Annotated in this window: 86 protein-coding genes (1 of these 86 only partly in view); 58 read left to right on the top strand and 28 right to left on the bottom strand. The window is 65.5% G+C overall.

Features of this window, described 5'->3' with window-relative positions; genetic code table 11:
- The 31 genes from uvrB to rfbC all read left to right on the top strand — a co-directional run.
- Positions 1 to 281, top strand: the final stretch of a protein-coding gene (gene uvrB / locus B9N72_RS10710) for an excinuclease ABC subunit UvrB (RefSeq protein ID WP_085276388.1). The gene continues 1,732 nt to the left of window position 1, outside the view; 281 of the gene's 2,013 nt are visible here — the last part of the coding sequence; its start codon lies off the left edge, out of view; its stop codon occupies positions 279 to 281.
- 19 nt (positions 282 to 300) lie between these two features.
- Positions 301 to 780 carry a low molecular weight protein-tyrosine-phosphatase gene (locus B9N72_RS10715; protein ID WP_085276389.1) on the top strand — a complete coding sequence of 160 codons (480 nt, stop codon included), beginning with the start codon at positions 301 to 303 and terminating at the stop codon, positions 778 to 780.
- A 139-nt stretch (positions 781 to 919) separates the two neighbouring features.
- Positions 920 to 1,618, top strand: a complete 699-nt coding sequence (locus B9N72_RS10720; protein ID WP_085276390.1) for a chemotaxis protein CheB — start codon at positions 920 to 922, stop codon at positions 1,616 to 1,618.
- Positions 1,619 to 1,629: 11 nt separating this feature from the next.
- Positions 1,630 to 3,009, top strand: coding sequence for a sigma-54-dependent transcriptional regulator (locus B9N72_RS10725; protein WP_085276391.1), 1,380 nt, complete (start codon positions 1,630 to 1,632; stop codon positions 3,007 to 3,009).
- Between the two features lie 2 nt (positions 3,010 to 3,011).
- The gene (gene fliE, locus B9N72_RS10730) at positions 3,012 to 3,329 is read left to right on the top strand and encodes a flagellar hook-basal body complex protein FliE (RefSeq protein WP_085276392.1); all 318 of its coding nucleotides are present in this window, start codon (positions 3,012 to 3,014) and stop codon (positions 3,327 to 3,329) included.
- A 53-nt stretch (positions 3,330 to 3,382) separates the two neighbouring features.
- On the top strand, positions 3,383 to 5,116 hold the full coding sequence (gene fliF / locus B9N72_RS10735) for a flagellar basal-body MS-ring/collar protein FliF (RefSeq protein WP_085276393.1): 1,734 nt from the start codon (positions 3,383 to 3,385) through the stop codon (positions 5,114 to 5,116).
- Positions 5,109 to 6,107 carry a flagellar motor switch protein FliG gene (gene fliG / locus B9N72_RS10740; RefSeq protein WP_008955255.1) on the top strand — a complete coding sequence of 333 codons (999 nt, stop codon included), beginning with the start codon at positions 5,109 to 5,111 and terminating at the stop codon, positions 6,105 to 6,107. The genes fliF and fliG overlap by 8 nt, the downstream gene beginning before the upstream one ends.
- Positions 6,088 to 6,876, top strand: coding sequence for a FliH/SctL family protein (locus B9N72_RS10745; RefSeq protein WP_085276394.1), 789 nt, complete (start codon positions 6,088 to 6,090; stop codon positions 6,874 to 6,876). The genes fliG and B9N72_RS10745 overlap by 20 nt, the downstream gene beginning before the upstream one ends.
- Positions 6,857 to 8,251, top strand: coding sequence for a flagellar protein export ATPase FliI (fliI, locus tag B9N72_RS10750; protein WP_085276395.1), 1,395 nt, complete (start codon positions 6,857 to 6,859; stop codon positions 8,249 to 8,251). The genes B9N72_RS10745 and fliI overlap by 20 nt, the downstream gene beginning before the upstream one ends.
- 12 nt (positions 8,252 to 8,263) lie before the next feature.
- On the top strand, positions 8,264 to 8,710 hold the full coding sequence (gene fliJ / locus B9N72_RS10755; RefSeq protein ID WP_085276396.1) for a flagellar export protein FliJ: 447 nt from the start codon (positions 8,264 to 8,266) through the stop codon (positions 8,708 to 8,710).
- A 109-nt stretch (positions 8,711 to 8,819) separates the two neighbouring features.
- Positions 8,820 to 9,761, top strand: a complete 942-nt coding sequence (locus tag B9N72_RS10760) for a flagellar hook-length control protein FliK (RefSeq protein WP_234985950.1) — start codon at positions 8,820 to 8,822, stop codon at positions 9,759 to 9,761.
- A 172-nt stretch (positions 9,762 to 9,933) separates the two neighbouring features.
- Positions 9,934 to 10,446 (top strand): flagellar basal body-associated FliL family protein, encoded by a 513-nt coding sequence (locus B9N72_RS10765; protein ID WP_085276398.1) that lies wholly within the window; start codon positions 9,934 to 9,936, stop codon positions 10,444 to 10,446.
- A gap of 4 nt (positions 10,447 to 10,450) precedes the next feature.
- On the top strand, positions 10,451 to 11,458 hold the full coding sequence (gene fliM, locus B9N72_RS10770) for a flagellar motor switch protein FliM (RefSeq protein WP_085276399.1): 1,008 nt from the start codon (positions 10,451 to 10,453) through the stop codon (positions 11,456 to 11,458).
- Positions 11,455 to 11,886, top strand: a complete 432-nt coding sequence (gene fliN, locus B9N72_RS10775; protein ID WP_085276400.1) for a flagellar motor switch protein FliN — start codon at positions 11,455 to 11,457, stop codon at positions 11,884 to 11,886. Before fliM ends, fliN begins: the two co-directional genes overlap by 4 nt.
- 1 nt (position 11,887) lies before the next feature.
- Positions 11,888 to 12,310: a flagellar biosynthetic protein FliO gene (fliO, locus tag B9N72_RS10780; protein WP_085276401.1), complete on the top strand. Its 423-nt coding sequence runs from the start codon at positions 11,888 to 11,890 to the stop codon at positions 12,308 to 12,310.
- The gene (gene fliP / locus B9N72_RS10785; RefSeq protein WP_085276402.1) at positions 12,307 to 13,053 is read left to right on the top strand and encodes a flagellar type III secretion system pore protein FliP; all 747 of its coding nucleotides are present in this window, start codon (positions 12,307 to 12,309) and stop codon (positions 13,051 to 13,053) included. The genes fliO and fliP overlap by 4 nt, the downstream gene beginning before the upstream one ends.
- Positions 13,050 to 13,535 carry a GNAT family N-acetyltransferase gene (locus B9N72_RS10790; RefSeq protein WP_085276403.1) on the top strand — a complete coding sequence of 162 codons (486 nt, stop codon included), beginning with the start codon at positions 13,050 to 13,052 and terminating at the stop codon, positions 13,533 to 13,535. The genes fliP and B9N72_RS10790 overlap by 4 nt, the downstream gene beginning before the upstream one ends.
- The gene (gene fliQ / locus B9N72_RS10795) at positions 13,532 to 13,801 is read left to right on the top strand and encodes a flagellar biosynthesis protein FliQ (protein ID WP_085276404.1); all 270 of its coding nucleotides are present in this window, start codon (positions 13,532 to 13,534) and stop codon (positions 13,799 to 13,801) included. Before B9N72_RS10790 ends, fliQ begins: the two co-directional genes overlap by 4 nt.
- Positions 13,801 to 14,577: a flagellar biosynthetic protein FliR gene (fliR, locus tag B9N72_RS10800; protein ID WP_085276405.1), complete on the top strand. Its 777-nt coding sequence runs from the start codon at positions 13,801 to 13,803 to the stop codon at positions 14,575 to 14,577. The genes fliQ and fliR overlap by 1 nt, the downstream gene beginning before the upstream one ends.
- 77 nt (positions 14,578 to 14,654) lie before the next feature.
- Positions 14,655 to 15,380 carry a YebC/PmpR family DNA-binding transcriptional regulator gene (locus tag B9N72_RS10805; protein ID WP_085276406.1) on the top strand — a complete coding sequence of 242 codons (726 nt, stop codon included), beginning with the start codon at positions 14,655 to 14,657 and terminating at the stop codon, positions 15,378 to 15,380.
- A 301-nt stretch (positions 15,381 to 15,681) separates the two neighbouring features.
- Complete coding sequence (locus tag B9N72_RS10810; protein WP_085276407.1) at positions 15,682 to 16,041, top strand: VanZ family protein; 360 nt, start codon at positions 15,682 to 15,684, stop codon at positions 16,039 to 16,041.
- A 281-nt stretch (positions 16,042 to 16,322) separates the two neighbouring features.
- The gene (locus B9N72_RS10815) at positions 16,323 to 17,618 is read left to right on the top strand and encodes an aminopeptidase P N-terminal domain-containing protein (protein ID WP_085276408.1); all 1,296 of its coding nucleotides are present in this window, start codon (positions 16,323 to 16,325) and stop codon (positions 17,616 to 17,618) included.
- A gap of 42 nt (positions 17,619 to 17,660) precedes the next feature.
- Entirely contained in the window at positions 17,661 to 18,821 is a 1,161-nt protein-coding gene (locus B9N72_RS10820) for an FAD-dependent monooxygenase (RefSeq protein WP_085276409.1), read from the top strand.
- 173 nt (positions 18,822 to 18,994) lie between these two features.
- Positions 18,995 to 20,155, top strand: a complete 1,161-nt coding sequence (locus B9N72_RS10825) for a UbiH/UbiF family hydroxylase (protein WP_085276410.1) — start codon at positions 18,995 to 18,997, stop codon at positions 20,153 to 20,155.
- Positions 20,156 to 20,171: 16 nt separating this feature from the next.
- Positions 20,172 to 20,906 carry a DsbC family protein gene (locus B9N72_RS10830; RefSeq protein ID WP_085276411.1) on the top strand — a complete coding sequence of 245 codons (735 nt, stop codon included), beginning with the start codon at positions 20,172 to 20,174 and terminating at the stop codon, positions 20,904 to 20,906.
- Between the two features lie 7 nt (positions 20,907 to 20,913).
- Positions 20,914 to 21,597 carry an energy transducer TonB gene (locus B9N72_RS10835; RefSeq protein WP_085276412.1) on the top strand — a complete coding sequence of 228 codons (684 nt, stop codon included), beginning with the start codon at positions 20,914 to 20,916 and terminating at the stop codon, positions 21,595 to 21,597.
- A 101-nt stretch (positions 21,598 to 21,698) separates the two neighbouring features.
- Complete coding sequence (locus B9N72_RS10840) at positions 21,699 to 21,959, top strand: acyl-CoA-binding protein (protein ID WP_085276413.1); 261 nt, start codon at positions 21,699 to 21,701, stop codon at positions 21,957 to 21,959.
- Positions 21,960 to 22,128: 169 nt separating this feature from the next.
- Positions 22,129 to 23,190 (top strand): dTDP-glucose 4,6-dehydratase, encoded by a 1,062-nt coding sequence (gene rfbB / locus B9N72_RS10845; RefSeq protein ID WP_085276414.1) that lies wholly within the window; start codon positions 22,129 to 22,131, stop codon positions 23,188 to 23,190.
- Complete coding sequence (rfbD, locus tag B9N72_RS10850; RefSeq protein ID WP_085276415.1) at positions 23,190 to 24,083, top strand: dTDP-4-dehydrorhamnose reductase; 894 nt, start codon at positions 23,190 to 23,192, stop codon at positions 24,081 to 24,083. The genes rfbB and rfbD overlap by 1 nt, the downstream gene beginning before the upstream one ends.
- Before the next feature lie 5 nt (positions 24,084 to 24,088).
- A complete protein-coding gene (gene rfbA, locus B9N72_RS10855) occupies positions 24,089 to 24,973 on the top strand; it encodes a glucose-1-phosphate thymidylyltransferase RfbA (protein WP_085276416.1) in 885 nt (294 codons plus the stop codon).
- Between the two features lie 213 nt (positions 24,974 to 25,186).
- On the top strand, positions 25,187 to 25,729 hold the full coding sequence (gene rfbC / locus B9N72_RS10860) for a dTDP-4-dehydrorhamnose 3,5-epimerase (RefSeq protein ID WP_085276417.1): 543 nt from the start codon (positions 25,187 to 25,189) through the stop codon (positions 25,727 to 25,729).
- A 279-nt stretch (positions 25,730 to 26,008) separates the two neighbouring features.
- Here rfbC and B9N72_RS10865 read toward each other — a convergent pair whose 3' ends face one another.
- A complete protein-coding gene (locus B9N72_RS10865; RefSeq protein WP_200810949.1) occupies positions 26,009 to 27,232 on the bottom strand; it encodes a diphosphate--fructose-6-phosphate 1-phosphotransferase in 1,224 nt (407 codons plus the stop codon).
- 260 nt (positions 27,233 to 27,492) lie between these two features.
- Here B9N72_RS10865 and B9N72_RS10870 point away from each other — a divergent pair, with 260 nt between their 5' ends.
- Genes B9N72_RS10870 through B9N72_RS10885 form a run of 4 tightly spaced genes read left to right on the top strand, consistent with a single transcriptional unit; the run spans position 27,493 to position 33,808 of the window.
- Entirely contained in the window at positions 27,493 to 28,929 is a 1,437-nt protein-coding gene (locus B9N72_RS10870; RefSeq protein WP_143477808.1) for a complex I 51 kDa subunit family protein, read from the top strand.
- Complete coding sequence (fdhF, locus tag B9N72_RS10875) at positions 28,917 to 31,574, top strand: formate dehydrogenase subunit alpha (RefSeq protein WP_085276418.1); 2,658 nt, start codon at positions 28,917 to 28,919, stop codon at positions 31,572 to 31,574. Before B9N72_RS10870 ends, fdhF begins: the two co-directional genes overlap by 13 nt.
- An 18-nt stretch (positions 31,575 to 31,592) precedes the next feature.
- On the top strand, positions 31,593 to 32,447 hold the full coding sequence (locus tag B9N72_RS10880) for a formate/nitrite transporter family protein (protein ID WP_085276419.1): 855 nt from the start codon (positions 31,593 to 31,595) through the stop codon (positions 32,445 to 32,447).
- Positions 32,447 to 33,808, top strand: a complete 1,362-nt coding sequence (locus tag B9N72_RS10885; RefSeq protein ID WP_085276420.1) for an MBL fold metallo-hydrolase RNA specificity domain-containing protein — start codon at positions 32,447 to 32,449, stop codon at positions 33,806 to 33,808. The genes B9N72_RS10880 and B9N72_RS10885 overlap by 1 nt, the downstream gene beginning before the upstream one ends.
- Positions 33,809 to 33,944: 136 nt before the next feature.
- On the opposite strand, the gene B9N72_RS20780 is transcribed toward B9N72_RS10885, so the two are convergent.
- The 3 genes from B9N72_RS20780 to B9N72_RS10890 form a co-directional block, all read right to left on the bottom strand.
- Positions 33,945 to 34,703 carry a hypothetical protein gene (locus tag B9N72_RS20780; protein ID WP_143477809.1) on the bottom strand — a complete coding sequence of 253 codons (759 nt, stop codon included), beginning with the start codon at positions 34,701 to 34,703 and terminating at the stop codon, positions 33,945 to 33,947.
- A 28-nt stretch (positions 34,704 to 34,731) separates the two neighbouring features.
- Entirely contained in the window at positions 34,732 to 35,247 is a 516-nt protein-coding gene (locus B9N72_RS20785; RefSeq protein WP_143477810.1) for a hypothetical protein, read from the bottom strand.
- A 284-nt stretch (positions 35,248 to 35,531) separates the two neighbouring features.
- Positions 35,532 to 36,191, bottom strand: coding sequence for a Clp protease ClpP (locus tag B9N72_RS10890; RefSeq protein WP_085276421.1), 660 nt, complete (start codon positions 36,189 to 36,191; stop codon positions 35,532 to 35,534).
- Positions 36,192 to 36,672: 481 nt separating this feature from the next.
- Between B9N72_RS10890 and pyk the strand changes: the two genes are divergently transcribed.
- The 4 genes from pyk (at position 36,673) to B9N72_RS10910 (ending at position 41,738) form a co-directional block, all read left to right on the top strand.
- A complete protein-coding gene (gene pyk, locus B9N72_RS10895; RefSeq protein ID WP_085276422.1) occupies positions 36,673 to 38,103 on the top strand; it encodes a pyruvate kinase in 1,431 nt (476 codons plus the stop codon).
- A gap of 175 nt (positions 38,104 to 38,278) precedes the next feature.
- Positions 38,279 to 39,907, top strand: coding sequence for an NADP-dependent glyceraldehyde-3-phosphate dehydrogenase (locus B9N72_RS10900; RefSeq protein WP_085276423.1), 1,629 nt, complete (start codon positions 38,279 to 38,281; stop codon positions 39,905 to 39,907).
- Between the two features lie 272 nt (positions 39,908 to 40,179).
- Positions 40,180 to 41,241 carry an oxidoreductase gene (locus tag B9N72_RS10905; RefSeq protein ID WP_085276424.1) on the top strand — a complete coding sequence of 354 codons (1,062 nt, stop codon included), beginning with the start codon at positions 40,180 to 40,182 and terminating at the stop codon, positions 41,239 to 41,241.
- Positions 41,238 to 41,738 (top strand): heme-degrading domain-containing protein, encoded by a 501-nt coding sequence (locus B9N72_RS10910; protein WP_085276425.1) that lies wholly within the window; start codon positions 41,238 to 41,240, stop codon positions 41,736 to 41,738. Before B9N72_RS10905 ends, B9N72_RS10910 begins: the two co-directional genes overlap by 4 nt.
- Before the next feature lie 76 nt (positions 41,739 to 41,814).
- On the opposite strand, the gene pgi is transcribed toward B9N72_RS10910, so the two are convergent.
- From pgi to ptsP, 10 genes are all read right to left on the bottom strand, one after another.
- Positions 41,815 to 43,518, bottom strand: coding sequence for a glucose-6-phosphate isomerase (gene pgi / locus B9N72_RS10915; protein WP_085276426.1), 1,704 nt, complete (start codon positions 43,516 to 43,518; stop codon positions 41,815 to 41,817).
- 213 nt (positions 43,519 to 43,731) lie between these two features.
- The gene (locus B9N72_RS10920) at positions 43,732 to 44,784 is read right to left on the bottom strand and encodes a porin (protein WP_085276427.1); all 1,053 of its coding nucleotides are present in this window, start codon (positions 44,782 to 44,784) and stop codon (positions 43,732 to 43,734) included.
- 126 nt (positions 44,785 to 44,910) lie between these two features.
- A complete protein-coding gene (locus B9N72_RS10925) occupies positions 44,911 to 45,717 on the bottom strand; it encodes a Cof-type HAD-IIB family hydrolase (protein WP_085276428.1) in 807 nt (268 codons plus the stop codon).
- Between the two features lie 8 nt (positions 45,718 to 45,725).
- Positions 45,726 to 46,670 carry a carbohydrate kinase family protein gene (locus B9N72_RS10930; RefSeq protein WP_085276429.1) on the bottom strand — a complete coding sequence of 315 codons (945 nt, stop codon included), beginning with the start codon at positions 46,668 to 46,670 and terminating at the stop codon, positions 45,726 to 45,728.
- 19 nt (positions 46,671 to 46,689) lie between these two features.
- The gene (locus B9N72_RS10935; protein WP_085276430.1) at positions 46,690 to 47,718 is read right to left on the bottom strand and encodes an ABC transporter permease subunit; all 1,029 of its coding nucleotides are present in this window, start codon (positions 47,716 to 47,718) and stop codon (positions 46,690 to 46,692) included.
- A 28-nt stretch (positions 47,719 to 47,746) separates the two neighbouring features.
- On the bottom strand, positions 47,747 to 49,240 hold the full coding sequence (locus B9N72_RS10940; protein ID WP_085276431.1) for a sugar ABC transporter ATP-binding protein: 1,494 nt from the start codon (positions 49,238 to 49,240) through the stop codon (positions 47,747 to 47,749).
- 111 nt (positions 49,241 to 49,351) lie between these two features.
- Positions 49,352 to 50,293, bottom strand: a complete 942-nt coding sequence (locus tag B9N72_RS10945; protein WP_085276432.1) for an ABC transporter substrate-binding protein — start codon at positions 50,291 to 50,293, stop codon at positions 49,352 to 49,354.
- 269 nt (positions 50,294 to 50,562) lie between these two features.
- Positions 50,563 to 52,308 carry a PTS fructose-like transporter subunit IIB gene (locus B9N72_RS10950; RefSeq protein ID WP_085276433.1) on the bottom strand — a complete coding sequence of 582 codons (1,746 nt, stop codon included), beginning with the start codon at positions 52,306 to 52,308 and terminating at the stop codon, positions 50,563 to 50,565.
- A 252-nt stretch (positions 52,309 to 52,560) separates the two neighbouring features.
- Positions 52,561 to 53,517, bottom strand: coding sequence for a 1-phosphofructokinase (gene pfkB / locus B9N72_RS10955; RefSeq protein ID WP_085276434.1), 957 nt, complete (start codon positions 53,515 to 53,517; stop codon positions 52,561 to 52,563).
- On the bottom strand, positions 53,514 to 56,015 hold the full coding sequence (ptsP, locus tag B9N72_RS10960; RefSeq protein WP_085276435.1) for a phosphoenolpyruvate--protein phosphotransferase: 2,502 nt from the start codon (positions 56,013 to 56,015) through the stop codon (positions 53,514 to 53,516). The genes pfkB and ptsP overlap by 4 nt, the downstream gene beginning before the upstream one ends.
- A gap of 268 nt (positions 56,016 to 56,283) precedes the next feature.
- On the opposite strand from ptsP, the gene B9N72_RS10965 reads away from it, so the two are divergent.
- Positions 56,284 to 57,297, top strand: coding sequence for a LacI family DNA-binding transcriptional regulator (locus tag B9N72_RS10965; protein WP_085276436.1), 1,014 nt, complete (start codon positions 56,284 to 56,286; stop codon positions 57,295 to 57,297).
- A gap of 63 nt (positions 57,298 to 57,360) precedes the next feature.
- On the opposite strand, the gene B9N72_RS10970 is transcribed toward B9N72_RS10965, so the two are convergent.
- From B9N72_RS10970 to B9N72_RS10990, 5 genes are all read right to left on the bottom strand, one after another.
- Positions 57,361 to 57,711 (bottom strand): cytochrome C oxidase subunit IV family protein, encoded by a 351-nt coding sequence (locus B9N72_RS10970; RefSeq protein WP_085276437.1) that lies wholly within the window; start codon positions 57,709 to 57,711, stop codon positions 57,361 to 57,363.
- A gap of 9 nt (positions 57,712 to 57,720) precedes the next feature.
- Positions 57,721 to 58,416 (bottom strand): heme-copper oxidase subunit III family protein, encoded by a 696-nt coding sequence (locus tag B9N72_RS10975; RefSeq protein ID WP_085276438.1) that lies wholly within the window; start codon positions 58,414 to 58,416, stop codon positions 57,721 to 57,723.
- 112 nt (positions 58,417 to 58,528) lie between these two features.
- The gene (locus B9N72_RS10980) at positions 58,529 to 59,149 is read right to left on the bottom strand and encodes a cytochrome c oxidase subunit 3 (RefSeq protein WP_085276439.1); all 621 of its coding nucleotides are present in this window, start codon (positions 59,147 to 59,149) and stop codon (positions 58,529 to 58,531) included.
- Entirely contained in the window at positions 59,146 to 60,903 is a 1,758-nt protein-coding gene (ctaD, locus tag B9N72_RS10985; RefSeq protein ID WP_085276440.1) for a cytochrome c oxidase subunit I, read from the bottom strand. Before ctaD ends, B9N72_RS10980 begins: the two co-directional genes overlap by 4 nt.
- A 181-nt stretch (positions 60,904 to 61,084) precedes the next feature.
- Entirely contained in the window at positions 61,085 to 62,221 is a 1,137-nt protein-coding gene (locus tag B9N72_RS10990) for a cytochrome c oxidase subunit II (RefSeq protein ID WP_085276441.1), read from the bottom strand.
- Between the two features lie 417 nt (positions 62,222 to 62,638).
- Between B9N72_RS10990 and B9N72_RS10995 the strand changes: the two genes are divergently transcribed.
- A complete protein-coding gene (locus tag B9N72_RS10995) occupies positions 62,639 to 63,154 on the top strand; it encodes a DUF1269 domain-containing protein (RefSeq protein ID WP_085276442.1) in 516 nt (171 codons plus the stop codon).
- A gap of 285 nt (positions 63,155 to 63,439) precedes the next feature.
- Here B9N72_RS10995 and B9N72_RS11000 read toward each other — a convergent pair whose 3' ends face one another.
- The 3 genes from B9N72_RS11000 to B9N72_RS11010 form a co-directional block, all read right to left on the bottom strand.
- Positions 63,440 to 63,766, bottom strand: coding sequence for a thioredoxin family protein (locus B9N72_RS11000; RefSeq protein WP_085276443.1), 327 nt, complete (start codon positions 63,764 to 63,766; stop codon positions 63,440 to 63,442).
- A 238-nt stretch (positions 63,767 to 64,004) separates the two neighbouring features.
- Positions 64,005 to 65,030: a chorismate transformation FkbO/Hyg5 family protein gene (locus tag B9N72_RS11005; RefSeq protein ID WP_234985951.1), complete on the bottom strand. Its 1,026-nt coding sequence runs from the start codon at positions 65,028 to 65,030 to the stop codon at positions 64,005 to 64,007.
- Between the two features lie 58 nt (positions 65,031 to 65,088).
- Entirely contained in the window at positions 65,089 to 65,775 is a 687-nt protein-coding gene (locus B9N72_RS11010; protein ID WP_085276444.1) for a phosphatase PAP2 family protein, read from the bottom strand.
- A gap of 237 nt (positions 65,776 to 66,012) precedes the next feature.
- On the opposite strand from B9N72_RS11010, the gene B9N72_RS11015 reads away from it, so the two are divergent.
- The 13 genes from B9N72_RS11015 to fabG all read left to right on the top strand — a co-directional run bounded on the left by B9N72_RS11015 (position 66,013) and on the right by fabG (position 77,187).
- Positions 66,013 to 66,291 carry a phosphopantetheine-binding protein gene (locus tag B9N72_RS11015; protein ID WP_085276445.1) on the top strand — a complete coding sequence of 93 codons (279 nt, stop codon included), beginning with the start codon at positions 66,013 to 66,015 and terminating at the stop codon, positions 66,289 to 66,291.
- Positions 66,288 to 66,944 carry a COG4648 family protein gene (locus tag B9N72_RS11020; protein WP_085276446.1) on the top strand — a complete coding sequence of 219 codons (657 nt, stop codon included), beginning with the start codon at positions 66,288 to 66,290 and terminating at the stop codon, positions 66,942 to 66,944. The genes B9N72_RS11015 and B9N72_RS11020 overlap by 4 nt, the downstream gene beginning before the upstream one ends.
- Positions 66,945 to 66,977: 33 nt before the next feature.
- Positions 66,978 to 68,324 (top strand): AMP-binding protein, encoded by a 1,347-nt coding sequence (locus B9N72_RS11025; RefSeq protein WP_085276447.1) that lies wholly within the window; start codon positions 66,978 to 66,980, stop codon positions 68,322 to 68,324.
- 2 nt (positions 68,325 to 68,326) lie between these two features.
- Positions 68,327 to 68,626 (top strand): ApeI family dehydratase, encoded by a 300-nt coding sequence (locus tag B9N72_RS11030; protein ID WP_085276448.1) that lies wholly within the window; start codon positions 68,327 to 68,329, stop codon positions 68,624 to 68,626.
- Positions 68,623 to 69,549 carry an LpxL/LpxP family acyltransferase gene (locus B9N72_RS11035; RefSeq protein ID WP_085276449.1) on the top strand — a complete coding sequence of 309 codons (927 nt, stop codon included), beginning with the start codon at positions 68,623 to 68,625 and terminating at the stop codon, positions 69,547 to 69,549. Before B9N72_RS11030 ends, B9N72_RS11035 begins: the two co-directional genes overlap by 4 nt.
- A 22-nt stretch (positions 69,550 to 69,571) precedes the next feature.
- The gene (locus tag B9N72_RS11040; protein WP_234985952.1) at positions 69,572 to 70,144 is read left to right on the top strand and encodes a LolA-related protein; all 573 of its coding nucleotides are present in this window, start codon (positions 69,572 to 69,574) and stop codon (positions 70,142 to 70,144) included.
- Entirely contained in the window at positions 70,141 to 72,492 is a 2,352-nt protein-coding gene (locus B9N72_RS11045; protein ID WP_085276451.1) for an MMPL family transporter, read from the top strand. Before B9N72_RS11040 ends, B9N72_RS11045 begins: the two co-directional genes overlap by 4 nt.
- A complete protein-coding gene (locus B9N72_RS11050) occupies positions 72,476 to 73,162 on the top strand; it encodes an alpha/beta fold hydrolase (RefSeq protein ID WP_085276452.1) in 687 nt (228 codons plus the stop codon). Before B9N72_RS11045 ends, B9N72_RS11050 begins: the two co-directional genes overlap by 17 nt.
- Positions 73,159 to 73,962, top strand: coding sequence for a polysaccharide deacetylase family protein (locus tag B9N72_RS11055; protein ID WP_085276453.1), 804 nt, complete (start codon positions 73,159 to 73,161; stop codon positions 73,960 to 73,962). The genes B9N72_RS11050 and B9N72_RS11055 overlap by 4 nt, the downstream gene beginning before the upstream one ends.
- A gap of 64 nt (positions 73,963 to 74,026) precedes the next feature.
- Positions 74,027 to 75,220 (top strand): beta-ketoacyl-[acyl-carrier-protein] synthase family protein, encoded by a 1,194-nt coding sequence (locus B9N72_RS11060; RefSeq protein WP_085276454.1) that lies wholly within the window; start codon positions 74,027 to 74,029, stop codon positions 75,218 to 75,220.
- Positions 75,217 to 76,011: a beta-ketoacyl synthase chain length factor gene (locus B9N72_RS11065; protein ID WP_085276455.1), complete on the top strand. Its 795-nt coding sequence runs from the start codon at positions 75,217 to 75,219 to the stop codon at positions 76,009 to 76,011. Before B9N72_RS11060 ends, B9N72_RS11065 begins: the two co-directional genes overlap by 4 nt.
- Positions 76,008 to 76,460, top strand: coding sequence for a hotdog family protein (locus tag B9N72_RS11070; RefSeq protein WP_085276456.1), 453 nt, complete (start codon positions 76,008 to 76,010; stop codon positions 76,458 to 76,460). Before B9N72_RS11065 ends, B9N72_RS11070 begins: the two co-directional genes overlap by 4 nt.
- 7 nt (positions 76,461 to 76,467) lie before the next feature.
- Positions 76,468 to 77,187 carry a 3-oxoacyl-ACP reductase FabG gene (gene fabG / locus B9N72_RS11075; protein WP_085276457.1) on the top strand — a complete coding sequence of 240 codons (720 nt, stop codon included), beginning with the start codon at positions 76,468 to 76,470 and terminating at the stop codon, positions 77,185 to 77,187.
- Positions 77,188 to 77,541: 354 nt separating this feature from the next.
- Here fabG and B9N72_RS11080 read toward each other — a convergent pair whose 3' ends face one another.
- Genes B9N72_RS11080 through B9N72_RS11090 form a run of 3 tightly spaced genes read right to left on the bottom strand, consistent with a single transcriptional unit; the run spans position 77,542 to position 79,570 of the window.
- The gene (locus tag B9N72_RS11080; RefSeq protein WP_085276458.1) at positions 77,542 to 78,042 is read right to left on the bottom strand and encodes a 3-hydroxyacyl-ACP dehydratase FabZ family protein; all 501 of its coding nucleotides are present in this window, start codon (positions 78,040 to 78,042) and stop codon (positions 77,542 to 77,544) included.
- Positions 78,039 to 79,292: a beta-ketoacyl-[acyl-carrier-protein] synthase family protein gene (locus tag B9N72_RS11085; protein ID WP_085276459.1), complete on the bottom strand. Its 1,254-nt coding sequence runs from the start codon at positions 79,290 to 79,292 to the stop codon at positions 78,039 to 78,041. Before B9N72_RS11085 ends, B9N72_RS11080 begins: the two co-directional genes overlap by 4 nt.
- Positions 79,292 to 79,570, bottom strand: a complete 279-nt coding sequence (locus tag B9N72_RS11090; RefSeq protein WP_085276460.1) for an acyl carrier protein — start codon at positions 79,568 to 79,570, stop codon at positions 79,292 to 79,294. The genes B9N72_RS11085 and B9N72_RS11090 overlap by 1 nt, the downstream gene beginning before the upstream one ends.
- Positions 79,571 to 79,810: 240 nt before the next feature.
- Here B9N72_RS11090 and B9N72_RS11095 point away from each other — a divergent pair, with 240 nt between their 5' ends.
- From B9N72_RS11095 to B9N72_RS11105, 3 genes are all read left to right on the top strand, one after another.
- Positions 79,811 to 80,569: a lysophospholipid acyltransferase family protein gene (locus tag B9N72_RS11095; protein WP_085276461.1), complete on the top strand. Its 759-nt coding sequence runs from the start codon at positions 79,811 to 79,813 to the stop codon at positions 80,567 to 80,569.
- A 117-nt stretch (positions 80,570 to 80,686) separates the two neighbouring features.
- Positions 80,687 to 81,460 carry a glycosyltransferase family 2 protein gene (locus B9N72_RS11100; RefSeq protein WP_085276462.1) on the top strand — a complete coding sequence of 258 codons (774 nt, stop codon included), beginning with the start codon at positions 80,687 to 80,689 and terminating at the stop codon, positions 81,458 to 81,460.
- 45 nt (positions 81,461 to 81,505) lie between these two features.
- Positions 81,506 to 82,384: a class I SAM-dependent methyltransferase gene (locus tag B9N72_RS11105; protein WP_085276463.1), complete on the top strand. Its 879-nt coding sequence runs from the start codon at positions 81,506 to 81,508 to the stop codon at positions 82,382 to 82,384.
- A gap of 89 nt (positions 82,385 to 82,473) precedes the next feature.
- Here the strand turns inward: B9N72_RS11105 and B9N72_RS11110 are convergent, their stop codons facing one another.
- Complete coding sequence (locus tag B9N72_RS11110) at positions 82,474 to 82,929, bottom strand: single-stranded DNA-binding protein (protein ID WP_085276464.1); 456 nt, start codon at positions 82,927 to 82,929, stop codon at positions 82,474 to 82,476.
- 90 nt (positions 82,930 to 83,019) lie between these two features.
- Entirely contained in the window at positions 83,020 to 84,378 is a 1,359-nt protein-coding gene (locus tag B9N72_RS11115) for an MFS transporter (RefSeq protein ID WP_085276465.1), read from the bottom strand.
- A gap of 138 nt (positions 84,379 to 84,516) precedes the next feature.
- Here B9N72_RS11115 and uvrA point away from each other — a divergent pair, with 138 nt between their 5' ends.
- Entirely contained in the window at positions 84,517 to 87,360 is a 2,844-nt protein-coding gene (uvrA, locus tag B9N72_RS11120) for an excinuclease ABC subunit UvrA (protein ID WP_085276466.1), read from the top strand.
- A gap of 15 nt (positions 87,361 to 87,375) precedes the next feature.
- Here uvrA and B9N72_RS11125 read toward each other — a convergent pair.
- A partial coding sequence (locus B9N72_RS11125; RefSeq protein ID WP_085276467.1) for a transposase occupies positions 87,376 to 87,707 on the bottom strand: 332 nt, incomplete at its 5' end.

Below are 87,707 nucleotides of genomic sequence, written 5' to 3' on the forward strand. Positions count from 1 at the left end.
AGCAGATCGCCTTCAACACCGAGCACGGCATCGTGCCCAAAGGGGTGGAGAAGAAGATCAAGGACATCATCGACGGGGTGTACAGCGCCGAGGCCGAGAAGAAGAAACTGGTCGACGACGCGCGCGTGGCGATGATGGACGAGAAAGCGCTGGCCAAGGAAATCAAGCGCCTCGAAAAAGACATGCTGGAGGCCGCGCGCAACCTGGAATTCGAGAAAGCCGCCGGGCTGCGCGACCAGCTCAAGGCGCTGAAGGAAAAGGCCTGGATCAACGAGCTGTAACGTTCACGAGAAAGATTGCATGACATCCCGTTCCATCCTGTTTGTCTGTCACGGCAACATCTGCCGCTCGCCCACCGCCGAAGGTGTCATGCGCGCCAAATTGGAGCGCCTGGGGCTCGCGTCGTCGATTGAGGTCGATTCGGCCGGTACCCACGGTTACCACGTCGGCGAGGCGCCGGACCAGCGCAGCCAGCAGGCGGCGCGGCGGCGCGGCTACGACCTGTCGGCCCAGCGCGCGCGCCAGGTGATCCGGGCCGACTTCGAACGCTTCGATCTGGTGTTGGCGGCCGATCAGCGCAACCTTGCCGCCCTGCGCCAGCTGTGCCCGCCGGGCATGCAGCACAAGCTGGCCTTGATGCTGGCGCCGCTCGGCCCCAACCAGGAGGTGCCCGACCCCTATTACGGCGGCGTCAGCGGTTTCGACCGCGTGCTCGACCTGCTCGAGGCCGCCTGCGACGCCTGGCTCGCACGACTGCAGCAAGCAGAAACCCCGCCCTGAAGCCGGATGGTCTGCCGCCATCTGCGGCCTGATGCTGCTATCATCAATGAACAAGAAAAACGCCACGGGAGACCGTCCCGGGCATTGCTTCGGCCAACCCCGCCCACCTGGTGCGAGCTCCGGTCATAAAAGGAAATTCATGGGGATTCCGCCGAAAGTGGTCAACGCCAAACCAACAACCATTGACGTCGCACCCAGTCACTCGGCCGACATCATCCTGGCGCGGCAGCCCGGGCGTGCGCCCTTGCTGCGGCAGAGCGTCATCGTCATCGGCTCCTCGACTGGCGGCACGGAAGCCCTGCGGGCTTTGCTGACCGTGCTGCCCGAGGGCATGCCGCCTATCCTGATCGCCCAGCACATGCCGGAGATGTTCACCAAGTCGTTCGCCGCCCGGCTCGACTCGCTGTGCAAGCTGACGGTGAAGGAGGCCGAGGACAACGAGCGGCTGCAGGCCAATACCGTCTACATCGCCCCGGGCCACTCCCACCTGCTGTTGCAGGCCGTACCGGCCCTGGGTTTGGTCGCCAGTCTCAACGCCGGCCCGCCGGTCAACCGTCACCGCCCTTCGGTCGACGTGCTGTTCCGCTCTGCGGCCAACGTCGCCGGCAAGAACTGCATCGGCATCATCCTCACCGGCATGGGGCGTGACGGCGCCAACGGCATGCTCGAACTGAAGCAGGCTGGCGCCTACAACATCGCTCAGGACGAGGCCAGCTGCGTGGTGTTCGGCATGCCCAAGGAAGCCATCGCGCAGGGCGGAACGCACGAGGTGCTGCCGCTGACCGCCATCGCCGCACGCTTGCAGGCACTGGTACAGCAGCGACCGCCACAGTCATAATCAGGACAATCATGACGTTTTTACCCATTCTGGTGGTCGAGGATGACGCCGATCTGCGCGAAGCCATCGTCGACACCCTGAGCCTCTCCGGTTATCCCACGCTCGAGGCCGGCGACGGTCACGAGGCGCTTGCGGTACTGGCGAAGGAGCCGGTCGGGCTGATCGTGTCCGACGCACAGATGCAGCCGATGGACGGCTACGCGCTGTTCGACGAGGTGAAGAAGCGCCATCCCGGCGTGCCCTTCATCCTGATGACCGCTTACGGCGTGATCGAGCGTGCCATCGAGCTGCTGCGCGCCGGCGCTACCCATTACCTGCTCAAGCCCTTCGAGCCGACCAGTCTGATCCGTGAAGTCGAAAAGCACCTGCTGCGCATGCCGGGGGGCGACGACGGCGGCGTGGTGGCCGAATCGGCCGCGATGCGCCAGCTGTTCTCGCTGGCCGGGCGGGTCGCGCAAAGCGACGCCACCGTGCTGATTTCCGGCCCCAGCGGCGCCGGCAAGGAGGTGCTGGCGCGGTACATCCATCGCCATTCGCGACGTGCGGCTGGCCCGTTTGTGGCGGTCAACTGTGCGGCGATACCGGAAAACCTGCTGGAGTCGACCCTGTTCGGGCACGAGAAGGGCGCCTTCACCGGTGCGGCCCAAGCGCTGCCCGGCAAGTTCGAGCAGGCCCAGGGCGGCACGCTGCTGCTCGACGAGATCACCGAGATGCCGCTCGCGCTGCAGGCCAAGCTGCTGCGAGTGCTGCAGGAACGCGAAGTGGAGCGGGTCGGCAGTACCCGCACCATCCGGCTCGATGTGCGGGTGCTCGCCACCACCAACCGCGACATCCTGCGCGAAGTGGAGGCGGGGCGCTTCCGCGAGGATCTGTATTTCCGCCTCAACGTCTTCCCGCTCGCCATCCCGCCCCTGGCGGCGCGCCGCGACGATATCCTGCCGCTGGCACGGCTTGTGCTTAAAAGGTATGCGGAGGCCGCAGGACGGGGGCCCCTCAGGCTATCGCCCGAGGCGGAGCGTCAATTGACGGCCTATAGTTGGGAAGGTAACATCCGCGAACTGGAAAATGTCATGCAGCGGGCGGTGATTCTTGCCGCCGGAGCGGAAATTCTTGCCGCCGATCTGATGCTGCCGGACTATTCCTGCCTTGTGGAACCGGTTGCCTCTTCCCCGGTTGCCGTCGCCCCGTCAGCGGAGTCAGACATGAAGACGCTGGAGCGCCGGCACATTCTGGAAACACTGGCTGCCGTAGGTGGAGTGAAGAAGCTCGCGGCGGAAAAACTGGGCATCAGCGAACGCACCCTGCGTTACAAGTTGCAGCGTTATCGGGAGGATGACTCGATGGCGGACGCGGACGAAGGGCGAATCGGGGTGCCAGGCAGCAGGGAGTAAGCATGGCGACACAAGGTATTGACCAGCTATTAGGAGAGTTGCGAGCGTCCGCCGCCTTGGCGGCGGGAAAGACGTCGCAGCCGCAGGAGACGCCGCAAGTTGACTTTGCGGATGTTCTCAAGTCCACTATCGAGCAGGTGAATTCCGCTCAGCAGACTTCGCAGGAAATGCAGAAGCAGTTTGAGCTGGGGGAGGAAGGGGTTAACCTGCAGGACGTGATGGTGTCTTTGCAGAAAGCCAGTCTGTCGTTCCAGACCATGGTCCAGGCACGCAACAAGCTGGTATCCGCCTATCAGGAAATCATGAATACTCAAATCTAGCGCTGCCCGTGTCATGCCGGCAGCGGGTTGAATTGAAAGCATAAAACCACTGTATGGCTGATCTGGCAGACAACGCTACACCCCCCTGGCGCACGCGCGTCAATGAAGCGAGCGACCGCTTCAAGGCGCTGCCCAACAACAAGAAAATCCTCCTGTTCGCGGCGCTGGCCGCCGTGTTCTCGGTCATTGTCGGCCTGCTCATCCTCAACCGTACGCCCGACTACAAAGTCCTGTTCGCCAATCTGGCCGACCGCGATGGCGGTCAGATCACGGCTGCTCTGCAGCAGATGAACGTGCCCTACCAGATCGGTGCCGGCGGCGTGATTTCGGTTCCTTCCGACAAAGTCTACGATGTCCGTTTGAAGCTGGCGGCGCAGGGGCTGCCCAAGGCCGGTGGCGTCGGTTTCGAGCTGATGGACAACCAGAAGTTCGGCATCAGCCAGTTTGCCGAGCAGGTTAACTACCAGCGCGCCATCGAGGGTGAACTGGCGCGCACCATCGAGGCCATTGGCGCCGTCGAGTCGGCGCGCGTGCACATCGCCATTCCCAAACAGAGCGTGTTCGTGCGCGACCAGCAGCAGCCGACGGCCTCGGTGATGCTCAACCTGTATCCGGGGCGCGTGCTCGATGGCGGTCAGATATCCGGCATCCTGCACCTGGTTTCCAGCTCCGTGCCCAATCTGTCGGCGCGCAACGTGACCGTGGTCGACCAGGATGGCAACCTGCTTTCCAGCCAGTCCGACGTCAATAATGCCGCCGGTCTCGATCAGCGCCAGCTCGGCTACGTGCACCAGATCGAGAGCGATTTCGTCAAGCGCATCGAGGGGATCCTGGAGCCGATCTTCGGCAAGGGCAACGTGCGGGCGCAGGTCACCGCCAACGTCGATTTCTCTGAGGTGGAACAAACCTCGGAAACCTTCCGTCCCAACTCCACCCCCAATCCCTCGGCGACGCGCAGCCAGCAGATCGTCGAGAAGCTGGGGAGTGGTTCCAGTCTGCCGGGCGGCGTGCCCGGTGCCTTGTCCAACCAGCCGCCGTCGGCCGCCTCGGCGCCGATCACCCTGCCGCCCGGCGCCGCGCCGGGGACGGCTACCCTGTCCGGCCAGCCGCTGGGGCAGAATGGCGCGCTGGAGCGCCAGCTCATCACCAACTACGAAGTCGACAAGACCATCCAGCACACCAAGCTGCCCAAGGGCGTGCTCAAGCGCTTGTCGGCGGCGGTGGTGGTCAATTACCGTCTCATGCCGGATCGCAACGGCGAGGTGAAACCGACCCCGCTTACTGCTCAGGAGATTCAGCAGATCAATAATCTGGTGCGTGAGACCATGGGCTATAACACGGAGCGTGGCGACACCCTCAACGTGGTCAACGCCGCCTTCGCCGGCAACGCCCCGCCCGCCACGCTGCAGGAGAAGGTTGTCGACTACGTCAGCAGCAACGCTACCGACCTGGTCAAGTATGTGCTGCTGGCGATCGCCGTGCTGTACCTGTTGTTTGGCGTGGTGCGGCCGATCGTGCGCGATGTGCTCAAGCCGGCTAAGAGCGACAAGGGGCAACAACCAGGCGCCGCCGGCGAAGAAGCGGGCGGGGCGCCCGGTCGCTTGCTGGCCGTGGCCGGAGAAGAGGGCGAGGCCGGAGCCGCGGCGGTCGAAGAGGCCAACCTCGATCCGCGCGAACTGCAGCGCCGCCAGTACATGAGCAACCTGGAAGCCGCTCGCGAGTTGGTGAAGGCCGATCCGCGCATGGCGGCCCAGATCATCAAGGAATGGATCAGTTCCGATGAGTGACAACGGAGTCCACCGCAGTGCGGTGCTGCTGTTCAGCCTGGGGCAGGCCGAGGCCGTCGAGGTGTTCAAGTACCTCGGCCCCAAGGAGGTCCAGAAGATTTCGCTGGCTATGGCCTCGATCAACAATCTCAGCCACGAGGACATCGACGACGTCGTCGGCAAATTCCGCGAGGAGTGCCAGGCGCGGGCGAGTCTCGGCGCGTCCGACGAATATCTGCGCAATGTGCTGGTCGAGGCATTGGGGGCGGACAAGGCGTCCAACCTGCTCGACAAGATCATGCAGGGCAACGACCAGAGCGGCATCGAGAGCCTGAAGTGGATGGACCCGTCGTCGGCGGCCGACCTCATCCGCAACGAGCACCCGCAGATCGTCGCCACCATTCTGGTTCATCTCGACCCGGATCTCTCCAGTGCCATCCTGGGTTACTTTCCCGAGCGACTGCGCAACGAGGTGCTGATCCGCACCGCGACGCTGGAAGGCGTGCAGCCGCAGGCGCTGCGCGAGCTGAACGACGTGCTGACGCAGCTCTTGTCCGGTTCCGACCGCATCAAGAAGAGCGCTGCTGGCGGCATCGCACTCACGGCGGAAATCCTCAACTTTATGGGCGGCAACGTCGAGGCCTCGGCGCTGGGCTACATCCGTGAGCACGATCCCGAACTGGCTCAGCGTATCCAGGACAAGATGTTCGTGTTCGAGAACATCCTCGATATCGACGACCGTTCGATCCAGACTATTCTGCGCGAGGTGCAGACCGACTCGCTGGTGGTGGCGCTCAAGGGTACCAGTCAGGAACTCAAGGACAAGATCTTCCGCAATATGTCGCAGCGTGCGGCGGAGATGTTGCGTGACGATCTCGAAGCCAAGGGTCCGGTCAAGCTGTCCGAAGTGGAAGCCGAGCAGAAAGAGATCCTCAAGGTGGTGCGCAAGCTGGCCGACGACGGCCAGATCGTGTTAGGCAGCAAGGGTGGTGATGAAGGCCTCGTCGAGTAACACCATCATTCCGGGGGAGCAGGTCACGGAGTGGCGCACCTGGTCGCCGGCCAGCTTCCAGGACACCGCCGCAGCGCCGTCTTCCCCGGCTCCGGCTGCGGATGAACCTGCCGTCGCGGTGGAGGGCGAGAGCCCAGAGCCGGACGAGGATCCTCCCTTAGCGGTATCCGAGGAGGGGGAGCCGGCGGACGAGGCTCCCCCCAGCTCCTACCCCACTGCCGCCGAACTGGAGGCCATCCATCAGGAAGCCTGGCAGACCGGGCACGAGGCGGGGCTCGCCGAAGGGCGCCTGCAGGGTCAGACCGAAGCGCTGGCGGAGGTGTCGGCCACGTTTTCCCAGCACTGGGAGCCCTTGCAGTCGCTGGCCGACCAGTTTGCCGAAGGGTTGAACCGGGTAGAGGCCGAACTTGCGCACGATATCCTGTCGTTCTCGGTTGGCCTGGCCGAGCGGCTGGTGGCGGCGCACCTGGCTTGCGATCCTTGTGCCATCGAGTCGCTGCTGCGCCAGGCCATGTCGGACCTGCCGGCTTCGCTGGGGCAGGCGCGCTTGCGCGTCAACCCCGCCGATCTGGAGGTGGCGCGCACCTTCTTGCAGCAGGAGACCCCGGAAACCGTCTGGCAGTGGCTGGCCGATCCGTCCATCGCGCGCGGTGGCTGCATCATCGACACGGCCCAGTTGCGGCTGGACCTGACCCTGGCTGCCCGCCTCGATGCGCTGAAGTCCGCCCTGGGATTGGAGCTGTCCGCCAATGACTCACCCGCTGCTTGAGCGCCAGCGGCGCTTCCTTGCCGATTGCCGTGCTATTGCCGATCGTACCCCGCTGTGGTCGACGTGCGGCAAGCTGGTGCGGGTTACCGGCATGGTGATGGAGGCTGTCGGCCTCAAGCTGCCAGTGGGGAGTGCCTGTTCGGTGGCGTTGCCGGATGGTGGCCGTGTCGAAGCGGAGGTGGTCGGGTTTGCCGGCGACAAGGTGTTTCTGATGCCGCTGACCAACGTCCAGGGTTTGTTGCCCGGCTCCGAGGTGCGGCCGCTGGCGATGCAGCATGCCCCGGCCTTCGGCCAGGAGACGGCGACGCTCACTCTCAACGGGGCGGCCGGGAGGCAGGTTCCCGTCGGTTTCAATCTGCTGGGGCGGGTGCTGGACTCCCTCGGAAGGCCGCTCGACGAGAAGGGACCGCTGCAGCCGGAAGCCTATTTCCCCTTGTACAGTCTGCCGCTCAACCCGCTGGAGCGCTCGCCGGTACGTGATGTTCTGGACGTCGGGGTACGCGCCATCAACGGCCTGCTGACCGTGGGGCGTGGCCAGCGCCTGGGTCTGTTCGCCGGTTCCGGCGTCGGCAAGAGCGTGCTGCTGGGCATGATGGCGCGCTTCACCAAGGCCGACATCGTGGTGGTGGGCTTGATCGGCGAGCGGGGGCGCGAGGTCAAGGACTTCATCGAGAACATTCTTGGCGAGGAAGGGCGCGCCCGCTCGGTGATCGTCGCCGCGCCGGCCGATACCCCGCCGCTGATGCGCCTGCACGGCGCGGCCTACGCCACGGCGCTGGCCGAATATTTTCGCGAGCAGGGACTGGACGTGCTGTTGCTGATGGACTCGGTGACGCGCTACGCCATGGCGCAGCGCGAGATCGCGCTCGCCATCGGCGAGCCGCCGGTGACCAAGGGTTATCCGCCGTCGGTGTTCGCGCGCCTGCCGCAGCTGATCGAACGCGCCGGCAACGCCGCCGAGGGCGGCGGGGCCATTACCGCCTTCTACACCGTGTTGTCGGAGGGTGACGACCAGCAGGACCCGATCGCCGATGCCGCCCGCGCCATCCTGGATGGTCACTTCGTGCTGTCGCGCGAGTTGGCCGAAGCCGGTCATTACCCTGCCATCGACATCGAACAGTCGATCAGCCGGGTCATGGTCGACGTGGTAGAACCGCGACAGATGGACCTGGCGCGGCGTTTCAAGCAACTCTACTCCCGCTACCAGCGTAACCGCGACTTGATCAGCGTCGGCGCTTACGTTGCCGGCTCCGACCCGATGCTGGACGAGGCGATCCGGCGCCAGCTGCCGATGGTCGGCTTTCTGACCCAGCCGATGCACGAATCCCACGGTTATGACTCCTGTCTCGAGCAGTTGGCCACCACCCTGGCGTAGTGAGCGCAGCCGATGAAGCCCAGCAAGTACGCGTTACTGGTCAGGTTGGCCGAAGAAAAGCAGGAAGCCTCCGCCGAGCGTATGCGGCAGGCCCAGGCCCGCTTGGCGGAAGCGCTGTCGCGACTGGATCAACTCGGTGCCTTTCGTAACGAATATCGTCAACGGCTGCTGCAAGGCGGGGGGCAGGGCATGGCGGTGGCGCAGTGGCAGGATTTCCACCGCTTCATCGCGCGGCTGGACGAGGCCATGGCCACGCAGCAGACCGAGGTCGACCGTTGCAAGCAGACCTTCTTGCTGGCGCGGCAGGCCTGGAACAACGAGCGCAAGCAGTTGAAGGCGTTCGAAACGCTGATCGAGCGCGAGCGGGCGAGGCAGGAGGTGCTCGAAGCCAAGCGCCAGCAGAAACTGAGCGACGAGTTCGCCACCCGGCGTTTCTGGGACAGGCAGCACGAGGACTAGGCTGCCGCTGTGCTGACCAAGGTGCGGTGCCGTGTGCGGCTCCGTGGCGTGAGGTGCCGGCGATGTCCTTGTCCGACGGGCTGGCCCGGAACTTGCTTTTTTATGGCCATTGTTTAGCTGGAAGCCCATGGCCATGACTATTTCCATCCTTTCCCCGGCCGCGAGCGCCAAGGCCGTGGCCGTTCAGAGCGGCACCTCGGCCGCCGGCGTTGTTGCGGAAGGTTCCCCGTTCGCCGGTCTGTTCGGCCAGCAGCTGAGCCAGCTCGCCGCGCTGTCGCCGGCTTCCTCTGGTACCGAGACAGACGGGGAAGGGGCTGGCAACGTCAAGAAATCGGCCAAGAAAGCCCCTTTGTCGGATGAGCAAGTGCTCGCTGGACCGATCATGGCCTTGCCAACGGTGCCGTGGACCATTGCCCCGGAGCTGAAGCCAGGCCTGCAGCTAGGGAAGGGTGACGCGTCGCAGGCGGCTGAGGCGCAGCAGGAGTTGCTGACCGCGCTGAAGGGTGACCGGCATGCGCTGCCGGGGGTGCAAAATTTGCCGGTGGATGGCGCGGTGCAAGGACAATTCTTGCCGGTTCACGCTTCGGCCACTGGCGCGGCGCATGCGGCGGCCGAAGCCGGCCAGGCTAAGGTGCTGGCTTTGCCGCTGCCGATCAGCGACAGCAACTGGGCCAAGTCCATGAGCGAGCAGATGCTCTCTCTGGTCAGTGTGAAAGCCGACAAGGCCCAGATCCAGATCAATCCTCCCGAGCTTGGACCGATCGATGTCACGCTGAAACTCAACCACGACCAGGTTCAGGTCGCATTCAGTGCGGCCACTCCACAAGCGCGCGAAGCCGTGGAAAACAGTCTGCCCAAGCTCGCCTCGATGCTGGCGTCGAGCGGCTTGCAGCTGGCCGACGCCCAGGTTTCCAGTGGCCAATCTGGCGACCCGCGCCAGTTCCAGCGTCAGGCCAAGGCCGCGCGCCGGCAGGAAGATGCCCCTGCTGAGGGTAATGACACCTTGTCGATGATCAATAAGGCAAGGAACGTCTTGAGCATTTTTGCCTGAATCCGGATGGGCAACCCATCATGGGCGGATGGCATGGAGCCGTGCCGCCCATAAAATGACGAATAACACGTCGAATTTGTCATTCGCCTCTATCCAGTCTGCTGCGATTTCTGGAAAATAGCATAAAGAGATCGCTTACTATTTGAAGACTGCAAGATACGGATTGAGGTTTATGGCGGAAGAAAAGAAAGCCGAAAAAAAATCGGGTGGTGGCGGCAACAAGCTGATGATCGTCGTCATCGCTTTGCTGTTGCTGGTTCTTGTCGCCGTCGGGGGGCTGGCCGCCTACATGTTCACCAGCCTGCATGCACCGGCTGGCGACGCCCATGCCGAACAGGCGGCCGAGAAACCAAAGAAGAAGAAAGAGGGTCCGCCCATCTTCGAAAAACTGGACACCTTCGTCGTCAACCTGGCCGGCAATGGCGGGAACATGCTGCAGGTGGACATGCAGGCGGAGCTCGCCAGCGAAGAAGCCAAGAAGAAATTCACCGAGTACATGCCCAAGGTCCGCAGTGCACTGATTCTGCTGCTGTCGTCCAAGTCATCGGATGAGCTCTCCACACCGGAAGGCAAGGTGAAGCTGAAGGCTCAGGTCAAGAAGATCATCAACGAATCGATGGATGCGGGCGAGGAGCAGCCGGTGGAAAACATCCTGTTTACCGCTTTCATCATCCAGTCGCAGTAACGCCATGGCCGACGATATCCTCTCCCAGGACGAGGTAGATGCCCTTCTGCGAGGGGTCACGGGAGAAGAGGCCGAGGATGATAGCGGCCAGGACTCCCAGGGCATCCGCTCCTACGACATCGGTCGTCAGGAGCGGATCGTGCGTGGGCGCATGCCGACGCTCGAGATCATCAACGAGCGTTTTGCCCGCAACCTGCGCATCGGCCTGTTCAACTTCATCCGGCGCAACGCGGAAATTTCCGTCGGGCCGGTACGAGTGCAAAAATACAGCGAGTTCATCCGCAACCTGGTCGTGCCGACCAACCTCAACCTGGTCCACGTCAAGCCGATGCGCGGCACCGGTCTCCTGATCTTCGACCCCGACCTGGTGTTCCTGGTGGTCGACAACCTGTTCGGTAGCGACGGTCGCTATCACGTCCGCGTCGAGGGGCGAGACTTCACCCCCACCGAGCAGCGCATCATCCGGCGTCTGCTGGAGGTGGTGTTCACCGAGTACCAGAAGGCCTGGGAGCCGGTCTATCCGATCGAGTTCGTCTATCTGCGCTCGGAGATGAACACGCAGTTCGCCAATATCGCGACGCCGACCGAGGTGGTGGTGGCGATGACCTTCCACATCGAGATGGGTGCGGGCGGCGGCGAGTTCCACGTCTGCCTGCCGTATTCCATGGTCGAGCCGATTCGCGACGTGTTGTCGAGCACCATGCAGGCCGATCGTACCGAGGTCGACAATCGCTGGGTCAGCCTGATGTCGCGCCAGGTGCAAGCGGCCGAAGTCGACCTCGTCGCCACGCTGGCCGGAACCAGCGTCACCCTGGGGCAAGTTCTCAACCTCAAGAAGGGCGACGTCGTGACGCTGGAGGTGCCGGAGAAGATCGTCGCCGACGTATCGGGGATACCGGTGGTCGAATGCACCTACGGCACGGTGCAGGGGCACTATGCCCTGAAGGTAGAAACCATTCTGGCCGGGGTGCACGAAGTGGCCGAGCCCAAGCTCGGAGGAGAGCAACAATGAGTGACGAGCAACAATCGAATATGGGCGAAGAAGAAGTATCGATGGACGACTGGGCGGCCGCCATGGCCGAACAGGAGTCGGCTGAAGCCGAGGCAGAGGCGACGGTGCAGCCGGCCCACGCGCTGTTCCAGGAGTTCGGCGCGGCGGCAGCCAGTGCCAGCGTGCCGCAGAATCTGGACATGATCCTGGACATCCCGGTGCAGCTCACCGTGGAGCTGGGCCGCACCCGTATCGCCATCCGCAACCTGCTGCAGCTGGCGCAGGGCTCGGTGGTCGAGCTGGACGGCTTGGCCGGCGAGCCGATGGACGTGCTGGTGAACGGCTGCCTGATCGCCCAGGGTGAGGTGGTGGTGGTGAACGACAAGTTCGGCATCCGCCTCACCGACATCATTACCCCGGCCGAGCGTATCCGGCGACTGCAGAAATAAGATGCGCGGCTTGCTATTGTTGTTGCTGGCGCTGCCGGCTGCCGCGGCCGCGTCGTCGCCGACGCCTCCCGGTCCCTTGATGAGCCTGCTGCAGGTCGTCATCGGCTTGGCCATCGTGCTGCTTGCCATCGTTGGCGTGGCTTGGCTGTTCCGCCGCTTGAGCGGCGGCATGCTGCCGGGTTCGCACCGGTTGCGCGTGGTCAGCGGCCTGATGGTGGGGCAGCGCGAGCGGGTGGTCATCGTCGAGCTGGAGGGTGAGTGGCTGGTGCTGGGGGTGACGTCCCAGGCGGTCAATCTGCTGACGCGATTGCCGCGTCCCGACGACGCCGACGACGTCGCTGCCACGCCCGGCGAGCCATTCGCCCGCTGGTTGAAGAAGGCGTTGAACGCTTCCCGTCCCCCTTCCGGTCCTTCCGCTTCATGAAACGTGTTCTGGTTTGCTTGGGCCTGCTGATCGCTGGCCTGTTTCCGTTTGTGGCCGACGCCGCTGGCCTGCCGTTGATGAACAGCACGCCTGCCGGTGGTGGTGGGCAGAGCTACTCGCTCAGCCTGCAGATGCTGCTGTTCATGACCGCCTTGTCGTTCATCCCGGCCCTGCTGCTGATGATGACCTCGTTCACCCGCATCATCATCGTGTTGTCGTTGCTGCGCCAGGCCATGGGCACGATGCAGGCGCCGCCCAACCAGGTGCTGGTCGGGCTGGCGCTGTTTCTGACGCTGTTCGTGATGGGGCCGACCTTCGACCAGGTGTACAGCAAGGCCTGGGTACCGTTCTCCGAAGACAAGATCGGCTTTACCCAGATGATGGAGGAGGGCGGCAAGCCGATGCGCGAGTTCATGCTGAAGCAGACGCGCGAGAAGGACCTGGCGTTCTTCATCGAGGTGTCGCAGTCGCCGGCGCCGCCCAGCCCGGCCGAGGTGTCGATGAAGACGTTGATTCCAGCCTTCGTGATCAGCGAGCTGAAAACCGCGTTCCAGATCGGCTTCATGGTGTTCATCCCGTTCCTGATCATCGACCTGGTGGTGGCCAGCATCTTGATGGCGATGGGGATGATGATGGTGTCGCCGGTCATCATCTCGCTGCCGTTCAAGCTGATGCTGTTCGTGCTGGTCGACGGCTGGACCTTGCTGATGGGGTCGCTGGTACGGAGTTTCTACGCCGGATGAGCATCACCCTCGCCACGTTGGCCGAAGCCGACCTCCCCGCCTGCCACGCGCTGTTCGTCGACGCCGTGCACGTGCTGGCGCGGCGTCATTACAGCGAGGCTCAGTGCACCGCGTGGGCACCGCCGGGGCCGATGCCCGACACTTGGCGCGCCGCCTGGGCCCGGCGCCTCGCGTGTGCCACGGGCTTCAAGGCGGTGGAGGTCGACGGAGTTCTGGCCGGTTTTGCCTGGCTGAGTGACGATGGCGAGGTCGACATGCTGTACGTCGCGCCCCATGCGGCGGGGCAGGGTGTCGCCAGCCGCCTCATCGCCGAGCTGGAGCGTGTCGCGCAACAGGCTGGCCTGTCAGAGCTCTCTGTCTACGCCAGCCACACGGCGCGGCCGGTGTTTGAGCGCGCCGGTTTCGTCGTCGAATCCGACCACATCGCCTGGCGCGATGGTGTCGCGCTCGACAACTGGATCATGAAGAAGGCCTTGCCATGAGTCCCGAACTCGTCATCAACATCGTGCAGAACGCCTTGTACGTTCTGATCATCGTCGCGGCGCCGGTGTTGCTGGTGTCGCTGCTGGTCGGTCTTTTGATCAGCGTGCTGCAGGCGGCCACCCAGATCAACGAAATGACCCTGACCTTCATTCCCAAGCTGCTGGCGCTGTTCGTCACCCTGGTGCTGGCGGGGCCGTGGATGATCAATACGCTGGTCGACTACACCGTGCGGCTGTTCCAGAGCATCCCCAACGCGATCGGCTGATGTTTCCGATCAGCGACCTCCAGATCAACGCGCTGGTCAGCCTGTTTGTCTGGCCCTTCGCCCGCATCATGGGGGTGCTGCTGGCCGACCCGCTGTTCTCGTCGCGTTCCGCCCCGGCCCGGTTCAAGGCTGGTTTCGCACTGTTGCTGACCTTGCTGCTGGTGCCGCTGCTGCCGCCGCAGCCGGCCATCCCGGTGGTATCGGCCGAGGGCGTGGCGGTGCTGGTGCAGCAGCTGCTCATCGGGCTCGCGCTGGGGCTGGTGATGCGTGTGGTCATCACCGCGGTCGAGATGGCCGGCTTCGTCATGGGAACGCAGATGGGCCTGGGCTTCGCCTCGTTCTACGACCCGATCAACTCGGCGCAGGTGCCGACCATCGCACGTATCCTGACGCTGTTCACCTTCCTGTTGTTTCTGTTGATGGGCGGACATCAGGTGGTGATCGAGACCCTGCTCGACAGCTTTCGTACCCTGCCTATCGGCATGACGCTGCCGCCCGACCGGCTCAAGGCGTTGGCGGAGTGGGGAGGGCATATCTTCAACTGGGGGTTGTGGCTGGCGTTGCCGGTGGTGGCAGCCTTGCTGGTGACCAACCTTGCCATCGGCGTGATGACCCGCGCCTCGCCGCAGTTCAACATCTTCACTTTCGGCTTCCCGCTTACCCTGCTGGTCGGTTTTGCCGCGCTCTACCTGTCAGTGCCGCTGATGGCGCCGGCGATCGAATCCATCTATCGCGAGGCCTTCGCCTTCATGCAGGGCATGCTGAAGTCGGGGTAGCTTTCTGGTAACATGTCGCCGATTTCATCGGACTCAACCCGGCCGCGTTGCGGCCTTTATTACTGACTGAGGCGACTATGGCTGGCCACAGCAAATGGGCGAACATCAAGCATAAGAAAGAACGCGCGGACGCCAAGCGCGGCAAGATCTTTACCCGACTGATCAAGGAAATTACCGTTGCCGCCCGTCTTGGCGGCGGCGATATCGACACCAACCCGCGTCTGCGTCTGGCGGTCGACAAGGCCTGGGGCGCCAACATGCCGAAAGACAACGTGCAGCGCGCCATCGACCGTGGCGCCGGCACGCTGGAAGGCGTCGACTACGTGGAAATCCGCTACGAGGGCTACGGCATCGGCGGTGCGGCCGTGATGGTCGATTGCATGACCGACAACAAGACCCGTACCGTGGCCGACGTGCGCCACGCCTTCAGCAAGTACGGCGGCAACATGGGCACCGACGGCTGCGTGGCGTTCCAGTTCAAGCACTGCGGCTACCTGGTGTTTGCGCCGGGCGTGGACGAGGACGCGCTGATGGAAGCGGCGCTGGAATCCGGTGCCGAAGATGTGGTGACCAACGACGACGGTTCGATCGAAGTGATCACCGCGCCGTACGAGTTCACTGAAGTCAGGGCGGCGCTGGAGTCGGCTGGTTTCAAGGCGGAAATGGGCGAAGTGACCATGCGCGCGCTGAACGAAACCGAGCTCGAAGGGGAAGACGCCGAGCGCATGCAGAAGCTGCTCGATGCGCTGGAAGATCTGGACGACGTGCAGGAGGTTTACACCTCTGCCGTAATCGGCGACTGATATCCTATTTCATTAGCCGGCTGCGCCTTCGCATCTTGAGCGCTGGCAGTACTGCGTGCGAATCCATCGCTGGGCCTATCGCTGGCAAATCTTTGATTTGCCCAGCGATAGGTTGGTACGCGGGGATTCGCTCAGCGATCAGGAATCCTCATGGACTCTGTGTCCATTCCGGTTCCTGTGCGCTGGCGGTCCTCAACCTGCTTTGGCTCGCTCGCCTACTGAAACAGGCTATGAGCCTGTCAGGTGTTCGCTCACCAAGGCCTACCATAATGGTGGGCCTTTTTGCTTGAAGGAGCCTCCGATGCCTTGCCGTGCGCTGCTGCCGCCCCTGTTGTGGTGGGGGCTGTCGCTGTGGCTGCTGCTGAAGCCAGGGGGCGAGCCGTCGGCGCTTCCGTATTTCGACAAGATCGGCCATTTCGTGCTGTTCGGTGTGCAGGCCGCGCTGTTGGGCTGGGGTTTGCGCCGTGGCGGCGTGGCCCGGCCACGGTTGACGGCTTGGCTCTGCTGCGTGTTGTGGGCCGGCTTGTCGGAAGGGCTGCAGGCCTGGCTGACCGTCGATCGCGCGGCGGAATGGCTGGATGTTCTGGCCGATGTCCTGGGGGCCTCGCTGGTGCTGGCGAGACTGGCCCGCTTCGTCGCGCCAGCCGGCAAGGCGGTGTAAACTAAGTGTCATTTTGCCGGTTTGGAGCCTATTTCATCAGGCGGCTGCGCCTTCGCATCTTGAGTGCCGGCGGACTGCGTGCGAATTTATCGCTGAGCAAATCGAAGATTTGCACGCAGTAATTCGCTCAGCGATCAGGAATCCTCATGTACTTCGTGTACATTCCGGTTCCTGTGCTCCGGCAGCACTCAACCTGCCTTGGCTCGCTCGCCTCCTGAAACAGGCTCTTGCCCGGCTGCTATCCGACGTCCCACGGCCATCCCGGGGAGAAAGATGACACCATGACCCAGACCCATGTCGCCCGCCGCCAGCGCCTGATGAGCCAGATCGGGGAGGGGATGGCGATCCTGCCCACCGCGCCCGAAGCCATCCGCAACGCGGATACCCATTACCCATACCGGCCCGACAGCCATTTCCTCTATCTCTCCGGTTTTGCCGAGCCGGGCGCCGTGCTGGTGCTCGATGCCTGCGCCGGCAAGTCCATCCTGTTCTGCCGTGAAAAGAACCTGGAGCGGGAAATCTGGGACGGTTTCCGTCACGGTCCGGAGGGGGCGAAGGAACAGTTCGGCTTCGACGAGGCCTACCCTGTTTCCGAACTCGATCAGCGACTGCCGGACCTGCTCTCGGGGCAGCTGCAATTATGGTGGAACGTTGGCCGAAGCCCGGCGTTCGACCAGCAGGTAGCGGGCTGGCTCAATGCCGTGCGCGCCCGCTTCCGCACCGGGGAACAGGCTCCCCCGCGTTTCGGCGACCTGCTGGTGCCGCTCGACGAAATGCGCATGATCAAAGACCCTGGCGAGATTGCCACGCTGCGCCGCGCCGGACAGATTTCGGCTGAGGCGCACGTGCGCGCCATGCAGTTCACCCGCCCCGGACGCTACGAATACCAGGTCGAAGCCGAACTGCTGCACACCTTCGTCAGCCACGGCGCGCGCTTTCCTGCCTACGAGAGCATCGTCGCCGGCGGCGCCAATGCCTGCACGCTGCATTACGTCGGCAACGACGGCCGGCTCAACGATGGCGAGCTGCTGCTGATCGACGCCGGTTGCGAGCTGAACGGCTATGCCGCGGACATCACCCGAACTTTCCCGGTCAACGGCCGCTTCAGCGGCCCGCAGCGCGATTTGTACGAAGTGGTGCTGGCCGCCGAGCTGGCGGGCATCGACGCGGTCAAGCCCGGCGCGGTGTGGACGGCCCCCGGCGACGCCGCGTTGCAGGTGCTGGTACGCGGCATGCTCGACCTGAAGCTGCTGCAAGGCACGCTGGATGGTGTGATCGAATCCGGCGCCTACCGCCAGTTCTACATGCACAGCATCGGCCATATGATCGGACTCGACGTGCACGATGTCGGCCAGCGCAAGCAGGGCGGCGAGTGGCGGAGCTACCAGCCGGGCATGTGCACCACCATCGAGCCGGGTCTCTACATCCGTCCGGCCGACAATGTGCCGGCGGCGTTCCACAATATCGGCATCCGCATCGAGGATGACGTGCTGGTGACCGAAACCGGCCGCGAGGTGTACACCGCGGCGGTGCCCAAGGGCGTGCAGGAAATCGAGGACCTGATGCGCGCGCAATGAGCTGCGGCATCGGCAGAAAGACTCTGGTGAAGCAACGAAGCTATGACAGTAAATCCTGAACACGCCGATATCGTGATCGTCGGTGGCGGCCCGGTCGGCGCCCTGGCTGCCCTGCGCTTTGCCTGCGCCGGGCGGCGCGTGCTGCTGGTGGAGGCGCGCGCCAAGGAGGCGCCGATCCGCGACGCGCGCGCGCTGGCGCTGTCCTGGGCCAGCCGCCAGATGCTGCGTGACGCCGGCGGTTGGCCGGACGAACTGGCCGCTACGGCGATCGACACCGTGCACGTGTCGCAGCAGGGCAGCTGCGGCCGTACCGTGCTCGACCGCGCCGACCTGGCGCTGCCGCACCTGGGGGTGGTGGTCGACTATCCGGTGCTGACTGCATCGCTCAATGCCGCGTTGGAGCGTGCCGGGGTCATGGTGTTGTGGCAGAGCCGGGTGGAGTCGGTGAAATCCCTGCCGCATTACGCACGATTGATCGTGACCACCCCCGAGGGGCCGGGCATGCTGACCGCGCGGCTGGTGGTGCTGGCCGAAGGGGGCGAGCTCGCCGGGACCCTGCCCGGCGTCAAGCGTCTGAGCCACGATTACCGCCAATGCGCGGTACTGGCGCCGATCACCACCGAACGGCCGCCGCAGGGCGTGGCCTACGAGCGTTTTGCCGCGCAAGGCCCGCTGGCGCTGCTGCCGCACGGCGACGGTTTCATGCTGGTGTGGACGCGCAGCGCCGACGACGCCGTCCGATTGCGTGATAGCGACGACAGCGTGCTGATCGCCGAGTTGCAGCAGGCCTTCGGCGAACGCCAGGGGCGGATTCTCACGGCGGGACCGCGCGCGGTGTTCCCGCTTGCGCTCAAGCAGGCCAACCGGCTGGTCAGCGGGCGCGTGGCGCTGATCGGCAACGCCGCTCAGACCATGCATCCGGTAGCGGCGCAGGGGCTCAATCTGGGGCTGCGCGACGCGGCCGGCCTTGCCGACGCCTTGGAGGGGGTGGCCGATCCGGGCGACGCCCGGGCCCTTGCCGTCTTCGCCGGCGCGCGCAAGCTCGACAGCCACGCCGTGGTTGGCTTCACCCATGGACTGATCCGCCTGTTCGACGGCCATTCGCCGCTGGTCAAAACCGTGCGCGGCGCCGGCATGATGGCACTCGACGTGCTGCCACCGCTGCGCCGCGCCTTTGCCGGTCACCTGGTATTCGGTGTGTGAGGACTGGTGAATGAATCGGCGGCGCGCCCCCTTCCCCGTCCTGTGATGCTCGCCGTACCACGTGTACGGCGGCGCTTCTCGAACGGGCCGCGTGGCGCGGCGATGATCGCAGGGAATCCTCGCGGGACGATTTCTTTCACCCGCACCGTGAGGTCTAAAGGACTCGCTAAGTAATGAATACGAGACAAAACGATTTCGACGTCATCGTGGTCGGCGGCGGTCTGGTCGGGGCCAGCCTGGCGCTGGCACTGGCCGAGGCCGGCCGGCGCGTGGCCTTGCTGGAAGGGCAGGCCGCCCGTTTCGACGACCTGTACCAGGGCTGGGATGCGCGGGTCTACGCCGTCAGCCCGGCCAACCGCCGCTTTCTGGAAAGCCTGGGGGCGTGGCCCGGCATGGAGCGCATCGGCACCATCGCCAGCATGGACGTGCGCGGCGACCGCGGCGGCCGTATCGAGTTTGCCGCCAGCGACGCCAATGCCGAGGCGCTGGCCTGGATCGCCGAGAACCGCTGGATGCTGGCGGCGCTGTGGCGGCGGCTGGAGCATTGCGACATCACCTTGCTGACCGGGGTACGCCCGAGCGCGCTCTCCACCTCGGCGCGTCAGGCTTGCCTGACGCTCGACGACGGCCGCGAGCTGACCGCGGCGCTGCTGGTCGGCGCCGACGGGGCCAACTCCTGGGTGCGCGGCCAGCTCGGCCTGGAGGCCAGCGTCAAGCCCTACGGCCAGTCCGGCGTGGTGGCCAATTTCGACTGTGAACGGCCGCACGGCAACGTGGCGCGGCAGTGGTTCCTCGGCGACGGCATCCTGGCATGGTTGCCGATGGCCGGCCAGCGCATGTCGATGGTGTGGTCGACGCCGGAACCGGAATCTTTGTTGGAACTCGATGCCGAAACCCTGGCCGAAACCGTGGCTGCCACGGGTGACTACGCCTTGGGCGGTTTGAGCGTGATCACTCCGGCGGCGGCCTTTCCATTGCGCTTGATTCGCCCGCAAAGTACTGTGAAAGAGCGGGTGGCACTGGTGGGCGACGCGGCGCATACGGTGCATCCGTTGGCCGGACAGGGGGTCAACCTGGGGTTCCAGGATGCGGCCACGCTGGCGGCGTTGCTGCAGGATCATCGCGATCCGGGCGACTGGTTGTTGCTGCGGCGCTTCGCACGGCAGCGCAAGGAGGCGGTAGTGACGATGCAGACCACCTGCGATGCGCTGTTCGCGCTGTTCCATCAGCACCAGCTGCCGGGCTTGCCGTGGCTGCGCAACGCCGGGCTTAGCCTGACCAACCGACTGACCCCGCTGAAGCGGCAATTCGCCCGCCATGCCATCGGTTTCTGAACAAGGAAAATTACGCATGAATGCAACCCTGAAAAAACTGGCGCTGGCAGCACTGCTGCTGTCGTCGGCTGCCTGCGTAGCCAAGGCCTCCGATCCGGACGTGGCCGAGGTGAAGAAGGCTTTCGCTACCCGCTTTCCGGACCGCAAGGTGGAAAGCGTCAGCCCGACGCCGGTAAGCGGTATCTACGAGGTGGTGCTGCCGGGCCGTCAGATCGTCTACGTCGACGCCGGCGTCAAGCACCTCTTCGTCGGCGATCTGATCGACGCGGAAAAGCGCGAGAGCCTGACCGAGAAGCGCGTGGCCGAACTCTCCAAGGTGGCGTGGAAGGATTTGCCGCTGGCGGCGGCGATGAAAGAAGTGCGCGGCAGCGGCGCGCGCAAGGTGGCGATTTTCTCCGACCCGGATTGTCCGTTCTGCAAGAAACTGGAGCGCGAAACGCTGAAGGACGTGAACAATGTCACCATTTACACCTTCCTCTACCCGCTGACCCAGCTGCACCCCGACGCCATGCGCAAGTCGCGTCAGATCTGGTGCAGCAAGGACCGCGTTGGCAGCTGGACCGCGCACATGCGTCAAGGGACCGAGTTGAGCGGTCCGGATAACTGCGATACCAGCGCGCTGGAACAGAACCAGGCGCTGGGGGCGAAGCTTGGCATCAACGGTACGCCCACCATGGTGTTCGGCAATGGCCGCATGGTATCCGGAGCGATTCCCTCGGCCGAATTCGAGAAATACCTGAGCGCCCAGTAACCCCTCCATGTGCTCGGCAGCGGGGCGCGGTTTCGACGCGGACAGGAGGCTGGCTTGCTGGTATCGGCACCTGTCCATCGGCGAGCGGCTGGCGCTGGCGCTGAGCTTGTCGCTGGGCTTGCACGCCAGTGCCATGCTGCTGCCGGGTTCTCCGCCCAGGGCCGCGTCGGGGCCGGGCATGCTCAGCGTGATGCTGCAACCCTCCCGGGGGGGCGGCCAGGATCACCCCGCGCGCGCTGCCGTTCCCCCCTTGCTGCCCGCGAGTGAGGCGCTTGATCCTGTTTTGCCTCCGATCCGCGAGGAGGCATCCTCGTCGGCGGCCAGCACACCGCAGGCCATGCCTGCGGAAACATCCGTTCCGGTTGCGGCGATACAGGCTACCGAGCCGACCGGGGGCGACGAGGAGGGTTATTTCCCCGCTGCGGCGCTCGATGTGCTGGCGGTGCCGCTGCAGCCGATCGAGCTTGCCTTGCCGCCGCAGGCCCCCGCCGGCGAGTTGCGCGTGATGCTGAGGGTCTACATCAATGAACGAGGCGGTGTCGACGCCGTGGTAGCCGAGCAGCCCGACTCCTCCGGGGTTCTCGAGCACGAGGCCCGCCGTGTCTTCCTCTCGGCCCGCTTCGCCCCGGCGCGCCGGCACGGGGTGGCGGTAAAGAGCTACAAGCGCATCGAGGTGCGCATGCAAAATTAAAACGATTGTTTTATTTGTGCTAGAGTAAGGCTCGACTGAGCTGGGCAACCGGCATCCACGCGCAACGGGAGGCAGGCTCCCAATCACTCAGAGGAATGAACATGTCAGATCTGCAAACGTTGTTCGCCCAGGCCCAGGCCGATGTGAAAACCCTGGCCGAGCGGCCGGACAACCAGACCCTGCTGCAACTCTATTCGCTGTTCAAGCAGGCGACCGAAGGCGATGTCCAGGGCGAGCGGCCGGGCATGATGGATTTCATCAACCGCGCCAAGTACGATGCCTGGGACAAGATCAAGGGCATGAGCGCCGAACAGGCAATGCAGGGTTACGTGGACGTGGTCAACAAGCTGATGAACGAGTAGTCGCCACGTTATTGCGATGGCACGGCCCGGGCCGATCGGAGCCATGAACGACCGGTGGCAACCCCACCGGTTTTTTCGTGCCCTCGTGCCAGAACGGCTAGAATAGCCGGCTGGAATGATACGGTGCGCTGTCAAGGCGGCGTGCTGCACGAGAGGGGGAGAAGAAGCGATGATTCTGGTGACGGGTGGGGCCGGCTTCATCGGGGCCAATTTTGTCAGGCTGTGGCTGGAGCAGCGTGATGAGCCGGTGTTGGTGCTCGACAAGCTGACCTATTCCGGCAACGCCGCCAACTTGCAGCCTTACCTCGAGGAGGGCCGGGTCGAGCTGGTGCGCGGTGATATCGGCGATGCGGCGCTGCTGGAGCGGCTGCTGGCGGAACACCGCCCGCGCGCCATCCTCAACTTTGCCGCCGAAAGCCACGTCGACCGCTCGATCCATGGTCCGGCGGTGTTCGTCGAAACGAATATCGACGGCACCTTCCGCCTGTTGCAGGCGGCCACCGCCTACTGGTCGGGATTGCCCGCCGGGGACCGGGCGGCGTTCCGTTTTCTGCACGTTTCCACCGACGAAGTGTTCGGTTCGCTGGGGGAGCGCGATGCGCCGTTCTGCGAGACGACGCCGTACGCCCCGAACAGCCCCTACGCCGCATCCAAGGCGGCCTCGGATCACCTGGTGCGCGCCTGGCACCATACCTACGGCCTGCCGGTGCTGACCGGCAACTGCTCGAACAATTACGGGCCGTATCAGTTTCCGGAAAAACTGATCCCGCTGATGATAGACCGCGCACTCGACGGCCAGCCCTTGCCGGTGTACGGCGACGGTCGACAGATTCGCGACTGGCTCTACGTCGAGGACCACTGCCGTGCGCTTATGGCCGTCCTCGAACGCGGTCGGCCGGGCGAGGTGTACGCCATTGGCGGGGCCTGCGAGAAGACCAACCTGGAGGCGGTCGACACGCTGTGCGCCACGCTCGATGCCTGTCGCCCGCGCGCCGACGGGGTATCTTACCGGCAGCAGATCGCCTTCGTCGCCGACCGCCCCGGACACGACCGACGCTACGCCATCGATGCGGGCAAGATGCGCCGCGAACTGGGCTGGGAGCCACGCGAGACCTTCGCCAGCGGGATCGAGCGCACTGTCGCCTGGTATCTGGCTAACCCGGAGTGGGTGGCGGCGGTGAAAAGTGGGGCATATCGCGACTGGATCGACATGCACTACGGAGCTGCCTGATGCGTATCCTGTTGACCGGCGGCAGCGGCCAGCTGGGTTTCGAACTGCGTCGCAGCCTGGCGCTCTACGGCAAGCTATGGGCGCCAGGGCGTGAGGTTCTGGATTTGTCGAGGCCGGAGCTGCTGATGCAGCCGGTGCTCGAGTTTGCCCCCGACCTGATCGTCAACGCCGCCGCCTACACCGCGGTCGACCGCGCCGAGGCCGAGCCGGAGCTGGCGGAGCGGGTGAATGCCGAGGCGCCGGCCGAGCTTGCGCGCCTGGCCGAACGACTGGGTGCCACGCTGCTGCATTTTTCCACCGATTACGTGTTCGACGGTACGGGGACGGCGCCCTACCGGGAGAGCGATGTCACCAGGCCCTTGAGTGTGTATGGCCGTACCAAGCGCGATGGCGAGCTGGCGGTGATGAACGATTGTTCGCGTCACTACGTGCTGCGTACCAGTTGGGTCTACGGCAGCGTCGGCGGCAACTTCGTCAAGACCATCCTGCGTCTGGCCGCCCAGCGTGACACGCTGAATGTGGTGCACGACCAGGTCGGGGCGCCGACCTCGGCGATGCTGATCGCCGACGTCAGCGCGCAACTGGTGGCGCGGCTGCGCGAGGGGCGGGTGTTGCCCTACGGCCTCTATCATCTGGCGGCCGCGGGCGAGACCTCGTGGCACGGCTTCGCCCGCGAGATCGTCGGGCTGGTTCAGGATGTCGGGGGAGGGTTGGTGCTGAGGCCGGAAGCGATTCAGGCCATTCCTGCCGTAGACTATCCGGCGGCGGCCGCGCGCCCGGCCAATTCCCGGCTCGACACGCACAAGCTGCGCGCCGCCCTGGGCATCGTACTGCCCGACTGGCGGCATCATCTGCAGCTGGTGCTGCAGCAGCTTGCCATCCAGAAGGGGTAATTCTCATGGCTCAACGCAAGGGCATCATTCTTGCCGGGGGCTCCGGCTCCCGGCTCTATCCGGTCACCCTCGGCGTCTCCAAGCAGCTGCTGCCGGTGTTCGACAAGCCGATGATCTACTACCCGCTCAGCACCCTGATGCTGGCGGGCATCCGCGACGTGCTGATCATCTCGACGCCGCAGGATACGCCGCGTTTCCAGCAGCTCTTGGGGGATGGCAGCCAGTGGGGCATGAACCTCGGCTACGCGGTGCAGCCCACGCCGGACGGCATCGCACAGGCTTTTCTGATCGGCGAGTCGTTCCTGGCGAGGCAGCCGTCGGCATTGGTGCTGGGGGACAACCTGTTCTTCGGCCACGACCTGGTCGGCAAGATGAAACAGGCGGCGGAGGGTGCGAGCGGCGCCACGGTGTTCGCCTACCCGGTGCACGACCCGGAGCGCTACGGCGTGGTGGAGTTCGACCAGGCGGGTCATGTCGTCAGCCTGGAAGAGAAGCCGACGCAGCCGAAGTCGCGCTATGCGGTGACAGGGCTCTATTTCTATGACGGCCAGGTGGTCGACTTCGCGCGCGAGCTGCGTCCGTCGGCCCGTGGCGAACTGGAAATCACTGACATCAACCGCCGCTATCTCGCGGCAGGGCAGCTGGACGTGCAGGTGATGGGACGGGGCTATGCCTGGCTCGACACCGGCACCCACGAATCGCTGCTGGAAGCCAGCCAGTTCATCTCGACGCTGGAGCGGCGCCAGGGGCTGAAGATCGGCAGCCCGGAGGAGGTGGCCTGGCGCAGCGGCTTCATCGATGATGAGCAGTTGATCCGTCTGGCTCAGCCGATGAAGAAGAACGGCTACGGCCAGTACCTGCTGTCCTTGCTCAACGAACGCATCTTCTGAGTGTTTGTGAATAAATCTGCTGCGCATCCCTGATCGGGGTTCATACGCACTGCGTGCGAATCTTTCGCTGGGCACATCAACGATGTGCACGCAGAGCTTCGCTCAGCGATTAGAAATCCTCATGTACTCCGTGTACATTCCGGTTTCTGTGCTGCTCTTTACCCCGCCGAGGGCCGCTCGCAACGATTTCTTTCACACGCTCTGGGGCAAAAAATGAAAATCATCGAGACCGCGCTCAACGGTCTGCTGCTGCTAGAGCCGGTGGTGTTTGCCGACGAGCGCGGCGAGTTCTGCGAGACCTTCAATGCACGCCGCTTTGCCGCGCTGATCGGGCGCGAGGTGAGCTTCGTGCAGGATAACCGTTCGCACTCCCGGCCGAATGTGCTGCGTGGCCTGCATTACCAGCACACCCATCCGCAGGGCAAACTGGTGCAGGTGACGCAAGGCGCGGTATGGGACGTGGCGGTGGATTTGCGGCGTGCTTCGCCCTGCTTCGGGCAGTGGCACGGGGTGACGCTGTCAGCCGAGAACCGGCGCCAGTTGTGGATTCCCGAAGGGTTCGCGCACGGCTTTCTGGCTTTGCAGGACGGCGCCGAGTTCTGCTACAAGGTCAGTGACTACTGGCATGCCGGGGACGAGTATTGCATCCGCTGGGACGATCCGGCACTGGGGATCGACTGGCCGCTGGCGCAGCCACCTGTATTGTCGGACAAGGACCGGCAAGGTCTGAATTTCGCCGACGCGCCGATGTTCTGACACTGTGTGCGCTATCGGCTGCATGGGCAGCGGCCCATAGTCTTTCTGGAATTGGTGCTCTGGCCTGCTTCGGGGCAGTGTTGCCAGGCTGGCGGGAATGACGCTCTTGCGAGGACTTTGCCTTGTATTCTGCGAGGCGAGGGCTATAGTGAAAGTGCGCCCCAAGGTGGTCGGATTGATTGTAGCGGTGTGAGCAGCTAGATCGGTGCCGAGACTGGAGGGGCGCTTATCATGTCTGCCGTTTCCCTTCGAGGAAACCGGAGTTCCATTGGGGGCCGCTCATCGCCAGCGTAGTACTGGCCACTGCAACGACGGGTAGCTCGGCAGACCGTCGGCAAAGGGGGGCCAGTCCTCCCCCTGCAACAGGGGGCGCAGGTAGTCGAGAAAGTCAGGGCTCACCGAGAAACCGTCCGCGCCGATGTACGAGGCGGGTAGCCGGCGTTCGGCGTCGGCCACGTCGGCGAGCGCCACCGCGGCCATTTCCCAGTGCTCTTTCCCTTGTGCCGGACGCAACCCCACCATCACCCCGCTTTGTTCCTGCAATGCCCATTCCAGCGCCGTGCGTCCGGCTGCTTGTGCCAGCCTGAGATCGAGCGCCGAAACGAGATGGCGCGCTGTGCGTTGCAGGCAATCCGCCACCGCGGCATGGACGTGCAGGCCGCGCTGCTGCGTCAGGTAGGACGCCACGCGCTGCGCGGCGCCACCCAGTTGCTGGAACGCGGAGCCGGGGGTGTAAGGCTGTTCGGCCAGCAGCACGCCGTTGTCGTCGCGCACTCCTTCGGCGACCACCACCACGGCGTGGCCGTGCTGCCGCAGGCAGGTGTCGAGGGCATCGAGCAGGCGTTCCGGCTGATACGGCACTTCGGGCAGCAACAGCAGGTGGGGGGCGTCGCCCGGGTGGCGGGTCGCGGCGGCGCAGCCGGCGGCGAGCCAGCCGGCGTTGCGGCCCATGGTTTCCAGCAGCATCACCCGTCCCGGCCCGAGGCTCGATACGTCCAGCGCCAACTCGCGTACCGAGGCGGCCAGATACTTGGCTGCCGAGGGGTAGCCGGGGCTGAAATGGGTCGCGACAAGGTCGTTGTCGATGGTCTTGGGGATGCCGATGACCCGGAGCGGGTAACCCAGGCGCTGGCCGAATTCGGTGAGTCGCAGCGCGGTGGTCATCGAGCCGTTGCCGCCGTTGAGCAACACCGTGCCGATGCCTGCCCCGCGCAGGACGGCGCGCAGCTGATGCCAGGTCTCCGGTGCCGAGTCGTACGGCGGCAGCATCTCGCGGCTGGAGCCGAAGCAGGTGCCGGGCAGGGTGGAGAGCTGTTGCCATTGCCGTTGCGGTACCGTGTCCAGGTCGAGCAGTTCGCCCTGGCGCAGCCCGGTCAGGCCGTGCCGGGCGGCACATAGCGACACGCCGGCGTGCCGGGCCGCTTCGATCACGCCCTGGGCCGAGGCGTTGACTACCGCCGTCGGCCCTCCTGATTGCAGATACAGCACACGCGGTGAAGTCAAGGCAGGCTCCCGAGCGACGTGGGCCTGGTGCGATGGCCGCGACAGGAGCGGTCCTGCACCGGGTGCACTTCCGAGGCGGCGGGTACCACCTCTTTAATTACCACTATAACAAAGCCGTACCGCTCTTCCGCTGTTGTCTCCGGATGTTGCGACCGTCAGGCGCAGATGCTTATTTGTTCCGTGTTTGATCTGATACCGGTTGTGGTCGCGCCGCTTGACTACAGTGAAAGAGTTAAACCCTATGCATAGGGGGATTTTACGTGCGCGTGCTGCCCCGACACCTTGCCGCCCATACCTTCTACCATCTTGCCGAGCCGCTGGCTGGGCGTTGCTGCCGTGGGCTGGCCTGCTTTGCCGCACGCGCCGATGCACCGGTGCGCTGGTCGGCGGCAGAGCGCGACAGGTCTTCTCTGTATTGTCTCGGCAAGTGTTACGCCGGCCCCAGCGCGGCCGACCACGATCCGCGTCCGCACATCGAGGTGCACAGCCGTCAGGCGGTGTTGCTCGGCAACGTGCTGACGGGAGGGGTACACCGCCTGGCCGACTACGTCACGCGCGGTGGCGGGACGGCGCGGCAGCGTGCCATGGCCATGGCGCCGGAGGAACTGCGGCGCGCCGTGGAGATGTCCGGACTGCGCGGCCGCGGCGGCGCCGGCTTCCCGGCGGGGAAGAAATGGCAGGCAGTGGCGGCGCAGCCGGCCGATCGCAAGTATCTGGTGGTCAACGCCGACGAGGGCGACCCCGGCGCCTTCTCCGACCGTTTCCTGCTGGAGGACGATCCTTTCCGTGTGCTCGAGGCGATGATCATCGCCGCCCATGGCGTGGGTGCCGGGCAGGGCTATATCTATCTGCGCAAGGAGTATCCGCTGGCGGGGGCGAGGTTGGCCGACGCCATCGAGCAGGCGCGCCGGGCTGGCTGGCTGGGGGAGCGCTTCGACGTCGAGCTGGTGATCGGGGCGGGCAGCTACCTGTGCGGCGAGGAGACCGCGCTGCTCAACGCGCTGGAAGGGCGCCGCCCCGAGGTGCGGCTGCGGCCGCCGCAGATCAGCGAATACGGTCTGTTCGGCGCACCGACGCTGCTGCACAACGTCGAGACCCTGTGCGCGCTGCCGTGGATCGTCGAGCACGGCGCCGTTGCCTACGCCGCGCTCGGCTTCTCGTCGAGCCGCGGCACCAAGCTGTTGTCGCTCAATTCGCTGTTCAGCCGGCCGGGGCTGTACGAGGTCGAGTTCGGGCTGCCCTTGTTCGAGGTGGTCGACAAACTGGGTGGCGGATTGCGCCGCGGCCGCCTCAAGGGGGTCATGGTGGGCGGACCGCTGGCCGGCATCGTGCCGCCGCGCCTGCTCGATACCCCGCTGGGCTACGAGGAGATGCAGGCCATCGGGTGTGCCGTGGGGCACGGCGGGGTGATCGCCTTTGCCGACGATACCCCGCTCGCCGCCATCCTGGCCGAGGTGTTTCGCTTTGGCGCCAGCGAATCGTGCGGCAAATGCACCCCGTGCCAGCGCGGCACGCCGCAGCTGGCGGCGATGTTCGAGGCGGCGATGGAGGGAGGGCGCATCGAGCCGGGGCGTTGTGCCGATCTGCTCGACGCGCTCGGCGCCGCCAGCCTGTGCGGGCACGGGCGCGGTCTGGCCGAGTTCGCCCGGGCCGTCCAGACCCATTTTCCCGAGGAGTGGAAGGCATGCTTCAGCTGACCATCGACGGCATCGTCCAGAGCGCCGCGCCGGGCCGGCTGCTCGACGTGTTGTTGCAGGCCGGCGCCGAGGTGCCGCATCTGTGCCACGACCTGCGGCTCACGCCGCACGGCGGCTGCCGGCTGTGCCTGGTGGAGGTCGACGGCGAGCCGCGGCCGGTGGCGAGCTGCGCCTGCCAGGCCGAGGACGGCATGGTGATCCGCACCGACACGCCAGCCCTGCGCGCCTTGCGCCGTACCCACTTGCAGCTGTTGGCCGAAAGCTATCCGCCGGCGGCCATGGAGGCCGAACCGCAGCACCCGCTGCATCGGCTGTTTGCGGCCTATGACGTGGAGCCGGGCGGGCAGCTGCGCGATGGCCTGTTTCTCGACGACACGCACCCCTATATCGGCGTCGACATGACGCGCTGTATCGACTGCCAGCGCTGCGTGCGCATCTGCGAGCAGCTGCAAGGGCAGTTCGTGTGGGAGGCGTGGCAGCGCGGTGCGGCGCTGCGCATCGCCCCGGCGCACGGTGCCACCCTGCTGGAAGGGGGCTGCGTCAGCTGCGGCGCCTGCGTCGACAGCTGCCCGAGCGGGGCGCTTTACGACAAGCGCGTGACGGTGGAGGTGGAGGGCTGGACGCGCACCACCTGCGTCTACTGCGCGGTGGGCTGCCAGATGGAGGTGGGCCGTCGCGGCGCGCGGGTGGTGGCGGTGCGCCCGGCGGCGAGCCCGGTCAACCGCGGCCACCTGTGCGTCAAGGGCCGCTACGCCTTCGAATTCAACCACTCGCCCGAACGCATCGCCTGGCCGATGATCCGCGACGGTGAGGGATGGCGCCGGGTGAGCTGGGACGAGGCGCTCGACTTCACCGCCGCCAAGCTGCGCGCCATTGTCGCCGCGCATGGTGCGGACGCCATTGGCGTGCTGGGTTCGGCGCGCGCCACCAACGAAGAGAATTACCTAGCGCAGAAATTCGCCCGGGTGGTGCTCGGCACCAACAACATCGACTGCTGCGCACGCGTCTGCCACACCCCCAGCGCCAAGGCCTTGAAGACCATGCTCGGCACCGGTGCGGCGAGCAATGGCTTCGACGATATCGAGCTGGCCGGGGCGTTCCTGATCTGCGGCGCCAACCCGACCGAGAACCACCCGGTGGTGGGGGCGCGCATCAAGCAGGCGGTGCTGAACGGCGCCAGACTGGTGGTGATCGACCCGCGCCGCACCGAACTGGCCGGGCTGGCCGACGTGCACCTGGCGCCGCGACCGGGTTGCAATGTGCCGCTGTTCAACGCCATGGCGGCGACCCTGATCGAGGAAGACCTGCTCGACCATGCCTTCATCGGCGAGCGGGTCGCCGGGCTCGACGAGTTTGCCGATTTCATCGTCGACTATGCCCCGGAGCGGGTGGCGATGGAGTGTGGCGTGAGCGCCGCCGACATCCGTGCCGCCGCCCGGCTCTACGCGGCCGGCCGCCCGTCGATGTGCCTGCATGGTCTGGGTGTGACCGAGCACCTGCAGGGCACCGAGGGCGTGATGACGCTGATCAACCTGGCACTGCTCACCGGCAACCTGGGTCGGCCCGGCGCCGGCATCAACCCCCTGCGCGGGCAGAACAATGTGCAGGGGGCGGCGCACATGGGCTGCGACCCGGCGACGCTGCCCGGCGGGCAGTCGTTCAAGGAGGCCGGGGCGCGGTGCGCCTCGGCATGGGGTGCCCCGCTGCCGGAACGCCATGGCCGCAACCTGCTGCAGATGGTGGACGCCGCCGCCGCCGGGGAGCTGAAGGCGATCTGGGCCTTCGGCTACGACATCTACCTGTCGCTGGCCAACGTCGCCGAGACGACCCGGGCGCTGTCCGAGCTGGAGCTGGTGATCGTGCAGGACCTGTTCCTCAACGAAACCGCCAAGGCCTTCGGCAGCGTGTTTCTGCCGGCGGCGTCGTTCCTCGAGCGTGACGGTACCTTCATGAATTCGGACCGGCGCGTGCAGCGCATCCGCCAGGTCGTGCCTGCACCGGGGGAGGCACGGCCCGACTGGTGGATCATCCAGCAGCTGGCGGCGCGGCTGGGGCGGGCCGAGGGGTTCGATTTTGCCGGTCCGCAGGCGATCTGGGACGAGGTGCGTGCGTTGTGGCCGGAGGGTGCCGGGCTCAGTTACGCCCGCCTGGAACACGAAAGCCTGCACTGGCCCTGCCCAGACGAGCAGCATCCGGGCACCCCGGTGCTGTATCAGTCGAGCTTCCCGGTCGGCCAGCGCGCCACGCTGGCAGCCATTGCCTACCTGCCGACACCGGAACAGACCGATGCCGACTACCCGCTGCTCCTGCTCACCGGGCGTACGCTCTACCAGTTCAACGCCGGTACGCTGAGCAACCGTACCCCCGACGCGGTGCTGCGCCCGGCCGACACGCTGGACATGGCGCCGGCCGACGCCACGCGCCTGGGGCTGGCCGACGCCACGCCGGTGCGGGTGACCAGCCGCTACGGCGAGGTGGTGCTGCCGCTGCGCATCAGCCGGCAGGTACAGCCGGGGCAGGTGTTCGCCACCTTCCACGGCAGCGAACCGCTGGTGAACCGGCTGACCTCGTCGATTCGCGACCTGCAGGTGCAGGCGCCGGAGTACAAGGTGACCGCGGTGCGGGTAACGGCTGCATCGGCCTGAGGGAAAGGGAGGGCGCTGATGGCGCTATATGGATTCGATGCTTTCTCGCCGGCCGAGATCGCCGAACGGGTGGAAAAGATCGGCGTGATCAAGGCGCAGCTGCCGCTGCGGCAGATGGCGCTGCTGGGCGTACTGGCCGGTGCCTTCATCGGCCTGGGCGCGCTTTACTTCGTGCTGGTGACCAGCGACCCCGGCCTGGGTTTCGCCGCCGGCCGCGTGCTGGGCGGGCTGGTGTTTTCGCTCGGGTTGTTGCTGGTGGTGGTGGCCGGGGCGGAGCTCTTCACCGGCAACAACCTGCTTGCCATGGCCTGGGCCGATGGCCGTATCGGCACCGGCCTCTTGCTGCGGAACTGGCTGGTGGTGTGCCTGGCCAATTTTGTTGGCGCCGCCGGCTTGGCGCTGATGGTGTGGTTGTCGGGGCACCCGGCCCTGAACCACGGACTGGTGGCAGAGCAGGTGGTGCGGCTGGCCGCCGCCAAGTGCTCGGCACCGCTGGCCACGCTGTTCTGGCGCGGGGCGTTGTGCAATGTGCTGGTGTGCCTGGCGGTGTGGATGGCGATGGCCGGGCGCAGCGTCACCGACAAGATGGTGGCGGTGGTGTTTCCGATCTCGGCCTTCGTCGCCGCCGGTTTCGAGCACAGCATCGCCAACATGTACCTGATCCCGCTGGCGATGCTGCTCAAGGATGGCGTCGCCGGCCCGATTCCGTTCGCCGACGCCATCGGCTGGGGCGGCCTGTTGCGCAACCTGCTGCCGGTGATCGCCGGCAATCTGCTGGGTGGCAGCGTGCTGGTGGCGCTGGTGTATTACCTGATCTACCGACGCGGGGCCGCCGTGGCGGCGCCCGTTGCGGCGGAAAGCGGGAGCGAGTGATGCGTATCACCTTTCTGGGGGCGGTCGGCACCGTCACCGGCAGCAAGTTTCTGGTGGAGCACGGTGGTGCGCGCGTGCTGGTGGATTGCGGTTTGTTCCAGGGCTTCAAGCAGTTGCGCCTGCGCAACTGGGCGCGGCTGCCGTTCGAGCCGGCCCGCCTCGACGCCGTGGTGTTGACGCATGCCCACCTCGACCACAGCGGCTATCTGCCGCTGCTGGTGCGCGAAGGGTTTGCCGGTCCGGTGTACGCCAGCGAGGCGAGCTGCGCGCTGGCGGAGATCCTGCTGCCGGATAGCGGCCACTTGCAGGAGGAAGAGGCCGAGTACGCCAACCGCCACGGCTTCTCCAAGCACCACCCGGCACTGCCGCTCTATACCCTGGCCGACGCGGAGCGCTCGCTGAAGGCCCTGCAGATGCTGCCTTGGCATCAGCCCCGGCAGGTGGCGAAGGGGATCACGGTGACGCTCTACCCGGCTGGGCACATTCTCGGCGCCGCCATGGTGGAAATCAGCGCCGGCGGCGTGACGCTGCTGTGTTCTGGTGACCTGGGGCGACCGCACGATCCGATCATGGTGCCGCCGGAACGCATCGCCCGGGCCGACTATCTGCTGGTGGAGTCGACCTATGGCGACCGTCGCCACCCGCCGGAAGATACCGCCAAGGTGCTGGCCGAGATCATTCGGCGCACCACGGCGCGCCATGGCATCACGCTGATCCCGTCCTTCGCGGTGGGGCGCACCCAGTCGCTGATGTATTACCTGTACCGTTTGAAGCAGTCAGGAGCGATTCCGGCCGACCTGCCGGTGTTCCTCAACAGCCCGATGGCCACCGATGCCACCGAGCTCTACCACCGCTTCCGCCCCGAGCATCGTCTCAGCCCGACAGAGTGCGAGGGCATGTGCCGCGTGGCGCATATCGTGCGCACGGTGGAGGAGTCCAAGAGCCTCAACGAACGGCACGAGCCCGCCATCATCATTTCCGCCAGCGGCATGGCTACCGGCGGCCGGGTGTTGCACCACCTCAAGGCGTTCGCACCCTATGCCCGCAACACGCTGCTGTTTTCCGGCTTTCAGGCAGGCGGAACGCGCGGGGCGGCAATCGTCGGCGGAGCGGAATCGGTACGCATCCACGGCGAGGAGGTGCCGATCCGCGCCGAGGTGGTGATGCTGGAGAACCTGTCGGCGCACGCCGATGCCGGCGAAATCCTGACCTGGCTGGGGGGCTTCGAGCGTCCGCCGCGGCATACCTTCGTGGTGCACGGCGAACCGGTGGCATCTGACGCGCTGCGGCGTCGCATCGCCACCGAGCTGCATTGGCCCTGTTCGGTGCCCGAGCACGGCATGACGGTGCAGCTGGACTGAGAGCAGGTTCTTAAGAGCAGGAACACTGCTTGTTAGTCTGTGGTGAGTTCAGCCACTTACGGGTTGAACTCAGTAGGGATTCCAATCCTTCCCGCTCTTGAGAGAGGCGAGTGAAAGCGAGAGGACGAGGAGGGTGTCAAGGCAAGGCTGGTAAACTAGCGGGATTACCTTTCGATGATTCGCGAATTTGTGCGGCAAAATTGCTCGACCAATCTTGTATCTTGATTAGATAAAGCTTCTTCGTTTCGTCGATTTTATCTACATTCCAGCTGTTTTGTGCGAGCATTTGCTCATTGTCGCGTTTGAATCCCGCCAATTCCGGGTTGAACCAGACGGATGCCTTGATAAAGCCTTGGCTGGTAAAACGTTCGTAGTCCGAATAGATCATGACTGGCGGAAGATCTGCATGATTTTGATTGGCCCAGTTTCGTAAATCACCGAAATAACCCGTTGTTTGTGCGAAATTGATTACTGGCCTGATTACGAGACATTCCGGGAAGTTAAAAGAGCTATTGAAACGGGTATGGAAGTAACTGGTTTTGGTTTTCGCATACGAGCACGGATCATCGCTCCAATTTGTTGCGCCTGGCCAGTCCTTTTCATTGGCAATAAATCGAATCAGACCTGAAATTTGCCCACTTGGAGTCACTTTGGCCAGCAGCGCATTCGCGATTGGGATCGTGATACTTTGGTCGCTGGAATAAGTGTGTGTGCCATTGCTGTCAAATCTCACGGCGACAGTCCAATTGCCTGGTGGAAGTGGGAGATTCTTTTTGCCTAATGAAATTTGCCCGGTTACCGTATCGTTGATTTTTAGATCAAATAAATCTTGCGCATTTGTCCATGACGAAATTATCAAGCCATTGAAGAATAATGCTATCATCTTTTTATGCATATGATGTACCTCCTAATTGCTGTAGCATTTACTCCCTGAATTCGCCAGGTTGATAAGAGAGCATTTCCGTTTTGTACCAATTATATATACTGCTTTTATTGGTATGGTCGGTGTGTTCGCTCTTGATTATATGGCTAATTTCCGGAGCGTACCATATGACCTCTTTCAGCGGTCCGGATGCGCTGCTGTTTGCATTATGCCACTGCCCCTTTGTCAGGATCCTATAAGAGTCGTAGGAGCCTGCCGGTGCTGTAATTTTCTCCGCTCCTTCAACTGAGACATGCATTTGAACACTTGCTAATGGGTCCCGGAACGAGAAGTCATGGTGCTCCCCTATAGTAAGTGGCCATTTGAATACCTCGTAAACATTGATTGTTCCCATCGATTTGTCGATTATAAAATCATTTAGGCTAGAATTTTTTATAACAAAAAATTCTCCTTTGCTACATGTTCCGTGGTATACATAATTGCCTCCGTTCATGCCGGAAAATGTTAGCGTACTGTGCTCCCTTTCTATGCCGTTATATCCATCAAGCGTATGCATTTCAAAACGTGTTCCTGGTTATATAACTGGAGGATTGACGGGTTCAGTCATTGCCCCAGCTGAAAGCAATAAAACAATTGCACAAGCTCTGACTTTATACACTTTTGACTCACTTTTGGAGTGAGAGTGGACTGCGGGAGCACCAACCATGCCTACATGCACACCGTTTTCCAGTGGTGGCTTGATGACTTCAAATTGTTCTCGGCTAATGTCGCTTGGGTAGCTTTTTCTCACCCCCAGTGTTTCTCACATTACAACAGAGACTTTGAACAGCTCGGAGAACCTCAGCTGGCCGCCTCGCTATCGGGCGGCGCCAGCGTGTCCTTGCGGGCTCGGCGCGGTGCAGCCGGCTTGGCCGGTGCGCGCTGCAGGCGGCTCAGGCGCCGCCGGATCTCGTCCGAGTCCATCCAGACATCCGCCCCTTTGAGCACCTTGTCGACCTCCGCCGTGCTGAGGAAGGGCTGGCAGATGCGCTGCATCACCTTCTCGAACCAGCTGCTCACCGCCTGGATCTGTGCCTGCTGCTCGGTTCCCCGGCCGGCGAAGGTTCCCGAGTAGATGTGGAACATCAGCTGGCAGTTGTCCTGCACTTCCAGTTCGTCTCCGGCCAGGAAAATCAGCGCGCCCATCGAGTAGGCGCGCGCCTCGAGCACGGTGATGACGTGGGCGCAGGAGGACTGCATGTTGTTGATGATCTGCATGCCGGTGTCGAAGTCGCCGCCGATGGTGTTGAGGTGCAGGTAGATGATGTCGGTCTCGCTGGCGCTGCGCAGCGTGTAGAACAGATTGGTGTAGAAGTGCGAGGCCTGGATTTCGCCGCACAGGTAGAAGGAAATCTCGCTCAGCTGCGAGCGTATTTCGTAGCGTGACAGTCCCTGGAACACCGGGGACTCGGGCAGATCCTCGCCTGGCTCGCCCTGGGTGCTGATGGTCGGTTTGGTCATGGAGCCTCCACGGTGCTGGCCATGATTCCATCTTAGAGCCCATTTCCGCAGGCGACCACGCCTTCGCGCCGGGCGTGCCGTCTTCCTTTCCCCTTTTTCTTCCCTGGCCGCCAAGGCTCGCCGCGTCCCTTGTTACGGAAGTTCTTCCCTGGTCGCTGTGATGTACTTGTTGCGTGCCTTGTCCCTCCTTGCCGCGGCCATTCCGTTAGCGGTTGCGTAGTAGTTTTACTACAAATATACTCGATTGGAGTCGTGTTCATTCCCTTTCGCGGCTGGGCATGTCGGCAAGGCCGATTTGGCGTGCCGAGACGGTGCTGTCGTGGCCGATTGTTTTGCCTTAATGGATTGTTGTTGAAGGATTTGTTGGGATTTTTGGTACGGATGTCAGCCGTGTGGAGCCAGGCCGGGTGATGTCCGTTGACAGTTAATGTGAAATCGATTTCAATGTAGTTCTACTACATAAGGACAAGGAGGAGTGAGTATGGGTACATGCAGCGAACGCCAGAGCCGCGGCACCAAGATCATCGCCACGCTGGGCCCGGCCAGCAGCACCGTGGACACCATCGCCGCCCTGCACCAGGCCGGCGCCGACGTGTTCCGCCTCAACTTCAGCCACGGCGCCCACGAAGACCACGCCGCCCGGCTCGCCGCCATCCGCCAGGTGGAGCACCAGACCGGCCGCCCCATCGGCGTCCTGCTCGACCTGCAGGGCCCCAAGCTGCGCGTGTGGAGCTTCGCCGACGGCCAGGCCGAACTCGTCGCCGGCCAGGCCTTCCGCTTCGACCGCAACCCGGAACCGGGCAACCACGAGCGCGTCTGCCTGCCTCACCCCGAAATCTTTGCCGCCGTCACCCCCGGCGACCAGCTGCTGGTCGACGACGGCCGCCTGCGTTTCCGCGTCACAGCGGTAGCGCCCGACACCATCGACACCGAGGTGGTGGCCGGCGGCCTCATCTCCGACCGCAAGGGCGTCAACGTGCCGGACGCCGCGCTGGCGGTGTCGGCGCTGTCGATCAAGGACCGCCGTGACCTCGAGTTCGGCCTGGAACTGGGCGTGGACTGGGTGGCGCTGTCGTTCGTGCAGCGCCCCGAGGACGTGATGGAAGTGCGCGAGCTGATCGGCGGGCGCGCCAAGCTGATGGCCAAGATCGAGAAGCCGCTGGCGGTGCAGAACCTCGAGGCGATCATCGAGGTGGCCGACGCCATCATGGTGGCGCGCGGCGACCTCGGCGTGGAGCTGCCGCCGGAAGAGGTGCCGTCGATCCAGAAGCGCATCGTGCGGCTGTGCCGCGAGGCCGGCAAGCCGGTGGTGGTCGCCACCCAGATGCTGGAATCGATGATCAAGGCGCCGGCGCCGACCCGCGCCGAGGCCTCCGATGTCGCCACCGCGGTGTACGACGGCGTCGACGCCGTGATGCTGTCGGCGGAATCGGCTGCCGGCCACTACCCGGTCGAAGCGGTTTCGATGATGCAGCGCATCATCCGCCACACCGAGGGCGACCCGCTGCAGCGCCAGCTGATGCAGGCGGTGACCACGCGCCACCAGGCCAACTCCACCGACGCCATCGGCGCGGCGATCCACAGCGTGGCCGGGGTGCTGCCGGTGGGCGCCACCATCACCTACACCACCTCGGGCGCCACCGCCTTCCGCGTCGCGCACGAGCGCCCGGCCTCGCCGATCCTGAGCCTGACGCCGAACCGTACCGTGGCGCGCCAGCTGGCGCTGCTGTGGGGGGTGACCTCGTACGCCACCGAGGACGCCAAGAACGTCGAGGACATGGTGGAGAAGGCCAGCGACGCGGCCAAGAGCACCGGCTACTACCAGCCCGGCCGGCCGCTGATCGTGGTGGCCGGCATTCCGTTCGGCACGCCGGGTTCGACCAATCTACTGCGCGTGGTCTGGCCCGACTGATGGCGAGGGCATCCCTCTGTTGCGCGCCCCGATCCCGGCTCTGTGATGCTCGCCGTACCACCTGTACGGCGGTGCTTCTCGAACCGGCCTGGGGGCGCTCACGACGAGGTCTTGCCCCCGCGCTGAGCCCAGAACTGCCCTATACAGTACGCACTGCACACAAAGGACATAGAGAGTGAACACCATCGAACAACTGCAAGCCCTGTTCCCCGACGAAAACGCCGTACCGGCCGACTGCCAGATCCTCGCCCCGCTGCACCAGCGCACGCTGCTGGTGAACGGCCAACTCAAGATGTGGCACGGCGAGACGCGCGCCGTGCAGTCGCCGGTCTACACCCGCCAGGACAATGGCGAATTGGCGCGCGTCGAGCTCGGCAGCATCCCGGTCACCGGCAAGGACGAAGCCGACGAGGCGCTGGCCGCCGCCGTGGCCGCCTACGACAATGGCCGTGGCGCCTGGCCGACCATGTCGGTGGCCGAGCGCATCGGCTGCGTCGAGGAATTCACGCGCCAGATCCTCGCCAAGCGCCGCGAGATCGTGAACCTGATCATGTGGGAGATCGGCAAGAGCCTGCCCGACTCCGAGAAGGAATTCGACCGCACCATCGTCTATATCAAGGACACCATCGACGCCCTGAAGAAGCTCGACAACGACAACTCGCGCTTCCAGATCGTCGACGGCACCATCGGCCAGATTCGCCGCTCGCCGCTCGGCATCACGCTGTGCCTGGGGCCGTACAACTACCCGATGAACGAAACCTTCACCACGCTGATCCCGGCGCTGATCATGGGCAACGTGGTGCTGTTGAAGCCGCCGAAGTTCGGCACGCTGCTCTACTACCCGATGCTGGAAGCGTTCCGCAGTGCCTTCCCTGCCGGGGTGATCAACACCGTGTACGGCAAGGGCTCGGAGCTGGTGCCGCACCTGATGTCGAGTGGCAAGATCAACGTGCTGGCGCTGATCGGCTCCAGCCGCGTCGCCGACCAGCTGAAGAAGGCGCACCCGAAATCCAACCGCCTGCGCGCGGTGCTGGGGCTCGACGCCAAGAACGCCGCCATCATCCTGCCGGACGCCGACCTGGACTTGGCGGTGAAGGAATGCATCGCCGGCTCGCTGTCGTTCAACGGCCAGCGCTGCACCGCGATCAAGATGATCCTGGTGCACCAGTCCATCGCCGAGGCCTTCCTGCGTCGTTTCTCCGAGGCGGTGAACGCGCTCAAGGTGGGCATGCCGTGGGAGAAGGGCGTGATGGTGACGCCGCTGCCGGACCAGGAAAAGTGTGCTTACCTGACCGAGTGCGTCGAAGACGCCAAGGCCAAGGGCGCGCGCGTGATCAACGAAGGCGGCGGCAGCGTGGCCGAGACGCTGTTCCACCCGGCGGTGGTGTTCCCGGTCAAGGAAGGCATGAAGCTGTACCGCGAGGAGCAGTTCGGCCCGGTGATCCCGGTGGCACCGTTCGAGGACATCGAGGACGCGCTGGACTACGTGATTAGCTCGGACTACGGCCAGCAGGTGAGCCTGTTCGGCAGCAACCCGCACCAGATCGCCGAGCTGGTCGATCCGCTGGTGAACCAGGTGTGCCGCGTCAACATCAACTGCCAGTGCCAGCGCGGTCCGGACGTGTTCCCGTTCGCGGGCCGCAAGGATTCGGCGGAGGGCACGCTGTCGGTGCACGATGCGCTGCGTGCCTTCTCGATCCGCTCGATGGTGGCGGCGAAAGAGACCGAGTCGAGCAAGAAGCTGCTGGATGCGATCGTGCTGTCGAATGAGAGTAATTTCATCAATACGCGCTTCATTCTCTAAGCCGTATGAGACCACCCTCCAGGTTGGCCGAAGCCCGCCTGGAGGGCCGTTTTCCACAACCCTGCCGAACCCGGCGGGGTTTCTGTTTTAGAACCTGTTCACGATCTGTCGCGAGCAGCCCTCAGCGGGGTGAAGAGCAGCGCAGGAAGCGGAATGTACTGGGGTACATGAGGATTCCTGATTGCTCAGCGATAGATTCGCACGCAGTGCACATGAGCCCCGATCAGGGATGCGCAGCAAGATCGTGAACAGGTTCTTACGAGGACTAACCCATGCCCCACCCCCTACGTGTCGGCCTGGTCGGCTACGGCAGCGCCGCCAAGACCTTTCACGCCCCGCTGATTAGCGCCACCCCCGGCCTCGAACTGGTCGCCGTCGCCAGCCGTCGCCCGGATCAGGTGCGCGCCGAGCGTCCGTCGCTCGAGGTCGAGGCCACCCCCGAGGCCTTGTTCGCGCGCGCCGACATCGACCTCGTCGTCATCCCGACCCCGAACGAGACCCACCATGCGCTGGCGCGCGCCGCGTTGCTGGCGGGCAAGCACGTGGTGGTGGACAAGCCGTTCACCGTCACCGTGGCCGAGGCCCGCGAGCTGGAGGCGCTGGCGCGGGATGCCGGACGCGTGCTGTCGGTGTTCCACAACCGACGCTGGGACGCCGATTTCCTGACGCTGCAGGCGCTGCTCGACGAGGGCCGGCTGGGCCGCGTGGTGCAGTTCGAGTCGCACTTCGACCGCTTCCGCCCCGAGGTGCCGCAGCGCTGGCGCGAGAGCGCGGCGAGCGCCGGTTCCGGACTGTGGTACGACCTGGGGCCGCACCTGGTGGACCAGGCGCTGCAGTTGTTCGGCCAACCTTTGGGCATCTCGCTGACGCGCACCACGCTGCGCGACGGCGCCGAGGTGGACGATTACTTCCATGCGCTGCTGCGCTACGAGCGGCTGCAGGTGATCCTGCACGCCAGCACGCTGACCGCCGAGCCGGGGGCGCGTTTCGCCATGCACGGCACCGCCGCGAGCTACCTCAAGCACGGGCTGGACGAGCAGGAGGCCGCGCTCAAGGCCGGACTGTTTCCGCCCGACGCCGACTGGGGCCGCGACGAGCGCGACGGTATCCTCACGGAATGGCATGACGGTCAGCCCGGGCACGAGCGCGTGCCGACGCGGCGCGGCGATTACCCGGCCTACTATGCGGCGCTGCGCGACGCCATCCGGCACGGTGCGGCCAACCCGGTGCCGGCCGCCGACGCCATCGCCGTGATGCGCGTGATCGAGGCCGGCTGCCTGAGCGCCGCCGAGGGGAGGGAAGTGCCGTTCGCTGCCGAGGAGGTGGTCGCATGAGCCAGTTGGATGTCGAAGCCGATCTCGCCCGCATCGCGCGGCAGGAGGAGCGGCTGCAGTTCGACCATTTCGACGGTGCCACCGCCTGGGAGCTGGGCTGCCGCCTCAAGGCCGCCGCCGAGGCGCGTGGGGCGGCGCTGGCGATCGAGATTCGTCTTGCCGGTGAGACGGTGTTCTTCCTCGCGATGGAGGGAACGACGCCGCTCAATGCCGACTGGGCGCGGCGCAAGCGCAACCTGGTGGAGCTGATGCACAAGAGCTCCTACGCCGTGGGACTCGCGCTGCAGCGCGACGGCCAGACGCTAGAGAGCAAGCTCGGGCTCGCCACGCGCGACTACGCCGCGCACGGCGGCAGCTTTCCGCTGCGGCTGGCCGGCAGCGGCTGCATCGGCGCCGTCACCGTGTCCGGCCTGCCGCAGCGCGAGGATCATGCGCTGATCGTCGCGGTGCTGGCGGATTACCTGGAGCTGCCGCTGGCCGAACTGGCGCTGGATTGAACCCTCAAGGCCGCCCTACTACAGCCACAGCAAAAAGCCCGTCCTCGCGACGGGCTTTTTGTGGGCTGACGGCGGCTCAGGCTTCCTGCGGCTGCGCCTGGCTCGGCTTCACCGGCGCCGGGGAGGGGGCCGGCTCGGCGCCGTTCACCTGGCGGTAGAACGCGATCAGCTTGGCGGTCGAGCTGTCGTGCTCGGCCGGGCCACACTTGCCGGACAGCTCGGCGTGGATGGTCTTGGCGAGCTGTTTGCCCAGCTCCACCCCCCACTGGTCGAAGCTGTTGATGCCCCAGATCGCGCCCTGCACGAAGATCTTGTGCTCGTAGAGCGCGATCAGCGCGCCGAGGTGGCGCGGGTCGAGCCGGCTCATGAGCAGGGTGTTGGTGGGGCGGTTGCCGCCGAACACCTTGTGCGGCACCAGCTTTTCCAGCGCCTCGCCCTTTAGTCCCTGCGCCGTCAGTTCGGCGCGCACCTCGTCGGCGGTCTTGCCGCGCATGAAGGCCTCGGCCTGGGCGAACAGGTTGGCGAGCAGGATCTCGTGGTGGCCGGGCAGCGAGCTGCGGTTCTCCAGCGAGGCGATCAGGTCGATCGGCGAGGTGTGGGTGCCCTGGTGCAACAGCTGGAAGAAGGCGTGCTGGCCGTTGATGCCGGTCTCGCCCCAGATGATCGGCGCCGTTTCGAAGTCCACCGGCTGGCCGTCGCGCATCGTCTGCTTGCCGTTCGATTCCATGTCGAGCTGCTGGATGAAGGCCGGCAGGCGGTGCAGGTACTGGTCGTAGGGCGCGATCACATGGCTGCCGCCGCCGTAGAAGTTGATGTACCAGATGCCGATCAGCGCCAGGATCACCGGCATGTTGGCTTCCAGAGGCGCGTTGCGGAAATGCTGGTCCATGCCGTGTGCGCCGTCCAAGAGTTCGAGGAAGCTTTCCTCGCCCAGGTACAGCATGATCGGCAGGCCGATGGCTGACCACAGGCTGAAGCGGCCGCCCACCCAGTCCCAGAATTCGAACATATTGGCCGGGTCGATGCCGAACTCGGCCACCGCCTGCTTGTTGGTCGATACCGCGACGAAATGCTTGGCCACCGCCGCCTCGTCGCGCGCCTGGCGCAGGAACCACTCGCGCGCGGTCAGTGCGTTGGTCAGGGTTTCCTGGGTGGTGAAGGTCTTCGATTCGATCACGAACAGCGTGGTCTCGGGATGCACGCGCTTGAGCGTCTCCTTGAGTTGCGAGCTGTCGACGTTGGAGACGAAGTGCATGTTCATGCGCGGGTGGGCGTAGGGGCGCAGCGCCTGGCACACCATCAGCGGGCCCAGGTCCGAGCCGCCGATGCCGATGTTGACGATGTCGGTGATCGGCTGGCGGGTGTAGCCCAGCCACTCGCCGTTCCTGACCGCCTGGCTGAAGCGGCCCATGCGCTCGAGCACCGAGTTGACCTTGGGCATGACGTCCTCGCCGTCGACCAGGATCGGGGTGTCGGCGCGGTTGCGTAAGGCCACGTGCAGCACGGCGCGGCTCTCGGTGACGTTGATCTTCTCGCCTTGGAACATGGCCTCGATCTGCTCCGGCAGTCCGGCTTCTTCGGCCAACTGCAACAGCAGGGTCAGGGTCTGGTCGCTGATGCGGTTCTTGGAGTAGTCGAGCGTCAGCCCTTCGGCTTGCAGCCAGTAGCGTTCGGCGCGCTCGGGGTCGGCGGCGAACAGCTCGCGCATGTGCCAGTCGCGCGCGCGCGAAAAGTGGTTCCACAGGGTGCGCCAGGCCGGCAGTTGGGTGAGCTTGCTCACAGTACACTCCTTGAGTTTGGACGTTTCGACACGAGTCGGATAACCATCACATTAAGAGCCCGGACTGGCCATCGGACCAGTCCGGTTTTATCGCTGCTTTAGAGTCGCGAACAAAACCCAGTGCAACGATCTTGGCTAGGCGCGCGGCCGCAGACAGTACACGTAGTACGGCAAGGCCGCGCAACAACGCCAAGAGGGTTTTGTTAGTGGCTCTTAGAAGCCGTGGTGCATGCCGATCACCAGCTCGCTGCTGGCACGGTCATCGCTGCTGACCTTGCTGTGCAGGTATTCCGCCAGCAGCGCGGTGCGTTTGGAGAGGTCGTAGCTGGTGCCCAGCACGAACTCGTTGCGGTGCTTGTCGTTGACGTACTGGTAGTTGTTGGTGCGCAGCACCGAAGCGCGCAGCGCCAACCGGTCCGGCTTGTACTCGGCCAGCAGCATCAGGCTCTTCATGGCGACGGGATCGGCCGGCACCACGAAGGACGTGCTGCTGCCGGTGAGCGCCCCCGGGGTGGTGGCCGAGAGCCGGGAATGGTTGTATTCCGCCGCCAGCGTCAGTCCCTGCAACGGAGTGATCTTGCCGGCTGCCACCCAATCGTCGGCGTGGCCGACGTTCACGAAGGGCGCCGTGGCGTTGTTGACTAGGTCCTGGCGCTGATAGCCGGCGTGCAGGCCGTAATTGGCGCCTTCGAAGTTGCCCCCCAGCGCCCAGGCGTTGCCGGCCGCGCTGCCCGAGCCCTTCTCGCCGGCCGCCCAACTGGCGGCGGCGTTGAACTGGCCGAACTTGGGCGTTTCGTACTTGATTGCCCCTTTCGAGTTGCCGGCATCGCTCAGCCCCAGCACGCCGCCGACGCCGCGGTCCGGACCGTGGTCGCCCAGGTCGAAGAAGTTGGCTTTCCAGTAGCCGTCACCGTAGGCATCGATGCCGTGCCCCAGCTTGACCGCGCCGAACGCGCCCGACAGGCCGACGAAGGTATCGCCGGAGGCAAAGGTATCGCCGGCCTGGCCGCCGTCGATGTGCACGTTGTTGTTCATCTGCCAGATGGCCTTGAGGCCGTCGCCAAGGTCTTCGCTGCCGACGAAGTCGATTTCAGAACCGAAGTCCTTCACACCGTTCACATGGGTGCCGTCGACGTTGCTCTTGCGCTGCAGGCCGCCTTCCATCTTGCCGATGATGCTGACGTCCGCCAGCGCGGCGCCGGAAAACAGCGACAGCACGGCCGAAGCCAGCACGACGTTTTTCACGTTCATGATTTTGGTTTTCATCTTTCTCCTCCACTCTTTTTTTAAAGGCACTGCGTCATGCGGGCTCTTGCCCATCATTTCTTGTGTTCGAACAAACGCTCCCTGATTTCTTGTCCGTCATGGCCCGGTCTGTCCGGCGGCGGGGTGTCACGCCTCGGGGAAGGTCAGCCCCAGCGCCAGACTGATCTGGCGCGCCACCCCGGCCTCGTCGTGGTGGCCGGCCTCGGCTATCTCGGGCAGCAGGGCGGACAGGCGCGGGCTGGCGTTGGCCATGCGGAACGGGTGGCCGACGCTTTGCAGCATCTCCACGTCGTTGAGGCCGTCGCCGAACGCCGCGCAGTGCGCCGGCGCCACGTCCAGGCGTGCCAGCAGACGCGTCAGCGCGCGGCCCTTGCTGACGCCGGGAGCCATCACTTCGAGGTAGTCGGGGCGCGAGTAGGTCAGCGCCAGCGCGCTGCCGAAACGCTGGCGGATCACGGCCTCGATCTCGGCCAGGCGCGCCGGCGGGGCGGTGTACATCAACTTGGCCACGCCCTCGCCGGAGTGCTGCGACAGGTCGTCGCACTGCCGGGAAAAACCGGTTTCGGCGTCGCGGTGAACGTAGCCGTCGTGCAGACAGCACAGCCCGCCGTCGTCCAGGTACAGGCTCAAGCGGGTGCCGTACGCGAACTCCGGCTGCACCAGCGCGCGAACATGCTCGGCGGACACATCGTCGGCGTACAGCAGGGTGCCGTCGCCGCCGTGGACGCGGGCGCCGTTCGAGGTGATCAGGCTGATCGGCAGCTCCAGTGCGGCGGTTAGGCGCTGCACGTCGAGCACGTGACGGCCGGTGGCGATGATCAGGTGCACGCCGCGCGCGGCGGCGGCGCGCAGGGTGGCGGCGGTGAACGGCGTGATGGTCTCGCGGGCATCCAGCAGGGTGCCGTCGAGATCGGAGGCGATCGCAGCGTACATGGCGGTTCTCACAGGGCTAGGTCGGGGTGGGGCGAGGCGTGCGGCGCCTCGCGTCGGCTCAGCAGGGCGTCCACTTCGGCGCGGCTCGGCGGGTGCGCGCCGGCACGCTGGCAGGCGGCCGCGGCGGTGGCGGCGGCGAAGGGCAGCGCGTCCGCCGTGGCCGGTTGTTCGAGCGTGGCCACGATCCAGCCCGCCAGGCTGGCGTCGCCGGCGCCGACGGTATCGGCCACCGTCACCTTGACGGCCGGCTGGTGCGTCGCCTGCTGCGCGGTGAGCAGGCGCAGGCCCTGGGCGCCCTCGGTGTAGAGGATGCGCAGCGTCGGGTTCCAGTCGAGCAGGGTGGCGAGCGCGGCCTCGGTGCTGCAGTCGGGCAGCAGCTGCGCCAGGTCCTCGTCGGATACCTTGATGTCGTTGGCGAGGCGGACCATTTCCTCGAAGGTGGCGCGGTAAGCGCCGTCCATCAGGTTGCGCCAGTTGGGGTCGAAGGTGATGCGCTTGCCGGCGGCGCGGGCGGTGCGGGCGATCTCCAGCAGCCGGCCCGCCAGCGGCGCGCGCGCCAGGCTGATGGAGCCGAAGTGGACCACCTCGGCCGCCTCCAGCCAGCCTTCCGGCAATTGTTCCGGGTCGAACGCCAGATCGGCCGAGTCGCCGCCGGCGAAGAAGTAGCGCGGCGGATGCTGCGACGGCACCAGCGCCAGGAACGGCGGCTTGGCGGCGCGCTGCAGAAAGCGCGGGTCGAGCCCGATGGCCAGGGTTGCTTCGGCCAACTCGTCGCCCAGATCGTCCTCGCTCACCGCGCCGGCGAAGGCCGCCGGCACGCCCAGGCTGGCGACGGCGCGCGCCACGTTCCAGCAGGCGCCGCCGACGCGGCTCGCCCAGACGCCGGGAGCGGTTTGCAGAAAGTCGGTGAGCGCCTCACCGAACACGACCACGCGGGGCAGTGGCTTCGTCATATCCTTACTCCACATCGAATCAGTTGAGGCCGCTTTGTTTCTGGCGCCATTTGTCCAGCATCACCGCCAGCACGATCACCGCGCCCTTGGCCACGTACTGCCAGAACGAGGAGACGCCGAGGATGGTCAGGCCGTTGTTCATCACGCCGATGATCAGGGCACCGATCACGGTGCCCCAGATCGAGCCGACCCCGCCCATCAGGCTGGTGCCGCCCAGCACCACGGCGGCGATCGCGTCGAGCTCGTAGCCGGTGCCCCAGTTGCCGTTGGCGCCGTACAGGCGGCTGGCCGACATGGCGCCGGCCAGCCCCGCAAACAGACCGCTGATCGAATACACGAACAGCAGCACCCGGTTCACCTTGATGCCGGTGAGCCGCGCCGCCTGCGGGTTGCCGCCCACGGCGTAGATGTGCAGGCCGAGCACGGTGCGCTTGAGGATGAACCACGAGCCCACCACCACGGCGGCGGCGAGCCAGACCAGCCAGGGGATGGCGAACAGGTTGCCGTTGCCGATCCACTCGAAGCTCGGGATGTCGCTGTTGAGCACCGTGGTGCCGTCGGCGAACAGGTAGGCCGCGCCGCGCAGCGCGGTCATGGTGCCCAGCGTCACCACGAAGGGATTGATGCCGAGCATGGCCACCATCGAGCCGTTGAGCACGCCCATCGCCAGGCCGGCCACGATGAAGGCGGGCAGGGCGAGCAGGGGGGCGTGGCCGGGCAGCGAGGTCAGCATGCCGAGCACCGCCGCCACCGCCAGCATCGAGCCCACCGAGAGGTCGATGCCGGCGGTGAGGATGACGAAGGTCATGCCGGAGGCCAGCACCAGGTTGATCGAGGTCTGGCGCAGGATGTTGAGGCTGTTGTCCAGCGTCACGAAATTGGTGCTGCCGTCCTCGCTGAAGTGCAGCGTGAGCAGATAGAAGGCGGCGTACAGCACGACCAGTACCGGCAGCATGCCGACCTTGCTGTAGAGCCGGCCCAGGCTGAAGCCGGCCGGTTTCGGCGCGGCGAGCAGGCCGGCCGGGGAATTCGGGCTCGAAGTAGTCATCGCTTGTCTCCTTGGTTTGTCTTGTGCGTCAGGCCGCCTCGTGGGTGGCGAGCGTCATGATGGCTTCCTGGGTCACGGCCTCGCCCGCCAGTTCGCCGGCGAGACTGCCTTCGCGCATCACCAGCACGCGGTGGCACAGCCCGATCACTTCGGGCAGCTCGCTGGAGATGCAGATCACCGCCACCCCCTGCGCCGCCAGCTCGTGGACGATGCGGTAAATCTCCACTTTGGCGCCGATGTCGACACCGCGCGTGGGCTCGTCGAGGATCAGTACCTTGGGCTTGATCGCCAGCCAGCGCGCCAGGAGCAGCTTCTGCTGGTTGCCGCCGGACAGGCCGCCGACGATGCCCTCGGTGCCGGACACCTTGACCGCGAGCCGGTCGATGGCCTGCTGCGTCAGCTTCTTCAGCGCCGGGTGGTCGAGCACGCCGGCGCGCGCATGGCGGCCCAGCACGTTCATGGTGGTGTTGGCGGTGGCCGAGAGCTGCAGGAACAGGCCCTGGCCCTTGCGGTCTTCCGGCAGGTAGCCGATGCCGAGGCGGATGGCGTCGAGCGGCTCGCGGATGTCGACTTCCTGACCGTCGAGCAGGATGCGCCCGCCGCTTCTGGCGTCGGCGCCGAAGATCAGGCGCGCCAGTTCGGTACGGCCGGCGCCGACCAGCCCGGCCAGCCCCAGCACCTCGCCGGCGTGTACCTTGAACGAGGCCGGGCGCACCCGGTGGCTCCCCAGGTTCTGCACCTCGAGCCGTACCGGCCCGGCGCCGGCCTCGCTCTTGTGCTGGTAGAAGTCGTCGAGCGGACGCCCGACCATCATCTGCACCAGCTTCTGCGGCGAGCTCTCGGCGCGCGTCATGCTGCCGACGTAGCTGCCGTCGCGCAGCACCGCGATGCGGTCGGCCAGGCGGTTGACCTCTTCCATGCGGTGGCTGATGTAGATCAGCGCGATGCCGTCGTCGCGCAGCTGGCGGATCACCTCGAACAGCCGCTCGCTTTCGCGGTCGGACAGCGCGGCGGTCGGTTCGTCCAGGATCAGCACGCGGCTGTCGTGGATCAGGGCGCGGGCGATCTCCACCTGCTGCTGGTCGGCGATGCCCAGGCGGTGCGCCGGCGTGGTGGCCGAGAAGCGCGCGCCGAGACGGGCCAGCACCTCGTCGGCGCGGCGGTTCATGGCGTCGTGATCGACGCGGCCGAAACGGGCGCGCGGCTCGGCGCCCAGGAAGATGTTCTCGGCCACGGTGAGGTTGGGGGCGACCGCCAGTTCCTGGTAGATCAGGTTGATGCCGGCTGCGCGCGCGTCGGCCGGCGAGGCGATGCGCACCGGCTTGCCGTCCAGCCGGATCTCGCCCTCGTCCGGCTGGTAGACGCCGGACAGGATCTTCATCAGCGTGCTCTTGCCGGCGCCGTTCTCGCCCATCAGCGCCAGTACCTCGTGGCGGTAGGCGGTGAGCCGGACCTGGTCCAGCGCCTTGTTGGCGCCGAAGCGCTTGCCGATGCCCATCATTTCCAATGCGATCGAGCTCATGACGACTCCTGTTCATCCCGCGGGATGACGGCGGAGGGGAAGGCACCCCTCCGCGTTGCTCGGGGCCGGTTCACGCCACGGCGGTCGAGACGCCGCGGCGCGCGCCGGGGCTCAGTGCTGGGTCCAGCCGGTGTAGCTGGCGACGTTGGCCTTGGTCACGGCCGGGGTCGGCAGCAGGGTCACCGGCTTGGCCGGCGGCTTGCCGTTGAGGATGTCGTAGCCGATCTGCACCGCCATGGTGGCCATGGTGTACGGGTTCTGCGCGGCCGAGACGGCGAACAGGCTCTTCTTGTCCTTGAGCGCCTTTTCGGCGTCCGGGGCGCCGTCCACCGCGGCGATCAGCTTCACGTCGCTGCGCCCGGCCTGCTTCACCGCCAGCTCGGCGCCGATGCCGGTGGGGTCGTTGATGGCGAACACGGCGTCGATCTTCTTGTGCGCGGTCAGCAGGTTGGCCATGGTTTCCATGCCGCCGTCGCGGCTGCCGCGGGCGTCCTGGTTGTCCGACAGCAGCTTGATGCCGGGGAAGCGGCCCAGCACCTGCTTGCAGCCGGCCACGCGCGCGCTGACGGCGGTCACCGGCGGGCCGTTGACGATCACCACGTTGCCCTTGCCGCCCAGTTGCTGTGCCATGAACTTGCACGATTCCGCGCCGGCCATGGCGTTGTCGGACATCACCGTGGCGTCGGCGCCGAGCGCGCCGACGTCCACCGCCACCACGGCGATACCGGCGGCGCGGGCCTTCTTCAGCACCGGCTCGATACCCTTGGGATCGGAGGCGTTGACCAGGATCACGTCCACCTTGTTGGCGATGAAGTTCTCGATCTGGCCGACCTGGGTGTTGAGGTCGTACTTGCTGGAGACGGTAGTGACCTTGACGCCCGGGCCGCCGATCTTTTTGGCGGCATCCTCGGCGCCCTTGCCGATGGCGACGAAGAACGGGTTGGCAAGATCGCCCACGGCGACGCCGACCGATTTCAGCGGACGGGCGGCGAAGGAGGGGGCGGCGAGGCCGGCCAGTACGGCGGCGGTCAGGACGGTGTAGCGAAGGTTCATGGTGTGTCTCCGTGTCGTGTGTTGTGTGTGGTGCTACAGCTGAACGTACTTTTGCTACAAGGTGATGGCATTGGCGCGCCGCGTGGTTGGCGCGTCAGCGGAACTTTTTGGGCGAAATCCTCCCCCTGGCGCCGCGGAGGGTGCCCTTTCGATGCGAATTGGGTGTAGTTAAACTACGTCTTGGGCCGAAAAAAAGGCCGCAGCCAGTCCCCGCCGCCCGCCGCCCGGCTTGGCCGGGTCGGGAGGGCGGGGCGGTCGGGTCGACCGGATCAGGCTTGCAGCGGTTTTTTCAGCAGGCGCAGCAGGACCGCGGTGGTGACGGTGCCGGCCACCAGCGCCACCAGATACATGCCCAGGTGGCTCACGGCGTTGGGGATCGGCAGCACGAAGATGCCGCCGTGCGGGACCTTCAGCTCGGCGCCGGAGGACATCGAGATCGCCCCGGTCAGGGCCGAGCCGGCGATCAGGGCCGGGATCACGCGCAGCGGATCGCGCGCCGCGAACGGGATGGCGCCTTCGGTGATGAAGGAGATGCCGAGCACGCCGGCGGCCTTGCCGGCTTCGTGTTCGTCGGCGGTGAAGCGGTCACGGAACAGCATGGTGGCCAGCGCGATGCCCAAGGGCGGGGTCATGCCGGCGGCCATCACCGCGGCCATCGGGGTGTACACCTGGCTCGCGATCAGGCCGGTGCTGAAGGCGTAGGCCGCCTTGTTGAGCGGGCCGCCCATGTCGAAGGCCATCATCGCGCCCAGCAGTGCGCCCAAGAGCAGCGCGCTGCTGCCCTGCATGCCCTTGAGCCATTCGGTGAGCACGGCGAGCGCGGACGCCACCGGGTTGCCCACCACGTAGATCATCAACAGGCCGACCAGCAGCGAACCCAGCACCGGCAGGATCAAGACGGGTTTCAGACCGTCGAGGTTGCGGCCGAGCTTGATGTGGCGGTTGAGCCAGTCGGTGCCGTAGCCGGCGATGAAGCCGGCGATGATGCCGCCGAGGAAGCCCGAGCCGAGGCTCGCGGCCAGCATGCCGCCCACCATGCCCGGGGTGATGCCGGGACGGTCGGCGATGGAGTAGGAGATGTAGCCCGCCAGCGCCGGCACCATCAGCGCGAACGCCGACTTGGCGCCGATCTGGAACAAGGCCCAGGCCAGCGTGCCCTTGTGGGCGTCGTCGAAGGCGTAGATGCCACCCAGCGCGAAGGCGATGGCGATCAGGATGCCGCCCGCCACCACGAACGGCAGCATGAACGACACCCCGGTCATCAGGTGCTTGTAGGCGCCGGTGCGCTGGGCCTTGGCGGCCTCGCCCGGCGCGGCCTGGGCGGCACTGCTGGCCACGTTGGCCGAAGGTTGCTCGGTCGCCTCGGCGAGGGCGCGTTTCACCAGCGCGGCGCCGTCGTGGATGGCGGACTTGGTGCTGGTCTGGAACAGGCGCTTGCCGGCGAAGCGGCTGGTGTCGACCTGGGTGTCGGCGGCGATGATGACGAGGTCGGCGCGACGAATCTCATCCGCGCTCAGGGTGTTCTGCGCCCCGACCGAACCCTGGGTCTCGACCTTGATGCGGTGGCCCAGTTGCGTGGCGCCCTGGGTCAGGCCCTCGGCCGCCATGAAGGTGTGGGCGATGCCGGTGGGGCAGGAGGTGATGGCGACGATCTCGAGCGCGGCGCTGGCGGCTTGCGCGGCGGCGGTGGGCTCGGCGCGTTGCGGCGCGGCGGAATCCTGCAGCGCGCTGGCGATGACGCCATCGGCGTCGGCCAGCACCGCTTCCAGCGTGGCGACGTGGCAGCCGCGCAGGGCGAAGCGCTCGGACTCGGCTTCGCCTTCGCCGACCAGCACGATGGCGTCGGCGCGTTGGATCAGTTCGTCGGACAGGCGCGCCTGCACCCCGTGCGTGCTGCGCGTTTCGACCTCGATGCGGTGGCCCAGGCGCTCGGCGCCGTGGCGCAGCGCCTCGCCGGCGAGCAGGGTGTGGGTGGTACGTTCGGGGCAGGATACCACTGCCAGTAGGTGTGCCATCTGTGTCTCCTCAAATCACGGTGATACGGGTTTGTCCCGCTTTTCGTTGTGCTGCTTTGTTTGATGCGTTGCGGTTCTCAGAACCTGTTCACGATCTTGCTGCGCGTCCCTGATCGGGGCTCATGTGCACTGCGTGCGAATCTATTGATTCGCTCAGCGATCGGAAATCCTCATGTACTACTTGTACATTCCGGTTTCTGCGCTGCTCTTCACCTCGCTGAGGGCCGCTCGCGACAGATCCTGAACAGGTTCTCAGGCGTCCAGCTGCGCCAGGTCCACACGTGCCGCCAGCGCTTCCACCTCGGCGGCGGCCGGCAGGTGCGGCCCGACCTGCGCCAGCTTGCCGGCGGCAAACGCCACCGCCAGCCGCGCGGCATCCGGGGCGCTGCGTCCGCCGTAGCGGGCGGCGATCAGGCCGGCCACCAGCGCGTCGCCGGCGCCCACGGTGCTGGTCAGCGCCACTTTCGGTGGACGGGCCAGCCAGAAGCCTTCGTTGCCGGCGAACAGCGCGCCGTCCTCGCCCAGCGACACCACCACTTCGGCGATGCCGCGCGCGCGCAGCCGCGCCACCTCTTCGCTCACCTCGTCCAGCGTCGCCAGCTCGCGGCCGACCAGCTGTTCCAGTTCGTGGCGGTTGGGCTTGATGCAGGCGGGCAGGGTGGCCACGCCGTCGGCCAGTGCCGCGGAGAGCGCCGCGCCGCTGCTGTCGAGCACCACGTGCGCGCCGTGCTGGCGCAGGCGGCCGATCAGCACGGCGTAGCAGTCGTCGGCGAGTCCGGCCGGCAGGCTGCCCGCCAGCACGAAGCAGCGCCCCGGCTCGGCCAGGTCGTCGAGTTGCTGCAGCAGCGCGTCGAAGGTGGCGCGGGCGACCGGCTGGGCCGGCAGGTTGACGTCGGTGGTGCTGTGGTCCGAGCCGTCCACCAGCTTGATGTTGACGCGGGTGGCACCGCCGTGGCGCACGAAGCGGTCGTTGATGCCCTTGTCGGCGAACAGCTGTTCGAACGCCGTGGCGTTGTCGCGCCCGAGGATGCCGGTGGCGATCACCGGGATCTCCCAGTCGGCCAGGCAGCTGGCGACGTTCACCCCCTTGCCGCCGGCGTTGATCTGCGACGAGCGCGCCACGTTGACCGCGCCCGGCTGGAGCTGGTCCAGCATCACAGTCTGGTCGATCGCCGGGTTGAGCGTGACGGTGACGATGGGGCGGGTCATGCCGCGTCTCCTTCCAGCGCGCGCACGTCGGCGGCGCTGTCGCAGTCGAGGGCCTGGCGCGCCAGCTCCAGCAGCGTGCTGTGGGTGGCGGCGCGCAGCCGCGCCTTGACCGCCGGGATGTCGCGCGGGCTCATCGACAGCTCGTGCACGCCGAGCCCGGTGAGGATGGCGGCGCCGAGCGGGTCGCCGGCCAGGCCGCCGCACACGCCGACCCACACCTGGTGGCGGCGCGCGCCGTCCACGGTCTGCTGGATCAGGCGCAATACCGCCGGGTGCAGGCTGTCGGCCTCGCGCGCCAGTTCCGGGTGCTGGCGGTCGATCGCCAGCGCGTACTGGGTCAGGTCGTTGGTGCCGATGGAGAAGAAATCGACGTGTTCGGCCAACCTGTCGGCCATGGTCGCCACCGCCGGCACTTCCACCATGATGCCCAGCGGCACCTGCGGCGCGTTCAGCTCCTGGCGGATGCGCTCACAGTGGGTGCGCAGCGTGCGCACCTCGTCCAGCGACGTGATCATCGGGAACATGATCGACATCGGGCCGTGCGCCGCGGCGCGGTACAGCGCGCGCAGTTGCGGTTCCAACAGGTCCGGGCGGCGCAGTTGCAGACGAGCGCCGCGCACGCCGAGGAAGGGGTTCTCCTCGTGCGGCAGGTTGAGGTAGGGCACCTGCTTGTCGCCGCCGATGTCGAGCGCGCGGATGATCAGGGTGCGGCCCTGCAGCGCCTCGATCATGGCGCGGTAGGTGGCGTACTGCTCTTCTTCGTCCGGCGCGGTGTCGCGTTCCAGGAACAGGAATTCGGTGCGCATCAGCCCGACGCCCTCGGCGCCGGCGGTGAGCGCCTCGGCCACTTTTTCCGGGCGGTTGACGTTGGCGGCGATCTCGACGCGGTGGCCGTCGCGGGTCTGCGCCGGCAGCGCGCGGTCGGCGGCCTGGCGCGCGTCGCGCTCCTGCTGTTCGGCCAGCCAGCGCCGCGCGGAGGCCAGGTCGTCGGCGGACGGGTCGAGGTAGAGCCGGCCGCCGTGGCCGTCCAGGATCACGGTGGTGCCGTCCGGCACGTCGAGCAGCGCGGCGCCGCCGGCCACCAGCGCCGGCAGGCCCAGGGTGCGCGCCAGGATCGCGGTGTGCGAGGTCGGACCGCCCTGCGCGGTGCACAGGCCGAGGGTGCGCGTGACGTCCAGCGTGGCGGTGTCGGACGGCGCCAGGTCGGCGGCGATCAGGATGGTCTCGCCGTTGCCGTTGACGCCGTTGCTGCCGGTGTCGGCGCTGGGGTCGAGCTTGGCCAGCACGCGGCGGCCGACGTCGCGCAGGTCGGCGGCACGTGCCGCCAACAGCGGGCTGCCCAGCGCTGCCAGACGGCCGGCCTGCTGCTCCACCGCCTGATGCCAGGCCCAGGCCACGCCGTGCTGCTGCACCATGAAGCGGCAGGTCAGCGTGATCAGCTCGCTGTCGTTGAGCAGTTCGGCCTGGGCGCGGAAGATGCCGGCCTCGGCGGTGCCGAGACGGCGCGCGGTGTCGACCGCCAGCTCTTCCAGTTCGTCGCGGGTGGCGACGAGCGCGGCTTCCAGCTCGACGCCGCCGTCGATCAGTTGGCCCGGACGATCGCGCACTTCGACGGCGTGCGCACGCAATTGACGCGTGGTGCCGATGGCGAGCCCCGGGCTCGCGCTGATGCCGCCGATCGAGGGCAGCGCGCCGGCCGGCGCCCAGCCCTGACGACTGGCGTTTTTCTGTTTCAGCGCGGCGGCGGCGGCGTCGGCCTGCTCCTGCGCGGTGATGCGCGTCATCACGTCGCGCAGCGTGGCCAGCGCCTGCTCGGCTTCCGGGCCGGAGGCCGACACGTGCAGTTCGTGGCCGTGCTGCAGGCCGAGCTGCAACAGCCCGATCAGGTTCTTGCAGTCGGCGCTTTCCTGATGGTTGCGCACCAGCACGTCGGCGTCGAAGCGGCGCGCGGTTTCCACCCACAGCGTGGCGGGACGGGCGTGCAGGCCGTTGGGGTATTCCATGGTCCAGCTGAAGTGGTGCTCGTGGTCGGCAACCGTAGCCACGGCCGCTTCGGCCACCACGGCATCCTCGCCGAGCGCCGCCAGCAGCGGGGCCGGGTCGTTGGTGCCGAACAGCCGCTGCAGCTGCGCCTCGTCCTGCAGCAGGCGGGTGAGGCGGCGCAGCAGGGTGATGTGTTCGTCCGATTGGGCGGCGATGGCCACCACCAGGTGTACGCGCTGTCCCGGGTTCCATTCCAGGCCGCCCGGAATTTGCAGCACCGCCACGCCGGTATGGCGGATCAGGTAGCGGTCTTCGATCATGCCGTGCGGAATGGCGACGCCATGGCCGAGGAAGGTGTTGGCGACGGTTTCACGGCGCAGCAGGCTGTCGATGTAGGCCGGGTCGATATAGCCGGCCGACGCCAGCAAATGCCCGGCCTCGGCGATGGCGCCATTCTTGTCGGCGGGGCTCGCTCCGAGCCGGACCAGCTCGGCCGGAATCAGCGGTAGTGGCATGGTGTCTCCTCACTCTTTGCCTGAAACCTGTCCAGGGGGACTGCGGCACGGGCTTGCCCGGGTGCGCCGACAGCGGCAGGTTCATCATTGATGTGTAGCAATTGAAATCGATTACATTTTTGCTGTCAATCGTCTTGTGTCAACAAACGATGGCGAAATCCTTGGCTGTGGCCATTTTTGAGACAACCATGGCAAGACAAGGGGCTTGCGTAGTGACGCGATTTCAGCGACGATCACGCGCAATACAGGAAATCGATATCAGGACACCATGAGCGCCAAAATCAAGGATGTCGCCGCCGCCGCCGGGGTCTCCGTCGCCACCGTCTCGCGGGCATTGGGCAGCGGGCCGGTCAGCGCGGCCCTGCGCCAGCGCGTCGAAGAGGCCGCCAAGCAGCTGGGCTACCGGCCCAACCTGTCGGCGCGCCGGCTGCGGTCGCAACACACCCAGACCGTCGGCCTGATCGTGTCGGATATCCGCAACCCCTTCTTCACCGCCGTCAGCCGTGCGGTGGAAGACGCCGCCTACCAGGCCGGCATGCGGGTGATCCTGTGCAACACCGACGAGAACCCGGACAAGGAAGCGATGTACCTGCGGCTGATGGAGGAGGAGCGCGTCAGCGGCGTGATCTTCTCGCCGACGCGCGACACCGCGCGCCGCCTGCGTCCCGACGCCTACGGCTTCCCGGTGGTGATGATCGACCGCTCCGGGCCGGCCGGGCAGGCCGACGCCGTGGTGCTGGACAACCGGCTGGCGGCGGCGCAGTTGGTCGAGCACCTGCTGGCGCAGGGCTATCGCCACATCGGCGGCCTGTTCGGCAATACCAGCAGCACCGGGTCCGAGCGTCACGCCGGCTTCGAGGCGGCGCTGGCCGCGCACGGCCTGGCCGGGGAGGGGCGCTTCATCGCACCCACCGCCGAGGCGGCCGAGACCGTGGTGACGCAATGGTTGGCCGAAGAGCAGCGTCCCGACGCGCTGATCGCCAGCAACGGCCTGCTGCTGCTGGGGGCGCTGCGCGCGCTGCAGCGTGCCGGGCTGTCCTCCCCCCACGACCTGGCGCTGGCGGGCTTCGACAATGAAGTGTGGACCGGCCTGGTCGGCAACGGCCTGACCGTGATCGAACAGCCGGTGTACGAAATCGGCCGCACCGCGATGGAAATGCTGCTGAGCCGGCTCGACGACCCCGGGCTCAGCATCCGCAGCGTGGTGCTGGCCGGCCGACTGCTGGTGCGCGGTTCCACCAGCCCGCACCCTTCCGCCCAGGGCGTCTTCGGCCAACCTTGAACCCCCGCTGGAACCGGCTTCCCGCGGGGGCGTCTGTTCGGGACCCGAAAGGTCGCCGTCCCCTCACTTCGGCTTGACGTGCGCCGTCGCCGCGCTCTCGTCACCGAAGAACACGCCACGTGTCGAGAAGGTGTAGTTCGCCTCCGCCTGCATCAGCCCCACCAGCACCAAGAGGCACAGGGGGGGAATCAGGATGGCGTAGACCAGCGCCAGCCGCTCCCAGCGCAGGTGCATGAAGACGCTGACGATCAGCCCCGCCTTCAGCAGCATGAACGCCACGATCAGGAACCAGCGCAAGAAGCCCTGGAGATGGAAGTAGTCGACCAGGTAGGACAGGGTGCTGAGCACGAACAGCAGGCCCCATACCTTCAGATACAGGCCGATCGGGTGCTGCTGGCCGGATGCGTGTTCCATGGCGTCACCTCACCACAGGTAGAAGAAGGCGAAGATGAAGACCCACACCAGGTCGACGAAGTGCCAGTACAGCCCGGCGATTTCCACGATCTGGTAGTTGCCGCTCTTCTCGTAACGCCCGCCCAACACCTTGAGCGCGACGATGGCGAGATAGATCACCCCAGCGCTGACGTGCAGGCCATGGAAGCCGGTGATCATGAAGAAGGTCGAGCCGAACTGCGGCGCGCCCAGCGGATTGCTCCACGGCCGCACGCCTTCCTCGACGATCAGGTGGGTCCATTCAAAGGCCTGCAAGCCGACGAAGCAGGCGCCCAGCAGCGCGGTGGCCAGCATCAGCGCCGCGCACTTCGCGCGGTCGCGGCGGTAGGCGAAGTTGACCGCCATCGCCATGGTGCCGCTGCTGCTGATCAGGATGAAGGTCATGATGGCGATCAGGATCAGCGGCACCGCCGTGCCGCCGATGGTGAGCGCGAACACCTCGCTGGGATTGGGCCAGGGCACGGTGGTGGACATCCGCACCGTCATGTAGCCGGTCAGGAAGCAGCCGAAGATGAAGGTGTCGCTGAGCAGGAACACCCACATCATCGCCTTGCCCCAAGGCACCTTGAAGGCCTCGCGGTCGCCCGACCAGTCGACCACGACCCCCTGCCAGCCGGCAGCGGGCGTGAGCGGGGATTCGGGAGGGGATGAGTTGCGCTGTGCCATGATGGCCTACCTCGCAAAAAGAACATGCTCGGCCCGACCCGGATGGCGGGTTGGGTCACGTCCCCTTGTTGTCCTGCCGGCACGCCAGCCGCGTAGCCGAGCACGGCGGGCTTCAAGCGCTGCTGCAGATGGCCAGGATGGTGGCGGGCGGCACGATGAACAGCAGACCGAACAGCACCAGCCACAACGCCAGCAGAAAGTGCCAGTAGCGGGCGCACAGCTCGACGGCAAGCAGCCCGTCCGCCGTCACGCCGTTGTGCCCCACCCGTCTTATCGTCATGCCCCAGGCGACCAGCCCGCCGGCCAGGTGCACGCCGTGCAGTCCGCTCAGCAGGTAGAAGAAGCTGCTGGCCGGGCCGCTGGCGATGGCATAGTCGAGCGCGGTCAGTTGCCGCCACAGCCACAGCTGGCCGGCGAGAAACGCCAACGCCAGCGCGCCGCCAAGGAACAGTCCCGCCCGCATGCCCGCGCGCCGGCCGTGCCGTCCGGCCACCTGGGCCCACTGCAGGGCCGCGCTGCTCAAGAGCAGCAGCGCAGTGTTCAGCCACACCGTCGGCAGCGTCGGCAGCCGCTGCCAATCCGCGTAGCCCATGCGCACGATGTAGGCGTGCAGAAACTGGGCGAACAGCACCGTCACCACGCCCATGAACACCCACAGCGCGGGCTTGCCCGCGCTCGGCATGCCGTCCCGTGCCCCGCCCGCGTCGTGGCGGGCGCTCTGCGCTACGCTCATGTCTTTTTCCTCCCGGCCGCCTTCTGGTCATGGTCGTCGCCACCGCCCGCTACCGCGCTGTTCTGCGGCACGAAGTCCTGCGCCATGCCCGGCACGCTGTAGTCGTAGGCCCAGCGATGCACCTCCGGCTGCTCCGCGCCCCAGTTGCCATGTCCCGGTGGCGTGTCGGGGGTCTGCCATTCCAGCGTGGTGGCGCGCCACGGGTTGCTCCCCGCCGGTCGCCCGCGGAACGTGCTGTGGACCAGGTTGTAGAGAAACACCAGTTGGGTGACGCCCACGATCAGCGCCGCCACCGTGATGAAGGCATTGAGCTGCTGGGCCGAGGCCGGAATGAAGGCGTAGTTGTCGTAGGCGTAATAGCGGCGCGGCATGCCCAGGATGCCCAGGTAGTGCATCGGGAAGTAGATGGCGTAGGTGCCGAGGAAGGTCACCCAAAAGTGGAGTTTGCCCAGGGTGTCGTTCATCAGCCGCCCGGTCACCTTGGGAAACCAGTGGTAGATGCCGCCGAAGATCACCAGGATCGGCGACACCCCCATCACCATGTGAAAGTGGGCGACCACGAAATAAGTGTTCGAGAGCGGGATGTCGACGCTGACGTTGCCGAGGAACAGCCCGGTCAGGCCGCCGATCAGGAAGGTGCTGATGAATCCGATGGCAAACAGCATCGGCACCGAGAGGTGGATACTGCTGTTCCACAGCGTCAGCACCCAGTTGTAGACCTTGATCGCGGTCGGCACCGCGATGATCAGCGTGGTGGTGGCGAAGAAGAAGCCAAAGTAGGGGTTCATGCCGCTGACGAACATGTGGTGCGCCCACACCACGAAGCTCAGCGCCCCGATCGCCACGATCGCCCACACCATCATGTGGTAGCCGAAGATCTTCTTGCGGGAATGGGTGCTGATCAGGTCCGAGACGATGCCGAAGGCGGGCAGGGCCACGATATACACCTCGGGGTGGCCGAAGAACCAGAACAGGTGCTGGAACAGGATGGGACTGCCGCCCTTGTAACTCAGCGCCTGCCCCATCGAAACGATGGCCGGCATGAAGAAGCTGGTGCCGAGCGTCTTGTCGAACAGCAGCATCACGCCGCTGACGAACAGCGACGGAAACGCCAGCAAGGCCATGATGGTGGCGACGAAAATGCCCCACACCGTCAGCGGCATGCGCATCAGCGTCATGCCCCGGGTGCGCGCCTGCAGCACCGTGATCACGTAGTTCAGCCCGCCCATGGTGGCGGCCACGATGAAGATCAACAGCGAGACCAGCATCAGTATGATGCCCCAGTCCGAACCCGGCGTGCCGGGCAGGATCGACTGTGGCGGGTACAGCGTCCAGCCCGCGCCGGTGGGGCCTCCGGGCACGAAAAAGCTCGCCATCAGCACCAGCACCGCCAGCAGGTAGACCCAGTAGCTCAGCATGTTGAGCAGGGGAAACACCATGTCGCGCGCGCCCACCATCAGCGGAATCAGGTAATTGCCGAAGCCGCCGAGAAATAGCGCGGTGAGCAGGTAGACCACCATGATCATGCCGTGCAGGGTGACGTACTGGTAATAGTGGTTGGCGTCGATGAAGGCGAAGCGGCCCGGAAAGCCCAGTTGCAGCCGCATCAGGTTGGACAGCACCAGGGCCACCAGGCCGACGGCGATCGCGGTGAGCGTGTACTGCACCGCGATCACCTTGTGATCCTGGCTCCACACATAGCGGGTCCAGAAACTGTGCGGTTCGTGATGCTGTTCGGCTGAGGAATACGCCATCACACTCTCCTGGTGTCAGTCTTCGGTCCGGGCCCGCTCAGAACCTGTTCCTGATCTTGCTGCGCCCCCCTGATCGGGGCTCATGTGCTGCTCGAAATCCTCATGTACTCCAGTACATTCCGGTTCCTGCGCTGCTCTTCACCCCGCTGAGGGCTGCTCGCGACAGATCGTGAACAGGTTCTCAGGGCGTCCCGGCTTGCGCCACGGTCTTGTCCGACAGGGTTCTCATGTAGGCGATCAGTGCGGCGAGCTCGGGGTCGCTCAGGCTGAACGGGGGCATGATCGCCGGGTAACCGTGCACGATCTTGGCGTTCGGTGTGCGGATGGACTCGGCGAGGTAAGCCGGATCGACCAGCACGGTACTGCCATCGGCCAAGGTCTCGGTCTTGCCGTACAGGCCTTTCCAGCTCGGGCCGACGCGGGCGCTGCCGTCGTCGCTGTGGCAGGCCACGCAACCCCGGCTCTGTGCCAGCAGCTTGCCCTGGGCGGCCAGATCGGTGCCGGCCGGCGCGTTCGGCGCAGCCGTCTTGACCTCTGCGTGGCTAAAGGTCGACTGCCGGCCAAGCCAGGCCTGAAAAGCCGCGGGTTCTTCCACCACCACGTAACCGCGCATATTGAAATGGCCCACGCCGCAAAGCTGCGCGCAGAGAATCTCGAAGCGGCCGGTGCGGGTCGGGGTAAACCAGAAATGGGTCACCATGCCGGGGACCAGGTTCATGCGCGCGCGGAAGGGCGGCACGTAGAAGTCGTGCAAGACATCCTGAGAGCGCAGCAGGACCTTGATCGGCTTGCCGACGGGCAGGTGAACCTCCGAGTTGAGGATCAGGACGTCATCCTGGCCGTGAGGGTCGTTGGGGGCCAGGCCGAGCGGATTCTCCGCGCTCACAAAGCGGCTATCCGTGACCCCCAGCCGGCCATCCCGGCCGGGGAAGCGAAAACGCCACTGCCACTGCTGGCCCACCGCCTCGAACACCAGTGAGTCTGCGGGGGGATCGATATAGGCGGCGTAGACGAACAGGCCCGGGGCCAGCATGGCGACGATGCCTACCGCGGTCAGGCCGGTCAGCCAGCCTTCCAGCTTCTTGTTTTCCGGATCGTGGGCGGCGCGGTGGCCGTCGCGCTGGCGGAAGCGGATCAGGCAATAGGCGACGAACAGATTGATGGCGATGAAGAACGCCCCGGTGATGGCGAGGGTGATCATCAGCGTGGTGTCGATCTGTCCCCAGTTGGAGGCCAGCGGCGTGAGCCACCACGGACTCAGGAAGTGGAACAGGACGGCGGCGGCGACCAGCGCCATCAAGACGATTGCGAGTGCCATAGGGTATCGGTCCTGCGTAGTTCTCCTCGCGGAACACCCCGGTCCGGCATGAGGGACAACAGTCACGGGCCGCAGGCTCCAGCGGCGCAGGGCGGGTGAGTGGCCGGCCGGCTTCAGCGCGCCAGACAAGCGTGTCGGATCGACGACATGTTCCGGCCTGACGCGGCAGTCGATGCAACAGACCCCGGCTCCTGGCCGTTGCCCCGTGTGCTGCAGGGCTTGGCCAAGCGTGCCCGGATCCGCCATTCCAGTGGTTTCAACTTAGCACATTGTGGACAAAGGGCACGGTGGCGATCGGTGCGCCGAGCGTGGCGCAGTGGGACGGCCAGGGCGGTGCGGGATTGAGAGTGGGCGGGTTTGGGTCTATAAAATGACTTCAAGGTATTGATTTTCAATCGCAATCCGGGAGGTGGCGCCATGCGCAAACGGATTTATTACCTTATTCCCGACTTGGCCGATGCCCAGCGCCTGATGAACGACTTGCTGCTGGCGCGCATCGAGGAAAAACACATCCATTTTCTCGCCAAGGAAGGCGTCGATCTGTCCAGTCTCCACCGTGCCAACCTGTTCCAGGAATCGGACATCGTCCACAGCGCGGAGATGGGCTTGATCATCGGTGGGGCCACCGGCTTGATTTCGGGACTGGTGGCCGCCTTGTTCATCCTGGCCGACACCGGCCTGCCGTGGGGCGGCGTGGTGCTGGTGACCTTCCTGATCGGCGCCGTGTTCGGGCCTTGGGCGGCGAGCATGATCGGCTGTTCGGTGCCCAACAGCCGGCTCAAGCCGTTCCGCGAGGCTATCGACCGTGGCCAGATTCTGCTGATGGTGGATGTGCGGGCCGCCGAGGTCGAGGATATCGAGAACTTGCTGCGGAAAATTCATCCGGAAGCCCATCTGGAAGGTGTCGAACCGACGATTCCGGCCTTCCCCTGAGCCGCGTTTTGCCGCCGCCGGCGTCAGGCGGCCGGCGGGAGGCGTGTCGTCAAAACCAACGGCGGGAGCGCGAGGCCCCGCCGTTGTCACGTTGGTCTGGAAGGCCGCCTGGGCGAGCGTGCCCGCGGCCGGCGCCTTGCCACATGTCGCTCACCGTGGCCGCCACGTTGCGTGTTTCGCCGTAGTAGCAGACGCAGCGTCTGGGCCGGGGGAGGGCGTGATGCCTGCGAAGCGATGGACCCGTAGCGGTGCTGCTGTGGTGGTCAACGTTGGCCGAAGCCCGGGTCACGGCACGGCATCGATCCGCGCCAGCGCGTGGCCGATCGACCCCGCGTCATCCGGCCTGACCAGCCGTGCCACTTCCTGGCCGTCGCGCAGAAAGACCAGCGTCGGCCACAACTTCACCCCGAACGAGCGCCCCAGCCGCCGCCCCCTGCCATCCTCGATCTTGATGTGGCACACGACCGGATGGGCGGAGAGCGCGGCGGCGATCAGCGCTTGCGCGGCCTGGCAGTGGCCGCACCACGGCGCGCCGAATTCGACCAGGATAGGGCCGGTCATCGCGTCGATCTCGGCGCGTGACGGTTCGCTGTCGGCATAACGGGTGTTCATGGGTAGTTCTTTCCTCGCGACAGGGTAAGAGCCTGTTCACGATCTGGCTGCGCACCCCTGATCGGGGCTCATGTGCACTGCGTGCCAATCTATCGCTGAGCCAATCGAAGATTGGCACTCAGAGATTGGCTCAGCGATCGGAAATCCTCATGTACTCCAGTACATTCCGGTTTCTGCGCTGCTCTTCACCCCGCTGAGGGCCGCTCGCGACAGATCGTGAACAGGTTCTAAGGGATGGCTAGGGAGTGCCAAGTTCCGGGCGTATGGCGATGCCGTGCGCCTCCACTTCCACCAGCAGGTCGCTGCGGCAAACGTCGGCCTGCACATACACGGCCCGGATATCGCGGCCGATCAGTTGCTCCAGCGTGGCGCGCACCTTGGGGTAGTCGGCCGCGTGGCGGATGTAAACCCGGTAGTCCAGCCCGGCCAGGGCGTAGCCGGCGGCCGGCGCCAGTTGCCTGGCTTGCTCGACCAGCACGGCGATATTGGCCACCGTTTCCCGGGTCTGGGCCACCACATCGTCGATGTGCACGGTGCCATGTCCGACGATGCTGGCGGTGCCGGAAATGAACAGAATGTCGTGCCGGCCGCTGTCGGCGATGGCGGCACGGGTAAAGGTGGGGCTGCGTGGTCCGTATTGCCGCGGATACTCGAAAGCGCTGATCTGGCGCGGGTTCTCGATGCCGCGCGCCGCCCGGCGCGCCGCCAGGAAGGCAATGCTCAGCGGGCCCTCGGCCACGCCCAGCGCGCAGGCGGCGGGGCTGCTGTCCACCGGCCGCGCGAAGTCGGCAAACGCCTGGTGACGACCGATGTTGAACTGCCGGTAGCGTTCCAGTCCGTGTTCCACCTCATTGATGCGCGGCACGTAGTTCCACACCCGCCACAGGTGCGGGAAGCCTTCGGCCTCCAGCAGCGAGAACAGCTGGCGGTAGGCTTTTTCTGCGGCCAACTGCAAGGCGGTGCCGATATCGCTGCCATGGCCTTCTTCCAGTTCGATCACGCCGTAGAGCAGGTCCCCGTTGCTACTGAAGTGGATGTCCTGGAAGCGACCGCGACGGCAGGGTGTCGCACTGTGCCAGTACTCGTGCAGTTGTTGCCAGCCTCCCAGCAGAGGCATGTGTACCCGCTGTACCGGCCAGGGCAAGGCCGGCGCCGGATGATGCAGGCTGCTCATGCCCAGGATGCCGGCGTTTGCGGGTAGCGGGTGCCCGCCGTTGGCGGAAGGGTCACACTGGAAAAACTGCAAGCTGGTGTCTGGACTCATGATGCGATGTTTCGTCTGCAACGGCGAAATGGTAAACGGGAGTAGGGCGGGCCGTGGCTCAACGCGGCTGCGGCAGGCTGCCGCCGCAGGCGTGGGCCTTCAGGCCGGTCAGCCAGGCCGTGCCCAGCCCCAGCAACGTGCCGGCCAGCACGTCGAGCGCCACATGCTGCTTGACCGCCATGGTGGAATAGGCAATGGCCACGCACCAGACGATGTTGAGCCATTCGAGGCCGCGGCCCAGCCGCAGCAGCCGGATGCGCCAGTGCAGCCAGAGGGCGGAAAAGACGGCGGTGGCCACGTGCAGCGAAGGAAAAGCATTGCCCGCCGTGTCGACATTTTTCAGGAAGGCCACGCCGGGATACTGCTTCCAGTCGATATCGGCCGGTGCGATGGCATTGGGCCAGAAATAGAATATCGCCAGCCCCGCTAGGCAGGGCAGGGCAACCCGAAAACCGTACTCGACAATTTCACGCCGGCTCAGCATCAATACCGCCGGCAGGGAAACATAGGCCCACAGCGACAGGTAAACCGGCAATGCCCATGGCTGGAAGCCGAGCCACTGGTCCAGCGGCGTGGCGGGAATGATGGTGACCGCGGAGGCCGGGTGACGCAACAAGTACACATACCCGACAAAAAACACCGAGGTGAAGCCCATGGTGCCGAACATCTTGAACCAGAAGTGGGCCAGAATGGTGGCCATGATCCCGGCCTGGCCGGGGGGCTTGCTGATCACTCCCTTGTTCAAAACGGCTCCTCGAAAAATGGTGTCCGGGCGGTGGCGGTGGTATGCCGATGGGAATATTTGTTATACTCCGCGATTGGATTTTCCGCGCGCGCGCGCAGACTTTAGCTGGTGCCGGAAAGGCATGTCGAAAGGTTATACCCATGACATGTTTCAATCGGCAGGGCGATGATACCGAAACTGCGCGACGTTGGCGATTGTCAGCATTTCCTTTAAACAAGACCCTATTTATTTCAAATTATGGAAAAAGCTACTGCACCGGATCTGGCTCTGGAACGTGAAATCGCCGGGCATATCGTTACCGCGCTGAACTTTGATATCGCACCCGAAGACATCGTTCCTGAGGCGCCGCTGTACGGTGACGCGCTGGGGATCGACTCTATCGACATCCTGGAAATCGCACTGGTGATGTCCAAGCAGTACGGTGTGCAGATGAAAGCTGACAGCGAAGACAACTCCACCATTTTTGCCTCCCTGCGCGCGCTGGCGTCCTATATCCGCGAGCACCGCAGCAAATGACCGGGCTATGGCGCACCGTGCGCCTGGTGTTGCTGGCCCTGGTGGCCGGGGCCTACCTGGTATTTGATTACCTGGCCTCGTCCTCCAGCCAGCCGCCGCTGTACGCCGTGCTGATCGGTGCCGCCCCGCTGACTCTCGGAGTGATTGTCGCCTGCTGGAACTCCGCCTTCCGCCTGCCGGCCATGCTGCTGTGCACGGGCGTGCTACTGGCCGTTGCCCTGAATCTCGATCGCCTGCTGTCGCACGCCGCCTGGCTCTACTTCTTTCAGCACGCCGGCATCATGACCAGCCTCGGCATCATGTTTGGCAGCACCCTGGGCAGCCACGAGGGCGCCCTGTGCTCGCGCATTGCCCGCTTTGCCAGCGCCGATCCGCTGGATGCGCGCTACCTGCACTACACCTGGAAAGTCACCCTGGCCTGGACGCTGTACTTTGCGGCCAGTGCCGGCATTTCGCTGCTGCTGTTCGCGTTTGCCGAGCTCGCCACCTGGGCGCTGTTCGCCTCGCTGTTCACCCCGCTGTCGCTGGGGCTGATGTTCGGTGGCGAATACCTGGTCCGTCTGCGCGCGCTGCCGGGCCAGCCACACTTCAGCATCGCCCAGACCATCCAGTCCTATCGCAAATACACGCAATGCCGGGACGCCGCTGACTAGTCCCGAACTGCCGACCTTGATCCTTTCCGTTCCATGAGCCTGATTCCGCTGCTTCCCGATGCCGACCGCCATGCCGCTTTTACCTTTCGCCAGGGCAAGGCGATTGACCGGGAGACTTTCCTCGCCCACGTGATGGCGCTGGCTGCCGCGCTGCCCGAAGGGCAGCGGGTGACCAACCTGTGCACCGACCGCTACTGGTTTGCCGTCGCGCTGTTCGCCGCCATCGCCCGCGGCATGCTCACCGTGCTGCCCAATTCGGCCGCGCCCGAGCATATCGCCATGGTGGCGGCCGAGCAGCCGGGCCTCCTGGTGCTGGGCGACCAGGCCGCCTGCCCGGTGGAGGGCCTGCCGTATTTCCGGGTGGATGTCCTGCCGCCGCCGGTGCCGCCGGCCGCGACCGAGATGCCGCTGATTCCCTTCGACCAGCGTGTCGCCTGCATGTACACCTCCGGCTCCACCGGCACGCCGATGCCGCACTACAAGACCTTCGGCCGCTTGCGGCTGGCCGTCCTGGCCGGGGCCGAGCGGGTATGGGCAGGGGCCGGCGCACCGTGCTCGGTGGTGGGTACGGTGCCCATCCGTCATATGTACGGGCTGGAGTCCAGCGTGCTGCTGCCCATTCTCGGCGGCGGGCGCATGTCGCCGCACATCCCCTTCTTCCCGGCCGACATCGCGGCCAGCCTGGCAGAAATGCCGGCCCCGCGCCTTTTGGTGATCACCCCGTTCCACCTGCGCAAGCTCTTGGAGGCGGACATCGCCCTGCCGGACATCGCCGTCATCCTGTCGGCCACCGCGCCGCTATCGGTGGAATTGGCCGCACAGACCCGGCAACAGCTGGGTTGCCCGGTGCTGGAAATCTACGGCTCCACCGAAACCGGCCAGGTCGCCACCCGCGAGACCGAGCGGGAAAGCCACTGGCAGACCCTGCAGGGCATCACGCTGGAACAGCGTGACGACGAGTTCTGGGCGGTGGGCGAGGTGTATGAAACGCCGCAGATGCTCAACGACACCCTCGAGCTGTTCAGCCCGCAGCGCTTCCGCCTGGTGGATCGCAAGGCCAACATGATCAACGTCGCCGGCAAGCGCAGTTCACTGTCCTTCCTCAATGCCACGCTCACCGGCCTGCCCGGCGTGGTGGACGGCGTATTCTGCATACCCGAGCGCAGCGGCAACGGCGAAGTGGAGCGCCTGGCCGCCTTCGTGGTCGCACCGGGGCTGGACCGTGCGCGGATTCTGGCCGGCCTGCGCCAGCACATCGATTCGGTCTTCCTGCCGCGCCACGTGGTGTTCGTCGCCACCCTGCCGCGCGACGGCAACGGCAAGATACTGGCCCGCACCCTGCAGGACCTGATCGTGCAACACCTTCCTAAGCGGGACTAAGCATGCAGCACGCCACACTCCCTATCCCCAGCGATCATCCGGCCTACGCCGGGCATTTCCCCGGCCGTCCGGTGCTGCCGGGCGTGGTGCTGCTCGATCACGCCATGCTGGCCATCGAGGACGCCTGCCAACTGCAACTGGGCGGGCTGCTGCTGGCCAAGTTCCACAACCCAGTCAGCCCGGGGCAGTCGCTGCGGCTGGAATTCCGTCAGGACGCGGCGGCGGTGGCGTTCGCCATCTTCCATGAACAGCGCAAGGTGGCAGACGGCAAGTTCGCCATCGCCGTGGAGCAGGCCGGGTGAGCGAGCCGACCGCCTCGGGACCGCAGCCGGCCGCGCCGGCCTGGATGCAGCAGCGCGAACGCGGCAACCGCTTCTGGCTGCGCATCATGTCCACGCTGTCCAGCCTGCTGGGGCGGCGTTGCTCGCGGCTGGTGCTGTACGGCATCGCCGCCTATTTCCTGCTGTTCGGCGGCAAGGCGCGCGCAGCGTCCCGCGCCTATCTGACGCGCAGCCTGGGGCGGTCGCCGCGCTGGCACGAGTTGTACCGGCATGTGCTGAGCTTCGCCAGCACCATCCACGACCGGGTCTATCTGCTGCGCGACCGTTTCGACGATTTCCACATCGATCTGTCCGGCACTGAGACGCTGCACCGCTACTACGACAGCGGCCAGGGGCTGTTGCTGTTCGGCGCTCATCTGGGCAGCTTCGAGGTATTGCGGGCGATGGCGCGCAGCCATCCGGAGCTGCAGATGAGCATGGCGATGTATCCGGAGAATGCCCGCCAGATCAACCAGGCCCTGCAGGCCATCAACCCGCAGGCGCAGCAGGACATCATCGCGCTGGGGACGCTGGACGCCATGCTGACCGTGCACCGCAGGCTGGAGGAGGGCGCGCTGGTCGGCATCCTGGCCGACCGCGCCTCCGGGCCGGACCAGTATCTGAGCCGCCCGCTGCTGGGCGCGCCGGCGCGCTTTCCCAGCGGCCCTTTCCGCATGGCGGTCATGCTCAAGCACCCGGTGTACTTCATGGCCGGCATCTATCTGGGCGGCAACCGCTACCGCGTGCATTTCGAGTTGCTGGAGGATTTTTCCGGCACGGGACGCCAGGGCAGGGAACAAGCGATGGCCGCGCTGCTCGATAAATACGTGGCGGCGCTGGAACGTCATTGCCGTGCCTACCCATTCAACTGGTTCAATTTTTACGATTTTTGGGATGAAAGCTAAACCGATCATGCGTGCACCTATCATGAGCAAGACGTTGGCCGGTCTGGCCGTGCTGCTGGCGGCGGGTCTTTGCCAGGCGGCGGAATTGAGCGTGGCGGATCTGATGCAGATGCTGGGCCAGAAAAAATCCGGTACGGCCACCTTTGTCGAGAAGAAATACATCGCCATGCTGAAGCAGCCGCTGGAGTCGTCCGGTGAGCTGGCCTTCACCGCGCCCGATCGCCTGGAGAAGCGCACGCTCAAGCCCAAGGCGGAATCGGTGGTGCTGGAAGGCAACAAGCTGGTGCTGGAGCGCAGCGACGGCCGCAAGATGACGGTGGCGCTGTCCGACCGCCCCGAGGTGGCGGCCTTTGTCGAAAGCATCCGCGCCACACTGTCCGGCGACCGCGGCGGGCTGGAACGCTTCTATACCCTGGCACTGAGTGGTGACGCCGAGCAGTGGAAGCTGAATCTCACGCCGATCCAGCCGCGCATGCAGAAGGTGATCAGCCAGATCCGCATCGCCGGCAAGCAGGCCCAGGTAAAAACCATCGAATTCCTGCAAGCCGACGGTGACCGTTCGGAAATGGCCATTACCAGCACCAGCGCCAAATGAAGCCACGCCACCACAAACTGGCGCTGTTTGTCTGGCTGGCGCTGATGCTGGCCTCGGTGCTGGTGATCGTTCAGACCCGCTTTGTCGCCGACCTGTCGGCCTTCATGCCCAAGGTGCCCAGTGCGCGCCAGCAGATGCTGATCGACCAGCTGCGTGACGGCGCCATCGCCCGTATCGTGCTGGTGGGTATCGAAGGTGGCGACGAGGCCGAGCGCGGCCGCCTGTCGCGCCTCCTGGTGAGCCAGCTGGCGCACAACCCGCGTTTCACCTCGGTGCAGAACGGCGATAGCCAGATCCAGCAGCGCGACCAGCAGTATTTCTTCAACAACCGTTACCTGCTGAGCCCGGCAGTCACGCCGCAGCGCTTCAGCGCCGACGGCCTGCGCGCCGCCGTCCAGGACACGCTGGATGCCATGGCCGGCGACGCCGGCCTGGTGGTGAAGAAGATTCTGCCGCGCGATCCCAGCGGCGAAACCCTGCAAATCCTCGACCAGTTCATCGGCGAGAGCCAGCCCAACAGCAGCGACGATATCTGGGTGTCGCGCGACGGCAAGCGCGCCGTGCTGCTGCTGCAGCTGGCCGAATCCGGGCTGGACACCGACGCCCAGGCGGCGGCGCTGGCGGACGTCCGTCAAACCTTCGACCACCTGCCGGCGCGCCACGTCGCCACCCGGCTGGTGATGAGCGGCACCAGCGTGATGTCGGTGGCCTCGCGCGATACCATCAAGAGCGAGGTGGAGCGGCTGGCCACGCTGGGTACCGTGCTGGTGGTGGCACTGCTGCTGCTGGTGTACCGCTCGTTGCCGTTGCTGCTGCTGGGGCTGATCCCGGTACTGTCGGGCGCCCTGGTGGGTGTGGCCAGCGTCAGCCTGGGCTTCGGTCACGTGCATGGACTGACACTGGGTTTCGGTACCACGCTGATCGGTGAGGCGGTCGATTACTCCATCTACCTGTTCATCCAGCGCGCTGGCGGCAACGAACCGCGTCATTTCTGGCGCACCATCCGGCTGGGGGTGCTCACCTCGATCACCGGCTTTGCCGCGCTGATGTGCTCCAGCTTCCCCGGCCTGTCCCAGCTCGGGCTGTACTCCATCAGCGGGCTGGTCACGGCGGCGCTGGTGACTCGCTACATCCTGCCGGGCCTGATGCCGGCCCGGCTCAACCTGCGCGATTTGAGCGGCCCGGGCCTGCTGTTGCAGAAGAGCCTGGATTTCCTCACCCGCATGCGCTGGGTGATGGCGGCGGCCCTGTTGGCGGCGGTGGCGGTACTGGTGTTCAACCCGCAAGACATCTGGAACCGCCAGCTGAATGCGCTCAGCTCCATTTCCAAAGAACAGAACAAGCTGGACGCCGAACTGCGTGGCGATCTGGGCGGCAACGACATGCGCTACGTCGCCAGCTTCAGCGCGCCCAATCAGGAAAGCGCGCTGCAGTTGGCCGAACGCACCCGCCCGGTACTGCGCGAGCTGGCCCGTCAGCGCGTCATCGGCGGTTTCCACACCCCGGACGAACTGCTGCCCAGCCAGGCCAGCCAGCGTGCGCGCCAGGCGGCGCTGCCGCATGCCGTCGAGGCGAGCCGGCGTCTTGACCGGGCGCTGGATGGCATGCCGCTGCAGGCGAACCAGCTGCAGGGCTTCCTGGCGGACGTGGAGCGCAGCCGCAGCCAGCCGCTGTTGAGCCGGCAAAGCCTGCAGGGCAGTGCGACCAGTGTGTTGCTGGATTCGATGCTGATCAAGCGTCCCAATGGCTACCTGGTACTGATGCCGCTGCGGCCGACCGGCGAGGGCGCGCAGAGCGACCAGATAGCACTGGACAAGGTGAGGGCGGCGCTGGAGCGGCATCAACTGGAACAGGTGACGGTGATCGACCTGTTGGAGGAAACCACCGCCATCTTCGACAGCTACACCCACGAGGCGCTGGTGTTCTCCTCGCTGGGCAGCCTGGCCATCCTGCTGCTGCTGGGCGTGACCTGCGGCTGGGTGCAGGCGGTGCGGGTGACGATTCCGCTGGGCTGCGCCGTGCTGTGCACGGTCGCCATTTTCGACGCCAGCGGCATCCAGCTGACCATCCTGCATCTGGTGGGGCTGTTGCTGGTGGTGGCCATCGGCTCCAACTACGCGCTGTTCTTTGCCAACAAGCAGCAGTTGGGCAACGAGGTGGAGCAGCGCCAGGTGGAAGTATCGCTGGTGGTGGCTAACCTGGCGACGGTGACCAGTTTCGGCCTGCTGGGGACGTCCAGCGTGCCGGTGCTGTCCTTCATCGGCAGTACCGTGGCGATCGGCGCTTTGCTGGCGCTGGTGTTCTCCGCCATGATGGCGAGGATTCGTCCCCGTGCGCACCATTCTTGAACGATGGCAGCCGGCGCAGCGGGCGGACAGCCTGCTGGTGCTGTTGCCGCCGGCCAAGGCCAGCCTGGAAGACCTGATCGCCCAGGGGATGGTGGCGGCGGTTCGCCAGCGTGGCTTGCCGCTCGACATCGTGCTGGCCGAGGTCGGCTACCAGCAGGTAATGGCCGGCACCGTGGCCGAGAGTCTGCATGAAGCGGTGATGGCGCCGGCGCTGGAAGCCGGTTATCGCCGTATCTGGCTGGCTGGCATCTCGCTGGGCGCTTTCAACGCGCTGCACTATGCCGCCCTGTACAGCCGGCATCTGGCGGGGATCAAGCTGCTGGCGCCGTATCCCGGCACCGCCGACATCCTGCAGGAAATCAGTGCTGCCGGCGGACCGCACGCCTGGGCGGACAGCCCGGCTTCCTCGCGGCAGGACGAGCGCATCTGGTGGCACTGGCTGCGCCAACAGGCGGCGATCGACGAAGATGACTGCCCGGCATGGCTGGGCATGGCGGAGCAAGACCGTTTTGTTGCCGGGCAGCAGATGCTGGCCTGCCTGCTGCCGCCGCAACGGGTGCACCGCGTGGCCGGCGAGCACCACTGGCCGGTCTGGCAGCAGCTATGGCAGCACTGGCTGGATCACGGCCCGCTGCCGGCCCAACTGTTGTCGGTAAAGGAGCAAGCATGAAGCCATGGCGGGTCTCGCCGTTTCTCAAGCTGTGCATCGCCCTGCATGGTCTGGCCGTGCTGGCCCTGCTCATGCGGCCGTCCAGTTGGCCGTGGCTGCTGCTGGCGCTGTTCCTGCTGCATGGCGGCATCGCGCTGGCCGGGCTGTTGCCGCGTTGTGCGCTGCTGGGGCGCAATCTGACCCGGCTGCCTGCTGCCGCCGCCCGGCGCGGTGAAGTGGCCATCACCATCGACGACGGCCCGGACCCGGCGGTGACTCCGGCCGTGCTGGAGATACTGCGCCAGTACCAGGTGCCGGCCACCTTCTTCTGCATCGGCGAGCGCGCGCTGCGCCACCCCGATCTGTGCCGCCGCGCCGTGGCGGAGGGGCATGACATCGAAAACCATGGCCAACGCCACCGCAAGCATACTTCCCTGTTCGGGCCGGCTGGCTGGCGTGGCGAAGTGAGCGAGGGCCAGGCCACGCTGCAGGCGATCACGGGTCGGCAGCCGCTGTTCTATCGGCCCATTGCTGGCTTGCGCAATCCCTTCCTCGACCCGCTGCTGCAGCGCTCCGGGGTGTTTCTTGCGAGCTGGACCCGGCGCGGCTATGATACGCGCGTCCGTGATCCCGACACGGTGTATGCCCGGCTCGTTCGCAATCTTGCCGCGGGCGATATACTGCTGCTGCACGATGGCAATGCCGCGCTCACTTCCGACGGCAAACCGATTATCCTGGCCGTGTTGCCGCGCCTGCTAGAGGAGTTGGCTGCGCGCCAACTGAAGCCGGTTACCCTGAAACAGGCCTGTGAATCCGCCTGATCATGGGTTTTTCCATCCGGCCCGCCCTTTCTTTCGCAACCCATGCTGATCCGTCCGGTCGTTTATGCAAGCTCTCCGACTTAGTGCCTATACCCTGACCAGTGCCTTGGGCGCTGGCCTGGCCTCCCATCTCGATGCCCTGCGCCGGCAGCGCGGCGGCATCGTCAGAAAGCGCTGGGAGACCGTCGAATTCGATGTCTGCGTCGGAGAAGTCGCCGGCCTGGATGAGGTCGCGCTGCGGCAGGATCTGGCGCCCTACGACTGCCGCAACAACCGGCTGGCCCAGCTGGGGCTGGAGCAGGACGGCTTCATTCCCCGGGTGCGGCAGGCCGTGCAGCGCTACGGCGCCAGCCGGGTCGGGGTGTTCCTCGGCTCCAGCACCTCCGGCATCCTCAGTTCGGAAGTAGCCTACCGTCAGCGTGACCCGCAGAGCGGCGCACTGCCGCCGGAGCATCGCTATCGCGAAACCCACAACGCCTATTCGGTAGCGGACTTTGTGCGCAGCTTCTTCGGCCTCGCCGGCCCGGCGGCGGTGGTGTCCACCGCCTGTTCCTCCAGTGCCAAGGTATTCGGTACCGCACAGCGCATGATCGAGGCCGGCCTCATCGATGCCGCCATCGTCGGCGGCGTCGATACCCTGTGCCTGACCACCATCTACGGCTTCTCCTCGCTGCAACTGGTGTCGTCCAATCCCTGTCGCCCCTTCGACGGTGAGCGTGACGGCATTTCGGTGGGCGAGGGCGCGGCGTTTGCCTTGCTGGAGCGTGCCGAACAGCCGCAGGACGGGGATATCCTGTTGACCGGCGTGGGCGAAAGCAGCGATGCCTACCATATGTCCTCGCCGCACCCGGAAGGCCTCGGCGCCAAGGCGGCCATGGCCCAGGCGCTGCAGCAGGCCGGCCTGGCGCCGGGCGACATCGATTACATCAATCTGCACGGTACCGCCACGCCCAGCAACGATGCGGCGGAAGGTGCCGCGGTGCTGGCGCTGTTCGGCAACGCCACGCCCTGTAGCTCCACCAAGGGCCACACCGGTCATACGCTGGGCGCCGCCGGTGGCATCGAAGCCCTGATCTGTGCGCTGGCGCTGGACAACGGGGTGATGCCGGGCGGGGTGGGCACGCAGCAGCTTGATTCGCGCCTGCAGTGCAATTACCTGCTGACCACGGTGGAGCGCCCTTTGCGCCACGTGTTGAACAATTCTTTCGGTTTCGGCGGCAGCAACTGCAGTCTGGTTTTCACGCGGGTGGGTGCATGAGTACGGCAACGATTTATCTCGAGGGGCTGAGCCTGCTGGGCCCGGGCATGAACGACTGGGCCGAGGCCGCGCCGCGCCTCTTGGGGCAGCAGCCGTTCCAGGCCGAAGAGGTCCGGCTGGCGGCGCCCGCCATCCTGCCGGCGACCGAACGCCGCCGCGCCGGAACAGCGGTCAAGCTATCGATGGCGGTGGGGCTCGCGGCAGTCGAAGACGCCGGCGCGGAGGCGGCCCAACTGCCCAATGTGTTCAGTTCCACCGGTGGCGACTGCGAAAACTGCCACAGTCTGCTGGAAGTGCTGGCCTCGTCCGAGCGCATGGTATCGCCCACCCGTTTTCACAACTCGGTGCACAACGCGCCGGCCGGTTACTGGGGTATTGCCACCCAGTGCACCGAGGCGTCCACCAGCCTGTGCGCCTACGATGCGACTTTCGGCGCCGGCCTCTTGGAAACCGTGACCCAGGCGCACAGCGCCGGCAAGCCTTGTCTGCTGATTTCCTTCGATACCGCCTACCCGGAACCGCTGCATGCCCTGCGTCCGATTCCCTATCCGCTCGGCGTAGGCATGGTGCTGAGCCCGGTGCGCACCGCAGCCAGCAAGGCCGCGCTGCGGCTGAGCTTCAGCCAGGAAGCGCCCACCACCATGGACGACGCGCAACTGGAAGCGCTGCGCCAGAGCATTCCCAGCGCGCGCTGCCTGCCGCTGCTGCGCCTGCTGGCCAGCGGCCAGCCAGGGCGGGTGGTGATCGACTATCTGGACGACTGCCGTCTCGCCATCGAGCTGACGGCATGATGGACCGCGACTGGATCGCCGCGCGCATTCCCCACCAGGGCAGCATGTGCCTGCTGTCCGGGGTGGAGCGCTGGGACGAAACCGACATCGTCTGCCATGCCGACAGTCATCTTCAGCCGGACAATCCGCTGCGCGCTGCCGGCCGCCTTGGCGTGGCCAATGCCATCGAATACGCCGCCCAGGCCATGGCGGTGCATGGCGCGCTGCTGGCTGGCGACGGCGCACCGGCGCGAGCCGGCTACCTCACCAGTGTGCGCGAGCTGAGCTGGCATTGCCGCCGGCTGGATGACGTGGCCGAGCCGCTGTGCATCCATGCCCAGCGCCTCTCCGGCAGCGAGATCAATGCCCTGTACCGCTTCACCCTGCATGCCGGCGACAAGCTGCTGGTCAGCGGCCGCCTGGGCGTGGTGCTGGACGCCGACGCGCTGGCGGGCAAAACAACGAATTGAGTAAACCATGAAACGAGCCTTGATTACCGGTGGCAGCGGCGCCATCGGCGCAGCCATCAGCCAGAGGCTGGCGGCCGACGGTTTCCACGTCATCATTCACGCCAACAATAATCTGCAGACGGCAGAGCAACTGGGCCAGGCATTGCGAGAACAGGGCCACTCGGCCGAAGCAGTGCAGTTCGACGTGGCCGATGCCGCGGCAACGGCGGCGGCGCTGGAGGCCCTGCTGGAGCAGGGGCCGGTGCAGGTGCTGGTGAATAATGCCGGCATTCACGACGACGCGGTGTTTCCCGGCATGCAGCCGGCGCAGTGGTATAGGGTGATCGATGTCTCGCTGCATGGTTTCTTCAACGTCACCCAGCCGCTGACCATGCCGATGATCCGTACCCGCTGGGGGCGCATCATCAATATCACCTCGGTGGCGGCGCTGGCCGGCAACCGCGGCCAGACCAACTACGCCGCCGCCAAGAGCGCGCTACACGGCGCCACCAAGTCGCTGTCCATCGAACTGGCCAGCCGCGGCATCACCGTCAATGCGGTGGCGCCGGGCATCATCGAGTCGGAAATGTCGAAGGATGTGTTCGACAAGGAGATGGTGGCACAGATGGTGCCGATGAAGCGGGTGGGCAAGCCGGAGGAAGTCGCCAGCTTGGTCGGCTTCCTGGCATCGGAGCATGCGGGCTACATTACCGGCCAGGTGATTTCCATCAATGGCGGCATGATCTAAGCGCCGCCGCCAACAAAACCTTCCTGCCGTTGTTGCGCTCGCGTGCGAATCTCTCACAACAGATTCGCCCAGCAAACGCTTGCCGTACTACTTGCATGTAGCTGCGCAGAAACTTCGGCTACGCCTCGTTTTCTGCGGCCGCGCGCCTATGCAGGACCGCTGCGCTAGGTTTTGTTAGCGGCGCTATCCGGGCTACGAGGCTGCTGCGCTCGGGTGATCCGGCGTTGAAACGCGGCTCAAAATGCTCATGTACTCAATGTACATTCCGCTTTTTCGCCCCATTTCGCCTTGGCTGACCCTTCGCTCGCGAGATATTGAAACCGGTTCTGAGCACCAGCACGCGGCCGGCCGTGGTCAGCCGGCCGCGCTGGCCGCTTGCAACTGGCTGCGCGGCGCATAGGCCAGCGCCACTTCCAGCTTGGCCACTTCCTGCTCCGCCACCTTCACCTGGGCGTTGACCTGCACCAGCAAGGGCGCCATCTGGCGGCACTGGATGAAAAACTCCACATCGTGTCCCGGCAGCACCGGCTGCTTGAACCAGCAATTGCGTACCGCCGCCAGCACGCCGACCGAATCCTGCGGCAAGGTCTTGACGTAAGGGTCACCGGCCAAGAGCCCGGCGCCGGCAAACTGCGCCATCGACTCGATCAGCATTACCCCCGGCACGATGGGCATGCCCGGAAAGTGGCCCTGGATCACCGCATTGTCGTGCGGCCAGCTCGCCACACCATGGAACTGGTGCGGCCCCTCGATGGTGAGTTGCTGGCAGACGAAAATGGTGCCGCGGTGCGGCAATATCTGTTCGATATCGCCGCGCTGCAGCCGCATCGGGTACTGGTAGTCCTGTTCGCTCATGCGGGGAGGCGTCGTGCCACCAGCGAAGCGTTGCTGCCGCCGAAGGCGAAGGAGTTGGACATGATGGCGCGGATGTCGCAGCCATGGCGCGCGGTCAGCGGGATGAAATCCAGATCGCAGCGCGGGTCCGCCTGCTCCAGGGTGGCAGTAGGGGGCAGCGAGCCGCTGTTCATCGCCATCACGCTGAGGGCAAACTCCAGGATGCCGCTGGCGCCGATCAGGTGGCCGTGCATTGACTTGGTGGAACTGATGGCCAACTGCCCGGCCGCCGAGCCGAACACGCCGCGGATGGATTCGGTCTCGGTGACGTCGCCGGCATCGGTCGCCGTGCCGTGGGCGTTCAGGTACTGGATATCTTCTGCCCGCAACCCGGCATCGTCCAGCGCCTGCTGCATGGCGTTGATCTGTTCGGCGCTGGAAGGCGCGGTAAGGTGGGCGGCATCGCTGCTGCAGCCATAGCCGCACAGCTCGGCCAGTGCGCTCTGGCCGCGAGCGGCGGCGCGGGCCTCGCTTTCCAGCACGATGGCGGCACCACCTTCGCCCAGCACGAAACCGCTCCGGTCCTGCGAGAAGGGGCGGCAACTGCGTGACGGATCGGCGGCTTGCGGTTTGGCCATCACGCGCAGCGCATTCCAGGCCATCATGGCACCGGGCGTCAGCATGGCTTCGCAGCCTACCACTACCGCGGCGTCCAGATAGCCGTCGCGGATGGCACGGAAGGCTTCGCCGATGGCGACGGCGGAAGATGCGCAGGCAACGGAATAGGTGTGGCTGGGGCCGTGCAGCCCGTAGCCCATGGAAATGGCGGCTGCCGGGGCGTTCGACATCATGCGCGGAACCGTCAGCGGGTGCACCACTACGGGATTGCGCTTGCCTTCGCTTTGTACGGCGGACTGGAAGCGGCTGTACAGGCCGTCCAGGGTATGGGCGCCGCCCAGGCCGATGCCGACATAAACACCGAAGCGGCGCGAGTCGGCGGGCGCGGCGGCGATGTTGGCCTCAGCCAGCGCTTCGTTGGCAGCCACCAGGGCAAACTGGCTGGCGCGGTCCAGGCTGGCGTGCTTGCCGTTAAGCTTGCTGGCCGGATCGGCGGCTGCCTGGGCCAGCAATACATTGGGTAGCCATTTGGCGATGTCGGGGGTGGCGGCACCAATGGCACAGTGGCCGGCCAGCGCCTGGGCGAAGCTGGTGGGCAGGTCGGCACCGAGCGGGCTGATGGCGCCCATGCCGGTAATCAAAACCTTGGCCACTATTTGTTCTCTTCGAGGCTGAGTTCCGGCAGTTCGCCGTTGTTGTGTTCGCGAATGGCAGCTTCGATATCGGCCAGCATGTCACGGAAGCTCATCTGCGGGTAGCGGGTGGGGTCTGGCAACTGGAAGCCGCAGCGATCCTCGATCTCGAACAGCATCTCCACCATGTCCAGCGAGTCGAGCTCCAGGGCGGAAACCTGCAGCGTCGAATCTTCAAACAGGGCGGGATCCTTGCCCTTGGTATTGACCAGATAGTTTTTGATGATTTGTTCTAACATGAGCGTTCAACCCAAGACGTGGCATGTACCAAAAGGTGGTAATTATAGAGTAAAATTATGGCATATGCGTTGCCTTGGGCTTGATTCCTCAAGCGCTTTAGCAGCATGCCAACAATGCAATGACAGCTGTCAGTCACCCTTAAATCCATCCCGGGCTCTGGCCTGCCGGAATGATTGGCCGTTCTGGCCTGCCTGGTAAGAAAAGATGGCTGGCCGGAAGCCGGGAGTAAATTTGAAATAATGTTGAATCGCTGTTTCCGGCTGTTCCAGATCGTCCTGTTTTACCTGATGTTGTGCTGGCTGGGCTCCATGTTGCTGTTGGGCAACATTGCCGCCTTGCCCCTGCTGCTGGCGCCCAGACCGTTGCGGCAGCCGCTGGTGCAGTGGACCATCAGTGCCATCTGCCGCTGTTTTCTGGCCGGAGCCCAGGCGAGCGGGTTGATGCGGCTGGATTTGCGTGCGCTTGATCGGCTGAACGGCCGGGAGCGTATGCTGTTGGTACCCAATCATCCGAGCATGATCGATGCCTTTCTGGTGTTGTCTCGCATTCCCCGGGCGGTCTGTCTGATGAAAGCCAGCATCAGCTCCAATCTGTTTCTGGGGGCTGGGGCCTACCTTGCCGGCTATGTTTCCAACCGCTATCCGGAGCAGATGTTCCGTGCCGCTATCCGTGCGGTGCAGCAGGGCTCGGTGCTGATGATTTTTCCGGAAGGGACCCGCACCACGCGACAGCCGGTGAACGATATTGGCGGCTCGGTGGCGCTGATTGCCCAAAAAGCCGAGGCGCCATTGCAGACCATTATCATTACCACCAATTCGCCCTATTTGAGCAAGGGCTGGAAAATATGGCGTCCACCTGCATTTCCGCTGATTTACCGCGCCGTGCCCGGCAAGGAATTCGAGGCTCATGGCCATCGCGATGAAACCGCACGCCATTTGCAAGAGTATTTCGAAGCGTCGATCCGGCTTTCCATCGACCCGGAATTACGGGTGGGTTGAGGTGTTTGCCATTCGCGGCGCCTCATTCTTGACCGGCAGGCTGGCTATCGGCTAAGTTCTGCCCCATTCAAGCAGCATCCCGCACCGGGGTGCCTATTTCAATTCAGTAAGTCTGCCATGCCTATTTCTTCCACGACGCATGTGGTTCTCATCCCCAGCTACAATCCCGGCCCCAAGGTTTTCGACACGGTGCGTGCGGCCCGCGCGCAATGGAGTCCGGTATGGGTGATCGTGGACGGTAGCAACGATGGCTCGGAGCAGACGTTGCTGCAGATGGCCGCCGAAGACGGGGGCCTGCAGGTGTTCGTGCTGCCGGAAAACCGCGGCAAGGGCGCTGCGGTGCTACATGGGCTGGAGCAAGCTACGCGGCAAGGCTTCACCCACGTATTGTGCATGGACTCCGACGGCCAGCATCCGGCAGCGCAGATTCCCGCCTTCATGGCGCGTTCGCAGCAGCAGCCGGCCGCCATGGTGCTGGGCCTGCCGGTATTCGATGCCAGCGCGCCCAGCCTGCGGGTCAAGGGTCGCAAGATTTCCAACTGGTGGGCGAACCTGGAAACCCTGTGGATGGGCATCGGCGATTCGCTGTTCGGTTTCCGCGTCTATCCGGTGGCCCCGCTGCGCCAGATCATGCAAGGGCAGCGCTGGATGCGCCGTTTCGACTTCGATCCGGAGGCCGTTGTCCGCCTGTGCTGGCATGGCGTGCCGCCGGTCAACCTGCCGTCGCCGGTGAAATATTTCCAGGCGGAGGAGGGGGGCGTGTCGCATTTCAATTACTGGCGCGACAACCGCCTGCTGACCTGGATGCACATCCGCCTGATGTTCGGCTTTGCCCTGCGCCTGCCGCTACTGCTGTGGCGCCGGCTCGCCAGCCGCCCGGCCGTTTGCTGATGGGGCGCAGCATGTGCGTATACCAGCCGGGAAGGACGCTCTGACGTGTCCGCCCCCGTCATGATGGCCCATCTGCTGCTGGAGCGGCTGTCGTCGGCCGTGCTGGCGCGCGAGCCGGAGCCGCAGGCCTTGATGGAGGATGCCGACCAGATCCGGGCCTTCATGCTGAGTGGCCTTGGTAACGGCATCCTGAACTACGTTTATTTCTTCCACGCCGTCATGTCGCTGCCGGTGATCCGGCCCGGCGACGTGGTGCTGGACCTGGCCTGCGGCCCCGCCAACCAGTTGCTGCAGATTGCCCGGCTGCACCCGGACGCCCGCTTTATCGGGCTGGATGCCTCTGTCGCCATGCTGGAGCTGGCGCGGGAAAACCTAGTGCAGGCCGGTTTGCCAAACGTCAGCTTGCAGCAGGGCGATATCAGCCGCCTGGATGGCTTTGCCGATGCGGCCGTCGACTGTGTGTTGTGCACCATGTCGCTGCATCATCTGCCGGATACCGAGCTGCTGGGGCTGGCCATGTGGCAGATTCGCCGCGTGCTGCGTCCAGATGGCGGCGTCTATCTGGCCGATTTCGGCCGACTCAAGCGTCGGGCCACCCAGCGCTTCTTTGCCTATGACCGCATTGAACTGCAGTCCGAGCTCTTCACTATCGACTTCCTCAATTCCTTGCGCGCCGCATTCAGCCAGGATGAACTGCAGCAGGCCGTCGCTCTGCTGGAGCGCGAGCTGCATGTCTACCGCACCGCGCTGGCCCCTTTCATGCTGCTGTTTCGCAGTGCACCGCGCCGCCACATCGATGCGGTGCTGGAGCAGCGGGTGCGTGATGGCTATGCCCGGCTGACCGCGGGCGAGCAGCGCGACTTCGACAATTTGGCGCGCTGGTTCCGTCTCGGCGGTCTAAACCTGCCCTGTCGCCTGCGCTGACCTTTGGGAAAGAAAAAACCGGAAAATCACCATGCAATCGACTGATTGCACAGTGCTTTCCCGGTTTTCGATGGTGATGTAGGGTTACGTCAGAACGGAATGTCGTCGTCCATGAAGTCGTCCGCCTTGCTGGCCGGCTTCGGCTCCATGCGACGCGGTGCGGCCGGCGGCGCGGACGGGGCGCTCTGGCGCGGCGCCGGGGCGCCGTAGCCGCTATCATCATCCATTGCGGTGTCGCGCTTGCCGCCTTGCAGGCTGAGTTCGTTCACACGCACGTCCGGCGACAGCTTCTTGTTGCCGTCGCGGTCTTCCCATTCGCGCAGGGTGAGCTGGCCGTAAACGGTCACCTGCTGACCCTTGCTCAGGTAGTTTTTCAGCGATTCGCCACGCTTGCCCCATACCTGGCAGCTGAACCAGTTGGTGGTGCGGCGCTCGCCAAAGCCGATGTCGCTGGCCACGCGGAAGCTCAGCACCGGTTCGCCGCTGGGGGTGTAACGCAGTTCGGCGTCTGCCGCCAGGCGGCCGTCGAAAGTGATGCTGTTCATGTCATTCTCCGATTCAATGCAATGGATGGCGCTGAGCGCCGGCGCTGGACCGATGGCGTTTGCCTCGGTGTGCCGGGCCAGCCCGCACCATCAGTTAGTTTCCAAAATCAATTGCTGGACAGCGGCCTCGTCCCAGTCCTGCTGCGATACCTTGAGGTAGGCGACGCGCTCGCCGATCACCACCACCGCTTCCTTGACGCCGTGCTGTGCCGCCAGCCGCTGCGACAGCTGGGCGGCGTTGCCCTGCCAGTTTTCGCCGATGTGGAACATGACCGATTTCACGGCTTGCGGTGGCTGCATGGTGATGGCCAGCGTGAGCCAGGCCAGCATCAGCGCGGCGGCAAAGCCGAACGCACCGCCCGTGCCGTAGTGGCTGTACAGCCAGCCGCCGGCAGCGGCACCGATGAAGAGGCCGAACGATTGGGCGGTATTATACACGCCCATGGCCGTGCCCTTGGAGTCGGCTGGTGCGATCTTGGAGATCAGCGACGGCAGGCTCGCCTCCAGAATATTGAAGGCGATGAAGTAGAGCGTAAGCCACAGCACGATCATCCAGAACGAATCGAGCGCCAGCGCCATGCCGAGTTGCGCGGCGGTCATCAGCGTCACCGCACCGACGAAGACCGTCTTCAGCTTGCTCTTTTTCTCGCCGTAGACGATCGCCGGCACCATCAGGAGGAAGCCGACGATCACCACCGGCAGATACACCTGCCAGTGATGCGCCTTGTCGAGGCCGTGCTTGATCAGCGTGAAGGGAAGCACGACGAACATCGACATCTGCGCCGCGTGCAGCGCGAAGATGCCGAAGTTCAGGCGCAGCAACTGCGGGTGCTTCAGCACGGCCGGCAGGCGTTGGGTGTTGGTTTCGGCATCGGAATGGAAGCGCGACACGGCCGGGTCGGGGATCAGGTATTTCACGCCGACCAGCGCGGCCAGCGTCAGCACGCCGGTCAGCGTGAAGATGCCGTCGACGCCCATGTAGTGCGCCATGAGCGGGCCGAGCACGAGACTGGCCGCGAAGGTGGTGCCGATGCTCATGCCGATCATCGCCATCGCCTTGGTGCGGTTTTCCTCGCGCGTGAGGTCGGCCAGCAGCGCGGTGACGGCGGCCGAGATGGCGCCGGCGCCCTGCACGACGCGGCCGACCGTGAGCCAGGTGATGTTCGGTGCCCAGGCGGCGATAAAGCTGCCGGCGGCGAAGACCAGCAGACCGCCGTAGATGACCTTCTTGCGGCCGATGCGGTCGGACAGCATGCCCAGCGGGAGTTGCAGGAAGGCCTGGGTCAGGCCGTAGGCGCCGAGGGCGATACCGATGGCGGTATGGCTGTGGGCGCCTGGCAGGGTCTGGGCGTAGAGTGCGAACACCGGCAGGATCAGGAACATGCCCAGCATGCGCAGGGCGTACACGCCGGCCAGACCAAGGCTGGCACGAAGTTCAAGCGGATTCATCAGTGTTGTTATATGTCGGCTAGTGGTGAAAACGGGGGCGGACTCCCGCCCCGTAACGATCCGGGCTGCAATGCGGGTGGAGCGTGGCACGCCAAGTCGGGTATATTAGCAGGTTCCCCGACTGATCGTGAGTGAGGCATGGACTCCATCCGCATCCGTGGCGCACGTACCCACAACCTGAAAAACATCAATCTCGACCTGCCGCGCCATCAGTTGGTGGTGATCACCGGCCTGTCCGGCTCCGGCAAGTCCTCGCTGGCCTTCGATACGCTGTACGCGGAAGGGCAGAGGCGCTACGTGGAGTCGCTGTCGGCCTATGCGCGCCAGTTCCTGCAGCTGATGGAGAAACCGGACGTCGATCTGATCGAGGGCCTGTCGCCGGCCATTTCCATCGAGCAGAAGGCCACCAGCCACAACCCGCGCTCGACGGTCGGTACCGTCACCGAAATCCACGATTACCTGCGCCTGCTGTTCGCCCGCGTCGGCGAGCCTCACTGCCCGGAGCACGGCGTGCCACTGGCCTCGCAGACCGTGTCGCAGATGGTCGACCACGTGCTGGCGCTGCCGGAAGAGACGCGGGTGATGATCCTGGCGCCGGTGGTGATGGCGCGCAAGGGGGAGAATGCCGATCTGTTCGAGGAGTTGCGTGCACAGGGTTTCGTGCGGGTGAGGGTCGACGGCGAGGTGGCGGAGCTCGACGCCGTGCCCAAGCTCGACAAGAACAAGAAACACACCATCGAGGTGGTGATCGACCGCCTCAAGGTGCGTGCCGACCTGCAGCAAAGGTTGGCCGAAAGCTTCGAAACCGCGCTGCGGCACGCCGAAGGCCGTGCCATCGCGGTGGAGATGGATTCCGGCAAGGAGCATTGGTTCTCCGCCAAGTTCGCCTGCCCTGTGTGCAGCTACAGCCTACCCGAGCTGGAGCCGCGGCTGTTCTCGTTCAACAACCCGATGGGCGCCTGCCCCAAGTGCGACGGCTTGGGCGAGATCACCTTCTTCGACCCTAAGCGCGTGGTGGCGCATCCTGAACTGAGCCTCTCCGCCGGGGCCATCAAGGGCTGGGACAAGCGTAACCAGTTCTATTACCAGATGCTGCAGGCGCTGGCGGAACACTTCGGATTCGATCTCGAGCTGCCGTTCGAAATCCTGCCGGAGCGGGTGCGCCACGTCATGCTGCACGGCTCGGGACGCGACAACATCGAGTTCACCTATCTATCCGAACGCGGTGCCAAGTTTACCCGCAGCCATCCGTTCGAAGGCATCATCCCCAACCTCGAACGCCGCTACCGCGAAACCGATTCGCTGGCGGTGCGCGAGGAACTGTCCAAGTACCAGAACAACCAGCCCTGCCCGCACTGCGAAGGCTCGCGCCTGCGCCGCGAGGCGCGCCACGTCTACGTGGCGGGACAGACCCTGTACGGCATCAACCAGATGGCGCTGAAGGAAGCCGCGCGCTTCTTCGAACAGGTGGAATTCAGCGGCCAGAAACAGGCGGTGGCCGAGAAGATCATCAAGGAGATTCGCGACCGCGTGTCCTTCCTAAACAACGTCGGCCTCGACTACCTGTGTCTGGCGCGTTCGGCCGACACGCTGTCCGGCGGCGAGGCGCAGCGCATCCGTCTGGCGAGCCAGATCGGTTCCGGCCTGACCGGCGTGATGTACGTGCTGGACGAGCCCAGTATCGGCCTGCACCAGCGCGACAACGACCGCCTGCTGGCGACGCTGGTGCGGCTGCGCGACCTGGGCAACAGCGTGATCGTGGTGGAGCACGACGAGGACGCCATCCGTGCCGCCGATTACGTGGTCGACATGGGGCCGGGCGCCGGCGAGCACGGTGGCGAGGTGCTGATTGCCGGCACCCCGCGCGAGATCGAAGCCAGCGAGCGCTCCGTGACCGGGGCCTTCCTGTCCGGGCGCCGCCGCATCGAGGTGGACAGCGAGCGCCGTCCAGTCGACCCGGAGCGCCTGCTGGTGCTGGCCGGGGCCAGCGGCAACAATCTCAAGGACACCACGCTGGAACTGCCGTTGGGCATGCTGGTGTGCATTACCGGCGTGTCCGGTTCGGGCAAGTCCACGCTGATCAACGACACCCTGTACAAGATCGCGGCGCGCGAGCTCAACGGTGCCAGCGAGGAGCCGTCGCCGTACCGCGAGATCACCGGCCTGCAGCTCCTGGACAAGGTGATCAGCGTCGATCAGGGGCCGATCGGGCGCACGCCGCGCTCCAACCCGGCCACCTACACCGGGCTGTTCACGCCGATCCGCGAGCTGTTCTCCGGGGTGCCGCTGGCGCGCGAGCGCGGCTACGGTCCGGGGCGCTTCAGCTTCAACGTCAAGGGCGGGCGCTGCGAGGCCTGCCAGGGCGACGGCGTGATCAAGGTCGAGATGCACTTCCTGCCGGACATCTACGTGCCCTGCGATGTCTGCCACGGCAAGCGTTATAACCGTGAGACGCTGGAGGTGAAATACAAGGGCCAGACCATCCACGAAGTGCTGGAAATGACGGTGGAGCACGCGCTGGAATTCTTCGACGCGGTGCCGACCGTGGCGCGCAAGCTACAGACTCTGATGGACGTCGGCCTGGGCTACATCCGCCTGGGACAATCGGCCACCACGCTGTCCGGCGGCGAGGCGCAGCGCGTCAAGCTGGCGCTGGAACTCTCCAAGCGCGATACCGGCCGCACCCTGTACATCCTCGACGAGCCGACCACCGGCCTGCATTTCCACGATATCGACCTGCTCTTGAAGGTGCTGCATCGCTTGCGCGGCAACGGCAACACCGTGGTGGTGATCGAGCATAACCTCGATGTCATCAAAACAGCCGACTGGCTGATCGACCTCGGGCCAGAGGGGGGAGCCGGCGGCGGACAGATCATTGCCACAGGCACGCCGGAGCAGGTGGCGGGCAATCCCGCGAGCCATACAGGCCGCTATTTGGCAACCTTGCTGGACCGCGACAAGATTTCACAGTCAATCGGCTGACAACACTGTAAGTAATCACGCATAACTAAATTTGAGTTCTGTGCCAACCCTATCCAGCAAGTCGGTCACCTTGCTTTTCAATTCGGTGGCACCCCATGTCTTACATCGTCGCCAGTGGTATTTGGCTTGTTTCCAGAGCTGCTCGATCAGGTTCAGCTCTGGGCTATAAGCTGGCAGAAAGCAGAGATGAAACCCATGATCCAGCAACCAGACATCACGTTTATCTTCTCTGATGGCGGCGTGCATCCGCGCGTTATCCAGGATCAGCAAGGTCGGCCGCTCACGACTGGATCGCTCAGCCAAACTCTGCAAAAAGACCTCAACCTCTTGCTTGCGCACGGTCTGTT

The sequence above is a fragment of the Pseudogulbenkiania subflava DSM 22618 genome, from assembly GCF_900177275.1.
In the GTDB taxonomy this organism is placed as follows: domain Bacteria; phylum Pseudomonadota; class Gammaproteobacteria; order Burkholderiales; family Chromobacteriaceae; genus Pseudogulbenkiania; species Pseudogulbenkiania subflava.

What these genes read in the sequence shown, in the direction of transcription:
- B9N72_RS10715 (WP_085276389.1), top strand. Translation starts at nt 301, where the DNA reads ATGACATCCCGTTCCATCCTGTTTGTCTGTCACGGCAACATCTGCCGC.
- B9N72_RS10720 (WP_085276390.1), top strand. Translation starts at nt 920, where the DNA reads ATGGGGATTCCGCCGAAAGTGGTCAACGCCAAACCAACAACCATTGAC.
- B9N72_RS10725 (WP_085276391.1), top strand. Translation starts at nt 1,630, where the DNA reads ATGACGTTTTTACCCATTCTGGTGGTCGAGGATGACGCCGATCTGCGC.
- fliE (WP_085276392.1), top strand. Translation starts at nt 3,012, where the DNA reads ATGGCGACACAAGGTATTGACCAGCTATTAGGAGAGTTGCGAGCGTCC.
- fliF (WP_085276393.1), top strand. Translation starts at nt 3,383, where the DNA reads ATGGCTGATCTGGCAGACAACGCTACACCCCCCTGGCGCACGCGCGTC.
- fliG (WP_008955255.1), top strand. Translation starts at nt 5,109, where the DNA reads ATGAGTGACAACGGAGTCCACCGCAGTGCGGTGCTGCTGTTCAGCCTG.
- B9N72_RS10745 (WP_085276394.1), top strand. Translation starts at nt 6,088, where the DNA reads ATGAAGGCCTCGTCGAGTAACACCATCATTCCGGGGGAGCAGGTCACG.
- fliI (WP_085276395.1), top strand. Translation starts at nt 6,857, where the DNA reads ATGACTCACCCGCTGCTTGAGCGCCAGCGGCGCTTCCTTGCCGATTGC.
- fliJ (WP_085276396.1), top strand. Translation starts at nt 8,264, where the DNA reads ATGAAGCCCAGCAAGTACGCGTTACTGGTCAGGTTGGCCGAAGAAAAG.
- B9N72_RS10765 (WP_085276398.1), top strand. Translation starts at nt 9,934, where the DNA reads ATGGCGGAAGAAAAGAAAGCCGAAAAAAAATCGGGTGGTGGCGGCAAC.
- fliM (WP_085276399.1), top strand. Translation starts at nt 10,451, where the DNA reads ATGGCCGACGATATCCTCTCCCAGGACGAGGTAGATGCCCTTCTGCGA.
- fliN (WP_085276400.1), top strand. Translation starts at nt 11,455, where the DNA reads ATGAGTGACGAGCAACAATCGAATATGGGCGAAGAAGAAGTATCGATG.
- fliO (WP_085276401.1), top strand. Translation starts at nt 11,888, where the DNA reads ATGCGCGGCTTGCTATTGTTGTTGCTGGCGCTGCCGGCTGCCGCGGCC.
- fliP (WP_085276402.1), top strand. Translation starts at nt 12,307, where the DNA reads ATGAAACGTGTTCTGGTTTGCTTGGGCCTGCTGATCGCTGGCCTGTTT.
- B9N72_RS10790 (WP_085276403.1), top strand. Translation starts at nt 13,050, where the DNA reads ATGAGCATCACCCTCGCCACGTTGGCCGAAGCCGACCTCCCCGCCTGC.
- fliQ (WP_085276404.1), top strand. Translation starts at nt 13,532, where the DNA reads ATGAGTCCCGAACTCGTCATCAACATCGTGCAGAACGCCTTGTACGTT.
- fliR (WP_085276405.1), top strand. Translation starts at nt 13,801, where the DNA reads ATGTTTCCGATCAGCGACCTCCAGATCAACGCGCTGGTCAGCCTGTTT.
- B9N72_RS10805 (WP_085276406.1), top strand. Translation starts at nt 14,655, where the DNA reads ATGGCTGGCCACAGCAAATGGGCGAACATCAAGCATAAGAAAGAACGC.
- B9N72_RS10810 (WP_085276407.1), top strand. Translation starts at nt 15,682, where the DNA reads ATGCCTTGCCGTGCGCTGCTGCCGCCCCTGTTGTGGTGGGGGCTGTCG.
- B9N72_RS10815 (WP_085276408.1), top strand. Translation starts at nt 16,323, where the DNA reads ATGACCCAGACCCATGTCGCCCGCCGCCAGCGCCTGATGAGCCAGATC.
- B9N72_RS10820 (WP_085276409.1), top strand. Translation starts at nt 17,661, where the DNA reads ATGACAGTAAATCCTGAACACGCCGATATCGTGATCGTCGGTGGCGGC.
- B9N72_RS10825 (WP_085276410.1), top strand. Translation starts at nt 18,995, where the DNA reads ATGAATACGAGACAAAACGATTTCGACGTCATCGTGGTCGGCGGCGGT.
- B9N72_RS10830 (WP_085276411.1), top strand. Translation starts at nt 20,172, where the DNA reads ATGAATGCAACCCTGAAAAAACTGGCGCTGGCAGCACTGCTGCTGTCG.
- B9N72_RS10835 (WP_085276412.1), top strand. Translation starts at nt 20,914, where the DNA reads ATGTGCTCGGCAGCGGGGCGCGGTTTCGACGCGGACAGGAGGCTGGCT.
- B9N72_RS10840 (WP_085276413.1), top strand. Translation starts at nt 21,699, where the DNA reads ATGTCAGATCTGCAAACGTTGTTCGCCCAGGCCCAGGCCGATGTGAAA.
- rfbB (WP_085276414.1), top strand. Translation starts at nt 22,129, where the DNA reads ATGATTCTGGTGACGGGTGGGGCCGGCTTCATCGGGGCCAATTTTGTC.
- rfbD (WP_085276415.1), top strand. Translation starts at nt 23,190, where the DNA reads ATGCGTATCCTGTTGACCGGCGGCAGCGGCCAGCTGGGTTTCGAACTG.
- rfbA (WP_085276416.1), top strand. Translation starts at nt 24,089, where the DNA reads ATGGCTCAACGCAAGGGCATCATTCTTGCCGGGGGCTCCGGCTCCCGG.
- rfbC (WP_085276417.1), top strand. Translation starts at nt 25,187, where the DNA reads ATGAAAATCATCGAGACCGCGCTCAACGGTCTGCTGCTGCTAGAGCCG.
- fdhF (WP_085276418.1), top strand. Translation starts at nt 28,917, where the DNA reads ATGCTTCAGCTGACCATCGACGGCATCGTCCAGAGCGCCGCGCCGGGC.
- B9N72_RS10880 (WP_085276419.1), top strand. Translation starts at nt 31,593, where the DNA reads ATGGCGCTATATGGATTCGATGCTTTCTCGCCGGCCGAGATCGCCGAA.
- B9N72_RS10885 (WP_085276420.1), top strand. Translation starts at nt 32,447, where the DNA reads ATGCGTATCACCTTTCTGGGGGCGGTCGGCACCGTCACCGGCAGCAAG.
- B9N72_RS20780 (WP_143477809.1), bottom strand. Translation starts at nt 34,703, where the DNA reads ATGCATAAAAAGATGATAGCATTATTCTTCAATGGCTTGATAATTTCG.
- B9N72_RS20785 (WP_143477810.1), bottom strand. Translation starts at nt 35,247, where the DNA reads ATGCATACGCTTGATGGATATAACGGCATAGAAAGGGAGCACAGTACG.
- B9N72_RS10890 (WP_085276421.1), bottom strand. Translation starts at nt 36,191, where the DNA reads ATGACCAAACCGACCATCAGCACCCAGGGCGAGCCAGGCGAGGATCTG.
- pyk (WP_085276422.1), top strand. Translation starts at nt 36,673, where the DNA reads ATGGGTACATGCAGCGAACGCCAGAGCCGCGGCACCAAGATCATCGCC.
- B9N72_RS10905 (WP_085276424.1), top strand. Translation starts at nt 40,180, where the DNA reads ATGCCCCACCCCCTACGTGTCGGCCTGGTCGGCTACGGCAGCGCCGCC.
- B9N72_RS10910 (WP_085276425.1), top strand. Translation starts at nt 41,238, where the DNA reads ATGAGCCAGTTGGATGTCGAAGCCGATCTCGCCCGCATCGCGCGGCAG.
- B9N72_RS10920 (WP_085276427.1), bottom strand. Translation starts at nt 44,784, where the DNA reads ATGAAAACCAAAATCATGAACGTGAAAAACGTCGTGCTGGCTTCGGCC.
- B9N72_RS10925 (WP_085276428.1), bottom strand. Translation starts at nt 45,717, where the DNA reads ATGTACGCTGCGATCGCCTCCGATCTCGACGGCACCCTGCTGGATGCC.
- B9N72_RS10930 (WP_085276429.1), bottom strand. Translation starts at nt 46,670, where the DNA reads ATGACGAAGCCACTGCCCCGCGTGGTCGTGTTCGGTGAGGCGCTCACC.
- B9N72_RS10935 (WP_085276430.1), bottom strand. Translation starts at nt 47,718, where the DNA reads ATGACTACTTCGAGCCCGAATTCCCCGGCCGGCCTGCTCGCCGCGCCG.
- B9N72_RS10940 (WP_085276431.1), bottom strand. Translation starts at nt 49,240, where the DNA reads ATGAGCTCGATCGCATTGGAAATGATGGGCATCGGCAAGCGCTTCGGC.
- B9N72_RS10945 (WP_085276432.1), bottom strand. Translation starts at nt 50,293, where the DNA reads ATGAACCTTCGCTACACCGTCCTGACCGCCGCCGTACTGGCCGGCCTC.
- B9N72_RS10950 (WP_085276433.1), bottom strand. Translation starts at nt 52,308, where the DNA reads ATGGCACACCTACTGGCAGTGGTATCCTGCCCCGAACGTACCACCCAC.
- pfkB (WP_085276434.1), bottom strand. Translation starts at nt 53,517, where the DNA reads ATGACCCGCCCCATCGTCACCGTCACGCTCAACCCGGCGATCGACCAG.
- ptsP (WP_085276435.1), bottom strand. Translation starts at nt 56,015, where the DNA reads ATGCCACTACCGCTGATTCCGGCCGAGCTGGTCCGGCTCGGAGCGAGC.
- B9N72_RS10965 (WP_085276436.1), top strand. Translation starts at nt 56,284, where the DNA reads ATGAGCGCCAAAATCAAGGATGTCGCCGCCGCCGCCGGGGTCTCCGTC.
- B9N72_RS10970 (WP_085276437.1), bottom strand. Translation starts at nt 57,711, where the DNA reads ATGGAACACGCATCCGGCCAGCAGCACCCGATCGGCCTGTATCTGAAG.
- B9N72_RS10975 (WP_085276438.1), bottom strand. Translation starts at nt 58,416, where the DNA reads ATGGCACAGCGCAACTCATCCCCTCCCGAATCCCCGCTCACGCCCGCT.
- B9N72_RS10980 (WP_085276439.1), bottom strand. Translation starts at nt 59,149, where the DNA reads ATGAGCGTAGCGCAGAGCGCCCGCCACGACGCGGGCGGGGCACGGGAC.
- ctaD (WP_085276440.1), bottom strand. Translation starts at nt 60,903, where the DNA reads ATGGCGTATTCCTCAGCCGAACAGCATCACGAACCGCACAGTTTCTGG.
- B9N72_RS10990 (WP_085276441.1), bottom strand. Translation starts at nt 62,221, where the DNA reads ATGGCACTCGCAATCGTCTTGATGGCGCTGGTCGCCGCCGCCGTCCTG.
- B9N72_RS10995 (WP_085276442.1), top strand. Translation starts at nt 62,639, where the DNA reads ATGCGCAAACGGATTTATTACCTTATTCCCGACTTGGCCGATGCCCAG.
- B9N72_RS11000 (WP_085276443.1), bottom strand. Translation starts at nt 63,766, where the DNA reads ATGAACACCCGTTATGCCGACAGCGAACCGTCACGCGCCGAGATCGAC.
- B9N72_RS11005 (WP_234985951.1), bottom strand. Translation starts at nt 65,030, where the DNA reads ATGAGTCCAGACACCAGCTTGCAGTTTTTCCAGTGTGACCCTTCCGCC.
- B9N72_RS11015 (WP_085276445.1), top strand. Translation starts at nt 66,013, where the DNA reads ATGGAAAAAGCTACTGCACCGGATCTGGCTCTGGAACGTGAAATCGCC.
- B9N72_RS11020 (WP_085276446.1), top strand. Translation starts at nt 66,288, where the DNA reads ATGACCGGGCTATGGCGCACCGTGCGCCTGGTGTTGCTGGCCCTGGTG.
- B9N72_RS11025 (WP_085276447.1), top strand. Translation starts at nt 66,978, where the DNA reads ATGAGCCTGATTCCGCTGCTTCCCGATGCCGACCGCCATGCCGCTTTT.
- B9N72_RS11030 (WP_085276448.1), top strand. Translation starts at nt 68,327, where the DNA reads ATGCAGCACGCCACACTCCCTATCCCCAGCGATCATCCGGCCTACGCC.
- B9N72_RS11040 (WP_234985952.1), top strand. Translation starts at nt 69,572, where the DNA reads ATGAGCAAGACGTTGGCCGGTCTGGCCGTGCTGCTGGCGGCGGGTCTT.
- B9N72_RS11045 (WP_085276451.1), top strand. Translation starts at nt 70,141, where the DNA reads ATGAAGCCACGCCACCACAAACTGGCGCTGTTTGTCTGGCTGGCGCTG.
- B9N72_RS11055 (WP_085276453.1), top strand. Translation starts at nt 73,159, where the DNA reads ATGAAGCCATGGCGGGTCTCGCCGTTTCTCAAGCTGTGCATCGCCCTG.
- B9N72_RS11060 (WP_085276454.1), top strand. Translation starts at nt 74,027, where the DNA reads ATGCAAGCTCTCCGACTTAGTGCCTATACCCTGACCAGTGCCTTGGGC.
- B9N72_RS11065 (WP_085276455.1), top strand. Translation starts at nt 75,217, where the DNA reads ATGAGTACGGCAACGATTTATCTCGAGGGGCTGAGCCTGCTGGGCCCG.
- B9N72_RS11070 (WP_085276456.1), top strand. Translation starts at nt 76,008, where the DNA reads ATGATGGACCGCGACTGGATCGCCGCGCGCATTCCCCACCAGGGCAGC.
- fabG (WP_085276457.1), top strand. Translation starts at nt 76,468, where the DNA reads ATGAAACGAGCCTTGATTACCGGTGGCAGCGGCGCCATCGGCGCAGCC.
- B9N72_RS11080 (WP_085276458.1), bottom strand. Translation starts at nt 78,042, where the DNA reads ATGAGCGAACAGGACTACCAGTACCCGATGCGGCTGCAGCGCGGCGAT.
- B9N72_RS11090 (WP_085276460.1), bottom strand. Translation starts at nt 79,570, where the DNA reads ATGTTAGAACAAATCATCAAAAACTATCTGGTCAATACCAAGGGCAAG.
- B9N72_RS11095 (WP_085276461.1), top strand. Translation starts at nt 79,811, where the DNA reads ATGTTGAATCGCTGTTTCCGGCTGTTCCAGATCGTCCTGTTTTACCTG.
- B9N72_RS11100 (WP_085276462.1), top strand. Translation starts at nt 80,687, where the DNA reads ATGCCTATTTCTTCCACGACGCATGTGGTTCTCATCCCCAGCTACAAT.
- B9N72_RS11110 (WP_085276464.1), bottom strand. Translation starts at nt 82,929, where the DNA reads ATGAACAGCATCACTTTCGACGGCCGCCTGGCGGCAGACGCCGAACTG.
- B9N72_RS11115 (WP_085276465.1), bottom strand. Translation starts at nt 84,378, where the DNA reads ATGAATCCGCTTGAACTTCGTGCCAGCCTTGGTCTGGCCGGCGTGTAC.
- uvrA (WP_085276466.1), top strand. Translation starts at nt 84,517, where the DNA reads ATGGACTCCATCCGCATCCGTGGCGCACGTACCCACAACCTGAAAAAC.